This is a genomic window from Urbifossiella limnaea (assembly GCF_007747215.1).
GTDB lineage: Bacteria > Planctomycetota > Planctomycetia > Gemmatales > Gemmataceae > Urbifossiella > Urbifossiella limnaea.
This window is the reverse complement of sequence record NZ_CP036273.1, coordinates 2,356,731-2,472,073: the sequence shown is the minus strand read 5'-3', so window position 1 is coordinate 2,472,073 and position 115,343 is coordinate 2,356,731. Positions and strand designations below refer to the sequence as shown.

At 70.5% G+C, this 115,343-nt stretch carries 84 protein-coding genes and 1 tRNA gene (2 of these 85 cut by a window edge); 54 read left to right on the top strand and 31 right to left on the bottom strand.

All coding sequences use genetic code 11. The features are described from left to right. The 4 genes from ETAA1_RS09815 to ETAA1_RS09800 all read left to right on the top strand — a co-directional run. Positions 1 to 2,187, top strand: the 3' portion of a protein-coding gene (locus ETAA1_RS09815; protein ID WP_145236984.1) for a hypothetical protein. The gene continues 3,423 nt to the left of window position 1, outside the view; 2,187 of the gene's 5,610 nt are visible here — the last part of the coding sequence; its start codon lies beyond the left edge, outside the window; it ends in the stop codon at positions 2,185 to 2,187. A 69-nt stretch (positions 2,188 to 2,256) separates the two neighbouring features. Beyond that, positions 2,257 to 3,459 (top strand): hemolysin family protein, encoded by a 1,203-nt coding sequence (locus ETAA1_RS09810; protein ID WP_202920799.1) that lies wholly within the window; start codon positions 2,257 to 2,259, stop codon positions 3,457 to 3,459. A 47-nt stretch (positions 3,460 to 3,506) separates the two neighbouring features. Further along, positions 3,507 to 3,959 carry an FKBP-type peptidyl-prolyl cis-trans isomerase gene (locus ETAA1_RS32845; protein ID WP_145236979.1) on the top strand — a complete coding sequence of 151 codons (453 nt, stop codon included), beginning with the start codon at positions 3,507 to 3,509 and terminating at the stop codon, positions 3,957 to 3,959. Between the two features lie 36 nt (positions 3,960 to 3,995). Then, positions 3,996 to 4,376: an FKBP-type peptidyl-prolyl cis-trans isomerase gene (locus ETAA1_RS09800; protein WP_202920798.1), complete on the top strand. Its 381-nt coding sequence runs from the start codon at positions 3,996 to 3,998 to the stop codon at positions 4,374 to 4,376. An 87-nt stretch (positions 4,377 to 4,463) separates the two neighbouring features. On the opposite strand, the gene ETAA1_RS09795 is transcribed toward ETAA1_RS09800, so the two are convergent. Together ETAA1_RS09795 and ETAA1_RS09790 are read right to left on the bottom strand one after the other, a co-directional pair. Further along, positions 4,464 to 8,093 carry a tetratricopeptide repeat protein gene (locus tag ETAA1_RS09795; protein WP_145236975.1) on the bottom strand — a complete coding sequence of 1,210 codons (3,630 nt, stop codon included), beginning with the start codon at positions 8,091 to 8,093 and terminating at the stop codon, positions 4,464 to 4,466. 143 nt (positions 8,094 to 8,236) lie between these two features. Continuing rightward, a complete protein-coding gene (locus tag ETAA1_RS09790) occupies positions 8,237 to 8,617 on the bottom strand; it encodes a response regulator (protein WP_145236972.1) in 381 nt (126 codons plus the stop codon). A 249-nt stretch (positions 8,618 to 8,866) separates the two neighbouring features. Between ETAA1_RS09790 and ETAA1_RS09785 the strand changes: the two genes are divergently transcribed. The 4 genes from ETAA1_RS09785 (at position 8,867) to ETAA1_RS09770 (ending at position 13,259) form a co-directional block, all read left to right on the top strand. Continuing rightward, positions 8,867 to 10,732, top strand: a complete 1,866-nt coding sequence (locus ETAA1_RS09785; RefSeq protein ID WP_145236970.1) for a UbiD family decarboxylase — start codon at positions 8,867 to 8,869, stop codon at positions 10,730 to 10,732. Positions 10,733 to 10,835: 103 nt separating this feature from the next. Continuing rightward, on the top strand, positions 10,836 to 11,348 hold the full coding sequence (locus ETAA1_RS09780) for an endonuclease V (RefSeq protein ID WP_238389404.1): 513 nt from the start codon (positions 10,836 to 10,838) through the stop codon (positions 11,346 to 11,348). A gap of 31 nt (positions 11,349 to 11,379) precedes the next feature. Further along, positions 11,380 to 12,552: a serine hydrolase domain-containing protein gene (locus ETAA1_RS09775; RefSeq protein WP_145236967.1), complete on the top strand. Its 1,173-nt coding sequence runs from the start codon at positions 11,380 to 11,382 to the stop codon at positions 12,550 to 12,552. 188 nt (positions 12,553 to 12,740) lie between these two features. Further along, the gene (locus ETAA1_RS09770; protein WP_145236964.1) at positions 12,741 to 13,259 is read left to right on the top strand and encodes a hypothetical protein; all 519 of its coding nucleotides are present in this window, start codon (positions 12,741 to 12,743) and stop codon (positions 13,257 to 13,259) included. A gap of 62 nt (positions 13,260 to 13,321) precedes the next feature. On the opposite strand, the gene ETAA1_RS09765 is transcribed toward ETAA1_RS09770, so the two are convergent. The 5 genes from ETAA1_RS09765 to ETAA1_RS09745 are packed head-to-tail and all read right to left on the bottom strand — an operon-like array spanning position 13,322 to position 18,841. Continuing rightward, positions 13,322 to 14,647, bottom strand: a complete 1,326-nt coding sequence (locus tag ETAA1_RS09765) for a (Fe-S)-binding protein (RefSeq protein ID WP_145236962.1) — start codon at positions 14,645 to 14,647, stop codon at positions 13,322 to 13,324. A gap of 13 nt (positions 14,648 to 14,660) precedes the next feature. Then, a complete protein-coding gene (locus ETAA1_RS09760; protein WP_145236959.1) occupies positions 14,661 to 15,944 on the bottom strand; it encodes an FAD-binding oxidoreductase in 1,284 nt (427 codons plus the stop codon). A 7-nt stretch (positions 15,945 to 15,951) separates the two neighbouring features. After that, positions 15,952 to 16,806 carry a lipase family protein gene (locus ETAA1_RS09755; RefSeq protein WP_145236956.1) on the bottom strand — a complete coding sequence of 285 codons (855 nt, stop codon included), beginning with the start codon at positions 16,804 to 16,806 and terminating at the stop codon, positions 15,952 to 15,954. Positions 16,807 to 16,820: 14 nt separating this feature from the next. Next, entirely contained in the window at positions 16,821 to 17,492 is a 672-nt protein-coding gene (locus ETAA1_RS09750) for a leucine-rich repeat domain-containing protein (protein WP_145236953.1), read from the bottom strand. A 14-nt stretch (positions 17,493 to 17,506) separates the two neighbouring features. Then, positions 17,507 to 18,841 (bottom strand): c-type cytochrome, encoded by a 1,335-nt coding sequence (locus tag ETAA1_RS09745; protein ID WP_145236950.1) that lies wholly within the window; start codon positions 18,839 to 18,841, stop codon positions 17,507 to 17,509. Between the two features lie 94 nt (positions 18,842 to 18,935). On the opposite strand from ETAA1_RS09745, the gene ETAA1_RS09740 reads away from it, so the two are divergent. From ETAA1_RS09740 to ETAA1_RS09730, 3 genes are read left to right on the top strand one after another with little or no spacing between them, the layout of a single operon-like run. Next, on the top strand, positions 18,936 to 19,865 hold the full coding sequence (locus ETAA1_RS09740; protein WP_145236948.1) for an NAD-dependent epimerase/dehydratase family protein: 930 nt from the start codon (positions 18,936 to 18,938) through the stop codon (positions 19,863 to 19,865). A gap of 22 nt (positions 19,866 to 19,887) precedes the next feature. Next, positions 19,888 to 21,237 carry a phenylacetate--CoA ligase family protein gene (locus tag ETAA1_RS09735; protein ID WP_145236945.1) on the top strand — a complete coding sequence of 450 codons (1,350 nt, stop codon included), beginning with the start codon at positions 19,888 to 19,890 and terminating at the stop codon, positions 21,235 to 21,237. After that, on the top strand, positions 21,234 to 22,163 hold the full coding sequence (locus ETAA1_RS09730; protein ID WP_145236942.1) for a glycosyltransferase family 2 protein: 930 nt from the start codon (positions 21,234 to 21,236) through the stop codon (positions 22,161 to 22,163). The genes ETAA1_RS09735 and ETAA1_RS09730 overlap by 4 nt, the downstream gene beginning before the upstream one ends. Positions 22,164 to 22,169: 6 nt before the next feature. Here the strand turns inward: ETAA1_RS09730 and ETAA1_RS09725 are convergent, their stop codons facing one another. Next, the gene (locus ETAA1_RS09725) at positions 22,170 to 22,580 is read right to left on the bottom strand and encodes an SRPBCC family protein (protein WP_145236940.1); all 411 of its coding nucleotides are present in this window, start codon (positions 22,578 to 22,580) and stop codon (positions 22,170 to 22,172) included. Between the two features lie 198 nt (positions 22,581 to 22,778). Here ETAA1_RS09725 and ETAA1_RS09720 point away from each other — a divergent pair, with 198 nt between their 5' ends. From ETAA1_RS09720 to ETAA1_RS09695, 6 genes are all read left to right on the top strand, one after another. Further along, on the top strand, positions 22,779 to 23,555 hold the full coding sequence (locus tag ETAA1_RS09720) for a class I SAM-dependent methyltransferase (RefSeq protein ID WP_145236937.1): 777 nt from the start codon (positions 22,779 to 22,781) through the stop codon (positions 23,553 to 23,555). Positions 23,556 to 23,559: 4 nt separating this feature from the next. Further along, positions 23,560 to 24,312, top strand: a complete 753-nt coding sequence (locus ETAA1_RS09715; RefSeq protein WP_145236934.1) for a 2-oxo acid dehydrogenase subunit E2 — start codon at positions 23,560 to 23,562, stop codon at positions 24,310 to 24,312. An 81-nt stretch (positions 24,313 to 24,393) separates the two neighbouring features. Beyond that, a complete protein-coding gene (locus tag ETAA1_RS09710; RefSeq protein ID WP_145236932.1) occupies positions 24,394 to 26,379 on the top strand; it encodes an ATP-dependent DNA helicase in 1,986 nt (661 codons plus the stop codon). A gap of 88 nt (positions 26,380 to 26,467) precedes the next feature. After that, positions 26,468 to 29,473, top strand: a complete 3,006-nt coding sequence (locus ETAA1_RS09705; RefSeq protein WP_145236929.1) for a DUF1553 domain-containing protein — start codon at positions 26,468 to 26,470, stop codon at positions 29,471 to 29,473. Positions 29,474 to 29,488: 15 nt separating this feature from the next. Then, entirely contained in the window at positions 29,489 to 30,958 is a 1,470-nt protein-coding gene (locus ETAA1_RS09700; RefSeq protein ID WP_145236926.1) for a DUF4185 domain-containing protein, read from the top strand. A gap of 151 nt (positions 30,959 to 31,109) precedes the next feature. Further along, complete coding sequence (locus tag ETAA1_RS09695) at positions 31,110 to 32,366, top strand: DNA polymerase Y family protein (RefSeq protein WP_145236923.1); 1,257 nt, start codon at positions 31,110 to 31,112, stop codon at positions 32,364 to 32,366. Here the strand turns inward: ETAA1_RS09695 and ETAA1_RS09690 are convergent. Beyond that, entirely contained in the window at positions 32,363 to 33,235 is an 873-nt protein-coding gene (locus ETAA1_RS09690) for a WD40 repeat domain-containing protein (protein ID WP_145236920.1), read from the bottom strand. The two genes, ETAA1_RS09695 and ETAA1_RS09690, sit on opposite strands and share 4 nt — an antisense overlap. 83 nt (positions 33,236 to 33,318) lie before the next feature. Here ETAA1_RS09690 and ETAA1_RS09685 point away from each other — a divergent pair, with 83 nt between their 5' ends. The 3 genes from ETAA1_RS09685 to ETAA1_RS09675 all read left to right on the top strand — a co-directional run bounded on the left by ETAA1_RS09685 (position 33,319) and on the right by ETAA1_RS09675 (position 35,350). After that, positions 33,319 to 33,609, top strand: a complete 291-nt coding sequence (locus tag ETAA1_RS09685) for a hypothetical protein (protein WP_145236917.1) — start codon at positions 33,319 to 33,321, stop codon at positions 33,607 to 33,609. Between the two features lie 37 nt (positions 33,610 to 33,646). Then, positions 33,647 to 34,177 carry an NUDIX hydrolase gene (locus ETAA1_RS09680; protein WP_145236914.1) on the top strand — a complete coding sequence of 177 codons (531 nt, stop codon included), beginning with the start codon at positions 33,647 to 33,649 and terminating at the stop codon, positions 34,175 to 34,177. 129 nt (positions 34,178 to 34,306) lie between these two features. After that, entirely contained in the window at positions 34,307 to 35,350 is a 1,044-nt protein-coding gene (locus tag ETAA1_RS09675; RefSeq protein WP_145236911.1) for a serine/threonine-protein kinase, read from the top strand. Here ETAA1_RS09675 and ETAA1_RS09670 read toward each other — a convergent pair. Further along, positions 35,340 to 37,205, bottom strand: coding sequence for a M20/M25/M40 family metallo-hydrolase (locus tag ETAA1_RS09670; protein WP_145236909.1), 1,866 nt, complete (start codon positions 37,203 to 37,205; stop codon positions 35,340 to 35,342). The two genes, ETAA1_RS09675 and ETAA1_RS09670, sit on opposite strands and share 11 nt — an antisense overlap. A gap of 1,378 nt (positions 37,206 to 38,583) precedes the next feature. On the opposite strand from ETAA1_RS09670, the gene ETAA1_RS09665 reads away from it, so the two are divergent. The 4 genes from ETAA1_RS09665 to ETAA1_RS09650 all read left to right on the top strand — a co-directional run bounded on the left by ETAA1_RS09665 (position 38,584) and on the right by ETAA1_RS09650 (position 41,635). Beyond that, positions 38,584 to 39,177: an RNA polymerase sigma factor gene (locus ETAA1_RS09665; RefSeq protein WP_145236905.1), complete on the top strand. Its 594-nt coding sequence runs from the start codon at positions 38,584 to 38,586 to the stop codon at positions 39,175 to 39,177. Between the two features lie 104 nt (positions 39,178 to 39,281). Beyond that, positions 39,282 to 40,682, top strand: a complete 1,401-nt coding sequence (locus ETAA1_RS09660) for an AMP-binding protein (protein WP_145236902.1) — start codon at positions 39,282 to 39,284, stop codon at positions 40,680 to 40,682. Then, complete coding sequence (locus ETAA1_RS09655) at positions 40,679 to 41,359, top strand: fatty acid desaturase family protein (protein WP_145236899.1); 681 nt, start codon at positions 40,679 to 40,681, stop codon at positions 41,357 to 41,359. Before ETAA1_RS09660 ends, ETAA1_RS09655 begins: the two co-directional genes overlap by 4 nt. Positions 41,360 to 41,416: 57 nt before the next feature. Then, the gene (locus ETAA1_RS09650; RefSeq protein WP_145236896.1) at positions 41,417 to 41,635 is read left to right on the top strand and encodes a hypothetical protein; all 219 of its coding nucleotides are present in this window, start codon (positions 41,417 to 41,419) and stop codon (positions 41,633 to 41,635) included. Here the strand turns inward: ETAA1_RS09650 and ETAA1_RS09645 are convergent. From ETAA1_RS09645 to gmd, 3 genes are all read right to left on the bottom strand, one after another. Then, positions 41,632 to 42,960: a UDP-glucose dehydrogenase family protein gene (locus tag ETAA1_RS09645; RefSeq protein ID WP_145236893.1), complete on the bottom strand. Its 1,329-nt coding sequence runs from the start codon at positions 42,958 to 42,960 to the stop codon at positions 41,632 to 41,634. The genes ETAA1_RS09650 and ETAA1_RS09645 overlap by 4 nt on opposite strands. A gap of 119 nt (positions 42,961 to 43,079) precedes the next feature. Then, a complete protein-coding gene (locus ETAA1_RS09640; protein WP_145236889.1) occupies positions 43,080 to 44,033 on the bottom strand; it encodes a GDP-mannose 4,6-dehydratase in 954 nt (317 codons plus the stop codon). Positions 44,034 to 44,125: 92 nt separating this feature from the next. Continuing rightward, entirely contained in the window at positions 44,126 to 45,121 is a 996-nt protein-coding gene (gene gmd / locus ETAA1_RS09635; protein ID WP_145236886.1) for a GDP-mannose 4,6-dehydratase, read from the bottom strand. Between the two features lie 262 nt (positions 45,122 to 45,383). Between gmd and ETAA1_RS09630 the strand changes: the two genes are divergently transcribed. Further along, complete coding sequence (locus ETAA1_RS09630) at positions 45,384 to 47,759, top strand: heme-binding protein (protein WP_145236883.1); 2,376 nt, start codon at positions 45,384 to 45,386, stop codon at positions 47,757 to 47,759. A gap of 45 nt (positions 47,760 to 47,804) precedes the next feature. Here ETAA1_RS09630 and ETAA1_RS09625 read toward each other — a convergent pair whose 3' ends face one another. The 3 genes from ETAA1_RS09625 to aspS all read right to left on the bottom strand — a co-directional run bounded on the left by ETAA1_RS09625 (position 47,805) and on the right by aspS (position 53,014). Continuing rightward, positions 47,805 to 50,567 carry a M16 family metallopeptidase gene (locus ETAA1_RS09625; RefSeq protein ID WP_145236880.1) on the bottom strand — a complete coding sequence of 921 codons (2,763 nt, stop codon included), beginning with the start codon at positions 50,565 to 50,567 and terminating at the stop codon, positions 47,805 to 47,807. Between the two features lie 86 nt (positions 50,568 to 50,653). Next, on the bottom strand, positions 50,654 to 51,049 hold the full coding sequence (locus ETAA1_RS09620) for a response regulator (RefSeq protein ID WP_145236876.1): 396 nt from the start codon (positions 51,047 to 51,049) through the stop codon (positions 50,654 to 50,656). Between the two features lie 93 nt (positions 51,050 to 51,142). After that, positions 51,143 to 53,014, bottom strand: coding sequence for an aspartate--tRNA ligase (gene aspS / locus ETAA1_RS09615; RefSeq protein WP_145236873.1), 1,872 nt, complete (start codon positions 53,012 to 53,014; stop codon positions 51,143 to 51,145). 65 nt (positions 53,015 to 53,079) lie between these two features. Here aspS and ETAA1_RS09610 point away from each other — a divergent pair, with 65 nt between their 5' ends. Further along, positions 53,080 to 53,544, top strand: a complete 465-nt coding sequence (locus ETAA1_RS09610) for a hypothetical protein (protein WP_145236870.1) — start codon at positions 53,080 to 53,082, stop codon at positions 53,542 to 53,544. 7 nt (positions 53,545 to 53,551) lie between these two features. On the opposite strand, the gene ETAA1_RS09605 is transcribed toward ETAA1_RS09610, so the two are convergent. From ETAA1_RS09605 to ETAA1_RS09595, 3 genes are all read right to left on the bottom strand, one after another. Beyond that, complete coding sequence (locus ETAA1_RS09605; RefSeq protein ID WP_145236867.1) at positions 53,552 to 54,061, bottom strand: PilZ domain-containing protein; 510 nt, start codon at positions 54,059 to 54,061, stop codon at positions 53,552 to 53,554. A gap of 74 nt (positions 54,062 to 54,135) precedes the next feature. Beyond that, positions 54,136 to 55,032 carry a dihydrodipicolinate synthase family protein gene (locus ETAA1_RS09600; protein ID WP_202920797.1) on the bottom strand — a complete coding sequence of 299 codons (897 nt, stop codon included), beginning with the start codon at positions 55,030 to 55,032 and terminating at the stop codon, positions 54,136 to 54,138. 70 nt (positions 55,033 to 55,102) lie between these two features. After that, entirely contained in the window at positions 55,103 to 55,618 is a 516-nt protein-coding gene (locus ETAA1_RS09595; protein WP_145236861.1) for a hypothetical protein, read from the bottom strand. A gap of 151 nt (positions 55,619 to 55,769) precedes the next feature. Here ETAA1_RS09595 and ETAA1_RS09590 point away from each other — a divergent pair, with 151 nt between their 5' ends. After that, positions 55,770 to 57,206 carry a hypothetical protein gene (locus tag ETAA1_RS09590; protein WP_145236858.1) on the top strand — a complete coding sequence of 479 codons (1,437 nt, stop codon included), beginning with the start codon at positions 55,770 to 55,772 and terminating at the stop codon, positions 57,204 to 57,206. Between the two features lie 39 nt (positions 57,207 to 57,245). Next, positions 57,246 to 58,946 (top strand): cytochrome c family protein, encoded by a 1,701-nt coding sequence (locus ETAA1_RS09585; RefSeq protein WP_145236855.1) that lies wholly within the window; start codon positions 57,246 to 57,248, stop codon positions 58,944 to 58,946. Between the two features lie 18 nt (positions 58,947 to 58,964). On the opposite strand, the gene ETAA1_RS09580 is transcribed toward ETAA1_RS09585, so the two are convergent. Next, positions 58,965 to 59,789, bottom strand: coding sequence for a serine/threonine protein kinase (locus tag ETAA1_RS09580; protein ID WP_238389403.1), 825 nt, complete (start codon positions 59,787 to 59,789; stop codon positions 58,965 to 58,967). Between the two features lie 122 nt (positions 59,790 to 59,911). Here ETAA1_RS09580 and pruA point away from each other — a divergent pair, with 122 nt between their 5' ends. From pruA to ETAA1_RS09540, 8 genes are all read left to right on the top strand, one after another. Next, the gene (pruA, locus tag ETAA1_RS09575) at positions 59,912 to 62,944 is read left to right on the top strand and encodes an L-glutamate gamma-semialdehyde dehydrogenase (RefSeq protein ID WP_145236850.1); all 3,033 of its coding nucleotides are present in this window, start codon (positions 59,912 to 59,914) and stop codon (positions 62,942 to 62,944) included. A gap of 111 nt (positions 62,945 to 63,055) precedes the next feature. Further along, entirely contained in the window at positions 63,056 to 64,333 is a 1,278-nt protein-coding gene (locus tag ETAA1_RS09570; RefSeq protein ID WP_145236847.1) for a phenylacetate--CoA ligase family protein, read from the top strand. A gap of 54 nt (positions 64,334 to 64,387) precedes the next feature. Continuing rightward, on the top strand, positions 64,388 to 66,694 hold the full coding sequence (locus ETAA1_RS09565) for a PQQ-binding-like beta-propeller repeat protein (protein WP_145236845.1): 2,307 nt from the start codon (positions 64,388 to 64,390) through the stop codon (positions 66,692 to 66,694). 70 nt (positions 66,695 to 66,764) lie between these two features. Next, complete coding sequence (locus tag ETAA1_RS09560) at positions 66,765 to 68,507, top strand: outer membrane protein assembly factor BamB family protein (RefSeq protein ID WP_145236842.1); 1,743 nt, start codon at positions 66,765 to 66,767, stop codon at positions 68,505 to 68,507. 106 nt (positions 68,508 to 68,613) lie between these two features. Further along, positions 68,614 to 69,798, top strand: a complete 1,185-nt coding sequence (locus tag ETAA1_RS09555; RefSeq protein ID WP_145236839.1) for an acyl-CoA synthetase family protein — start codon at positions 68,614 to 68,616, stop codon at positions 69,796 to 69,798. Positions 69,799 to 69,875: 77 nt separating this feature from the next. Further along, complete coding sequence (locus ETAA1_RS09550) at positions 69,876 to 71,312, top strand: aldehyde dehydrogenase family protein (RefSeq protein ID WP_145236836.1); 1,437 nt, start codon at positions 69,876 to 69,878, stop codon at positions 71,310 to 71,312. Beyond that, positions 71,239 to 72,411, top strand: coding sequence for an iron-containing alcohol dehydrogenase (locus tag ETAA1_RS09545; protein WP_145236833.1), 1,173 nt, complete (start codon positions 71,239 to 71,241; stop codon positions 72,409 to 72,411). Before ETAA1_RS09550 ends, ETAA1_RS09545 begins: the two co-directional genes overlap by 74 nt. A 128-nt stretch (positions 72,412 to 72,539) precedes the next feature. Further along, a complete protein-coding gene (locus tag ETAA1_RS09540) occupies positions 72,540 to 73,625 on the top strand; it encodes an outer membrane protein assembly factor BamB family protein (protein ID WP_145236831.1) in 1,086 nt (361 codons plus the stop codon). 56 nt (positions 73,626 to 73,681) lie between these two features. On the opposite strand, the gene cysK is transcribed toward ETAA1_RS09540, so the two are convergent. The 3 genes from cysK to ETAA1_RS09525 all read right to left on the bottom strand — a co-directional run bounded on the left by cysK (position 73,682) and on the right by ETAA1_RS09525 (position 75,754). Further along, complete coding sequence (gene cysK / locus ETAA1_RS09535) at positions 73,682 to 74,671, bottom strand: cysteine synthase A (protein ID WP_145236828.1); 990 nt, start codon at positions 74,669 to 74,671, stop codon at positions 73,682 to 73,684. 103 nt (positions 74,672 to 74,774) lie between these two features. Continuing rightward, positions 74,775 to 75,134, bottom strand: a complete 360-nt coding sequence (locus tag ETAA1_RS09530; RefSeq protein ID WP_145236826.1) for a hypothetical protein — start codon at positions 75,132 to 75,134, stop codon at positions 74,775 to 74,777. Beyond that, complete coding sequence (locus ETAA1_RS09525; RefSeq protein WP_238389402.1) at positions 75,131 to 75,754, bottom strand: hypothetical protein; 624 nt, start codon at positions 75,752 to 75,754, stop codon at positions 75,131 to 75,133. The genes ETAA1_RS09530 and ETAA1_RS09525 overlap by 4 nt, the downstream gene beginning before the upstream one ends. Positions 75,755 to 75,837: 83 nt before the next feature. Here ETAA1_RS09525 and ETAA1_RS09520 point away from each other — a divergent pair, with 83 nt between their 5' ends. Beyond that, positions 75,838 to 76,632, top strand: coding sequence for a glycerophosphodiester phosphodiesterase (locus ETAA1_RS09520; RefSeq protein ID WP_145236823.1), 795 nt, complete (start codon positions 75,838 to 75,840; stop codon positions 76,630 to 76,632). Between the two features lie 6 nt (positions 76,633 to 76,638). Here the strand turns inward: ETAA1_RS09520 and ETAA1_RS09515 are convergent, their stop codons facing one another. Further along, a complete protein-coding gene (locus ETAA1_RS09515) occupies positions 76,639 to 77,358 on the bottom strand; it encodes an MIP/aquaporin family protein (protein WP_145236821.1) in 720 nt (239 codons plus the stop codon). A gap of 129 nt (positions 77,359 to 77,487) precedes the next feature. On the opposite strand from ETAA1_RS09515, the gene ETAA1_RS09510 reads away from it, so the two are divergent. The 3 genes from ETAA1_RS09510 (at position 77,488) to ETAA1_RS09500 (ending at position 83,413) form a co-directional block, all read left to right on the top strand. After that, complete coding sequence (locus ETAA1_RS09510; RefSeq protein ID WP_145236818.1) at positions 77,488 to 80,367, top strand: PSD1 and planctomycete cytochrome C domain-containing protein; 2,880 nt, start codon at positions 77,488 to 77,490, stop codon at positions 80,365 to 80,367. Positions 80,368 to 80,445: 78 nt separating this feature from the next. Next, positions 80,446 to 81,819 (top strand): DUF1501 domain-containing protein, encoded by a 1,374-nt coding sequence (locus tag ETAA1_RS09505; protein WP_145236815.1) that lies wholly within the window; start codon positions 80,446 to 80,448, stop codon positions 81,817 to 81,819. A 16-nt stretch (positions 81,820 to 81,835) separates the two neighbouring features. Continuing rightward, positions 81,836 to 83,413, top strand: coding sequence for an arylsulfatase (locus tag ETAA1_RS09500; protein WP_202920796.1), 1,578 nt, complete (start codon positions 81,836 to 81,838; stop codon positions 83,411 to 83,413). A 21-nt stretch (positions 83,414 to 83,434) separates the two neighbouring features. On the opposite strand, the gene ETAA1_RS09495 is transcribed toward ETAA1_RS09500, so the two are convergent. Beyond that, positions 83,435 to 85,084, bottom strand: coding sequence for a SpoIIE family protein phosphatase (locus ETAA1_RS09495; protein WP_145236813.1), 1,650 nt, complete (start codon positions 85,082 to 85,084; stop codon positions 83,435 to 83,437). Positions 85,085 to 85,533: 449 nt separating this feature from the next. Then, entirely contained in the window at positions 85,534 to 87,309 is a 1,776-nt protein-coding gene (locus tag ETAA1_RS09490) for a protein kinase domain-containing protein (protein ID WP_145236810.1), read from the bottom strand. A gap of 563 nt (positions 87,310 to 87,872) precedes the next feature. Here ETAA1_RS09490 and ETAA1_RS33405 point away from each other — a divergent pair. From ETAA1_RS33405 to ETAA1_RS33800, 12 genes are all read left to right on the top strand, one after another. Next, entirely contained in the window at positions 87,873 to 91,430 is a 3,558-nt protein-coding gene (locus tag ETAA1_RS33405; protein ID WP_145236808.1) for a protein kinase domain-containing protein, read from the top strand. Positions 91,431 to 92,606: 1,176 nt separating this feature from the next. Then, positions 92,607 to 93,017: a hypothetical protein gene (locus tag ETAA1_RS09480; protein WP_145236805.1), complete on the top strand. Its 411-nt coding sequence runs from the start codon at positions 92,607 to 92,609 to the stop codon at positions 93,015 to 93,017. A gap of 115 nt (positions 93,018 to 93,132) precedes the next feature. After that, positions 93,133 to 94,506, top strand: coding sequence for a DUF1501 domain-containing protein (locus ETAA1_RS09475; protein WP_145236802.1), 1,374 nt, complete (start codon positions 93,133 to 93,135; stop codon positions 94,504 to 94,506). Positions 94,507 to 94,861: 355 nt separating this feature from the next. Next, on the top strand, positions 94,862 to 95,800 hold the full coding sequence (locus ETAA1_RS09470) for a hypothetical protein (RefSeq protein WP_145236800.1): 939 nt from the start codon (positions 94,862 to 94,864) through the stop codon (positions 95,798 to 95,800). Further along, positions 95,781 to 97,838 carry a hypothetical protein gene (locus ETAA1_RS09465; RefSeq protein ID WP_145236797.1) on the top strand — a complete coding sequence of 686 codons (2,058 nt, stop codon included), beginning with the start codon at positions 95,781 to 95,783 and terminating at the stop codon, positions 97,836 to 97,838. The genes ETAA1_RS09470 and ETAA1_RS09465 overlap by 20 nt, the downstream gene beginning before the upstream one ends. Further along, positions 97,835 to 98,455, top strand: coding sequence for a hypothetical protein (locus tag ETAA1_RS09460; protein WP_145236794.1), 621 nt, complete (start codon positions 97,835 to 97,837; stop codon positions 98,453 to 98,455). Before ETAA1_RS09465 ends, ETAA1_RS09460 begins: the two co-directional genes overlap by 4 nt. 281 nt (positions 98,456 to 98,736) lie before the next feature. Then, a complete protein-coding gene (locus ETAA1_RS09455; RefSeq protein WP_145236791.1) occupies positions 98,737 to 100,464 on the top strand; it encodes a hypothetical protein in 1,728 nt (575 codons plus the stop codon). A gap of 102 nt (positions 100,465 to 100,566) precedes the next feature. Beyond that, the gene (locus ETAA1_RS09450) at positions 100,567 to 100,812 is read left to right on the top strand and encodes a helix-turn-helix transcriptional regulator (protein ID WP_145236788.1); all 246 of its coding nucleotides are present in this window, start codon (positions 100,567 to 100,569) and stop codon (positions 100,810 to 100,812) included. Beyond that, entirely contained in the window at positions 100,805 to 101,170 is a 366-nt protein-coding gene (locus tag ETAA1_RS31785) for a hypothetical protein (RefSeq protein ID WP_202920794.1), read from the top strand. Before ETAA1_RS09450 ends, ETAA1_RS31785 begins: the two co-directional genes overlap by 8 nt. 84 nt (positions 101,171 to 101,254) lie before the next feature. Then, a complete protein-coding gene (locus ETAA1_RS31780) occupies positions 101,255 to 101,533 on the top strand; it encodes a helix-turn-helix domain-containing protein (RefSeq protein ID WP_202920793.1) in 279 nt (92 codons plus the stop codon). Beyond that, positions 101,530 to 103,932, top strand: a complete 2,403-nt coding sequence (locus ETAA1_RS09445) for a DUF3987 domain-containing protein (protein WP_202920792.1) — start codon at positions 101,530 to 101,532, stop codon at positions 103,930 to 103,932. The genes ETAA1_RS31780 and ETAA1_RS09445 overlap by 4 nt, the downstream gene beginning before the upstream one ends. Next, positions 103,929 to 105,500: a tyrosine-type recombinase/integrase gene (locus ETAA1_RS33800; protein ID WP_145244610.1), complete on the top strand. Its 1,572-nt coding sequence runs from the start codon at positions 103,929 to 103,931 to the stop codon at positions 105,498 to 105,500. The genes ETAA1_RS09445 and ETAA1_RS33800 overlap by 4 nt, the downstream gene beginning before the upstream one ends. Here the strand turns inward: ETAA1_RS33800 and ETAA1_RS09435 are convergent. The 3 genes from ETAA1_RS09435 to ETAA1_RS09425 all read right to left on the bottom strand — a co-directional run bounded on the left by ETAA1_RS09435 (position 105,463) and on the right by ETAA1_RS09425 (position 110,879). Continuing rightward, positions 105,463 to 105,535, bottom strand: a tRNA-Glu gene (locus tag ETAA1_RS09435). The two genes, ETAA1_RS33800 and ETAA1_RS09435, sit on opposite strands and share 38 nt — an antisense overlap. 69 nt (positions 105,536 to 105,604) lie before the next feature. Continuing rightward, positions 105,605 to 109,993, bottom strand: coding sequence for a tetratricopeptide repeat protein (locus ETAA1_RS09430; protein WP_145236782.1), 4,389 nt, complete (start codon positions 109,991 to 109,993; stop codon positions 105,605 to 105,607). A 166-nt stretch (positions 109,994 to 110,159) separates the two neighbouring features. Beyond that, complete coding sequence (locus ETAA1_RS09425) at positions 110,160 to 110,879, bottom strand: hypothetical protein (RefSeq protein ID WP_145236779.1); 720 nt, start codon at positions 110,877 to 110,879, stop codon at positions 110,160 to 110,162. A gap of 430 nt (positions 110,880 to 111,309) precedes the next feature. On the opposite strand from ETAA1_RS09425, the gene ETAA1_RS09420 reads away from it, so the two are divergent. Continuing rightward, positions 111,310 to 112,290, top strand: coding sequence for a polysaccharide deacetylase family protein (locus ETAA1_RS09420; protein ID WP_238389401.1), 981 nt, complete (start codon positions 111,310 to 111,312; stop codon positions 112,288 to 112,290). A gap of 38 nt (positions 112,291 to 112,328) precedes the next feature. On the opposite strand, the gene recN is transcribed toward ETAA1_RS09420, so the two are convergent. Together recN and ETAA1_RS09410 are read right to left on the bottom strand one after the other, a co-directional pair. After that, complete coding sequence (gene recN, locus ETAA1_RS09415) at positions 112,329 to 114,020, bottom strand: DNA repair protein RecN (protein ID WP_145236777.1); 1,692 nt, start codon at positions 114,018 to 114,020, stop codon at positions 112,329 to 112,331. 50 nt (positions 114,021 to 114,070) lie between these two features. Further along, complete coding sequence (locus ETAA1_RS09410) at positions 114,071 to 114,826, bottom strand: SDR family NAD(P)-dependent oxidoreductase (protein WP_202920790.1); 756 nt, start codon at positions 114,824 to 114,826, stop codon at positions 114,071 to 114,073. 173 nt (positions 114,827 to 114,999) lie between these two features. Here ETAA1_RS09410 and ETAA1_RS31765 point away from each other — a divergent pair, with 173 nt between their 5' ends. Beyond that, positions 115,000 to 115,343, top strand: partial view of a hypothetical protein gene (locus ETAA1_RS31765; RefSeq protein ID WP_202920789.1) — the start only. It continues 2,332 nt past the right edge of the window; only the first 344 of its 2,676 coding nucleotides appear in the window; it begins with the start codon at positions 115,000 to 115,002; its stop codon lies off the right edge, out of view.

Below are 115,343 nucleotides of genomic sequence, written 5' to 3'. Positions count from 1 at the left end.
ACTTTCACCGCGACCGTGGCCGGTGGCTACGCCCTCGGCGTCGTCACCGCCGGCGGGTCGTTCGGGCCGCTCGAGGAGTTGCGGCTCGGAATGCTGACCGTCGGCAGTGTCGCGGCGTGGGCGGCGCTGTGGATCGCCGCCGGGCGGCGTGTCCCCGGCGGCGTGCTGCTGGACTTGCAGGCTGCGGCGGGACTGTTCGGCGTCGGCCTGATCGCACTCGTGCCACTGGCCCAGCTGTTCGCGTTTCCCGACCGGGGGCTCGTCGGCGCGCTCGCCGAGTTCGGTGCGGCCGGCGGTCCGCTGATGGCGCTGGCCGGGTGGGCGTGCTGGAACCGGGCGACGCCGTACGCCCCGGGCCTGCGGGCGCACGTCGTCGGCTTCGGGGGAATCATCGCTGGCGTCGTCGCAGCGTGCGCCGTGCAACCGCTCGACGAGCCGGGGCAGCGCGTGTCGTTCCAAACGCTCGCGGCGACGTGGGCGGCCGTGGGGCTCGGCCTGACGGCGGCGCTGTTTCGCGCACCGCTATTGTGCCGCGGCAGCTGGCTCGTCGTGGTCGCGGCCGGGCTGGTACTGGCGGCTCTGGTCGGCCCCGCAGAACGGTTCCGGCACTGGGGCGCGCCCGTCGGCCTGGCCGGGTATTCGGTGCTGGTCGCGGCGCTCGCCGCGTGGCTCGCCGCGCCCGCCGTCCGCGTCGGCTATCGCTGGCGCCGCCTGCTCGTGGCGCAGTGCGTCGTCGGGCTAGCGATCGGGCTCCTCGCGCCGGCCCTGGCCGTGGGTCCGTTCACGCTCGCCGACCGTCTCGGCGGCCCCGTCGCGGTGCTGCTGCTCGCCGTCGCCGCCGGCGTACTGTCGGTGAAGGCGCCAGCCCTTGTGCACCTACGGACTGTAGCGATTCTCCTCGGAGCCGCCGCGCTCGCGCTGACGGGCTGGGCCGTGCCCGACCCCGCCGAGTCGGCCGTGTGGCTGAAGCGGAACGGCTGGGCGTTCGTCGCCCTCGTCGCCGCCGCGTGCGCGACCGCACCGGCCGCGGCGCTGCGACGGGCCTGCGGCGTACTCTCGGTCGTGGCGCTCGCGGCGCTGTCGGTCGTGCTGCTGCAACAGGTACCGACGTTCGACCCCGTCACCCGCCGCACGCCGCTCGACCTCGCCGAAGCGCTGGCGATACTCGCCGGCATCGGCGCCCTGACCGCGCTGTCGCTCCTCGCCGCTCTACGCCCCGGGGCCGACCCGTTCGGCCTGCCGGAGCGCCGCCGCACGGCTTACGTATACCTCGCGGAAGTGCTGCTCGTGCTGTTCTTCGCCCACGTCCGCCTCAACCTCCCGGAGCTGTTCGTCGGCGCCATCGCGCGCTACTGGACGTTTGTCGTTATGCTTCTGGCGTTCGCCGGCGTCGGCGCCGCGGAGGTGGCCGAGCGGCGCCGCCTGACGGTGCTCTCCGGGCCGCTGCGGCGCACCGGCGTGCTGCTTCCGCTGGTGCCGCTGTTGGCGTTCTGGGCAAAGCCGCCGGGGTTCGTCCTCGCGTTCGCGGACGACAACGCCCCCGGTCTGCGGCCGTTCCTCGGCTACCTCGAAAAGCTGCCCCAACAGTTCGACTCGTACGCCGGCCTCTGGTTCCTCGGCGGGCTCCTGTACGGCCTCGTCGCGCTGCGGCGGCGCTCCATCGGGTGGGCGGTGCTCGCGGCCCTGGCGGCGAACGCCGGCGTGTGGTCGCTGCTGGCGCACACCGGCATCTCGGCTACGGTTCACCCGCAGGTGTGGGTCGTGCCGCTGGCGCTGATCGTGCTCGTCGCCGAGCACGTGAACCGCCGCGAGCTGAAGCGGGAGTTGGCGACCGGCCTCCGCTACGCGGGCGTCGGGCTGCTGTACGTGTCGTCGGCCGCGGACATGTTCATCGCCGGCGTCGGGCAGTCGCTCTGGCTGCCGGTGGTGCTGGCGGTGTTCTGCGTCGCCGGCATCCTCGGCGGCATTCTGCTGCGGGTGCGGGCGTTCCTGTTCCTCGGCGCGGCGTTCCTGCTGCTGGACGTTCTGGCGATGATCTGGCACGCCGCCGTGGACCGCGCCCAGACGTGGGTGTGGTATGCCGCCGGGATCGTGCTCGGGGCCGCCATCCTGGCCCTATTCGCCGTGTTCGAGAAGCGGAAGAACGAGGTCCGCGAGGTGGTCGAGGGGCTGCGCCGGTGGGACTGACCGGCCCGCGGCGCGGCATTCGCTCGTAGAATGCCCGAGAACCGGCCCCACGTCCCCGGACGAACCGACTTGTCACCCGCCACGTTCGCCGTTCTCCCCGCCCTCCTCGCCGCCGACCCACCCGGCGGCGACCCCGTGAAAACCATCGTCGGGCTCGTCGCCATCCCGATTCTGGTGGGTATCAACGGGTTCTTCGTCGCCGCCGAGTTCGCGCTCGTGGCCGTGCGGCGGACGCGCGTCGAGGAGCTCGTCAACCAGGGGAAGGCCGGGGCGGCAGCGCTGATGGCCGCCGTGACCGACCTGGACCGCAGCGTCGCCGCGTGCCAGCTCGGCATCACCGTCGCCAGCCTGGCCCTCGGGTTCGTCAGCGAGCCGGCCATCCACGAGGCGCTCCACCCGCTCTTCGCCGCGCTCCCCGGCGGCGACGCCGGCCTCCTCACCCGCGTCGTCTCCATCAGTGTCACGCTCGGGCTCATCACGTACCTTCACGTCGTGTTCGGCGAGCAGATGCCGAAGCTGGCCGCGCTCCAGTCCAGCGAGCGGGTGGCGCTGCTGATCGCCGTGCCGATCAACTGGTTCGGCCGGATGAGCGGGCCGCTCATCTCGCTTATGAACGGGTCGAGCAACTGGTTCCTCCACCGCCTCGGCTACAAGGGGAGCAGCGAAGACGGCGAGGTCCACACCATCGACGAGCTGCGCCTGCTGGTCGAGGACAGCGAGGAGGCCGGCGAGATCGACGCGGCCGAGGCTGAGATGGTGCTGAACGTGTTCGCCCTGAACGAGAAGACCGTCGCGGACAGCATGGTGTCGTGGGACAAGGTGATCGGCCTGGACGTGAACTCGCCGCCGGACAAGGTGATGGAGCAGGCCCGGCTCGGGGCGCACACCCGGCTGCCGGTGTACGACGGCACGCCGGACAACGTCGTCGGCATCGTCAACACGAAGGACCTGTTCTTCCTGTTCAGCACGCACGGGGCGGTGCTGCTGGAGGACGCGCTGTACCCGGCCACGTTCCTGGCCCCCGGCGAGTCGATCGCCAACGCCTTCAAGCTGTTTCAGCGGTCGCACCGGCCGATGGCCGTGGTGCGGGACGAGGCCGGAAAAGTGCTCGGCCTGATCACGTTGGAGGACGTGCTGGAGGAGATCGTGGGCGAACTGGAGGACGAGCACGACGTGCCGGTGCCGAAGCTGAAGCGCGTCCGCCGGCGGCCGGGGACGCGGGCGAGCGCGTCGGCGCCGCGGCCGAAGCCGGACCGCCCGCCGCCGGGCTGAATCCGTATACCGAAGTAGCCCAATTTCCAACCCTCGGAGGAGTCCCGATGCGTGTGCTGTCCGCCTTCGCCCTCGCCGCCGCGGCCGTGGTCGCCGCCGGCGCGGGGGCGACCGCCCAGGACGGGGCGAAGTTGCCGCCGCGGCCGGACCTGAAGGCGAAGGACTGGAAGAAGCTGCCGGGCGGCGTCGAGGTGTGGGACGCGAAGGTCGGCAAGGGCGCCGAGGCCAAGCCGGGCGACACGGTGACGATCCACTACACCGGCTGGCTGACCGACGCCGAGGGGACCGTGTTCGACAGCAGCGTGAAGCGGGGGAAGACGGCCGAGTTCCCGCTGGAGAACCTCATCAAGGGCTGGCAGGTGGGGATTCCGGGGATGAAGGTGGGCGGCGTCCGCCGGCTGCGCATCCCGCCGGAGCTGGCGTACGGCGAGCGGGCCCGGGGGGGCATCCCGGCGAACAGCACGCTGGTGTTCGAGATCGAGCTGTTCGGGACGAAGTAACCACCCGGCGGGCGAACCCACAACGGAGGCACACCGATGGAAGAGAAACTCAAGCGGCCCGACCTCGCCGCGACGCCGTGGCAGGAGATGAAGCCGGGGCTGAAGTACCACGACGAGGTCGTGGGCGCCGGCGAGGCGGTCAAGGCCGGTGGGCGGGTGAAGGTCCACTACACCGGCTGGCTGACCGACGACAAGGCCACGATCTTCGACAGCAGCGTAAAGCGGAACGAGGAAATCGAGTTTGGGCTGGGCCAGGTCATCGCGGGCTGGCGGGACGGCCTGGTGGGGATGAAGGTGGGCGGCACCCGGGTGCTGCACCTCGCCCCGGAGGTGGCCTACGGCAGCCGGGGCGCCGGCGGGCTGATCGGCCCGAACGCCACGCTCGTGTTCCGCGTCGAACTGCTGGGCACGAAGTAAAGTGTCGACGGCTCGGGTCTTCGCCGCATGCGGCTTGGCGCTGCGCAGCGCCAAGCCGCATGCGGCAACACTTCTGGTTGCTCCCCGTTACTGCTTCCCGATCCGCTGCCGCAGTTCCCGCGCCGCGGTCGTCCACGGGCTGTCCGCCGGCAGGTCGCGCGGCACCCGGTCCAACAGTCGCGTCGCCTCCGCGACGTTCTTCTGCTCCAGCAGCACCCGCGCGTGCTCGACCATCGCCGCCGCCTGCAACTCCGCCGGGAACGCCCCGTAGTACACCGTCGAGTACGCCTTCCCGGCGTCGTCCCACCGCTTCTGCGCGGCGCGGCACAGGCCGATCTGAAGGTGCGCCTTGCCGGCCCGGTCGTCCGTCGTCTTCTGGGCCACCTGGGCGTACTGGTTCACGGCGTCGTCGAAGCGGCCCTGGTTCTGCAGCGCCCAGCCCATGCCGTAACGGGCGTCCACGGCCCACGCGCTGCCGTCGCCGTAGCGGCCGATCAGCGTCTCGAACGTCTGCCGGCTCGGCTCCCACTGTTTCAGGTCGCTGAGGGCGTGGCCGAGCCGCAGGACGGCCCGGTCGCTGACGCCCGGCACGTTGTGGAACGCCCCGTTGTCGCGGAAGACGACGAGCTTCGCCCGTGCCTCCTCCGTCTTGCCGGCCGCGAGCAGGCACTCCGCGGCGCGGTAGGTCGCCACGCCGCGCTGCGCCGACTTCTCGTTCCCGGCCACGGCCTCGAACTGCGCCAGCGCCCCGGCCACGTCCTTCTTGGCGAACAGCGCCGCGCCGTAGCGCACCCGCACGCGGTCGGTCGTGTCCGGCGGCGTCGCCTTGTCGACCGGCTCGGCGTCGAGCGCGTCCTTGAGCAGCTTCGCCGCGTCGTCGGGCTTCTTGGCGTCGGCCAGCAACTCGGCCAGTTCTAGCCTCGCGTCCACGGCGAGCGACAGCGTCGGGAACTCGGCGATGAGCTTCGTGTAGGCCGGCGTCGGGTCGGCGCCCGCGGCCTTGTAGGCCCACGCGGCGTCGTACAGCATCCGGGCGCGGGCCTCGCCCTGCGGCTGGTGCGGCTTGAACTCGTCGGCCCGCCGCTCCAGCACCTTCGCCGCTTCCACGAGCCCCGCCTTCGCGCCCTTCACCTTGGCGTCGGCCGCGGCCAGCTGGTCGGCCTTTGCCGCGGCCTTGGCCTTCTCGGCGTCCGCCAGCGCCGCCTTCTGTTCGGCCACGAGGCACTGGCCGCCGCGGAGCCCGGCCTCGGCTCCGATCGGCTTCTGCACGGCCTCGCGCGTCACCTGGTCGAACAGGTTCCGCGCCTCCTGCGACTTGTTGCTCTCGAACAGCGCCACCGCGTGGTGATAGCGAAGCAGATGCACCCAGTCGCGCCGGGCGGTGTCGCCGTTGAGCTGGCCCTCGAAGCGGTTGCGGGCGTCCTGCATCACGCCGGCGGCGTTGCCGGCCTGGTTCTGCTCGCGGAGCAGCGTGGCCCGCGACACGAACGCCAGCGGCGCCACCGGCGACTTGGCCAGCGGGTCGTTGGCGAACGCGGCCAGCGCGTTCGTGGCCCCGCCCTTGTCGCCCTGCAACGCCATCACCTGCGCCCGCTCCAGCGCCGCGTTCCCGGCGACGGGCGACGCCCCGTACTCGCGGCCGACACGCTCGAACGCGGCGCGGGCTTTGTTCAGCGCTTCGTTCTTCTCGTTCCCGGCGGCGAGCTGGACGCCGAGCCGCTTCTGGCAGTAGCCGAACTTCACGAGCGCGTCGGCCGCCTCGGGCGCCTTCGGGTTCGCAGCCACGAAGGCGTCCAGCATGTCGGCCGCCTTGCCGAGCTTCTCGCGGAGCATGTTGTCCTGCAGCGCGTCCTCGGCCTTCGCCGGGGCGGTGCGAATCAGGCAGTCGGCCAGCACGAACGGCACGGCCGCGAGGTCGCCGGTGCGGTCGGGGCCGGGGATGCGGTCGAGCACTTCCGCGGCCTTCTCGAAGTCGTCGGCGGCCACGTGGCACAGGGCCATGCCGTAGCGGGCGCGCTGCACCCGCTCGAACTCCGGGAACTTGGCGACGAGCGCCTCGTACTTCTTGGCCGCGTCGGCGAACCCGGCCTTCGCGGCGGCGGCGTTGTTCTCCTTGCCGGCCTTCTCGGCGCGGGCGTACTGGTTCTCCGCGACGCGGAACAGCACCGACGGCAGCAGCGGGCTCTGCGGGTACTGCTGCTGGAACGCCGCGGCACGGGCGTCGGAGGCGGGTAGGTCGCCAGCCAGGTGCAGCGCGCTGACGAGGCGTTCGAGCGTCTCCTCGGCACGATCGGGGAGCAGCTTCTCGTTAAGCAGTGCCTCGTAGGTGCGGGCGGCGTCCGACGGCTGCTTGGCGGTCAGGTGCGTGTCGGCGAGTTCGAGCAGGATCTCGCCACGGCGGGCCTTCGCGTCGGGGGCGGAGCCGGCGAGCTGGCCGGCGCGGTCGCTCGCCTGCCGGAGGACGCCGATCGCCTCGTTCAACAGCTGCGCCTTCTGCTGGGCGTTGTTCGGGTCGGCGGCAGCGGCCCGGCCGGCGTGCGCCCTGCCGAGCCAGTACAGCGCCTGGTCGGCGAGCTTCGGGTGGTTCGCCAGCGGCTGCAGCGCCTTCAGCGCGTCGTCGTTCTGCTTCAGCTGCACGAGGCAGAAGCCGGCGCGCAACTGCGCGTCGTCCTTGAGCGCGGCCGCGGGGTTGTCCTTCACGAACGCCTGGAACTTGCCGAGCGCCTCGCCGAACTTGCCGGCCTCGTAGCCGAGGCAGGCCCCGTAGAAGACGCTGCCCGCGACGTAGTCCGGGGCCGGGTTCTTCACCAGCGCTTCGAGCCGGGCCTTCTCCCACGGGTCGCTCTTGAAGCGGTCCGGCTGCTGTAGCGCGGTCTGCGCGTCTTTCTTCTGCTTCTCGTAGCCGGCGATGACCGCGTCGAACGCGGCGGCGGCCTCGGCCTTCTCGCCGGCGGCGGAATGCACCCGGCCGCGCAGGTACCGCGCGTGCGGGCCGAACGGCTGCTCGAACGGCGCCAGCAGGCTCAGCGACTTGCCGGCAGCGGGGTAGTCGGTGAGGAGGAAGCTGGCGACGCCGTGGTAGTACAGGCCGAGCGGCCGGCTTTTGCTCGCGGCGAAGGCGGCGTCCTTGGCGAAGGGCTCGGTGGTGGCGCGGGCCTCCTTCGTCTTGCCGAGCCGCAGTTCCATCTCGGCCTGGTCGCAGCGGGCGCGGGCGGCCCACGCCGCGTCCGGCTTCTTCTCGAAGGCTTCGCGCGCCAGCGTGAAGTGCTTCATCGCCTCGGTGAAGCGGCCGTTCGCGGCCTGGGTGCGCTGCGGCAGTTCGTTCGGCCGGGCGACGGCCTCGGCGAGTTCCTTGTGCCCCTGTCCGCGCTGCGCGGCGGCCAGGTAGTACAGCGCCAGCGGCTGGTCCGCGAACGCCTTTTCGTTCGCCGCCGGGGCCAGCGCCTCGACGGCTTTCTGGTAGTCGGGCGGCTGAATCTCCAGCAGTGCGAGGCCGAGGCCGTAGCGGGCGGCGTGGGCGTCCTTGTTGCCGCCGTACTTCTGGAGGTACTCGCGGAACCGGTCGGCGGCGAAGGCGGGGTTCGCGTCGTTAAACGCCTTCTGCCCCGTGGTCAGCAGCTGGGCGGCCTGCTGTTCGGGGGTCGGCGGCTGGGCCGCGACGGGGACGGCGAGCGCCGCCACAGCGAAGGCGACGGCCGGGAGTGTGCGGACGAGCATGACGGGCGGACTCCCGGCGGGAGGGCGACGGCGGGAGGTGTATTGTCGGCAGTGGGCATGCCCACCGCAACCGCCGGCCCGCAGAAATCGCGCATCCCACCCGGATCACCGGATCGGAGTAAAACGATGGGAGTAGCCGGGGCCTACGCCGGGGTCGGCAGTGCGGCGCGGACTGCGTCGAGCAGTTCGGTCGGGCGGTAGGGTTTGGGGAGCATCCCGACCGGGCCGGCCAGCGTGGTCACGTCGTCGGCCGCGAACCCGGTCGAGAACAGTACCCGCGCCGCCGGGTCGAAGGACCGGATGAGCAGGAACGCTTCGCGGCCAGACATCCGCGGCATGGTCAAGTCCATGACGACCAGCGCCGGCCGGTGTGCGGCATAGGCCGCGACGCCGGTGTCGCCGTCATCGGCGGTATGAACCACGTACCCGGCAGGCTCCAGGACGGCCCGGCCGAGTTCACGGATCATCGGCTCGTCGTCCACGAGGAGCACGACTTGAGGCGGTTGGTGCGGCGGGGGCAGCATCGGAACCGCCCATGGAGGGGTAAGAACGAATCCACGATACTCGTCCAGACGGGGGCTTCCAGGCGATCAGTTCGGAAAAGCTTCGAAAGATTCAACTGCCTGACGGAATTTCCGGTCTGGTCCAACAGGTTTGCGCCGAGATGAATTGCCGCGCGACGCGGGTACGGGGTTAACCACACTCGGCGGCGACGGTTATGGCGACAGGCCGTGGCCGGAAGTCACACTATTCGTGCACGAATTGGGAGCGGGATGGGATACCCGAACCTGCGGGCGTGCGTCGCCGACTTAGAGCGCACGGGACAGCTCGTCCGCCTCCCGGCCGAGATCGACCCGCACCTCGACGCCGCCGCCGTCCACCGCCGCGTGTACCGGGCCGGCGGGCCGGCGCTGCTGTTCGAACGCGTCCGCGGTACGCCGTTCCCGATGGCGTCGAACCTGTTCGGTACGCCAAAGCGCGCCCGCTTCCTGTTCCGCGACGCCCTCGCCACCGTCCGCAAGCTCGTCGAGCTGAAGGTCGATCCGGGGAACTTCGCCCGCCGCCCGTGGCGCTACTGGGACGTGCCGCTCGCGGCGTGGAAGCTACGCCCGAAGTTCGTCCGCCGTGGCCCCGTGCTCGCCGGCCGCACCACGCTGTCGCAGTTGCCGCAACTCAAGTGCTGGCCGATGGACGGTGGCCCGTTCGTGACGCTGCCCGCGGTGTACACCGAAGACCCGGACCGGCCCGGCTGGGCGAAGTCGAACCTCGGCATGTACCGGGTGCAGTTCGGCGGCAACGACTACGAGCCCGACCGCGAGTGCGGCCTGCACTACCAGATTCACCGCGGCATCGGCGTCCACCACGCGGCGGCGGTGCGGCGCGGCGAGCGGCTTCCCGTGAACATCATCGTCGGCGGCCCCCCGGCACTGCCGCTGGCGGCGGTGATGCCCCTGCCGGAGGGGCTGCCTGAACTCGCCTTCGCCGCCGCGATCGGCGGGCGGCGGCTGAGGCTGGTGAAGCCCGGCCCCCTTCCGATGCCCGCGGAGGCCGACTTCGTCATCAGCGGGTTCATCGACCCGTCCCGCACCAGGCCCGAAGGCCCCTTCGGCGACCACCTCGGCTACTACAGCCTGACGCACCCGTTCCCGGTGATGACGGTGGATGCCGTGTACCACCGCCCGGACGCGATCTGGCCGTTCACCGTCGTCGGCCGGCCGCCCCAGGAGGACACGTCGTTCGGCGAACTGATCCACGACCTGACCGGCCCTGTCATCCCGACGGTGATCCCCGGCCTGCACGCGGTCCACGCCGTGGACGCGGCCGGGGTGCACCCGCTGCTCCTGGCGATCGGTAGTGAGCGGTACGTGCCTTACGCCGAGCGCCGCAAGCCGCAGGAGTTGCTGACCATCGCCAGCGCCGTGCTCGGGCAGGGGCAGCTGTCGCTGGCCAAGTATCTGTTCATCGCCGCGAAGGAGGACGCCCCCGACCTGGACATCCACGACGTGGCCGGGTTCTTCCGTCACGTCCTGGAGCGCGTCGATTGGGAGACCGACCTGCACTTCCACACGCGCACCACGATCGACACGCTGGACTACAGCGCCGGCCTGGGGCTGAACGCCGGCAGCAAGCTGGTGGTGGCCGCCGCCGGCCCGAAGCGCCGCGAGCTGGCGACGCAGTTGCCGCCCGGCTTCGCCCTGCCGGAGGGCTTCGCCGACCCGCGGGTCGTGCTGCCCGGCGTGGTAGCGGTCCGGGGACCGGTGGCCAGGAGACAGGAGACAGGAGCCAGAGACCAGGAACCGGCCGGCGACCCCGACGTGCTTCGGCTTTGCGCCGCGCTGGCTTCTGCTTCTGGTTCCCTGTCTCCTGTCCCCTGTCTCCTGATCGTGGACGATCCCGACTTCGTCGCCCGGTCCGTCGAGAACTTCGTGTGGGTGGTGTTCACCCGAAGCGATCCGGCCTCGGACGTGTGGGGAGTCGGGGCGTTCACGCATCGGAAGCACTGGGGCTGCACCGGGCCGCTGGTGATCGACGCCCGGCTGAAGCCGCACATGCCGCCGCCGCTTGAGGACGACCCTGCGGTCGAGAAGCGAATCGACCCGCTGTTCGCCCGCGGCGGCCCGCTGCATCGGTGGGGCTGATGCCTCACGACGACAGGCGGGCGCGAACTCCGTCCCCGGTGGCCGGTGTCCGAACCGCTGGACGGTTTCGCACATCTAGAAGGGGTCTGCAACGGAAGGCAATTTGCTGATCGCGTGCGTGGACGTGGACTACCGCACCCGCGGGGCGGTCGCGGCCGCATTGTGGTTCCGCGGGTGGGCCGCGGCCGTGGCCGAGTGCGAAGCCGTACGCCCCTTCAGCGAGATTGCAGCCTACGAGCCGGGGGCGTTCTACCGCCGCGAGTTGCCGTGCCTGCTCGGCGTCCTCGCCCTCGGCCCGCGACCCGACGTTGTCGTCGTTGACGGGTACGTCTGGCTCGGCGGCGATACGCCCGGCCTCGGCGGGCACCTTCACGCGGTTCACGGCGGCGTGGTGGTCGGCGTCGCCAAGACCCGGTTCGCGTCGGCCACGGCCGTGGAGGTCTGTCGCGGGGCGAGCCGGTCGCCACTATACGTGACCGCCGCGGGTGTCGAAGCGACAGTCGCCGCCGGGTGGGTGGCCGCGATGCACGGCCCATACCGCGTCCCGACACTTCTCAAGCAGGTGGACGCGCTGGCCCGCGGGGCGCCGGTTGACGCCGACCCGGGGGCCGCGTAACTTCAGGCTCCGACCCTCCCCGGAGCCACCCATGCGCGCCGCGCTCGTCGCCCTACTCGTCGCACCCCTGGTGCTGATCCCCGCGCCGGCGCAGACGCCCGACGCCGGCAAGCTCGCCGCCATCAAGCCGGCCATGCAGCGGTACGTCGATTCCGGCGACCTCGCCGGCGCCGTCACGCTCGTGGGCCGGTCGAACGGTGTGATCCATCACGAGGCCGTCGGCTTCCGCGACCTCGCCGCCCGCGACGCCATGCAGGCGGACACCCCGTTCCGCATCGCGTCCATGACCAAGCCCATCACCGCGATTGCGATCATGATCCTCGCCGACGAGGGGAAATTGTCCCCCGACGACGACCTGGCGAAGCACCTGCCCGAGTTCGCCAACCTCACGCTCGCCGGCGGCGCGAAGCCCAAGCGGGCCGTGAAGCTGCGCGACCTGCTGACGCACACGTCCGGCCTGGGCAACTACCCGGCGGACCTCGGCGACGTGTACGGCAAGCGCGACCGCACCCTGACCGAGACCAGCGCCGCAGTCGCCAAGCAGCCGCTGATGTTCGAGCCGGGCACGAAGTGGAGCTACTGCAACTCCGGCATCGACACCCTCGGCCGCGTCGTGGAGGTGGCGAGCGGCAAGTCGTTCGAGTCGTTCCTGCAGGATCGCGTGTTCGCACCGCTCGGCATGGCCGACACCCGCTTCTACCCGACGCCGGCGGACATGAAGCGCGTCGCCCTCACCTATGGGAAGAAGGACGGGAAGCTGGAGGCGGGTCCGTTCGGGCTGGTGGGCCTGCCGGCGAACCCGAAGCACCCGATCCCGGCGGGCGGCCTGATTTCGACCGCGGCCGACCAGGCGAATCTGTACCGGGCGATGCTCGGCAAGGGGCAGCTGGACGGCAAGCGAATCCTGAGCGAGAAGGCGGTCGCCGAGATGACGCGGACGCAGACGGGGGACATCAAGACGGGGTTCGTGGACGGGATGAGCTTCGGCTACGGCTGGGCGGTGGTGAAGGAGCCGAAGGGGGTGACGGCGATGCTGTCGCCGGGCACGTATGGCCACGGCGGGGCGTTCGGCACGCAGGGGTGGATCGACCCGAAGCAGGACGTGTTCGTGGTGCTGATGATCCAGCGGACCGGCCTGGCGAACGGGGACGCCTCCCCGTTCCGCCAGACGCTCCAGGAGCTGGCTGTAGCCGCGGTGAAGTGAGCATTCGCCGGCGAACCGAGTCCCATAAGGGGCAGGGCGAAGTAGTATCGTAGGTCGGGCCGATTCAGCGAGGCCCGACGTTGGGTGCGAAGGGCGGTTGCGAAATCCCTCGTGCTCGTCGTTCGCGCCCGAGTCTAACTGGGTACGGGCTAGTGTGGCGGGATGAGATGACTTCCAAAGGGGGCGCCATGTTGCGCGCGTTCGGATTCGTAATGCTCTGCCTCACCCTCGTCGCGTCAGCAACCCGCGCGGACGACGCGGCCATCAAGCGGGTGGTCAAAGCGAAAGTGGAGGAACTGCAAGCCGCGACCGTCAAGGGCGATCACGCTGCGGTCATCGCGTCGACCTACCCCAAACTCATCGAGCAGATGGGCGGACGGGATAAGGCACTGGCAACGGTCAAGGCCGGGGCGGAGTCCTTCAAGCAGAAGGGAATTGAGTTTAAGGCCGCCCGAGCGGGTGAGCCGGCGGACCCGGTCAAGAAAGGCGGGGAACTCTTCGTCGTCGTCCCGACGACCACCGAGATCGCGTCGCCGCAAGGCAAGATTGTAAGCAAGGGGTTTGTCGTCGGCGTTTCTCCGGATGACGGCAAGTCCTGGACGTTCCTGCACGGATCGCTCGACGCCGAGAAACTACGGAAGTCGTTTCCGCAGATTCCAGAGAGCCTGGTCTTCCCCAAGCGGGAGCTGAAAGTCGTAGACGACTGACATGCACATGTGCCGCCGCTCGCGGCTTCGCGCCACCCGGCGCAAAGCCGCAAGCGGGTGGGCTACTTCAACTCCACCGGCAGCTCGCCGCTGTAGCTCGCCCACAGGGCGTCGATCGGGTGGGCGCACCACACCGACGGGTCCACCGCCTTCATGTGCCGGGTGATCTGCATCAGGCAGCCGACGTTGCCGGTGAACATCGCCCGCGCCCCTGTGCCGCCCACGTTCGCCGCCTTGCGGTCACCGAGCCGCGTCGCCATCTCGGGCTGCGTCAGGTTGTAGCTGCCGGCGGCACCGCAGCACAGCTCGCTCTCGGGGAGCGGCACTAGTTCCAGCCCGGGGATCATTTCGAGCAACTGCCGCGGCTGCTTGAACACCTGCTGCGCGTGTCGCAGGTGGCAGGCATCGTGGTACGTCGCGCGGATCGGCAGCGGGTGCGTCGGCTTCACCGGGCCGAGTTCCATCAGGAACTCGTGGATGTCGCGCACCTTGCTCTGGAAGCGGGCCGCGGCCGCGGCGTGCGGCGTGCCGTGCAGCATGTGGGCGTAGTCCTTAAGCTGTGCCCCGCACCCGGCCGCGTTGTTGATGACGGCGTCCACGCGCTCGAACCGTGCCGCGTCGTCGGCGCCGAAGACGTGGCAGTTCTTCGCGGCGAAGTCGCGGGCCGGCGCCTCCTCCGCGGCGTGGTAGTGGAGGGCGCCGCAACACCCCTGGTTGCGCGGGATCCACACCTCGCAGCCGTTCGCTTGCAGCACGCGTGCGGTGTTCAGGTTCGTCTCGGGGAACAGCGCGTCGGCGACGCAGCCGAGGAACAGCGCGACGCGCGCCCGCGGCTTCCCCTCCGGTTCGAGCACCTCCGGCAGCTGGCCGTAGTGCGGCTTCAGCGCCGGCAGCATGTCCTTCATCGCGCGGAACTTGCCGGGGATGAGGCGGTCGGCGCCGGTCTTCTTCAGCAGCCAGTCGAGGCCGGTCCACTGCATGAGGCGGGCGGGGGCGAGGCTCAGGCGGTTGGCCCAGCGGTGCGGGAAGACGTGGAACAGCAGGAACCGCTGCACGGCGCTGAGGGTGGCGGTCTGTCGGCCGGGTTCGAGGTGGGCCATGTACTCGCGGAACGGCTCGATCAGCCGGCCGTACTGCACGCCCGACGGGCACGCGGTCTCGCACGCCCGGCAGTTGAGGCACAGGTCGAGGTGGCGCTTCACGTCGTTGTCGAGTGCGAGGGCGCCGTCGATGACCTGGCGCATGAGGTAGATGCGGCCGCGCGGCGAGTCGGCCTCGTTGCTCGTCTCGACGTAGGTGGGGCAGCTGGCGGTGCAGAGGCCGCAGTGGACGCAGTCGAGGACGAGTTCGTAGTCCACGTTCGGAACGACCGGGAGCGGTGTGGGCATGTCGGGTGCGGCGTCAGATGGTGGGGAACAGTCGCCCGGGGTTGAACACGTCGGCCGGGTCGAGGGCGTGTTTGACCTGCCGCATCACGGCGACGTCGGCCGGGAGCCGCCCCCACACCGGCAGCGCGGCCTTCCAGGCCGGCGGGCAGCGCCGCACGACCACGGAACCGTCGCCGGCAAGCGCCGTCAGTTGCGTCAGCATCGCGGCGGCGGTCGGTTCGTCCACGTCGCCTGTGCCGTGGACGATGCCGCTGAGCCCTTCGGCGTGAACGGTCATCGCGTCGCTCAGCCCGGACGCGGCGACGCAAAACGCGGCGGTGCGGCTGCGGCGCACGCTCGCCTTCCACACGAACCGCGCCGCCGGGCCGTCGGGCCGCCACCCGGCCGCGGCGTCGGTCGCCTTGCGGATCAGGGCGTTCGGGTCGGCGTCGGTCAGCACCTCGGCCGCGGTCAACGGCGCGGCGGCGAGATCGGCCAGGAGCGTACTCTTCTGCCACGGCACCGTCGCGGCCTTCTCCTCGAACACGACGGTGACCTGCCACGGCGACCCGGTCGCACGCGCCACGTGACAGGCGACCGGCCGCGACTTGGAGGCGTGGAGCACGTCCAGCACGGCGGCCAGGTGCGGCCCCTCGCAGTCGAGCCGCACCGCGACCGCCGCTTCGGGCTTCGGACGGACCTTTAGCGTCAGCTGCGTCAGGACGCCGAGCGTGCCGAGGGCGCCGGTGTGGATCTTCATCAGGTCGTACCCGGCGACGTTCTTCACCACGCGGCCGCCGGCGTTCACCACGCGGCCGTCGTCGGCGACGAACTGGACACCGATCACGTAATCGCGGAGGGTGCCGTAGCCGAGGCGGCGCGGGCCGCTCTGGTTGAGCGCGACGGCGCCGCCGAGCGTGGCCGCGTCGGCGCGGGGAACATCGACGGGGAGCCACTGCCCTTCCGCGGCGAGCGCCGCCCGCAGCTTCCCGACCGTGACCCCGGCCTGCACCGTGATCGTCATGTCGCGGGCGGGGTAGTCGATGACGGCGTCGAGGGCCGTGGCGTCGAGCGCGAACCCGGGCTTCGTCGGGGGCAGGCCGACGTCCAAACTGGTGCGGCCGCCGACGGGGTAGACGCCCTCGCCGGCGGCCTTCGCGGCGCGAACCAGCTCGCACACCTCAGCGACGGAGGCGGGCCGGCGGACGGGAAGGGGCTGGGAGCCGTCGATGGAGAGCGGCGAATCCACGGCGGGCCGGGGCGCGGGGAGGGAGCGGTCGGTGGGTGTCAGCTTATGGATGCCTTCGGTGTGGGGCATCCGGGCGCTACGACCCGCCGAGGAGTGCCCGGTAGTCGGTGAGGAGGTGGGCGTTGACTTTCTGCTGGATGGCGCCCCACACCTTGTCGTGCAGGTCGCCGGCCAGCACGCCCTCGGCCACGCCGCCGGCGGCGTCGCGGAGGTACGCCAGCAGGTTCGCCGCCACTGCCGTGTCGCCGAGCCCGACCACGCGATCGCAGTGGAGGTACTCGCTGCTCACAAGGCTCATCATCGGCAGCAGCGGCACCGGGTCGGGCGAGTTGACGTAGCGCACCACCTTGCCGGCGAGTTCACGGCCGATCGCCTCGGCCACGTCCTTGTTCCCGACCATCGGGGCGCCGAACGTCACCACCTGGTGTACGTTCAGGAACTTCCGCTTGAACAGCCACGCGGCGAGGAGCGCCAGCGCCCCGCCGAGGCTGTGCCCGGTCACCCACAGCGGCCGGTCGGCGCGCTTCAACTCGGCCTCGACGGCCGGGAACAGCTGCGGCCACACGGCGGTGATCGCGGTCACGAACCCCTGGTGGAATCGCGCCCCGGCGCCGGCCGCGGCGAACTCCGTGGCGAGCGGCCCCTGCGGTTGCACCAGCAGGTTCAGCGCGTTCGTCAGAAGCCAGTCCTTGAGCCCGTCGAGGCTCGCCGGGTTCTCGCTCCCACGGAACGCGACGACGACGTGCTCCGCGTTCTGGGCGAGATAGACCTGCGTGTTGTCCACGCACACGAGCGTCGCCTCCAGGCCGAGCTGGTCGCGGAACGCCGCGGCGCCCTGGTCGGCAGGCAGGTACGCGAGGTCGCACGCGGCACACAGGGCGGCGGCGTTCCGCGGGTCGTCCGCCGGTTCCTCGACGAGCGATAGGGGCACGGGGCGTCTCCGATTCAGTTGAGGTACTTGCGGCGGGCGGGGTCGGCGTTCTTCCACGCCCGCAGCGCCGGCGCCGGCACGCCCAGCCCGCCCACGTCGATCTCGACAAGCGTCTTGCTGGCGAGGACGTGCCGCGTCACGCCGGAGGGCGTCGCCTTCGTGCGGGCGATGCGGAGCGATTCCAGCTTCGGCAGCGTCTCGACCGCGGCGAGCCCGGCGTCGGTGATCGGCGTGTCGTTCAGGTCGAGTTCGCGGAGGTTCGGCATCCCGGCGACGTGCTCGAGCAGCACCGCGTCGGTCACGTCGGCCCGGTTCGCCATCTGCAACACGGCGTCGCCGCGGTGGGCCTTGAGGTACTCGACCACGTCCGTCGCGGTCGCACCGGTGAGGGTGCCGCGCGTCTCGCCCTTCGTCTGTTCGACAACCGCCTCGCGCGGCGGCTGGTAGACGCGGTTGATGACGACCGGCGAGGCCGTGAGCGCGAGGCCGAGGAGGACGACGACAAGCGGGGCGAGCGCCCGGCGGCGGTGGACGGCGGCGAACACGAGACCGACGGGCGCGAACACGAGCGTGCCGAGCCCCCACCAGAAGCGGGTACGGAACGCCCGCACGACGAGCCACAGGAACCCGACCGCGGCGACCGCCGCGCCGGCGGCGAGGATGGCGAACCCGACGGTTTCGGACATGACGACCCCACCGATTACAGCGTCTTCAGGTACTCGATCACCGCCCGCCGCTCGGCGTCGGTCAGGTCGTCGCCGAACGTGTGGCCGGCGTTGCTGCGGCCGCTGCGCGTGGTGTCGTACACCTTCCGCCGCTCGACAGGCGGCACGTCCGCGCCCGGCGGCGCGGCCAGCTCCGTCACCTTCCAGCCGACCTGGTCGCGGTCGTAGTCGTCGACCCCGGTGCGGAAGCTGCGTGTGAAAAGGTTGGGCCGCGCCTTCGAGTTCAGTACGCCGGCGAGCGTCGGCACCGAGCCGTTGTGCAGGTACGGGGCGGTGGCCCACACGCCGTCGAGCGGCGGCGCCTGGTAGCCGGGCGTCCAGCGGAGGAGCTTGCCGTCCACGAACCACCCGGCCGGCTCCTTGCCGAACCACGACGCCGTGTAGGCGGCGGCGTACGCCTCGTTCACCGAGCGGTGCCGCACCGGGTCGGTGCCGATCTCGGCGAGCGGCACGATGCGGTTCGGGTAGGTCGGGGTCGCGCCGTAGGTGCCGTGGCAGCGGGCGCAGTGCTCGGCGAACACGGCCCGGCCCGCGTCCGCCTTCGCGGCGTCGATCGGGAACGGGTACTTGGGCGGCGTCAGGCTCAGGAGGTACGCCTGCACGTCGCGGAAGGCGAGCTCGTGCTTCGTGAAGTCGGCCGGGCCGTTGAGCGGGTGCATCATGAACTGCATCAGCGACCGCACCGAGCGGCTGTCGGTCGCGCCGGTGGCGTACATCGTGCGCTTCTTCTTCAGCAGCCACCACGCCGGCACGTCGGCGCAGGTGTCGTCGCGGAGGCCGAGGTTCGTCCAGCTCGGCTTCATGCTCAGGTCGGGGTTGCGGAAGCCGAGGAGGTACACGCCGAACCCGTCGGCCTCGTTCGTTCCGCGGACCTGCGAGAAGGTGAACGGCAGGGTCTTGGCGATGCCGTCGGCGCGGGCCAGGTCCTCGAACAGCCCCTGAATGTCGAGGCTGGCGTTCCCGAGGCCGACGTAGCTGGTGCCCATCACCGACCCGCCGTGGCACATCATGCAGTCGGCGCCGACGCCGGTGCCGAACAGGTGCCGGGCCTTCCGCAGGCCCATCGGCAGGCCGTCGTTCGGGTACGGGGCCGGGTGGAGGCCGTAGCGGTCGCGCAGGGCGGCGTCGTAGTCGGCCGGCTTCGCGGCAACGCCCCACTGCTTCCAGGCGCTGTCCACGGCCCGCGGCGTCCAGAAGGCCGGGATGAACGCGGTCGTCGTGAGCGCCTTCTCCCCGCGCTCGGCGGCGTTCGGCTCGGCGGTCACAGGGACCGCGACAACAAGCAGGGTGAGAACGGCGAGGCGACGCATGCGTGCGAACCCCTGGGGGGCGTGTCCTACAGTATAGACGGGGTTGCGGCGTCGGCGGCCGGCGGGGTAGCATCCGACCGGGGAAACGAACGACATGAACTGCGTGGTCACCGGCGCGGCCGGGTTCATCGGCTCACACCTGTGCGAGCGGCTGCTGGCCGACGGGCACACCGTCGCCGGCGTGGACTGTTTTACCGACTACTACCCGCGGCCGGTGAAGGTCCGCAATCTGGCCGGGTTCCGTACGCACCCGCGGTTCACCTTTCACGAGATCGACCTGTCGAATGGCGTGCCGCCCGACGTGGTGCGCGGCGCCGACTGGGTGTTCCACCTGGCCGCGATGGCCGGCCTGACCCGCAGTTGGACCGACTTCGACCTGTACGCCCGCCACAACCTCACCGCCACGCACCGGCTGCTCGAAGCTCTCAAGGGCTCGCCGACGCTGAAGCGGCTGGTCTACGCCAGCACGTCGAGCGTGTACGGCCGGTACGCCAGCGGCGACGAGGCGCTGCCGACGCGGCCGGGCTCGCCCTACGGCATCACGAAGCTGGCCGCCGAGCAGTTGTGCCGCGTCTACCACGACGAGCACGCCGTGCCGGCCGTGGTGCTGCGCTACTTCAGCGTGTACGGCCCGCGGCAGCGCCCCGAGATGGGGTATCACCTGTTCATCAACGCCATCCTGCACGGCAAGCCGATCACGCTCACCGGCGACGGGTTGCAGGTGCGCGGCAACACGTACATCGACGACTGCGTGGAGGCGACCGTCCGCGCGACCGGGGCGATGCCGGGCGAGGTGTTCAACCTCGGCGGCGGCGAGCTGGTGACGGTGCTCGAAGTGTTCCGCCGGCTGGAGCGGATCATCGGGAAGCCGGCGATCATCGAGCGCGCCGCGAGCCGCCCCGGCGACCAGCTCGCCACCGGCGCCGACGTGTCGAAACTGTACCGCCACCTCGGCTGGAAGCCGACAACGCCGCTGGACGAGGGTTTGGCCCGCCAGGTGGAGTGGCAGAAGACACTGACCTGAGCCGGCATCGTTGAGGGCACGGATGCTCACCTTCCTGAACCGCCACGTCGCGCAACCGTACTTCGCCCGCCGGGCGAAGAGCCGGCACCTGCACTACCTCCGCCTTTTGGAGCAGAGGCAGTACGACCCGCCTGCGGCCGTCGCCGCCCGACAGCTCGCCGCGCTGAAGGTGCAGCTGACCCACGCCTACGCTACCGTCCCCTACTACCGCCGCACGTGGGACGCCGTCGGCGTCAACCCCGCCGACGTGAAGACGCTCGCCGACCTGACCGCTTTTCCGGTGCTCACGAAGGCCGACATCCGCGCCCACGAGTCCGAACTTCTTTCCACCCCTTACCGCTGCGCGAAGCTGCGGCTGAAGCGCACGTCGGGCTCGACCGGCGTGCCGCTGACGATCCGGGTGGACGAGCCGGCGATGCAGTGGAAGCACGCCTGCACGATCCGCTCTGACCAGTGGAGCGGCTACCGCCTGGGGCAGCGGGTGGCGAAGGTGTGGGGCAACCCCGAGTACCTCCACCACGGCTGGCGCGGCCGGCTCCGCAACCGCCTCCTCGACCGCGCCGTCTACCTCGACACCATCCACCTCACCGACGCGAAGGTCGCCGCGTTCGCCGCGGAAGTGCGCCGCCACCGCCCCGGCCTGATCTTCGGTCACGCGCATTCGCTGTACCTCGTCGCCTGCCACCTGAAGAAGACAGGTGTGCTCGACATCCGCCCGAACGGCATCATCTCGACGGCGATGGTGCTGCACGACTACCAGCGGAAGCTGATCGCCGAGGTGTTCGGCACGCCGGTCACGAACCGCTACGGGTGCGAGGAAGTGAGCCTGATCGCGTCAGAGTGCGAGGCCCACGCCGGGCTCCACGTCAACGCCGACAACGTGTTCGTGGAAGCACGCACGGGCACGCCCGGCCCGCTGGTCGTGACCGACCTCGTAAACCGCGCCATGCCGCTGATCCGCTACCAGATCGGGGACGTGGCCGTCGGCGCCGGGCGCGCCTGCACGTGCGGCCGCGGGCTGCCGCTGCTGGATCGCATCGAGGGCCGCGAGGCCGACTACGTGGTCACGCCCGCCGGCACGCTCGTCAGCGGCATCTCGCTGACCGAGAACTTCGCGCTGCTGATCGACGGCACCGCCCAGGTGCAGATCGTGCAGGAAACTATCCACGACTTGCGTATCCGCCTCGTCGCCGGCGACGGGTTCGGCCCTGCCAGTCACACGCAGATCGAGAAGCTGGTGCGCGACACGTTCGGCCCGACGGTGCGGTTCGCCGTGGAACTGGTGGACGCGATCCCGCAGGAACCGAGCGGGAAGTACCGATTCTGCATCTCGAAGCCCGCCCGCGATCACCTCCAGGCGCTGAGCGCATGACCAAGCCGCTCGTTTCCGTGGTGATGGCCGCGAAGAACTACGCCCGCTTCCTCCCGACCGCGGTCGAGTCCGTGGTCGCGCAGACGCTCCCGGGCTGGGAACTGCTCATCGTGGACGACGGCTCCTCGGACGCCACGCCCACCGCGGTCCGGCCGTACCTCGTGGATTCGCGCGTGAAGTACGTTCGCTCCGACCGCCTCGGCCAGTCGCGGGCGAAGAACCTCGGCATCGGCCTGAGCCGCGGCCGGTTCGTCGCCTTCCTCGACGCCGACGACGCCTGGCAGCCCACGAAGCTGGAGAAGCAGCTGGCACGATTCACGGACGGCGTAGCCGTCGTGTTCTGCCGCCGCTCGCTGATGAACGAGAACGGAATCGAGCTGCCGCACACACCGACGCCCGCCCCGCCGACCGGCCGCGTGCTGACGCCGATGTTCGTGCAGAACTTCGTCTGCTTCTCGTCGGTGGTGGTGCGGCGCGAGGTGTTCAGCGCCGTGGGGGCGTTCGACCCCGGGTGGGATTTAGCGATCGACTACGACCTGTGGCTGCGGGTCGCGGCGCGGTTCGGCTTCGACTTCGTGGACGAGGAGCTGGTGGCGTACCGCACCGGTCACGGTAACCTGTCGAAGAAGCTGGCCGACCGCGTGGCGACGGCCCTTTCGATCATGCACCGGGCCGAGACGCGCTACGCCGTGGGCGAGGAAGTGCCCGCGGGCGTGATCGCCGCCGGCTACGCCTCGACGTGCCGCACGCTCGGCTACGTCGTCCGCAAGTCGGAGCCACTAGCCGCGGCGCGGTGGTGTGCGACGGCGCTGCGCTGGCCCGACGCGCGGCTGGCGTCGGCGAAGGGATTGGCCGCCGCGCTGCTGGCGTGGGCACGCGGCCGGCGCGAGGCCGGGGCGGCCGAGAACGCCACGGCGAACGTGTGACGGCTGTCAGGAGCGCCCCTCGACGTGCCGGGCGAACCGGTCCAGGATCGCCTGCCAGCCGGCGCGCTGCTGCTCGACGGTGTGCGTCTCCTCGGCGTCGAACGTCTCGCGGACGATGACGCCGCCGGCCCCGTTCGGGTGGAATTCCACGCGCAGCGTCCGTTCGCCGATCGCGCACTCGATCAGTTCGAGCGGAATGACGGTCGTGTACGTGCCGGCGAAGTCAAAGCCCGCGCTGCCGTCCCGGGCCTCCATCCGCGACGAGAACCGCCCGCCGACGCGCAGGTCGACGCTGGCGGCGGTGGTGTGCCAGTCGTCGGACGCGGCGTTCCACTGTTTGATGTCGTCGGGCGTCGTCCAGGCCCGCCACACCGCCTCGACCGGCGCCGCGACCGTCGCCTCGACCGTGACCTTCATGGGTGCCCCTCTCGTCCTGCTCCCCGGATCGTCGTTCGGACCTGGTCGTCGGCAACTCGTGACGCGCGAGGGCGACGCCCTGTAGCTGCACCTCGGGTCGCGACTCCGAGCGGGGAGCGGAAGTGATATTGTGCGAGATGAGGCACCGGGGGTAAGACCACTGATACGGGAAATGGCCTTACGGCACGGAGGCGAGGCATGGGCGTGGCGCCCGCGGTGCGGAACTTCTGGCCGGACGCGAAGTGTGCAAAGGCGTTCTGGTCGCAGCAAGAACTCCGCCCCTACCGCCAACTCTTGACCGACACCATCGACTGGTGCGCCCCGGCCGCCGGCGAGCGGTGGCTCGACCTCGGCTGCGGGAGCGGGCCGCTGAGCGCCGCCCTGTGGGAGCGGTCGAACGGCGCCGTCGCCGAGGTGGTCGGGCTGGACTGCGCCGCGGTGAACGAGCAGGCGTACGCGAAGCTCCGCAAAACGCTTGCCCCGCCGCCCGGGGACCGCGTCCGGTTCGAGTGCCACAACTTCAGCGACGGGTTGTCGCAGGTCCCGTCGGACTCGTTCGACCACGCCGTGTCCGGCCTCTCGATCACGTATGCCGAGTCGTACTCCGAGGCCGAGGGGCGGTGGACCACCGCCGCGTACGACACCATCCTGGCCGAGGTGCTGCGGGTGATCCGGCCCGGCGGGCGGTTCGTGTTCTCGGTGAACGTGCCCGAGCCGTCGTGGCTGCGCGTAGGGGTCGAGTCGCTCGGCGGCATCTTCCGGACGCGGCGGCCGCTCGAATTCCTGAAGCGGTCGTGGCGGATGATGCGGTACGGGGCGTGGCTGAAGCGTGAGGCCCGGACCGGCCGGTTCCACTACCTCCCGGCCGACGAGATCGCCGAGAAACTCGCGGCCGCCGGGTACACCCGCATCGAGCACCGCCTCAGCTACTCCCAGCAGGCGTTCATCTTCCGGGCCGTGAAGCCGACGAGGTAGCCCGATGCGCGGCCGAGCGGTTGCACTCTCCCGCCCGCGGCGGATGGTCGCGGACCTCATGTACTTCGCGGCCGGCGTGCCCACGGTGCCGGTCCAGCGGCGGATGAACCTGGCCCCGCTCGTCGCCGCCCGGAACGCCACTGCCGACCGACCAGCCTGGACGGCGATCTTCACCAAGGCGTACGCCCTCGTCGCGGCGGACGTGCCCGACCTCCGCCGGGCGTACGTCAAGTTCCCGTGGGCCCACCTGTACGAGTACCCGGCGAGCGCCGCGTACGTCACGGTCGAGCGCGACTACGAGAGCGAGAAGGCGGTCTTCGGCTACCGGATCAAGGACCCGGCCGCGCTGTCGATTCGCCAAATCGCCGACCACCTCAAGTACGCGGCCACCGCGCCGGTCGATGAGGTAAAGACGTTTCGCCGCGCCCTGACCGTCGCCGGCTACCCGAGGCTCGTCCGCCGGCTGCTGATGTGGGTCGCCCTGAACGTGGGCCGCCAGCGGGCGAACTACGCCGGCACGTTTGCGGTGTCGGTCTACTCCGGGCTCGGGGCCGAGTCGCTCCACCCGCTCTCGCCGTGGACGACCCTGCTGAACTACGGCGTGATCGCGGCGGACGGCGGGTGCGACGTGCGGCTCATCTACGACCACCGCGTACTCGACGGGGCCAACGTCGCCCGCGTATTGGCGAAACTGGAAGCCGTGCTGTGTGGACCGATCCTCGACGAGCTGCGCGGCGATGTTGCGAAAGCCGCGTAACCCCTAGCCTTTTCGAGAAGCTCGGTCGCGCCCCCTCAACCGGGCTTCCCCCGGCCACCCCTCCGCTGGCACAATCACCAAATGTCCATCGCGTCCATCCTCGGTCCGGGCGGGCTCGTCGCCGCCAGCTACCCCGGCTTCGAGTCGCGGCCCCAGCAGCTCGACATGGCCGAGGCCGTCGCCGCCGCCATCGACGGCAAGCACAAGCTCCTCGTCGAGGCCGGCACGGGTGTCGGCAAGAGCTTCGCCTACCTCGTCCCCGCCATCCTCGCCGCGGCCAAGAAGGACCTCAAGGTCGTCGTCTCCACGCACACCATCAGCCTCCAGGAACAGCTCATCCGCAAGGACCTGCCGTTCCTCCAGAAGGCGCTGCCGTTCGACTTCCGGCCGGTGCTGGTCAAGGGCCGCGGCAACTACCTCAGCCTCCGCCGCCTCCACACCGCGCAGCAGAAGATGAACTCGCTGCTGGAAACGCCCGGGGCCGTGGACCAGCTCGTGCAGATCGGCCGCTGGTCGCGCCAGACCCGCGACGGTAGCAAGGCCGACCTGCCGCTTCAACCGTTCGAGAGCGTCTGGGATCTGGTGCAGAGCGAAGGCGGCAACTGCCTCGGCCGGAAGTGCCCCACCCACGACACCTGCTTCTACTACAAGGCCCGCAAGCAAGTGTTCGGGGCCAACGTGCTGGTCGTGAACCACGCCCTGTTCTTCGCCGACCTGGCCCTGCGGCGCTCCGGCGGCGGGCTGCTGCCGGACTACCAGGTCGTCATCTTCGACGAGGCGCACACGCTCGAAGACGTGGCCGCGGACCACCTCGGGCTGGCGGTGTCGCAGGGCGGCGTCGAGTACATCCTGAACCAGCTCCTCGCCCCGCGGTCGCACAAGGGGATTCTCGCTACCCTCGGCACGGCCGAAAGCATCGCCCAGCTCGAACGGACCCGCCAGGCCGCGGAGACGTTCTTCCTCGCCGTCCACCAGTGGCAGCAGATTCAGCCGAAGGGGACCGGCCGCGTCCGCGAGAAGAACGTGGTGCCCGACCGGCTGTCCGAGGAGTTGGACAAGCTGGCGACGCAGCTGACGACCGCCGCGGACAAGCTGAAGTCGGACGAGGAGAAGATCGAGCTGGTCAGCCGGGCCGACCGGCTCATGGGCATGGCGACGAGCGTGCGCGAGTGGCTCGGGCAGGAGTTGCCGGGGCAGGTGTACTGGGTCGAGGTGCGGGCCGGGCGGGTGCCGCGGGTGTCGCTCGCCAGCGCCCCCATCGAGGTCGGCCCCGAGCTGAAGCGCCAGTTGTACGACCGCGTGCCGACGGTGGTGATGGCGAGCGCCACGCTCTCCGCGGGCGGGAAGGAGGGGTTCGCCCACTTCCAGCGCCGCCTCGGGCTCGACGAGGCCGAGGCGCACCAACTCGGCAGCCCGTTCAACTTCCGCGAGCAGGTCGAGCTCCACCTGTTTCGCACCATGCCGGACCCGTCCGCGTCGGCTGCGAAGTACGAGGACGAGGTGCTGGCGCGGCTCCCCGAGTACATCGAGAAGACGAAGGGCCGGGCGTTCGTGCTATTCACCAGCTACACGTTCCTGAACCGCGCCGCGGCCCAGCTGGGGCCGTGGTTCGCCAAGCACGGCTACACGCTGCTGGCGCAGGGGTCGGGGCTGCCGGCGCCGCGGCTGCTGGAGCAATTCCGGACGGCGCCGAAGGCGGTGCTGTTCGGCGTGGACAGCTTCTGGCAGGGCGTGGACGTGCGCGGCGAGGCGCTCTCGAACGTCATCATCACGAAGCTGCCGTTCGCGGTGCCCGACCGGCCGCTCACAGAGGCGCGGCTGGAGAAGATCGCGGCGGACGGCGGCAACCCGTTCATGGAATTTCAGGTGCCGCAGGCGGCGATCAAGCTGAAGCAGGGCTTCGGCCGGCTGATCCGCACCGCGACGGACCGCGGCATCGTGGTGCTGTTCGACCCGCGGGTGCTGACGAAGCCGTACGGGCGGATGTTCCTGGAGGCGCTGCCGGAGTGCAAGCGGTTCGTGGACGGGGTGGAGGCGGCGCGGCGCGCCGCGTCAGCCGCAGTGTGACGCGCGGGAAACCGGGGTGCGACCGATTGCCTCGTCGTGTAGGTTAATGGGCGCGGACCCCTGCCCCGCTTCCTTCGGGATGCCGTCCATGTTCTGCCGCCTCGCCGGCCCCGCGGCCGTGGCGCTCGCCGCGGCCGGCCTCCTCGCCGCGGGTCACCTCGACGCCCAGCCCGCTCCCCCGGCCAAGAGCCCGCCCGTCGATTTCACGAAGGACGTGAAGCCGATCCTCGACCGGCACTGCGTCTCGTGCCACGGCCCCGAGAAGCAGAAGGGCGGCCTCCGCCTCGACCGCCGCGCCGACGCCCTGCGCGGCGGCGACAGCGGCAAGGCAATCGTGGCCGGGAACGCGAACGACAGCTACCTGCTGAAGCTGGTGAGCGGCGCCGACCCCGACAACGTGATGCCCCCGCGCGGCGAACGCCTCACCGCCGCGCAGGTGGGCGTGCTCCGCAGCTGGGTCGAGCAGGGCGCCCGCTGGCCCGACGACGGCTCGGCCGCCGCCAACCCCGCCGACTGGTGGTCGCTGAAGCCGCTGACCCGGCCGCCGGTGCCGACCCCGCCCGCGGCCGTCGCGTTCCCGATCCGCAACCCGATCGACGCTTATGTTCTCGCCACGCTCCGCACCCGCAACCTGTCTCCCTCGCCGGAAGCAGACCGGCGCACGCTCATCCGCCGGCTCTCCTTCGACCTGATCGGCCTGCCGCCGACGCCCGAGGAGATCGACGCCTTCGCTGCCGACCCCGCCCCCGACGCCTACGAGAAGCTGGTCGAGAAGCTGCTGGCGTCGCCGCACTTCGGCGAGCGGTGGGCGCGGCACTGGCTCGACGTGGTCCACTTCGGCGAGACGCACGGGTACGACAAGGACCAGCCGCGGCCGAACGCGTGGCCGTACCGCGACTACGTCATCCGGGCGTTCAACGCCGACAAGCCGTACTCGCGGTTCGTGCAGGAGCAGATCGCCGGCGACGTGCTGTTCCCCGGCACCGCCGACGGGTTCGAGGCGCTCGGGTTCCTGTCAGCCGGCCCGTGGGACTTCATCGGCCACGTCGAGCTGCCCGAGTCGAAGATCGACGGCCGCGTGGCCCGCCACCTGGACCGCGACGACTTCGTCTCCAACACCGTGGGCTCGTTTTTGAGCCTGACGGCGCATTGTGCCCAGTGCCACAACCACAAGTTCGACCCGATCCCGCAGGAGGACTATTACCGGTTGCAGGCCGTGTTCGCGGCCATCGACCGGGCCGACCGCCAGTACGACCCCGACCCCGCCACCGGGGCGAAGCGCACCGAGCTGACCGCGAAGCGGTCCGCGGCGCAGGAGCGGGTGAGCCGCATCGAGTCAGCCGCGAAGGCGAAAGCGGGGCCGGAGTTGGTCGAACTCGACAAGCAGATCGCGGCCGCGAAGCAGCCCGGCGCCCGCCCCGCGGAACACGGCTACCACTCGGCCATCGAGGCCCAGCCCGACCGGGCGAAGTGGGTGCAGGTCGATCTCGGCGAGACCGTGGCGCTCGACCGCGTCGTGCTGCGGCCGTGCCACGACGACTTCAACAGCATCGGCGCCGGGTTCGGCTTCCCGGTGCGGTTCAAGGTGGAAGTGTCCGACGACGCCGCGTTCGCGCGGCCGGCGCTGGTCGCCGACCACACCGCGGCCGACTTCCCCAACCCCGGCCTGACCGCGGTACGCCTGCCCGCCAACGGCGCGAAGGGGCGCTACGTCCGCCTCACCGCGACGCGGCTCGTCAGCCGGATGCCCACGGACTACATCCTCGCCGTGTCCGAGCTCGAAGCGATCGACGCGGCCGGTGCCAACCGGGCGGCCGGGAAGGCGGCCACGTCGCTGGACAGCATCGAAGCAGCGCCGCGGTGGCGCCGGTCCAACCTGACCGACGGCAAGTTCCCGACCGGCACCGCGACCGAGGACGTGACGGCACTCACCGCCCGACGCGCCAAGCGGTTCGACGACGCGCTCGCGCCCGCGGACGCCGTCGCGTGGCGGGCCGCAGTCGCCGACCGCGACGGGGCCGATCTTGAACTGCGGAAGCTACCGCCGACGCAGCGCACCGCCTACGTCGGCGCGGTTCACACCGGCTCGGGCAACTTCGTCGGCACCGGCACGAACGCCGGCCGACCGCGGCCGATCCACCTGCTGCCGCGCGGCGACGTGACCAAGCCCGGCCGCGAGGTTCAACCCGGGCCGCTCTCGCAGCTACCGGGGCTCCCTGCGGCGTTCGACCTGCCGCCGAACCACCGCGAGGGCGACCGCCGGGCGGCGCTCGCGCGGTGGGTCACGGACTCGAAGAACCCGCTGGTCTGGCGCAGCGCCGCGAACCGCGTCTGGCAGTACCACTTCGGCCGCGGCCTCGTCGAGACGCCGAACGACTTCGGCCGCATGGGCGCGCTGCCGACGCACCCCGAACTGCTCGACTGGCTCGCCGCCGAACTGCGCGACCGCGACAGCCTCAAGCACCTGCACCGGCTCATCGTGACGAGTTCGACGTACCGCCAGGGCTCGGCGACGAACGCGGAGTACGCCCGCGCCGACGCCGACAACCGCTTCCTGTGGCGGCAGAACCGGCGGAAGCTGGAGGCCGAGGTGGTGCGCGACTCGATCCTGTGGGCGGCCGGGAAGCTCGACCGCACGATGGGCGGGCCGAGCTTCCGCGACTTCGTCGTCGAGCGGCCCGAGCACTCGCCGCACTACCAGTACCACCTCCACAACCCGAACGACCCGGCGAGCCACCGGCGGGCGGTGTACCGGTTCGTGGTGCGGTCGAAGCAGCAGCCGTTCATGGCGGCGCTCGACTGCGCCGACCCGTCGCTCGCCGTGGACCGGCGGAACCAGACGATCACGCCGCAGCAGGCGCTGGCGCTGCTGAACAACCGGCTGGCGGTGACGATGGCCGGTCACCTCGCGGACCGGGTGCGGCCCCTTGCGACCGACGACACCGGCCGCGCCGCGGCCGCGTTCCGCATCGCGACGGGGCGGGCGCCGACGCCCGACGAGCGGCGTTCGCTCGGCGACTACGCCGCGGCGCACGGCCTCCCCGCGGCGTGCCGCGTGGTGCTGAACCTGAACGAGTTCGTGTTCGCCGACTGAACCCCGGAGCCCGCCGTGCTCTCCCCCGTCGTCGCCGCCCTCCTGCTGGCCCCCGCCGCGCCGCCGAACGCGCCGTGGGCCGAGCTCCGCGTCACCGACGCCGCTACCGGCCGCGGCGTACCGCTCGTCGAACTCACCACCGTCCACGGCGACCGCTTCGTCACCGACAGCGCCGGCCGCATCGCGTTCCAGGAGCCGGGCCTGATGGGCCGCGACGTGTACCTCTCCGTCCGCGGCCACGGCTACGAGGTGAAGAAGGACGGCTTCGGCTTCGCCGGCGCGAAGGTGACGCCGCAGCCGGGGAAGGTGAGCGAGATCAAGGTGGCGCGCACTGTCCCCGCGGAACGGCTGTGCCGCCTGACGGGCGAAGGTCGGTTCCGCGACACCGAACTGCTCGGCTACCCGTCGCCGCTGCCGGTGAGCCCGAACCTGGGCCGCGTCGTGGGGCAGGACAGCGTCCAGTCGGTCATCTACCGCGGCAAGGCGTTCTGGTTCTGGGGCGACACCAACCGGCTCGACTACCCGCTCGGCCTCTACCGCACCGCCGGCGCCACCACGCCGATCCCCACACCCGCCTTCGACCCGTCGGCAGGTCTGCCTTACGACTACTTCGTAAACCCGAAGACCGGCTTCGCCCGCGCCATGATCCCGCTGCCGGAGCGGCCCGACGGCGTGGTGTGGGTGTTCTGCACGTGTGTCGTCCCGGACGCCGACGGGAAGGAGCGCCTGGCGACGCACTACACCCGCCGTAAGGGGCTGACTGACGAGTTGGAGCACGGCATCGCCGTGTACGACGACGCGAAGGACGTCTTCGTCCCCGTCAAGCAGCTGCCGCTCGCCGAGAAGTGGCGGCGGCCGAACGGGCACCCGATCCCGTGGGACGACGGCGGCACCCGCTACCTGCTGTTCGGTAGCCCGAACCCGAACGTCCGTGTGCCGGCGACGCTGGAGGCGATCCTCGACGCGACGCGGTACGAGGCGTTCACTTGTGAGCCGGCGGACGGAACCTGGCGCTGGCAGAAGGAGCTGCCGCCGACCGACTCTAAGACCGAGCACGCCTGGCTGAAGGCCGGGAAGCTGAAGGCGGAACACGCCCGCTTCTGCCCCGCGGACGCGGCGAAGCCGGCCCAGCGCGTGCAGTTGCACAGCGGGTCGGTGCGCTGGAACGAGTACCGGAAGCGCTGGGTGATGCTCGCCGGACAGGTCGGCGGCACGTCGCACCTGGGCGAGGTGTGGTACGCGGAGGCCGACCACCCGACCGGGCCGTTCCAAAAGGCCATGAAGGTGGCGACGCACGATCGGCAGACGTTCTACAACGTCGTCCACCACGCCATCCTCGACCGCGACGGCGGGCGGACGATCCACTTCGAGGGGACTTTCACGCACGACTTCAGCGGCAACCCCGACCGGGTGCCGCGGTACGACTACAACCAGGTGCTATACCGGCTCGACCTGCGGCACCCGGCGGTCGCGTCACTGCCCTGATCGGTCGTGAGCTCTCCCCGTCCGGCACGCGGGGCAGCACTTTTTGACCGGATTCCGTCGATTCCGGTTGCATCCCCCGAACGGGAGGTTATGCCATTACTATGGACAGGAGTCCACTACTGACATTACGCTCACATCCACGGGAGCCGCCGTGCCGCTCCGCTACCTGTTCGTGGACATGAACTCGTTCTTCGCGTCCGTCGAGCAGCAGCTCGACCCCGCCCTCCGCGGCAAGCCCGTCGCCGTCATCCCGACGCAGGCCGACACCACCTTCTGCATCGCCGCCAGCTACGAGGCCAAGGCGTTCGGCGTGAAGACCGGCACGCCCGTGTGGGAGGCCAAGCAGCTGTGCCCCAGGATCATCCTGAGGGAGGCCCGGCACCGCGAGTACGTCACGTTCCACAACCGCGTCGTGGACGCCATCGGGTCGGTCATCCCGGTCAAGTCGATCGCGTCGATCGACGAGATGTCGTGCCGGCTGGTCGAGTCGGAGCGGAAGCGCGACAGGGTGGTCGAGATCGGCCGGGCGATCAAGGACGCGATTTACCGACGGGCCGGCGACCAGATGCGCTGCTCGATCGGGGCCGGGCCGAACGAGATCCTCGCCAAGATGGGCTCCGACTTCAAGAAGCCCGACGGCCTGACCGTGTTCGCCGACGACGACCTGCCGCACCGCCTGCACGTGCTGCCGATCGAGGCCTTCCCCGGGGTGGGGCCGCGGATGAAGCGGCGGCTGAACCTGCACGGCGTGTTCACCACCGAACAGTTCTGCGCCGCCCCGGTGAGCGTGCTGGCGGCCGTGTGGGGGAGCAAGTTGCTCGGCGAGAAGTGGTACCGCACCGTCCGCGGCGAGGACGTGCCGGAGCGGCCGACGCGGCGGCAGACGGTCGGCCACTCGCACGTCCTGCCGCCGGGCCTGCGGACCGACGAGGGCGCCTACGGCGTGATGGTGCGACTGACTCACAAGGCGGTAGCCCGGCTGCGGAAGGTGGGGTACTGGACCGGAGGCGTGTCGGTCGGCGTCAGCTACCTGGGCGAGCCGGGGACGGTGGCGGCGCCGTCGGGCTGGGGCAAGGCGGGGTGGGGCGCCAGGTGCCGGTTCCCGCACCGCGAGGACACGCCGGGCGTGCTCCGGGCCGTGTCCGACATGTGGGCGACGCGGCCGCCGGGCGGGGTGCCGTTCAAAGTCGGCATGGTCTTGACGGACCTGCGGCCGGCCGCGAACGCGACACCGAGCCTGTTCGAGATCGACCGCAAGGAGGCGGAGCTGTCGCACGCCATGGACGACGTGAACGCCGAGTTCGGGGGAAGCGTCGTGCACTTCGGCGGCATGTGGGGGCTGAAGGACGCGGCTCCCACGCGGGTGGCGTTCACGCAGATCCCGGACTTCGACCGCCGGGTCGTTTAATCCACGTCCCAGACCACGACCGCGCCGCCGTCGCCGCCGGCCGCCGCCCGCAGGCCGTCCGGGGCGAACGCGAGCGCCGTCACCTTCCCCACCGGCCACGTCAGCGCCATCCGATCGGCGCCGGTCGCGGCGTCCCACAGGCGCACCGTCTGGTCCCAACTACCGGTCACGAGCGTGGCGCCGTCCGGGCTGAATGCCAGCGACGTGACCCGCCCCTTGTGCCCCTTCAGCGTGCCCCGCGGCTGTCGCTTCGGAACGTCGAACAACGCGACGAGCCAGTCGGCCGTGACCGCGAGCGTGGAACCGCTGGGCGACAGGGCAACGGCCGAAGCGGTGTGCTTGAGCGGGAAGTGAACCGGGTCGCGCTTGCGCACGTCCCACGCGGTCGCCTTCATGTGCCCGGTCGCCCACGCCACCACGCCGGCGTTGGGGGCGGCCGCAACGGCGCGAACGCCGTTCGGCTCGCGGAACGCCGGGCCGATCCGCTTCTCGGCCGCCACGTCCCACAGTTCGAATGCGCCCGGCGTCGGCTTGTCGCGGTCGCCGGTGCCGACGGCCAGCCAGTGCGGGCCGGCCGCGGCGACGCCGTTCACCCCCGCCGGCGCCGGCGGCCCGAACGCCCGCCAGCTGCCGTCGGTGCGGCGGTACAGGTGCCAGCCGTGGGCGTGGCCGACCGCCAGGCCGCCGTCGGCGAGGAACGTCAGGCCGAATACCTCGGGTGCCTTCGGGTGCGGTTCGACGAGGAGTTCGGCTCCGGCCTCGGAGCGGACCCACACGGCCCCGTCGCGGCCGGCGGACGCGAGGGCGGCGCCGTCCGGCGAAAACGCGAGGGCGGCGACGGGCTTCGTGTGGTCGTGGTGGATCAGCATGGTGCGGGTCTCGCCGGCGGCAGGATACCCCGGCCGGCCGGGATCACGCTATCCTGATTCTACGCCCAGCCCGGAGCCCGCCGATGAGCATCGAGTGGACCGACGACGACCCGGACACCGGCGAGAAGCGGTACGTACGGGTCGAGAAGTTCGCGCGGGCGTGGCGGTTCCAGGTCCGCTTCCGCCGCCGCACCGAGTGGGACCGCACGGTCGTGCCGACCCGGGACATGTGGGAGACGCTGCTGGACGCGCTGGAGCGGCGGTACCGGCGGCGCGAGGGCGTGTCCGACGAGGATCTGGCCGCTGTGCGGAAGGTGATCGCCGGCCTCCCAGGAGACAGGAGCCCGGGGACAGGAGGCACTCCAGAACCGTAAGAGCATTGTCCCCTGGCCCATTTCCCCTGATCCGGCCATGCCCTACACCCCGATCCTCGCCACGCTCGGCTACGTGTTCTCGCCCGACCGCAGGCGGGTGCTCATGGTCCACCGCACCGCACGGCCCGGCGACGCGCACCTCGGCAAGTACAACGGCCTCGGCGGCAAGCTCGAACCCGGCGAGGATGTGGTCGCCGGGATGCGCCGCGAGCTCCGGGAGGAAGCCGGCATCGAGTGCGACGCCGTCCAGCTCGCCGGCACCGTCTCCTGGCCGGGCTTCGGGAAAGGTGGCGAGGACTGGTTCGGCTTCGTCTTCCGCGTCTTCGCCTTCCACGGCACGCCGCCGGCCGCGAACGCCGAGGGCACACTGGAATGGGTTGAACTGGAGCGGGTGCCTGAGCTCCCGCTGTGGGAGGGCGACCGACACTTCCTACCGTTCGTGTTCGACCCGTCACTTCCACAGTTCCACGGCGTCATGCCGTACGAGAACGGGCGGCCGGTACGCTGGTCGGTCAGCCTTCTCCCGGCGCTCGAGTTGAGAGGGCCGTGGAACCCTACCGGCGCGTGACCTGTGTACGATTTTCTGCCGGGGCCGAAACTTTGGGTCGCGCTCGCGCCTTTGAATGCAACCGTGTGCTAGGGTTGTTCGCGGACCCGGCCCGGACCGGGTGCGACGGACCTGTGAGGCGCCGTGTCGATGTCTTTCCCCAAAGTCCGGTCCACGACACCGGGGGCGTTCGCCCCGGCCGTCGGCGCCGAACCGGCACCGGGATACCGTCTGAAGCGGGTCCGCGGCCGCGGCGGGTTCGCCGAGGTTTGGGAGTCCGACAGCCCCAGCGGCCCGGTCGCCCTCAAGTTCATGCTCAGCTCGAACGCCTCCACCACCTCGCGCGAGCTGCGGAGTGTGCAGTCGTTCCAGGCGATGGAGCACCCGTACCTCGTCCGCACGCACGCCGTCTTCACGGTGCCCGGGTACGTCGTCACGGCAATGGAACTGGCCGAGGCGACGCTCCTCGACCTGATGTTCTTGTACTCCGACGAGCTCCGCCAGCCGATCCCGCCGGCCCAACTCGGGCTCTACCTGTGGCAGGTCGGCCAGGCGCTGGACTTCCTCAACGCCCGTAAGCACGTCCGCGACGGGCGGAAGGTCGGCTTCCAGCACGGCGACATCAAGCCGAACAACGTGCTCCTCTTCGGCGACGTCGCGAAACTGACCGACTACGGCGTGGCGACGGCGACCAACGGGCCGACGACCCCGTGCCCGCGGCACGGCACCCGCGACTACGCCGCCCCCGAGGTGCTCCAGGGCTACCAGACCGACTACTCCGACCAGTTCAGCCTGGCGGTGACCTACCACGTGCTCCGCGTCGGCTGCTTCCCGTACCCGCCAGCCCCGAGTGGTGAACTGCCGAAGTCCTACGCCCGACCGGCCGCCGACCTGTCGGCGCTGAGCCCGGCCGAGCGGCTGGCACTGAGCCGGGCACTGTCGCCGGTGCCGCAGGACCGCTACCCGAACTGCGAGGCGCTGACGAACCAGCTCCTCCGCTCGCTCGGATTGAAGGCTCAGCTGGAGATGGACCGGCCCGTGAGGATCGTGCCCGACGACGAGACCCTGCCGGACGGGACCAGGGCGGGGTCCCGCTCCCGCTTACTGACCTGCACCCCGCCGCCGGCGTCGACGAACGGGGGGCGGTCCAGTTCGGTCATCAAACACCGTCCCGGGCCACGTTCTACGGCATGACCCGCAGCGGCACCCGCTTCCCGCCGCGCAGGATGACCAGCTCGAACGCCTGCCCCGCACGCCGCGTCGCCATCGCCGACATGTAGCCCTGCACGCTCCGCACCGGCACGCCGGCGATCTCCACGATCACGTCGCCCTCGCGCAGCCCGGTCTTCTGGGCGAGCCCGCCGCCGGTCGTGCCCTCGATCCGCATCCCGTCGCCGCCCATGTAGCCGTAGTCGGGCCGGACGCCGAGCCGCACCGCGGCCATCTTCACGCCGGTCCCCGCGTGCGGGTTCAGCGGGTCTTCGAACCCGCCCGCCGCCTCCTGGTAGCGCGGCCGGGCCAGCGACGAACTCAGGTCGAGGACCAGGTCTTCGCACAGCGCCACGACGGTGGCCATCGCCGGCACGTCGATCGTCTCGGGGATGTCGGCCGGGCGGTGGTACTCGTCGTGGAGGCCGGTGAACAGGAACAGCACCGGCACCTTCTTGCGGTAGAACGACTCGTGGTCGCTGCGGCCGATGCCGCCGGGAATCTTGACGATCTTCAGCCCGTACCGCGACTCCGCGGCGGACACGGTTCGCTCAAACGAGTCGCCGGTGCCGGTGCCGTACACGACCATCCGCGGCTTGGTGGTGAGCCCGAGCCAGTCGCCAGCGCCGGGCCGCAGCCGGCCGATCATGTCGAGGTTCACCATCGCCGCCGTCTTCGCCAGCGGCACGACCGGGTGTTCACAGTAATACTTCGAGCCGAACAGGCCGCGCTCCTCGCCGGTGAAGGCGACGAACACCAGGCGCCGGCCGCGGCGGTTCTTCTCGGCCCCGAACCGGCGGGCGAGTTCGATCAGGCCGGTGGTGCCGCTGGCGTTGTCGTCGGCGCCGAGGTGGAGCTTTCCCTGGGCGGGGTTGCCGCCCATGCTGAGCGGGCCGCTGCCGTAGCCGAGGTGGTCGTAGTGGGCGCCGATCACCACCGTCTCGTCGGCCAGCGGGCCGCTCCCCTCCAGCACACCGACGACGTTCTTGACCTGAACTTCCTTGCGGCTGACGCCGATGTCGCCGTCGCCGCTCCAGCCGGGCAGCTCGGCCGACACCGGCTTCAAGTCCTTGTCGTTCTCCGCTTCGAGCTGCACGAGCGTCTTGCCGAGCGCCGCCTGGAGCAACCGCGACGCCGCGACGCGCTTCAGGTGCAGCACCGGCAGGCGGGTGGAAACGTCGGTGTACTTGTGGTCCTCGAACGGGACGAGTTGGTCGGCGGACCCGGCCGTCTCGGGGTCGCTGACGAAGATGACGCCGGCCGCCTTGTGTTCGACAGCGTTGTCGAGCTTCATCCGCAGCGCGGCATACGGGCTGTCCTCGCCGGCGGGCGTGCTGGTATCGAACCGCTTTTCGCCCTTCTCCGCGGGCCGCGGCGTGCGGCGGATCACGATCACCCACTTCCCCTTCACGTCGACGCCGGCGTAGTCGTCGTACTTGAGGTTCGGCGCGGTGATACCGTGGCCGACGAACACGACGCCGGCCGCGAGCTTGCCGCCGCTGCTGTACCCGGTGGGGGCGAACTCGCCCTTGTACTCGACCGGCACACGCTTGTCGGGGCCGGTGAAGGTGAGCGAACTCGGCCCCTCGACCTCGGGGAACGCGAGCATCGTGAACGGCTGGAAGGACACCATCAGCCCCGCGGCCTTGAACTGCGCGGCGACGTGGTCGGCGGCGCGGTCGAGCCCGGCGGTGCCGACGCCGCGGCCTTCGCAGTCGGGGCCGGCGAGGAAGAACAGGTCCTTCTTCATCCGCGCGACGGCCTCGGCGTCCGCCGGCAGCGGCTGGGCAACGGCCGTGGCGGCAAGGAGGACGAACGCGAGCGGCAGCAAGCGGCGCATGACGCGACCCTGAGCGGCGGGGACGATGGCAGTCATTATCACCGATCGGCGCAAGTCGGAACAGGGGCGGCGTTGCAGAGGCGAGCTGCCCCGGCGAGGGGCCCGCGTCAGCGGGCTGTTCCTGAGCGCGTCAGTTACTGGAGAGAACAGCCCGCTGACGCGGGCCCCTCGCCGGGGCGAAAGATTCTCGAAAAAAATCGCCGCCGCCCGCGAACCTCCTGCTGTCTCCCAGCGTCCGAGAGGAGTTACCCTGCGACCGGTTCGTGCCGGCCACTGGAAAGCGTGGGTCAATCGGGCGGAGCGGCTTGCGACCAACGGCCAGATCGGGTACAGTTACCCGTCCGGCTTTCGGTTCCAGCCGACCCGTCCGCCGGACCCTAACCCGTAACCCGAATCCCCCTAACCGTTCCCGATGACCTCCTAGCTCCATCCGCACGGCAGCGGCCCACAACCGCTGCCACAACCGTCCGCCGGAGGCCCGAAATGTCCACGACCCTGAAGACCATGACGAAGACCGTGACGGCCGTCAGCGTGAAGCTGACGACCCCGGCCGATCGCATCGGTCGCGGGCTCGTCGCGTTCGCGGGTTCGCCGGCGGAACACCTGTCGCGGGGGCAATTCCCGTTGCCCCCGTATCCGGCCTCGGACAACGCCGAGGGCCGGCAGGACCCCGCCATGCGAATGCGGGCGACTGTCGAGCCCCCGGCCGGTCCGGCCGGTCGTTTCGTCCCGGTAACCCCGACCCTCGGGCGGCCCGGGTCGCGAAGCACCAGCTCCTCGCGGAGTTGGCTGCCAGCGGCCAAACGGCCGGCGCGGGCGGGAGACGCCGCGGTGTCCCGTCGATGCACCTGGTCCGGCTGCGACTGCCAATCGCCCGACCAGCGGTTCGACACACGGCCCGCAACGCGGCTCCCGGCCCCGACCCCGGTGGTCGGAAAGTGAGGTGACCCACGGCATACGCGACGTGAACGGCTCCCTGGAACGACCCACGAGAACCCGCACCCCGGGTTCGACTGATAGCCCCCAGACCGTGCTGCGCGTGTGGTGTAGGTCACACCGAGACATCCACTGATTTCGCTGGTTCCTGAGCGAGAGATGGCCCGCGGCTAGGCCGCGCGGCGGGCGGGTGCCCACCGGACAGACGGGTGACCATCACCCAGTCGTCCCGGGTACAACCCCCCGCACGCAACGCCACCTGTGCCGCCGCCGCCTCGCACCGAGGGACGCGCCGACGACCCCGCGCACCGCGCGGGCTCGCGCCGTCCCCCGGCCCGGTTGCCGCCGTCCCCCCACCCCTGATCCGGGGCGGGCCGGCCGGCCGGGTCGCGGGCACCCGCACACATACTCCCACGGGAAGGATCGGGCGGAAGGTCGCGCGATGAGCTGGAACGAGATCACCGTCCTGGTCGAGCAGGCGAAGACCGGCGACCGGGCGGCGTACGGCGAGCTGGTCACCCGGTTCCAGGGGAGCGTCTACGCCATGGCGCTGGCGCGGGTGCGGAACCCGCTGGAGGCGCAGGAGCTGGCGCAGGACGTGTTCGTCCACGGCATGCGGAAGCTGCCGCAGCTCCGGGACCCGCGGTGCTTCGCCGGGTGGCTGCGGCGGATCACGGCACGGATGGCGATCAACCGGCTGACCCGGCGGGGGCCGCTGTTCGGCGCCGAGACGGAGCTGCTCGACGCGGTTCCGGCCCGGGCGCGGGCGGCGGAGGACGAGTACGCCGTCGGCGAGGCAGTCGGGCAGCTGAAGGTCGGGCTGGCCCGGCTGAAGCCGCTGGACCGGGCGACGCTGGAGGCGTTCTACATCCGGGGCCGGAGCTTGAAGCAGATCGCCCGGGAGTTCGAGGTGCCGACCGGGACCGTGAAGCGGCGGCTGCACGTCGCCCGGGCGCGGCTGAAGGAGGTACTGGAGGGGATCGACCCGACGCTGGCCGAGCAGTTCGCCGCGGAGGGCGAGCTCGCCGGCGTGTGACGTGAGCGGGAAACCGCAGAGAAGCCCGGGGACGGCCGTCCCCGGGCTTCTCTCGTAGCCGTCGGGTAGAATCGAAATTCGAGCCTACCCACGGACGGGACCGCATGTTCTCGACGCTGTCGTTCCTGGCCCGCGCCAACGTCGTCAACCGGCTGACGCGCTCCGACCCGGCGAAGGTCGCCAGGCTCCGCGAGACGCGGTTCCGCAAGCTCCTCCGTGCCGCCACCCGCTCGCCACTCTACCGCGACAAGTTCCGCGGTCTCGATCTCGCCCGCTGCCCCCTCGACGCGCTGCCGACGCTGAACAAGCACGAGGCGATGGCCCGCTTCGACGACTGGGCCACCGACCGCGCCGTCACCCTCCGCGCGGCCGAGGCGTTCGTCGGCGACTTCGCCAACGTCGGTAGGCTGTTCCTCGGCAAGTACGTGCTGATGCACACGTCCGGCAGCAGCGGGCAGGCCGTGATCCTCGTCCAGCCGCGGGCGGCGGTCGATTTGCTGTTCACGCTCCAGATGACGCGCGGCAACGCCACCGGCGACACCGGCGTCCGTGAGGCGTACCGCAAGTTCCGCAACCCCGCCCGGCTGGCGATCGTGACGCTGAAGGAGGGCTTCTATCCGACCGGCGCCACGTTCGAGTTCTACCCGCGGCAGCTGCGGCACTTCGTCCACCTCCGGCGGCTCTCGCAGACCGACCCGGACCTGATCGCCAAGCTGAACGACTACTCGCCGACGGTCGTCACCGCCTACGCCACGGCGCTGCAGGAGCTGGCCGACGAGTTCGAAGCGGGCCGGCTGAAACTCCCGGGCCTGAAGCACGTCGTGAACAATAGCGAGCTGCTGACCGAACCGGCGCGGGAGCGGTTGCTCAAAGTGTTCGGCGTGCCCGTGTTTAATAATTACGCTACCGCCGAGTGCATGCACCTGACCACCGGCTGCCCCACCGACCCGGGGATGCACGTGAACGCCGACTGGTCCATCCTCGAAGTCGTAGACGCGGACAACCGCCCCGTCCCGCCCGGCGTCACCGGGTCGAAGGTGCTACTGACGAATCTCGCGAACACGGTCCAGCCGGTGATCCGCTACGAGGTGCCGGACCGGGTCACGCTCGCCACCGCCGGGTGCCGCTGCGGCAGCCGGCTGCCGCGGGTCGAGCGCGTCGAGGGCCGCGGGCAGGAGAACTTCTGGGCACATCGCGGCGGCGAGTGGGTGCGGGTGGACGCCTTCATCATCAAGGCCGCGCTGAACTACTGCACCGACTCGTTCGACTGGCAGGCCGAGCAGGACGAGCCCGGCGTCATACGCCTCGCCGTCGCCGTCCTCCCGGGCCGCGAGCTGGACGTGCCCCGGCTGCGGTTCCGGCTTGACGAGCAGCTGGCGCTGTACGGGCTGCGCGGGCTTGTGCGGATCGAGCCGCGGGGGGTATCACGGATCGCCCCCGACCCGCGCACGGGAAAGGTCCGCCGCTCCATCTGCCGCACCGGCCCCGCCGAGACGCCGCGATGACTTCGCCCACCGCCCTGGTGACCGCCCGCAAGCTGTCGTGGGCCGACACCCTCCGCGGACACGCCCGCACCGCCCCCGTTATGCTGCTGGTGCCGGCCACGTTCCTGGCCGTGTACCTCGGCGCGCCGTGGTGGGCGGTCGCGCTGTTGATGGCGGTGCAGCTGCACTTCATGCACGCCTGCCTGATCGGCTTCCACGAGACGGCGCACTTCAACTTCGCGCCGGCGCGCGCCTACAACGAGGTGTGCGGGCTGCTGCTCGGCACCAGTACGTTCATGAGCCTCACGCTGTACCGCGCGGTCCACCACACGCACCACGCCTACTTCGGCACCGACCGCGACGAGGAACTGTGGCCGCACACACGGCCGGACGCCCCGCGGCGCTTCCGCCGGCTGATGGCCGCGTTTGAGTTGGGACTTGGGCTGATCGCCACGCCGCTGCTGTTCCTGCGGTCGTTTCTCCGCCGCGGCGGGCCGGTACGTGAGCCGCACGTCCGCCGCCGCGTGTGGGTCGAACTCGCGGTCATTGCCGTGGTGTGGAGCGGCACGGTCGCCGCGGTCGCGGCGCTCGACCTGTGGCTGCCGTTCGTCGTGGCGTGGGTGCTGCCGGCGTTCCTGGTCGGGAACGTGACGACGTGGCGGAAGTATGTCGAGCACGTCGGCCTGACCGGCGACTGACCCGCCGGCCTGACGCGACTCATCGCCGCGCCCGATCCCGCGGGGAAGGCGCTGTCGGTGCTGCTGTTCCACGAGCCGCTGCACGGCGTCCATCACCTGTACGCTGGGCTGCCGAGTGGGCGGCTGCCGGCGTTCGTCGGCGACCTGCCGGCGGAGGGGCGGGTGTTCCCGTCGTACCGGGCGGCGGTGGTGGATTTGCTGCGCGGCCTCGGCGACCCACAGGTCGGGCCGCAGTGGCACGCGACCGGCGGCGCGCGATCGTCCGACGCGGCCTAACGCTTGCCGCGGCCGATGCCGTAGTAGGTGAACCCGTACTGGCTCATCGTCCGCTCGTCGTACACGTTGCGGCCGTCGAAGACGACGTGCCCCGCGAGCAGCCGGCGGATCAGCTCGAAGTCCGGGTTGCGGAACTCCGGCCACTCGGTCACGATCGCCAGCCCGTCGGCCCCCTCCAGCGCCCCGTACGGCTTGTCGGCGTAGTAGAGCTTCTCGCCGTAGAGCGCTCGCACGTTCTCCATCGCCTCCGGGTCGTGGACGCGAACCTTCACGCCGGCCGCGAGCAGTTCGTCGATCAACGTCAGGGCCGGTGCCTCGCGGATGTCGTCGGTGCGGGGCTTGAACGCCAGCCCCCACACCGCCAGCGTCTTGCCGGCCAGGTCGCCACCGAAGTGGGCCGCGATCTTGCCGAACAACACCAGCTTCTGGTCGTCATTGACGGCATCCACGGCCTGCATGAGCTTCAGCGGCAGGCCGGTGCGGCGGCCCATCGCGATGACCGCCTCGATGTCCTTCGGGAAGCACGACCCGCCGTACCCGGGGCCGGGGAAGAGGAACTGGAAGCCGATGCGCTGATCGTGGCCGATGCCTTTCCGCACGTCGTTGATGTCGGCGTGGAGGCGGTCGCACAGGTTGGCCATCTCGTTGATGAAGCTGATCTTCGTGGCGAGCATGGCGTTCGCGGCGTACTTCGTCATCTCGGCCGACTCGGGGGTCATCACCAGGAACGGCCGCTCGGTGCGGAGGAACGGCGCGTACAGCTCGCGCAGCACCTCGGCGACCTCGGGCCGGCGGACGCCGACGACGACGCGGTCGGGCTTCATGAAGTCGTCGATCGCGGCGCCTTCCTTGAGGAACTCGGGGTTGCTGGCGACCTCGACGTGCGGGCACCCGGCCGCGGCGAGCCGCCCGGCCACGGCCTTGTTCGTGCCGACGGGGACGGTGCTCTTGGTGATGACGACGCGAGAACCGGGCGGCCCCGGCGGCTCGTCCTTCAGCGCCGCCCCGATGGCGTCGGCGACGGCGAACACGGCCGTCAGGTCGGCGTCGCCGGCTTCGGACTGCGGGGTGCCGACGGCGATGAAGATGAGCCGCGCGGCGCGGACGGCGGTGCGCAGGTCGGTCGTAAAGCTGAGGCGGGCGTCGTGCCGGTTCCGCTGCACGAGTTCGAGGAGGCCAGGCTCGTAGATGGGGAGCTTGCCGGCGTTCAGCGTCTCGATCTTGGCGGGGTTGTTGTCGACGCACGTCACGTCGTTGCCGCTCTCGGCCAGGCAGGTGCCTGTGACGAGCCCGACGTACCCGGTGCCAACGACGGTAACTTTCATGTCGAAATCCCAAGTCAGGATTGGACACAAAAGGGCACGAAAAGACACAAGAAGGAAGCCGGTCGGAGACTGACTTTTTGTGTCTTTTCGTGCCCTTTTGTGGTCGTGCTCGGTGTTCGTCAGCCGGCCTGTTGGCGCCAGTCGGCGAGGATGTCGGCGAGCGTCTGGTCCAGCGCGATGTGCGGCTCCCAGCCGGTCGCGGCCCGTAATTTGGACGTGTCCGCCCGCGTGATCGTCGTGTCCGCCTTGCGGCCCGGCTCGACCGCCTGCCGCACCTCGATCGGGATCGTCGCCTGCGCGAGTAGCCGGTCCAGAAGCTCCTGGATGCGGTACGTCGTGCCGCGGCCGGCGTTGTACGCCTCGCCCGTCTTCCCCTTCTCCAGTAGCAGCGGGAACGCCGCCACCATGTCGCGCACGTCGGTGATGTCGCGGCGGGCGGACAGGTCGCCGGTGGTCATGGCCGGTTCCTGTCGGCGCATCTCGGCGGCCGCGATCTGGCGGGCGAAGTTGGCGACCGCGTAGTCGGCGCTCTGGCGCGGACCGATCTGGTTGAACAGTCGCACCCGCACGATGTCGAGGCCGGCGCTGCGGGTGTACTGGTAGCTGACGATGTCGGCGGCGGCCTTGCTTGCGGCGTAAGGGCTCGCCGGCTTCAGCGTCGTCCGCTCGTCGCAGGCGGCGTCCGGCGCGTCGGGGTCGCCGTAGATGAGGCCGGTGGACACGAACAGGATGCGCGGCCGGACGCCCGAGCGGACGACGGCGTCGTACAGGCTGCGGGTGGCGTCGAGGTTGTCGCGCCAGCACGACCCCGGCTCGCGGAACGAGCCGCCGGTGTTGGCGTACCCCGCGAGGTGGAACAGCCACTCGGGCCGAACCTGCTTCAACACGTCCTCGACGCGGCCGGTGTCGAGCAGGTCGGCGGCGTGAAGTTCGGCGGTGCCGGCGAGGTGTTCCAGGCGGCCGGGCCACGTCGCCGAGCGGCCGACGCCGGCGAGGGAGTGCCCCGCGGCGGCAAGCCGCTCGGCGAGATGCCCGCCGACGAACCCGGTGATGCCGGTGATGAGCGTTCGCATGGATTGATGATTGATGAGTGCGGATTGATGATTGTGCAGAACGCCGGTCCGGTCCGGTCATTCATCAATCTTCAATCACAATTCATCAATGCTCAGATCCCCCGGGCCTTGAAGTCCGGCAGCGGCTGGCCCTGGAGGCGGGCGAGGTCGGCCTTCACCATCCGCTCCACCAGCTGCTCGAAGGTCACCTCCGGCTTCCACCCGAGCTTCGCCTTGGCCTTCGCCGGGTCGCCGATCAGCAAATCGACCTCCGCCGGCCGAACGAACGCCGGGTCGATCACGACGTGGTTCTCCCAGTTCAGCCCCGCCGCGGCGAACGCCAACTCCACCAGCCGCTTCACGGTATGGGTCTCGCCGGTGGCGATGACGTAGTCGTCCGGCGTGTCCTGCTGGAGCATCAGCCACATGGCGCGGACGTAGTCGCCGGCGAAGCCCCAGTCGCGCTTCGAGTCGAGGTTGCCGAGCCGCAGTTCCTTCGCCATCCCGAGCTTGATGCGGGCCACGCCGTCGGTGACCTTGCGGGTCACGAACTCGCGGCCGCGGCGCTCCGACTCGTGGTTGAAGAGGATGCCGCTACAGCAGTACATGTTGTAGCTCTCGCGGTAGTTGATGGTGATCCAGTGGCCGTACACCTTGGCCACGCCGTAGGGGCTGCGCGGGTACAGCGGCGTGCTCTCGGTCTGCGGCACCTCCTGCACCTTGCCGAACATCTCGCTCGACGACGCCTGGTAGAAGCGGATGCGTTCCTTCCCCAGCAGGCGGATCGCCTCCAGCACGCGCGTCACGCCGGTGGCGGTAAACTCGGCCGTCAGCACCGGCTGCTTCCAGCTCGTCGGCACGAAGCTCTGGGCGGCGAGGTTGTACACCTCGTCGGGATTCGACTCCTTGATCACGTCGATGATGGACAGCTGGTCGAGCAGGTCGGCCTGGTGGAGGTGAATCTTGCCGGACAGGTGGTTGATGCGCTCGAACGTCTCGGTGCTGGCCCGGCGGACGACGCCGTGGACCTCGTACCCCTTCTCCAGCAGCAGCTCGGCGAGGTAGCTGCCGTCCTGCCCCGTCACCCCGGTGATGAGCGCCCGCTTCATGTCTGCCCTTCGTGGAACGATGTCCGGCCCGCGGGTCTGCCCCCGGATGCGTCTGGTTTATTCCCCGTGCGGGGGAACGACCAATGCCCCCGAGCCGGCCCCGTCCGGGGTCGGAGCCGCCGAACAACCCCAACCCCGGACTGGGCCGGCTCGGAGCGCCGAAACTTCAGCGAAACTGCCATTTCCGCCCAACTTCGCCCACCGGCCGTGCCGATAAGGGGGGTGATGCCGGTCGATCCGCCGGCGGCCCCGGAGCGTGCCGATGACCGACCCCCGAACGGAAGCCGGCCTGTTGCACGTCGAGCGGCTCGAACCGCGCGACGTGCCCGCCGTCGCCGCGCTCGTCGATACCACACTGGCCGTCGCCGGCACCGACGGGGACGACCGCATCGCCGTCTTCCTCAGCGGCACCGACCTCGTCGTGTACGACGGCGCCGCCGAGATCGGCCGCGTGGCGTCGGCCGCCGTCACCGCCATCGCCATCGACGGCGCCGGCGGGAACGACGTGATCAAGGTGGACCGGTCCGTCACGCAGCCGGCCGACCTGATGGGCGGCGCCGGCAACGACAAGCTGGTGGGCGGCGGCGGCGCGACAGGCCTCACGGGTGACGGCGGGGACGACGTGTTGTTCGGCGGCGCCGGGATGAACACGTTCAACGGCGACGGCGGCGTCAACGAACTCATCCGCGTCCGGCCCGACGACGTGGTCTTCCCCGCGGCCGGCGACCGGATTCTCGCCGACGCCGGCCCACCGCTGCCGGCGGTCACGGAGACGATCACCGCCGACGAGGTGAACGCCCTGCTCCGCCGCGCGTCGGCGGCGTCGGCCAGTTCCGACGCCATCATCGTCATCACCGACCGCAACGGCCGCATCCTCGGCACCCGCGTCGAGAGCGGCGTCGCGCCGGAAATTACCGGCAACGTCGACAACCTCGTCTTCGCCATCGACGGGGCGCTCGCGAAGGCCCGCACCGGGGCGTTCTTCGGCAACAACCAGGCGCCGCTGACGAGCCGGACCGTGCAGTTCATCAGCCAGAGCACGATCACGCAGCGCGAGATCGAGTCGAACCCGAGCATCACCGACCCGAACTCGACCCAGCGTGGTCCGGGATTCGTCGCGGCCACAAACGTCGGCAACCACTTCCCGCCGGGCATCGCCTTCACCCCGCAGGTGGACCTGTTCCAGATCGAGCACACCAACCGCGACTCCAGTGTTCACCCCGGCGACGACGGGATCAAGGGGACGGCGGACGACGTGGCCCTGGCGCAGCGGTTCAACATTGACCCGGCGTTCGTGCCCGCGGGGCAGGCGCTGTTCGCGCCGGAGTCCTACGGCTTCGCGTCCGGCGTCCGCCCGCGCGCCCAGAGCCGCGGCATCGCCACGCTGCCCGGCGGCATCCCGATTTACAAGAACGGTCAGGTCGTCGGCGGCATCGGCGTCTTCTTCCCGGGCAAGACCGGCTTCGCCACCGAAGAGAACTCGTCGCTGTCGTTCACCTACGACCCCACGAAGCCGGACCGCACGCTGGAAGCCGAGTGGATCGCCTACGCGGCCGTGGGTGGCACCGTCGTATCCGTCACGCCCGGTATCGAGCCGAGCCCCGTGCAGTTCCCGCTGAATGGGGCGGCGCTCCCGGCCGGGTTCGGCCTCCCCACCGGCCGCATCGACCTCGTCGGCATCCAGCTCGACATCTTCGGCCAGGGCGGCGCCCAGGAAGGTACCGAGCGCGTGCTCCAGGTCGGCGCGGTGGTCGGCCGCGGCAGCCCGGACGACGGCGCGAACGTGCCCGTGGACCCCGGCGCGAACGGCACCCCAGGCGATGGCGACGACGTGTTCCTGCGCGGCGGCGTGGTCGTGCCCGAGGGGTGGCTCGTGGCCCCGCACGACGGCGACGGCATCAGCAAGGCCGACGTGGAGCGGATCATCACGCAGTCGGTCGTACAGTCGAACCTGACGCGCGCCGCGATCCGGCTGCCGCTCGGCTCGCGGGCCAAGTTCGTGTTCGCCGTCACCGACCGGCAGGGGAACGTTGTCGGCCTGTTCCGCCAGTCGGACGCCACGGTGTTCTCGATCGACGTGGCGGTGGCGAAGGCGCGGAACGTGATGTACTACGCCGACCCCGCGCAGCTCCAGCCGATCGACCAGGTGCCAGGCGTGCCGGCAGGGACGGCGTTCACCAACCGCACGTTCCGCTACCTCGGCCTGCCACGGTTCCCGGAGGGAATCGACGGCAACCCCGCCGGCCCGTTCTCGCAGCTTTACGACGACATCGCCGGCACCGACTACAACACCGGCCGGCTGGTCGGCCCGGCGAAACCGGCGTCGGCGTACCAGAGTGTGGTGGGGTACGACAGCTTCAACCCGGGCACGAACTTCCGCCAACAGGGGAACGTTCTGAACCAGAACGGCATCGTCTTCTTCCCCGGCAGCGCCCCGCTGTACAAGGTCGCCGGCGCCACGGCGGTGCTGTCGGGTGGGTTTGGCGTGTCCGGCGACGGGGTGGACCAGGACGACATCACGACCGTGGCCGGGCAGGTGGGCTACGACGTGCTGGGGGCGGTGCTGCGGGCGGATCAGGTGTTCTTCCAGGGCGTCCGGCTGCCGTACCAGAAGGGGAACCGGAACCCGGAGGGGTAACGGGCAGAAAGCCCACCCGTTGCAACGGGTGGGCTTATTGACACCTCACTTCTTCTTCTTCGGCGCCGCTAGCGGCGCCCCGTTCGGGTCGATCGGTCCGACCGCGACGATCGTCAGCCCCCGCGGGTCGAGGTGCCGGCGGGCCACGTCCTGCACGTCGGCCGCGGTGACCGCCTCAACCTCCTTGCGGTACTTGTCCAGGAAGTCGAAGCCGAGGCCGAGTTGTTCCGCGCTCAGCAACTGCCCCGCGACGCCGGACAGCGTGCCGAAGCGGAACGGCAGGCTGCCCAGCAGGTACTTCTTGGCGTCGTCTACCTCCTGGGCCGTCGGCGGCTCGTCGCGGATGCGGGTGATCTCCTTCACGAAGCTGTCGCGGACGAGGACGAACTTGTCGGGGAAGGTGCCGATGTAGCCGGTGAACGTCCCCGGCTGATTCCCCGCCGAGCCGGCGATGCTCGCGTTCACCGTGTAGGCCAGCCCCTGCCGGTCGCGCAGCGTGCTGGAGAGGCGGTCGGTGAAGCCCGGCCCGACGCCGAGGACGTTGTCCATCACCAGCAGCTTGTAGTAGTCCGGGTGCTGCCGGGTCACGCCGAGGTGGCCGACGTAGACGTGAACCTGCGCCGCCGACTTGTCCGACACGATCCTCTCCGTCACGGCCGTACCCTTCGCCGGGGCCGCAGCGTCAGCGGGGACCAGGTCCACCTTCTTCCAGTCTTTCGTGAGCGCCTCGACACGCTTCGCCATCTCGTCGGCCTTGAAGTCGCCGGCGACCACGACGACCGTCGCGTTGGGGGCGAACGTAGTGGCGTGGAACGCCTTCACGTCGGCCTGCGTCAGCTTGCCGACGGTCGCCTTGGTGCCGAGGCCGGGCCGGCCGTAGGGGTGGTCGGCGTAGACGAGCTTGTTGAACAGCTGCCGAGCCTTCACCTTCGGCTGCGTCTCGCTGTCGGCGATGGTGGAGAGCTGGTTCTCCTTCTGCCGGTCGAAGGCGTCCTGCGGGAAGGTCGGCTTCGTGAGGCACTCGAACATCAGCTTCAGGCCGAGGTCGGCGTCGGGGGCCAGCATCCTCAGCGAGGCGCCGTCGGAGCCGAAGCTGAGGCTGCCGCCGGTGTCGGCGATCAGCGTGGCGATCTGCTCGCCGGTGCGGGCCGCGGCCCCCTCTTCGAGCAGGTCGCCGACCAGCGTGGCGATGCCCGCCTTGTCGGCCGGCTCGCGGAGCGTCACGTCCTTCACCGCGGCGCGGGCCACCACGATCGGCAGCCGGTGATCCTCCATCAGAATCAGCGTCAGCCCGTTCGGCAGGACGGTCTTCTTCGCCGCGGTCAGCGTGAAGCCGCCGCCGCCGGGCGCCTCCTGGCGGGCGTGACGGCCGGTCGTGGGCCGAGCCGCGGGGGCGGAACCGGCCTTGCCGTCGGCCGGCGGCACCGACCACACGATCGAGGCGTTGGCGCGGGCGAAGTACTTCGCCGCGACTTTCTGAATATCGGCGGGGGTGAGGGCCGCGACGCGGTTCAGGTACGTCTGGTAGAAGGCGACGGCGTCGCCACCGTCGGTGTAGACGCTGGCGCGGGCGAGGGTGTCGGCGAGGTTGTGGACGCTCTCCCGGCCGAACACGAAGCCGGCCAGAATCTTCCGCCGCGCCCGGCTCAGCTCGGCGTCCGACACCGGCTCCTTCGCCAGCTTCTCCAGTTCGGCGAACACCAGTGCCTCGGTCTTGGCGCGGGCCTTGCCTTGGAGCAGCTCGACGTTCACGGCGAACCACCCGGGCAGCTTGCCGGTGTAGTTGCCGGTGTCCACCTCGGCGGCGACGCGTTCGTCCTCGACAAGCCTCTTGTACAGCCGGCTCGTCTTCCCGTCGGACAGCACCCGGCTGATCACGTCGAGGGCCGCGTCGTCGGCGTCGTGGACGGTCGTCGTGTTGTACCCCATCAGCAGCCTGGGCACGTCGAACTTGGACGGGAACTCGACCCGTGCCGGTTCGGTGCGTGCGGGCCGCGCCACGGCCGGCTTGCGGGCCGGTAGGTCTTGCCGCGGGATGGTGCCAAACAGCTCGCGGACCAGCGGCTCGGCCTTCGCCGGGTCGAACCCGCCGACGATGACGAGGCTGGCGTTGTTCGGGTGGTACCACTTGTCGTAGTGCCGCTTGATGATCTCCGCGGTCGCCCCGCGGACGTGCGCCTCGGTGCCGATGACGGGGTGGTGGTACGGCGAGCCGACCGGGAACAGCAGCGCCAGGATGCGCTTGAACTCGATGCCCCATGGGCTGTCCTCGCCCTGGGCCAGCTCGGCGACCACCGCCCCCTTCTCCTGCGCGAACTCGTGCTTCTCGTCGATGCGGGTGTTCCGCATCCGGTCGGCCTCGATCCGCAGCGCGATCTCCCACCGGTCGGCGGCGAAGTCGAAGTGGTAGACCGTCATGTCCTCCGACGTGTAAGCGTTGTTCGCGCCGCCGTTCCGCTGTGTGGCGCGGTCCACGTCGCCTGGGACGAGCTTGTCGGTCCCCTTGAACAGCAGGTGTTCGAGGTAGTGCGACAGGCCCGTCTGGTCGGGCTCCTCGTCGGCGCTGCCGACGCGGTAGGCCACCATCGTGGTGACGAGCGGCGAGTTGGCGATGGGGTACAGGTACACGCGCAGCCCGTTCGGCAGCGTGACGGTGCGGGCGCCGCCGAGCATGGCCGCGGCGGTGCGGGCGAGCGCCGCGTCGGCCGCGGCGCGGCTCGGCGGCACGGACGCCGGGGGGTCGGCGGCGGTGGCGGGTGAACTCAGGAGCGCGGCCGCGACGGCGGCGGCGAACAGGCGGAGCGACATGCGGCAGCCTTCCCTTCCTGGAGAGGTGGGTGGTGGGAAGTAGTGTAGGCAAGGAGCGGAACCCGGGGACGGCCGTCCCCGGGCTCTCAGACGTCGCCGCGGAGGATGACGATGTCGGCCAGCACGTTCGCCAGCCGGTCGGGGTTCACGGGCTTCACGAGGTGCAGGTCGAACCCTGCGGCCGCAGTCCGTTCGCGGGCCTCGTCGCCGCTGAGCGCCGTCAGGGCGACCAGCGGCAGCGAACGGCCCCAATCGGTTGCCCGAAGTCGGCGGCCGAGTTCGTCGCCGGGCATGCCTGGCATCGACAGGTCGAGGATGACCGCGTCCGGGCGAAACTCCTCGGCCGCCTCCAGTGCGCTGGCGCCGTCGTAGCATACGCGCGAGAGGTAGCCGTAGAGTTCGAGCAGAACGCCGAGCGTGTCGGCAGCGTCGCGATTGTCGTCCACGCAGAGGACGCGCAGGATCGGCTCGGAGGTGATCATTAGCGGCTCCCCGTGTGTGAGGAACCGCAACGTTCGTGCCGTCGGTGGTAATCGTGCCCCACCCTACGTGCTGAGGCGGGTGGGGTTATGCCGTCAACTCAATTTCACGCCCAGGTCGCGGAGCTGGCGGGCGTCCACGGCGGCGGGGGCGCCGGTCATCAGGTCGCGGGCCTTCTGGTTCTTCGGGAAGGCGATCACGTCGCGGATGTTCGTCGTCCCCGCCAGGATCATGCACCACCGGTCCAGGCCCAGGGCGATGCCGCCGTGCGGCGGGGCGCCGCTCTGGAGCGCGTCCAGCAGGAAGCCGAACCGCTTCTTCGCCTCGTCCAACTCCATGCCGAGCAGCTTGAACACGGTGTTCTGCACGTCCTGCCGGTGAATCCGGATGCTGCCGCCGCCGACCTCGTAGCCGTTCAGCACCAGGTCGTAGGCCTTCGCCCGCACCTTGCCGGGGTCGCTCTCCAGGAACGGCACGTCCTCGTCCATCGGGCCGGTGAACGGGTGGTGGATCGCCGCCCAGCGCTTCTCCTCGTCGTCCCAGCCGAACATCGGGAAGTCGGTCACCCACAGCAGGTTGAAGTGCTCCGGCCGCATGGCGAACGGCTTCGCCGCCCGCTTCTCCTTCTTCGCCGCCGCGCCCTCGGTCGCGTCCCACGCCGCCTTCTCCTCCCACCAGTTGACGTACAGCTTGAGCGCCGAACCCAGGTGCGACCGCAGCGCACCCAGGGCGTTGGCGGTGAGCTCGGCCTTGTCGGCGACGAACAACAGCAGGTCGCCCGGCTGCACGCCGAGCTTCTCCTTCAGCTTCGCCTTCACCGCGTCGGGGAAGAACTTCTCGATGCTGCCGGTGAGCTTGTCGCCCTCGGCCTTCATCCACGCCAGCCCCTTCGCCTTGTACACCTCCACGAGCTTCGGCAGTTCGCCGCCCGGCTTCAGCTGGCTGTTGCTGAACCTGTCGGCGGCGCCCTTCGCGTTGATGCCGCGGACCACGCCGCCGGCCGCCAGCACGCTCTTGAAGACCGTGAACTCGCTCTCCGCGGCAATGTCCGAAACGTCCACGATTTCCAGGCCGAATCGCAGGTCCGGCTTGTCGGAGCCGTAGCGGAGCACGGCGTCGGCGTACTTCAGCCGCGGGAACGGCGTCGGCACCGTGATGCCGTGGCACTTTTGCAGCATGTCCGCGGCCAGGCCTTCCATCAGGCCGAGCACGTTGTCGATCTCGACGAAGCTCATCTCCACGTCGAGCTGGGTGAACTCGGGCTGCCGGTCGGCCCGCAGGTCTTCGTCGCGGAGGCAGCGGGCGATCTGGAAGTACTTGTCGTACCCCGAGATCATCAGCAACTGCTTGTACAGCTGCGGCGACTGCGGCAGGGCGAAGAACTCGCCGTTGAAGACGCGGCTCGGCACGAGGTAGTCGCGGGCGCCTTCGGGCGTGCTCTTGCCCAGCAGCGGCGTCTCCAGTTCCAGGAAGCCGCGCTCGTCCATGTAGTCGCGGATCGCCTTGTTCATGCGGTGCCGCAGCGTCAGCACCCCCTGGATGCTGCGGCGGCGCAGGTCGAGGTAGCGGTACTGCAACCGCAGGTCTTCGTTGGCCGGCTCCTCGTCGGGGAACTCGGTGACGCTGAACGGCAGCGGCGGGCAGGCGTTCAGCACCGTCAGCGCCTTCGCCTCGACCTCGATCCTGCCGGTGGCCACGTCGGTGCGATCCTTCCCCGCGACGCGGGCGCGGACCACGCCCGTGACGGAGAGCACCCACTCGCGGCCCATCTTGTCGGCGGTGGCGAACAACTCGGCGTTGTCGGCCTCGAACACGATCTGCGTGAGGCCGTAGCGGTCGCGCAGGTCGACGAACACCTGGTTGCCGAACTTGCGGGAGATGAGCACCCAGCCGTTCAGGGTGACGGTCTGCCCGACATGCGAGTCGCGCAGTTCGCCGCAGGTGTGGGTCCGCTGCCACTCGGCCATGAGACTGCCTCTTGGGAAATGGGCGTAGTATATGCCCGGCACGATTCCCGACTCAGGGGGCCGTCATGCTCCGGGCCTTGTGCGTGCTGGCGGCGACCGCCCTGTCGGCCGGCGTGGGGGCGACCCCGCTTCCGGACGTGGACCCCATCCTGGCCGGCACGAAGTGGGTTGGGACGCTGTCGCAGCGCGGGTCGTTCCGCGGCGGCGCCCCCGCCCCGCCGGCGTTCCAGGCCGTGCTCACGGTGACACGCCGACACGGCGACCGGTTCGAGGCCGAGCTCGACGAGGTGGCCGGGCCAATCCGCGTCACGTACGTGGTGAAGGGCGTCGTGACGCCGGCGCCGGTCGGGCAGGGGCACGCGGTCCGCTTCCGGTCGGTGGGGACGACGCTCGCGCAGTCCACCGTGCCGGTGCTGGACGTGCCCTACGACGGCGTGCTACGGGGGCGGAGCTTGCGGGGGACGTGGAAGGCGCCCGGGAACGGTGGGACAAATGTGGAGGGCGACTTCGCACTGGAAATGGGACGGTAGCGGACGCTCACCCGAACAGCAGCAGCACGTTCCACGGCGGCGTCTTCTCGAACTCGGTGCCGATCTCGAAGTGTTCCGGGTGTTTGCGGCAGCTGCGGACGATGAGCGTCACGAACCCCACCGTGTCGGGGGCGTTCACCGCCTTCACTTGCAGCGTACTGCCCGGCGGGACCGCCGCCTGCATCACGATCTTCAGACCGCCCGTCGAACGGTCTACGACGTAGGCGTCGTTCACGGCGTTCCGAAGGCTCGACGACGACACCAGCACCTGCACCGGCGAGCCCTCGCGGCGGACCGCGCCGCGGCGGTCGGCGTACGACTGCTCGGGCGGTGCCCACGCCTCGGCCTTCTCGGCGGTCGGCGGGGCGGCCGTCGGCACCAGCCGGCTCGGGTCGATCACCCGGCGCCGTCGGGCCTGCTGCACGGCCAGGAAAACGAGCACCAGAACCGCGACCGTCCCCCCGACCGCAGCCGGCAGGTTTTCCCGCACCGTCGTCATCAACAGGTCGAGCGTCATCGGGGCACCCTGTTCCGCCGCGCGGCACCACGTTGAACAGTAGCACACGGTTACGGCGGGGGCGGAAAAACGGGTCACGCCGGCCCGTCCACCCGGGCCAGGAGCTCGCGGACCTGCTCGTCGCTCCACACCCCGTCGCTACTCCCGAGCGGCGGCCGCGGCATCCCCACGTCGAGCCCGTACTTCAGCCGCATCCCCGCCCGCAGGAACGACCACACGCCGCCGGCCAGGGCGTCGGCGATGGCCGACTGGAACCGCAGCATGAACGCCCGCCCGGCGGCCACGTCGCCGCCCTCGGTGGCGGCGCGGGCGGCGGCGCAGCTCGGCCCCCACAGGTTGTAGAACGTGCCGATCGCACCGCACGCCCCACTCAGTACGGCGTGACACATCACCTCGTCGGCCCCGCTGAACAGCCGCAGCCGGTCGCCGGCGACGCCGCGGATCAGGCCGAACGGGAACAAGTCGTGGTCGGTGATCTTCATCCCGGCGACGGTCGGGATGTCCAGCAGTCGGGCGGCGACATCACGCGGGCCGAGGCTCGACTGGTTGACGCCGCTCAGGTGGTAAGCGAACAGCGGCAGCGGTGTCGCGGCCCCGAGCCGGCGGTAGAACCCGAACGCGACCTCGGCCGGATGCTTGTAGTAGATCGGCCCCACCGCCGAGACGGCGTCCGCCCCCAGCCCCGCGGCGTGCTCGGCCAGCTCGACGGCGTCCGCCGTGCTGACGGCGCCGACGTGAACCATCACGGGGATGCGTCCCGCGGCCGCCTTCACGACGGTTGCGGCGATCTCCTTCCGCTCCGCCACGCTGAACAGCGGCCAGCCGCCGGTCGAGCCGACGAGATAAATGCCGCCGAGTTGCTGGCGGGCGAACAGATCGACGAGCGTTTCGCAGGCGGGCAAGTTGGCCCGACCGTCGGACGTGGTGGGTGTGAGCATAGCCGGCCAGATGCCGGCGAACGGCGGGGGCATGGGAGGGCTCCACATCAGGTGTGAAGCTGTCTTACAGGCTCGAAGCCCACCCGCGGCATCGGGTGGCTCACTACTCGTGCCCCTCGCCGCCTTCGCGCCGCTCGTGCGCTTCCTCTCGCTTCTCGACCAGCGCTTTGCGCAGGGGCCGGATGTTGAACACGTCCTTAGGGTAGTGCGTGTCCGTCTTGTAGTTGTCTGCGATGGCCACCCCGGCCGACGGGTCCGGGCTCGGGGCCAGGAACACCCGCCCCGGCCGGTGGCCGAAGCCGACGAAGTCCAGCCCGAAGGTGCCGTCGCCCGGCGCGCCCGCGGTGCTGCCGATCCCCTTCGCCAGCGGCCGGTTGTTGTGGAACAGGCTGCCGCCGCCGATATACCCACCGCTCTCGTGGCTCGTCACGCCGGGGATGGCCCACGGGGCGACGCAGTTCGAGTTGCCGGCCCGTTCCAGCGTGTTCGGCGGGGGGACACGCGGCAACGGCGTCCGCTCGACGACGCGCGGCTCGCGGTGCGGCGGGTGGTCCGGGAGTGCGGCGCACGACGCCAGGAACACACACGCCGCGGGGACGGTCTGGAGCGCGAGCCGCATAGACGGACCCTCCGCAGGCGCCGGGGTTACCAAGCTTCTATCGGCAGTACGATCCCCCGCGGTGTGCCGAATCTGCCGGAACCGCCGACCCGAACCCCGGTCCGCGGCGTCTCGTAGAATGAAAACACCCCCCCGCCCGGGACCGTCGGCCATGAAGTCCGCGCTGAAGTACCTCCTGCCGATCGCGCTACTGATGGGGATCGTGTTCGCGGTCACCGTGTTCTCGTGGCACAAGCCCCCCGAGGAGCCGGACAAGAAGGACGAGCAACTCGTCCCGACCACGCGGGCGCTCGAGTACTTCACCACCACCCGGAAGTGGGAACTGGGCGACGGCACGCTTCTGCCGGACAACACGACCAGCCTCCAGGACGTGGCGTTCACCGGGTATTATGAGGCCGGCGAGGTCACGAACGCGACGCAGTTCTGGTTCCGCAACCGGCACCCCGGGCCGGTCACGCTGAAGCTCGCAGGCGTGAACTGCGGGTCGTGCAGCGGGGCGCGGGTCGCCGTCATCCCGCCGTCGGCCGCGGAAGTGCTCTACCGCATGGCGGGCTTCTCGGTCCTGCCGTTCGGCCCCGTCGCGGCTTGCCCCACCGGCATGGCCGGGGCCGGCACCGTCTTCAGCAACGAACTGAAATGGGAGGCGCACACCTTCCTCGAAGGCAACGTCAGTTACACCATCCCGCCGCCGGCGACCGGCAGCCCGTGGGCCATGCCGCTGGGGATTCTCGAACTCAACTTCAAGGTGAAGCCGAACCCACGCGTCCCGCTGAGCGCGCGGTTCGCCACGTTCGACGAGGCCGGCCAGCCGCTCCAGCCGGACGACCTGTTCTCCATCTTCTACGCCCAGTCGCAGCCGGCCGAGGTGGATAAATCCGCGATCGACGCCGGGGAGTTGGCCGATAACACCCAGGGCCGGACGCATGTGGTCACGGTGTACTCGTCGACCCGCGGGCCGGGCGAACTGCCGGGGCTGACCGCCCGGGTGATCAACCCGGGCGGCGCGCCGCCGGGGCCGTTCGTGACGACCGGCCCGCCGGAGCCGGTGCCGCACGCCGAACTGGCGGCGCTGGCCGCCGACTACACCGCCCGCGCCAAGCAGCCGGTGCGGGTGCGGTCGGCGTACCGCATCCCGGTCACAGTCGTCGGCCGGGTCGGCGACGCTCGTCCGGACATCGGCCGGCTCGAGCGCGAGGTGTGGATCGACACGGGCGTGCCCGGGGCCGATCCACGGAAGATTAGCGTGAAGGCCGCGGTGACCGGACCGGTCACGATCGCCGGCGGGGCGACCGAACTGAACCTCGGATCGTTCAAGCACCAGGGCGGCGCCGCCGAGACGGTGCTGCTGAGCACCGACCAGCCCGACGCGCCGCTGGTAGTCGTGCCCGGAACGACCCAGCCGGACTTCCTCGACGTGTCGCTGAAGAAGCTGCCGGAAGGCGGCGGCCGCGGCCAGTGGCAGTTGACGGTGCGGGTGCCGGCGAACCGGGTGCAGGGGGAGCTGACCGACGGGCTGGTGGTGCTGGAGCTGAAGGGGCCGAACCCGCAGCGCATCCGCATCCCGGTCCGCGGTCGCGGGGTGTTGTAGGCGGGCGAGCCCCGCGGGCAGGACGCAAGGGGGACGGCGATGCTCCAGCGGAACGGCACACGGCTCGTCGGCCTTCTGGCGCTAGCCGCCCTCGTCGTCGGACTCGTTTACGACGCCGTCGCGCAGCCGCCGCCCGCGCCCCCGCCGCCGGAATCGGGCGCGTGGCCGAGCGTCGGCGGCACGAAGGTCTTTTCGACCTGGCCCGCGGGCCGCCCCGAAGCAGCGCTGATCCTGTCCGGCCAGACGTTCGGATTTCTCAGCCCGTGCGGGTGCAGCCGCCCGCAGACCGGCGGCCTCGAACGCCGGGCCAACCTCGTCTCGCGCCTCAAGGCCAAGGGCTGGCCCGTCGCCGGCGTCGACCTCGGCGACTTCTACCCCACCAAGTCCGCGGTGAAGGAGCAGGGGCTCCTGAAGTACGTCACCGGCATGAACGCCCTCCGCGAGATGGGGTACCTCGCCGTCGGCGTCGGCAAGAGCGAGTTCGACGGCGACCTGCTCCAGGTGGTGGCCGGGTACGCGCTGCAGAAGGAGCGGGCGCCGTTCAGCCTGGGCGGGAACATCGCCGGGAAGGCCGGCGAGACCGTGATCCCGCGCGAGCAGTACTTCCCGCCGGCGCCGGACGGCAAGCGGCCGCTCGTGGGCCTGACCGAAGTCGCGGACATCGGCGGCGTGCCCGTCGGCGTGGTCGGTGTCGTCGGGCCGAGTGTGGCGAAGGCCGTCGAGGGCTCGGCCACTGGCTTCGGGTTCCTCGGCAATAAGGACGTTCTCGACGCCGCGGTCAAGGAGTTGGCGGCACACCCGAAGCGGCCGAAACTCAACGTCCTGCTCTACCAGGGGACCGCGGACGAGGCCCGCAAGGTGATCGCCGATCGGCCCGAATTCCAGGTGGTGCTCTGCCAGGCCGACGACCCCGAGCCGCCGCAGTACCCGGAAACGATCGGCAAGACGCTGCTCGTACAGGTCGGGCACAAGGGCCGCTACGTCGGGGCGCTCGGCGTCTTCCGCAAGGCCGACGGATCGTTCGACCTCCAGTACCAGCTCGTGCCGCTGGGCGAGGAGTTCCTCACGCCCGAGGGCGACGAGGCGGCGAAGGGGAACACCGTGCTCGGGCTGCTGGAGGACTACACGAAGCAGGTGAAGGAGCGGAACTTCCTGGCGAAGGTGGCCCGCACGCCGCACTCGGCGCAACTCCAGAAGCCGGAGCTGAACCTGAGCTTCGTCGGCAGCGAGCGCTGCCTCGGGTGCCACGCCGGCGAATTCGCCAAGTGGAAGGACAGCAAGCACGGCCACGCCTACGAGGCGCTCGAGGTGTACGCCAAGCGACCGGGCAACCGCCAGTTCGACCCCGAGTGCATCGTCTGCCACACCGTCGGGTACGGGGTGAAGACCGGCTTCGAGAGCACGGAAAAGACGCCGGCGCTCAAGGACGTGGGCTGTGAGAGCTGTCACGGCCCCGGCAGCGGGCACATGAGCGCCCCGCGCGACGCCGACCTGCTGAAGCTGCTGTCGCCGTGGAAGCTGACGCCGACGGACCGGCTGCCGGACGTGGCGACGTTCGAGCGGATCGCCAAGGCGCCGGTCGGCGGCCCCGGCGGGCTGACGGACCTGCCGGCCGCGCAGCAACGGATCGTGAACGCGGTGTCGGCGGCGTGTACGAAGTGCCACGACGGCGAGAACGACCCGCACTTCGACCTGGCGAAGTACTGGCCGAAGGTGGTCCACGGGGCGGGGAAGAAGTGAGGCGCGGGCCGCCCGCCCTCAATCCTCCAGCACCGCCGGGTCGCACTTCGCGGCCGCCTCGTCGGCCAACTGGTCGAGTACGCCCTGCACCTGGCTCATCCGCTCGGGCCGCTTGTTGGCGTTGAAGCTGAGGCACCCGTCGATCAGCTCCGCGAGCGCCGGCGGCAGGCCGGCGTTGAGCTCCTTCGCCGGTCGGTACTGCTCGCGGTAGTACTTCTCCGTCACCTTCAGCCCCTCACCCATCGGCGCGCACGACGGCGGCAGTTGCAGCGTCGCCAGTCGGTACATCGTGGCCCCGAAGTTGAAGATGTCGGTGCGCTCGTTCACCAGCTTGTGGGCGACCGTCTCCGGGGCGATGTACTCGGGCGTCCCCTGCACCCGGTCCTTCGGCTCGCCCTTGATCCACGCCAACCCGTAGTCGATCACCTTGACAGCGGTGCCACGCCCGAGAATCAGGTTGTTCGGCTTCATGTCGGCGTGGACGACGCCCTGCTTGTGCATGTGCGTGAGGGCGTCGGCGATGCGTTCGAAGACGCGCAGCATTTTCGGCTGGCGGAGTAGCGGCAGCTGGTCCATCGTGGTGCCCGGCACGTACTCGATCAGCAGCTTGGCCTTCTTCGGCCCGCTGAACCAGCCCTGCTCCAACTCCAGGCAATACACCTTCACCAAGTTCGGGTGGTTGAGCATCTGGCCGACGCGGAACTCGTGCTTCGCCTGCTCCAGGTACTTCAAGTCGTCCTTGCCGTCGATCGGGACCATCTTGAGGGCGTAGTCCTTGCCGTCCTCCTCTCGACGGACGTGTAGAATGCTGCTGTGTGCCCCGCTCCCGAGGGTCTGAACCACACTAAACTTGCCGATCTTGTCCACAGCCTCTCCCCCGGTGCCGGACCCGCAAGTCGAACGATCGACCCGCAATCATAACGGAACCCCGGGCCGGCGGCAAACGATCCGCCGTGGGGGAGAACATGACCGCCGCTGACACCGAAGCCCGCACCCGTCAGATCGGCCGCGAGGTCTTCGCGCGCATCGACCGCTCCGGCCCAGTGCCGCTCACGAAGGCGTGGCTCGACGACCGCCTCATGGGAATCGGTACGTCCGACCCCGCCCTGAAGGTTCAGCTGTTCCGCTTCGTGGACACGCTGCCGTACCTGAAGACGACCCCGGAAATCACCCGCCACCTGGCCGAGTACCTCCGCGAGGCCGAGCGCGACCTGCCGCGCTGGGTGCGGGCCGGCCTGAGTGTCATGCCCCGCGGCGGGCCGCTCGGCGGGCTGCTGGCGTGGGCCGCTCGCACCGGCGCCCGCCAGATGGCCCGCCGCTTCATCGCCGGGTCGAACGTGCCCGAGGTCAGCGCCACCGTGCGGGCGCTACGGGCGCGCCGGTTCGCGTTCACCATCGACCTGCTCGGCGAGGCCACGATCACCGAGGTGGAGGCGGATCACGTCCAGAAGCAGTACCTGGAGTTGCTCGCCGGCCTGTGCCGTGAGGCGGCCGGGTGGGCGGACGACCCGCTGACGGACCGCGACGACCGCGGCCCGATCCCGCGGGTGAACGTGTCGGTGAAGTTGTCCGCCCTCTACTCGCAGTTCGACCCCATCGACCCCGAGGGCACGAGCCGGGCGGTACTGCGGCGGCTGCGGCCGATCCTGGAAGCGGCCCGCGCCGGCGGCGCGTTCGTGAACTTCGACATGGAGCAACACGCCTTCAAGGACGTGACGCTCCGCATCTTCAAGGACGTGCTGACGGAGCCGGCGTTCCGCGACTGGCCGCACGTCGGCATCGCCATGCAGGCGTACCTCCGCGACACGGAGGCCAACCTGGACGCGCTGATGAAGTGGGCGCGCGACGAGCGCCGCTGCCGCGTTACGGTGCGGCTCGTGAAGGGCGCCTACTGGGACTACGAGACGGTGATCGCCGCCCAGAACGACTGGCCGGTGCCGGTGTTCACCCGCAAGCCGGAATCGGATGCCTGCTTCGAGCGCTGCACCGACTTCCTGCTGGAGCACTCCGACTGGCTCGTCCCGGCGTTCGGGTCGCACAACGTCCGCAGCATGGCGCACGCTATCGCCGCCGCGGAGGCGAAGGGCGTGGACCCGCGCCGGTTCGAGTTCCAGATGCTGTACGGCATGGCCGACCCGCTGCGCGACGCGGTCCGCTCGCTCGGCCACCGCGTGCGGGTGTACACGCCCTACGGCCAACTGCTGCCAGGGATGGCGTACCTCGTCCGCCGGCTGCTGGAGAACTCGTCGAACGACTCCTTCCTGAAAGCGAGCTTCGCCGACGGGGCCGCCGAGGAGGTGCTCCTCTCCGATCCAGCGTCGCCAGTCATTCGCCATTCGTCATTCGAGGACCCACCGATGGACCATCCGAGGCCGCAGGCCGCGCCCGCCGAAGGACGAGTGCCGAAGGACGAAGGACGATTCAAGAACGAGCCCCCGACCGATTTCGCCCGCGAAGACAGCCGCGCCGCCATGCGCGCCGCGCTGGCGACGGTGCGGCAGCAACTCGGCCGCACGTACCCGGCGATCGTCGGCGGGCGGGCGTTGCCGGTCGGCGCCACGATCGAGCGCGTGAACCCGTCGCGCACCGCGGAGCTGATCGGCCGCACCGCCTCCGCGTCCGTGGACGAAGCGAACGCCGCCGTGGCCGCAGCGCAGGCCGCTTTCGACACTTGGCGCGACACACCGGTCGACGAGCGCGCCGCCCTGCTCCGCCGCGTGGCGAACCAGTTCCGCCGCCGCCGCTTCGAGTTGTCGGCGTGGATCATTCTCGAAACCGGCAAGCCGTGGCGCGAGGCCGACGCCGACGTGGCGGAAGCGATCGACTTCTGCGACTTCTACGCGGCCGAAGCCGTCAAGCTGCACACCCCCCACCGCCGCGACGTGGCCGGCGAGGACAACACCACCTTCTACGAGCCGCGCGGCGTCGCCGTGGTCATCGCCCCGTGGAACTTTCCGCTCGCCATCCTCACCGGCATGACGGCCGCCGCGGTGGTGACGGGCAATCCCGCGATCATGAAGCCCGCGGAACAATCGGGCGTGATCGCGGCGAAGCTCATGGAGTGCTTCGAGGCCGCGGGCGCACCACCGGGCGTCGTGAACTACCTCCCCGGCGAGGGCGAGGTGATCGGCCCCGTGCTGACGAACCACCCGGACGTGGCGGTCATCGCGTTCACCGGGTCGATGAAGGTCGGGCTGCTGATCCAGGAGCAGGCGGCGCGGACGCCGCCGGGGCAGGCGTTCGTCAAGCGCGTCATCGCCGAGATGGGCGGCAAGAACGCCGTGATCGTGGACTCGGACGCCGACCTGGACGAGGCCGTCAAGGGAGTCGTGGACGGCGCCTTCGGCTACGCCGGGCAGAAGTGCTCGGCCGGCTCCCGCGCCATCGTGCTGGCCGGCATCTACGACCAGTTCCTGGCCCGGCTGATCGAGGCGACCAGGAGCCTGACGGTGGCCCCGGCCGACGAGCCGGGGGCGTCGCTCGGCCCGGTCATCGACGCCGAGGCCCGCGACCGCATCCGCGCCGCCATTGAGCGCGGCAAGTCCGAGGCACGACTGGCTTACGAAACCGACCTGGGGCCGCTCGCCGGACAGGGCACGTACGTCGGGCCGACAGTGTTCGCGGACGTGCCGGAAGGCGCGTGGATCGCGCAGGAGGAAATCTTCGGCCCCGTTCTGGCGGTGACCCGGGCGAACGATCTGGACGACGCGCTGCGGATCGCCAACGGGACTAAGTTTGCGCTGACCGGCGGCGTGTACAGCCGCAGCCCCGAGCATATCGCGGCGGTGAAACGGCGGTTCCGGGTGGGGAACCTGTACGTGAACCGGAAGTGCACCGGGGCGCTGGTGGACCGCCAGCCGTTCGGCGGGTTCAAGCTGAGCGGCATCGGCTCGAAGGCCGGCGGCCCGGACTACTTGTTGCAGTTCGTACTGCCTCGGACGGTGACCGAAAACCAACTTCGCCGCGGCTTTGCCCCCGAGGCCGGGGCGGGCGAGTGAGGCACCTTTTTCATAGGCTGTAAGCCCGGAAGTCGGGGCGGGTATCGCCCTGGAGCAGTCCCGCGGCTAGACTGCCCCCGCCTGCCCGCCGTCCCGGCTCCCCCGGGTTCCATGCTCACGCCGGCCACCCCGCCCGACACCCTGCGCGACGCCCAGTTCGGGCGACTCCGGTCGCTGCTGGCCGAAGTCCTGCCGGGCAGCCGCTTCCTGGCTCGGAAGCTCGCCGGCGTCCGCCCCGACGACCTCCGCGGCCCCGCCGACCTGGCCCGCCTGCCGTTCACGACCAAGCCCGAACTCGCCGCCGACCAGGCCGAGCACCCGCCTTACGGCTCCGCACTCAGCTTCCCGATCGAACGGTACTCGCGGCTGCACCAGACCTCCGGCACCAGCACCGGCCGGCCGCTGCGCTGGCTCGACACGCCGGAATCGTGGGAGGCCGTGCTCCGCTGTTGGCAGGTCAGCTTCCCGGTCATGGGGCTGTCGCCCGCGGACCGGGTATTCTTCCCGTTCTCGTTCGGGCCGTTCATCGGCTTCTGGAGTGCGTTCGAAGCCGCGTCCCGCTACGGGGCGCTCGTGCTACCCGGCGGCGGGATGCCGAGCACGGCGCGGCTGCGCTTCCTGATCGAGCACGAGGCCACGGTCGTGTTCGCCACGCCCACCTACGCCCTCCACCTCGCGGAGTTGGCGGCGAAGGAGCGGATCGACCTCGCCGGCAGTTCGGTGCGGATGCTCGTCGTGGCCGGGGAGCCGGGCGGCACCATCCCCGCGACGCGGCGGCGCATCGAGGAGGTGTGGGGCGCCCGCGTCTTCGACCACTACGGGATGACGGAGATCGGCCCCGTCGCGGTCGAGGCCGTGGACACGCCGGGCGAGATGATCCTGCTCGAATCCGAGTACCTTTGCGAGATTCTGACGCCGGACGGCACCGACCCCGTGCCCGACGGGGAGTACGGTGAGCTGGTGCTGACGAACCTGGGCCGCACGGGCAGCCCGCTGGTCCGCTACCGCACGGGGGATTTGGTCCGCCTCGCCACCACGCCCGACCCCGCGGGCCGCACCTGGCGAAGACTCGCCGGCGGCATCCTCGGCCGGGCCGACGACATGATCCACGTCCGCGGTAACAACCTGTACCCGGCCGCGATCGAGGCGATCGTCCGCCGCTTCCCGACGGTCGCGGAGTACCGTATCCACGTCGATCACACCGGGCCGCTGGCCGACCTGCGGATCGAAGTGGAGCCGGCCGACGGGCACGACGGCCCGGCGCTGGCGGAGTCTGTCGGGCGGGCCGTGCGCGACGAGCTGCTATTCCGCGTCGAGGTAACTCCCGCGGCATGCGGGTCGCTGCCGCGTTTCGAGTTGAAGGCCCGCCGCCTCGTCCACCACAAGTAGAACGGGCGTCCCGCGATTCCTAAAACAACTGCCGCCCCGCCCCGGAGCCCTCCCATGAAGCACCTCGGGTTCGCCCTACTCGCCCTCGCCGCGGCCGGCTCCCCGGCCGCCGCCCGCGACTGGATTCACTGGCGCGGCCCCGAGCAGAACGGCGTCTCCCGCGAGACGAACCTGCCGGGCTCCTTCGACCCCAAGCTCGGCGCCAAGGGGAACGTGGTGTGGCGGCAGCCGTTCGGCGGCCGCAGCGCGCCGCTGGTCATGGCCGGCAAGCTGTACATCATCCAGGGCGTCGGCGAGGGGCTGCACGAGGGCGAGCAGGTCGTCTGCTTCGACGAGAAGACCGGGGCCAAGCAGTGGGCCTTCCGCGTCAACGTGTTCCACACCGACATCGTCTCCAGCCGCCTCGGCTGGACCACGCTCACCGCCGACCCCGCCACCAAAACCGTCTACGCCCACACCACCGCCGGGCTCGTGCTGGCCCTCGACCCGGACGGCAAGTTGCTGTGGCAGCGGAGCCTGACCGAAGAGTTCGGCCGCATCAGCGGGTACGGCGGCCGCATCGTCACGCCGGTGTTCGACAGCGGGCTGTGCGTCGTCGGCATGGTGAATAGCGCGTGGGGCGACATGGCCAAGGGGTCGAACCGGTTCGTGGCGCTCGACGGCAAGAGCGGCGAGGTGGCGTGGTGGGGCGACACCCCCGGCGCCATCAAGGGCACGTACTACAGCTCGCCCGTCGTCGCGGTCATCGGCGGGCAGCGGCTCCTGATCAGCGGCGGGGCCGACGGCGCCCTGCACGCCTTCAAAATCCGCACCGGCGAGCGGGTGTGGAGCTACCGGTTCGGGGCCGGCGTCATCAACGGTTCGCCCGTCGTCGACGGCAACCTCGTCTACTGCAACCACGGCGAGGAGAACCCCGAAGGCGGGGCGATCGGCCGCGTGATCTGCGTGGACGCCTCCCAACTCGACGCCAAGACGAAGGCGCCAAAGCTGGTGTGGGAGTTCAAGCGGTCGAACCGGTTCGGGCTCGCGTCCGGGGCGCTGGCCGGCGGCAAGCTGTACCTGCCCGACGACAGCGGCGAGCTGTTCTGCTTCAACGCCAAGACCGGCAAGGTGGACTGGAAGTACCGCTACGCCAGTGAAGTCCGCGGGGCGCCGCTCGTGGCCGACGACAAACTCTACCTCTTCGACGTGAAGGGCCGGCTGCTCATCGTGCCGAACAAGAACGGCGAGGAGCCGAACCCGGACGACGTGTTCGAGTACAAGTTCCGCGACCCGAAGGGGTTGCTGAACGAAACGAACGGCACCGCGATCGCCGTCAACAACCGCATCTATTTCACGACCCGCACCGACCTGTTCTGCCTCGGCGTGCCGGACGCCAAGGACGCCTGCGGGAAGTACAAGGAGTTCGCGGCCGAGACGCCGGCCGACCCCGCGGGCAAGGCCGTCGGACTGCGTCTCTTCCCGGCCGACGTGACGCTCAACGCCGGCGGCAAGGTCGTGTTCTCGGCCACGCCCGTCGACGCCAACGGGCGGGCGGTGAAGGCCGCCGGCACGGTCGAGCTGAGCTTGCCGCTGCCGGCCAAGACGCCGACGGGGGCACAGCCGCCGGCGCTCAAGGGGAAGGCCGACGGCCTGACCGTGACGGTGGAGCCGGTCTCGAGCCAGCAGGGGTACGTCGAGGCGAAGCTCGGGGACCTGGTCGGCAAGGCCCGCGTCCGCGTCGCGGCGACCACGATGTACAAGCAGGACTTCGACAAGGTGCCCGAGGGCGCCGTGCCCGGCGGGTGGGTGAACACGCAGGCGAAGTTCGCCGTCAAGAAGCTACCGGACGGCACGATCGTCCTCAGCAAGGTGAACACCGACAGCCGGCCGCCGTTCGCGCGGGCGAACGCCTACATCACCGGGCCGAACGCCGCGAACTACACCATCACCTCCGACGTGTACGCCACCGAGGTCCGCGGGCGGATGCCGGACATCGGCGTCGTCAACAGCCGGTACACACTCATCCTCGACGGCAAGCCGGACGACGAGAAGAAGTCACGGCAACTGCGGCTGGTGTCGTGGGAGGCGCGGCCGCGGGTGAACCTGGCGACGAACTTCGACTGGCAGCCGGGGACATGGTACACGATGAAGATGTCGGCCGAGCCGCAGCCCGGCGGCAAGGTGACGGTCCGCGGCAAGGTGTGGAAGCGCGGCGAGACCGAGCCGACGGCGTGGCAGTTCGAGTTCGCCGACCCGGCCGGCAACGCGACCGGCGCCGCCGCCCTTTACGGGTATGTGTCCGACCCGCAGATCACCGCCGAGCGGCCGGGGGCCGACATCTTCTACGACAACGTCACGGTCACCCCCAACGGCAAGTAGTAAGTGAACTTTGTGCCCGGGGCGACCGGCCCCGGGCTTCCCTCACCGAGCACCACGCGGAACCCGACACATGCCGTATACGCTGCCCCGCCGCTTACTCCTGGGTGTGATTCTCACGGCCGTCGTGGTCGGGGCCGGCGCCGCGCTGCTCTCGCGGTCCGACGCCCAGCCGCCGGGCGCCGACCCGAAGGCCGCCCCGAAGGCGACCAACCCCGGCCCGAACGACCACACCATGTTCGGCGGCACCCCCGACCGCAACATGGTGAACCTCGTCGCCAAGGCCGTGCCCGAGAAGTTTAACCTGGACAGCCCCGCGGACGTGCTGTGGAAGATCGACCTCGGCTCGAAGGCCTACGGCGGGCCGGTCGTCGCCGGCGGCCGCATCTACGTCGGCACCAACAACGCGCGGCCGCGGAACAAGCGCGACATCGCCAAGAACGCCGACGGCGAGGAGGAGCCGCTCGACCGCGGCATCCTCATGTGCTTCGACGAGAAGAAGGGCGAGTTCCTGTGGCAGATGGTGTGGGACAAACTGCCGTCCGGCCAGGTGAACGACTGGCCGCACGAGGGCGTCTGCTCGACCCCGGTGGTGGAGGGCGACCGCGTGTACCTCACGTCCAACCGGTGCACCGTGGTGTGCCTCGACGCGAAGGGGCTGAAGGACGGCAACGACGGCTCGAAGACGGAGAAGTACCAGACGCCGACCGACGGCGACGTGATCTGGGAGTACGACATGATCGGGGAGCTGAAGGTGTTCCCCCACAACATGACCTCGACGTGCCCGCTCATCGTCGGCGACCTGATCTACGTCACCACCGCCAACGGGGTGGACGAGGGGCACTTCAACATCCCCAGCCCGGACGCCCCGAGCTTCGTCGCGCTGAACAAGAACACGGGCCAGCTGGTGTGGGCCAAGAACTACCCCGGCCGCGACATCATGCACGGCCAGTGGTCGAACCCCACCTACGCCGAGATCGACGGCGTGAAGCAGGTGATCTTCCCCGGCGGCGACGGCTGGCTCTACGGCCTGGTGCCCGAGACGGGCGAGATCATCTGGAAGTTCGACTGCAACCCGAAGGACGGCGTCTACGAGCTCGGCGGCGCCGGCACCCGCAACGACTTCATCGCCACGCCGGTCGTGTACGACTCGAAGGTGTACATCGCCGTCGGCCAGGACCCCGAGCACACCGACGGCATTGGCCGGCTGTGGTGCATCAGCCCGAAGGGGAAGAAGGGCGACATCTCCGACGAGCTCCTCGCCGGCAAGAAGAAGGACGACGCCGGCCGCGAGGTCGGCATCGGCAAGCCGAACCCGAACACCGGTAAGGTGTGGAGCTACGGCGGCGAGGAGAAGCGGCCGTTCTCGGTCCGCGACTTCCGCTTCGGCCGCACGATGTGTACGGCGTGCATCGTAGACGACGTGCTGTACCTCGGCGAGCTACCCGGCTACATGCACGTGTTCGACGCGAAGACCGGCGAGCACAAATGGCAGTACGACACCAAGACCGCGATGTGGGGCTCGTGCTACTACGTGGACGGCAAGGTGATGCTCGGCAACGACAACGGCGACCTGTACGTCTGGAAGCACGAGAAGAACCAGCCGGTGATCGAGGAGTTGGACCCGAACGCAAAGGACCAGAAGGAGGCGCGGGCGTTCCGGCTGAGGCAGCGGGCCGAGATCGAGAAGCGGTTCCTGCTGGCGAAGGTCGAGTTCGACGCGCCGATCCGCAGCACGCCGGTGGTGGCCAACGGGGTGCTGTACGTGATGACCGAGAAGACGCTGTTCGCCGTCCGCGCCGGGCGGAAGAACTGACCCCCCGCGAAAGCCCGGGGGCCGCCCCCCGGGCTTGGTTTTCGCCCCGCCCCGCGCCTATCCTGAACGACACACCCCCTGCCCCGCAGCCCCTCCTGGAGCGGCCGTGAAAGACACCCCCGGCAAGCCGGCCCCGGTCACCGGTTCCACCCTCGACGAGCGCGTCAAGAACGCCCGCGCCGCGCTCGACGCCCACATCCGCGAGACGATCCGCTGGCACTTCAGCCCGGACACCGGCACGCCGTTCTGGCTCGAAAAAGCCAAAACGTTCGACTTCAACCCGCTCACCGACGTGAGCGGGTGGGACGACATCAAGAAGTTCCCGTTCTTCGAGGACGACTGGCTCCGCGGCGGCCCGGTCCGCCGGTGGGTGCCGAAGGGGCTGGCCGACCGCGGCGTCTACGTCTTCGAGACCGGCGGCACCACCGGCCTGCCCAAGAGCCGCATCGTCATCGACGACTTCAAGATTGACTACGAGATGATGTCCGACACGCTACCGGACAAGTACTTCCCGAAGGGCTCGAACTGGCTGATGCTCGGGCCGAGCGGCCCGCGGCGGCTGCGGCTGGCGATCGAGCACCTGGCCCAGTACCGCGGCGGCATCTGCTTCGCCATCGACCTCGACCCGCGCTACGTCGTGAAGTGCATCAAGGAGCGGAAGATCAGCGAGGCCAACGCGTACAAGCAGCACTGCATCGACCAGGCGATCACCGTGCTGGCCGGCGGGCACGACATCAAGTGCATGTTCACGACGCCGAAGCTGCTGGCGGCGCTCGACGAGTCGCTCCGCGCCGGGAAGTTGGAGGACAAGTATCGGGAGCTGAAGAAGCCAGTTCCGCCCGGCGGCCTGCGGAGCATCAAGGCCGCGGGGATCACGGGCATCTTCTCCGGCGGCACCGAGTTCACCCCGCAGTTCACGCGCGAGGCGTACGAGGAGATGCTGGACAACGGCGACGTGTACATGACGCCGACGTACGGCAACACGCTGATGGGGCTGGCGTGCTCGAAGCCGATCGGGCCGGAGGACGGCTTCAAGATCAGCTACTACGCCCCGCAGCCGCGGGCGGTGATCGAGGTGGTGGACCCGAAGGACTACAACCAGGTGGTGCCCTACGGCGGCACCGGGCGGGTGCTGCTGAGCACGTTCACGAAGGAGTTCTTCGTGCCGCGGTTCCCCGAGCGGGACGAGGGCGAGCGGGAGCCGCCGTTCGAGAAGTACCCGTGGGACGGGGTGAGCGGCGTCCGCCCGTTCAGCGAACTGGCCGGCTCTACCGTGGTCGGTGTGTACTGACCACCGCCGACCGAAGTCCGGGGGCCGCCACCCTCGGACTTTTCACCGAGACACGACACCAACCTGACCCCACTCATATGATCCGCATCCCCGCTCTGCGCTTCGGCAAGCCCTACACCAGCCTGGAGAAGGCGACGCTCGTCCACCACGTCACCGGCGAGCCGGTCGCGGAGGTGTCGCAGGTCACCGGCAGCATGATCGCCCGCGACCTCGGCAGCGTGGCCCGCGCGCACAAGGAACTGGCCGCCATCCCCGTCCGCGACCTGCTCGCCATGTACGAGAAGGCCGCCGACTACTTCCTCAACGCCGCCCTCCCCTGCGGCGACGCCGAACTCACGTTCGACCAGTACGTCCGCAACCTGTCCTCCACCACGGGCAGCCCCGTCGTCTTCTGCGACCGCAACGCCCGCAAGGTGCACTACGTTCTGTCTCACATCGAAGAAGTGATTGGCGGGCTGACGCGCGGCCTGCCCCTCGACGCGCTCGACGCCGGGTACACCACCCGCGGCGGCCGGATGCAGGCGTTCTACCCCACCACCGACGTGTTCGGGGCGGTGCTGCCGTCGAACTCGCCCGGCGTCCACTCGCTGTGGGTGCCGACGATCGCGTTCAAGATTCCCCTGCTCGTGAAGCCGGGCCGCGAGGAGCCGTGGACGCCGTACCGCGTCCTGCAAGCGTTTCTCAAGGCGGGGGTGCCGGCGAGCGCCCTCGCGTTCCTGCCGACCGACCACGCCGGTGCGGCGGACATCCTCCGCCTGTGCGGCCGCAGCATGGCCTTCGGCGACGACCGCACGATGGCCCCGTACAAGAGCGACCACCGCGTCGAGATTCACGGCACCGGCTACAGCAAGTTCATCTTCGGCGAGGACCAGGCCGACCAGTGGGAGAAGCACCTCGACGTGATGGTGGAGGGCATCGCTGCGAACGGCGGCCGGGCGTGCGTCAACGCCTCGGCGGTGTGGACGCCCCGGAACGCCGACGCGATCGCTGAAGGGCTGGCGAAGCGGCTCGCCGGCGCCAAGGCCCGGCCGTGGGACGACCCGGCGTGCGAGGTCAGCGCGTTCGCCAACCCGTCGGTCGCCGAGGCGATCAACAACATGATCGACGAGGGGCTGAAGGAGCCCGGCGCGGTGGACGTGACGCAAAAGCTCCGTGGCACGCCCCGACTCGTCAAGGAGGGGCGCGTCGCATGGCTCCTTCCGACCATCGTCCGCTGTGAGAGCCCGGACCACCCGCTGGCGAACAAGGAGTTCCTGTTCCCGTATGCCAGCGTGATAGAATGGCCTCAGCAGGACGTGCTGAAGCGGATCGGGTACACCCTGGCCGCGACCGTCCTGTCCGACGACCCCGCCTTCATCGCGGACGCCCTGGCCTGCCCGACGGTCGAGCGACTGAACATCGGGCCGCTGCCGACCAACCGACTGACGTGGGACCAGCCGCATGAAGGGAACCTGTTCACCCACCTCTACAAGCAGCGGGCGCTCCAGCACGCCCGCACCCCCGCCGGCGTTTGACTTCCAGCCGCTCGGCCGCGTCGTCTTCGGGTCCGGCAGCCTCGCCCGCCTGGGCGAGGTGGCCCGCGAACTCGGCGGCACCCGCGTCCTGCTCGTCACCGACCCCGGCCTCGAAGCCGCCGGGCACCCGCAGCGCGCCGTCGCGGCCATCGAGGAGGCCGGGCTGGAGGCGTTCGTGTTCGACGGGGTGAAGGAGAACCCGACCGAGCGCGAGGTGGCCGCCGGGGTGGTGTTCGCGCGGACGCACCGCGTCGACCTGATCGCGGCCGTCGGCGGCGGCAGCTCGATGGACTGCGCCAAGGGGGTGAACTTCCTCCTGACCAACGGCGGCCGCATGGCCGACTACAAGGGCCACGGCAAGGCGACGAAGCCGATGCTCCCGTCCGTCGGCGTGCCGACCACGTCCGGCACCGGCAGCGAGGCCCAGAGCTACGCCCTCATCACCGACGAGCGCTCGCACCTGAAGATGGCCTGCGGCGACAAGCAGGCCGCCTTCCGCGTCTCGATCCTCGACCCCGAGGTTACGCTGTCGCAGCCGAAGCTGGTGAGCGCGGTCACCGGCATCGACGCGGTGGCGCACGCGGTCGAGTCGTTCGTGTGCGCCAGGCGGAACCCACTGTCGCAGACGTACTCGCATGCCGCGTTCCGGCAGCTGGAGCCGAACTTCGAGCGGGTGATGAGCCACCCGACGGACCTGGCGGCGCGGTCGGCGATGCTGCTCGGGGCGCACTTCGCGGGGATGGCGATCGAGGCCGCGATGCTCGGGGTCTGCCACTCGTGCGCCAACCCGCTGACGGCCCACTACGGCGTCACCCACGGCGTCGCCGTCGGCGTGATGCTGCCGCACGTCGTCCGCTTCAACGCCGCTGCGGTGGGCGACCTGTACGCCGACCTGGCCGGCTCCGCGGGCGCGCTGGCCGACCGGGTAACGGCGATGCTGTCGGCGGCGGGGCTGCCTCGGACCCTGAAGGAGTGCGGCGTGTCGGAGTCGATCCTGCCACTCCTCGCCGAGGAGGCGAATCAGCAGTGGACGGCGCGGTTCAACCCGCGCGAGGTGAGCGAGGCCGACATCCTGGGGCTGTACCGCGCCGCGTGGTGAAGAAAAGACAGTCTCGCGCAGAGGCGCAGAGCCGCAGAGTAAGACCGGCCGGCCGCACGAGTATCCCCTCTGGTTTTCTCTCTGCGGCTCTGCGCCTCTGCGTGAGGTTTCTTCTCCGGGAGTTCGCCATGCGTCGCGCCCTGCTCGTGCTGCTCCTGCTGACCCCCGCCGCGTCGGCCGACTGGCCGTTGTTCCGCGGCGACCCTCTCATGAGTGGCGTCGGCACCGCCAAGCTCCCGGACCAACTCGCCGAGCGCTGGAAGTTCAAAACCGGCGACGCCATCGAGGGCGCCCCCGCGGTCGTCGGCGGGGTCGTGTACGTCGGCTCGTTCGACAAGCACCTGTACGCCCTCGAACTGTCCACCGGCAAGGAGAAGTGGAAGGTCAAGCTCGGCCACCTGAAGGCGTCGCCGAGCGTGAAGGACGGTAAGGTCTATGTCGGCAACCTGGACGGCAAGTTCTTCTGCCTGTCGGCCGCCGACGGCAAGCAACTCTGGGCGTTCGAGACGGAAGGCGAGATCACCTCGGGCTGCAACTTCCACGGCAACAACGTCCTCATCGGCTCCCACGACTCGACGCTGTACTGCCTCTCCCCGGAGGGGAAGAAGCTGTGGGACGTGCGGACCGACGGCCCCGTCAACGGCTCCCCGGTGGTGATCGGCGACACCACGTTCGTGGCCGGGTGCGACAGTAAGTTCCACGTCCTGAACGCCAAGACGGGGAAGGAGATCGGCGCGATCGAGCTCGACGGCCAGGCCGCGGCGACGGCGGCGGTGGCGGGCGACGTGGCCTACGTCGGCACGATGGCGAACCAGGTGGTGGCCGTGGACTGGAAGCAGAAGAAGAAGTTGTGGGCGTTCGAGGCGCCGACGCGCCAGCAGCCGTTCTACGCCTCCGCGGCGGTGACGAAGGACGTGGTCGTGGCCGGCAGCCGCGACGCTAAGGTGTACGGCATCGACCGCGCCACCGGCAAGCAGGTGTGGAGCTTTACGACCGACGGCGTGGTGGACGCCTCGCCGGTGGTGGTGGGCGAGCGGGTGTACGTCGGCAGCCTGTCGCGTGCCGCCTCCTTGTACGTCCTCGACCTGATGAGCGGGCGGAAGGTGCAGGAGGTGGAGGTGGACGGGCCGGTGTCGGGGTCGGTGGCGGTCGGCCCGGACTGCGTACTGTTCGGCACCGACCGCGGCACGATCTACTGCCTGGGCGCGAAGTGAATTCCGGGCGGGTGCGACCGGGCGGCGGGTGAGTCCGCCAGGTCGCGCCCTGGTCGTTAATCCTGCGGGTAGAGCGCCGTCGAGAGGTAGCGCTCGCCCAGGTCCGGCAGCACCACCACGATTACCTTGCCGGCGTTCTCCGGCCGCTTCGCCACCTTCACCGCCGCGGCCGCGGCCGCGCCGCAGGAGATGCCGCACAGCATCCCCTCTTCCTTCGCCAGCCGGCGGGCCATCTCGAACGCCTCGTCGTCGGTCACCTGGAACACCTCGTCGATCACGGCGGTGTTCAGCACGCCCGGCACGAACCCGGCGCCGATCCCTTGAATCTTGTGCGGCCCTGGCTTCACCTGGTCTTTCGGCACGCCCTGCACGACGTGCTGCGTCAGCACCGGGCTCGCGGCCGGCTCCACGGCCACGCACTTCACCCCGGGCTTGCGGGCCTTCAGCACCTCGCCGCAGCCGGTGATCGTACCGCCGGTGCCGACGCCGCACACCAGGATGTCGATGTTGCCGCCGGTGGCGCGCCAGATTTCCTCGGCAGTCGTGCGGCGGTGAACCTCCGGATTGGCGGGGTTCTCGAACTGCTGGGGGATGAACGCCTTCGGCTCGCCGCCGAACTCCTGGAACAGCTCCTTGGCCCGGTTCACGGCCCCGCGCATGCCCGTCTCGCGCGGCGTGAGGTACAGCTTGGCCCCGAACGCCTTCAGCAGGCGCTGCCGTTCGAGCGACATGCTCTCGGGCATGGTTACGGCCAACTGGTAGCCGCGAGCGGCGCAGACGAACGCGAGGCCGATGCCGGTGTTGCCGCTGGTCGGCTCGATGATGAGAGTGTCCTTGGTGATCTTCCCCGCCTTCTCGGCGGCGTCGATCATCGCGACGCCGATGCGGTCCTTGACGGACCACAGCGGGTTGAAGTTCTCCAGCTTCCCGACGACGGTGGCCTTGGCGTCGCCGACGACGCGGCGGAGCTTGACGAGGGGCGTGGCGCCGACGGTCTGGGTGATGTCGTCGAAAACGTGTCCGCGAAAGGTGGGGTCGGCGGCCATCGGCGCGTCCTTCGGGAGGGGGAGTTGGGCGTTGAGGGTGACGGCTTTCTACCCCTGCGGGCGCGGTCGGACAAGGACGCCGACTTGACGGCGCAGGTGGTTGTTACCCGGGCGGGAGTGCGAGGGCGGAGAACACCTCCTCCAACTCCCGGACGACTCCGCGGAGGCTGAGGTCGGCCATCTCGAAGTTGGTGTGCGGCGAGAAATCGCGGAAGTGCGCGGCGAAGTGTTCCGCCGCGCGGCGCAGCTTCGGCAGCTTCCCCTTCAGCCGCCGCAGGTAGTCGGCGTGGTCGCCGCGCTGGTACGCCGGCTCCACGGCGCGGATGCTGTCGTACAGCGTCCGCGGCACGTCGAGCATGTCCTCGTTGTCCTGAACCTCGTCGGCGTGCTTCAGGAACGTGCGCACCATCCAGGCGTGCGCCAGGATGGTGTTGCAGCGCTGGACCGCGTCCTCGGGGGTCATGACGCGCCCGGGGTTTCGGGCGTCGGGGCCGCGGGCTTCGGCGCACCCTTACCTGCCTCCGCCTCCTCCTTCGACATCAGCACCAGGAAGGTGCCGAGCGACACCAGCACGATGCCGGCCCACAGCTTCCACCCGGGCACGTCGAAGTGGAAGACGGACCAGTCGCCGGTCTTCGGGTCCGGGTGCCACACCAGGCTCAGCAGCGTGTTGATGAGCGGGGCCAGGCAGAAGATCAACGGGGCGATGTAGACGCGGTACGTCGCCGGGTTCACCTGTTCGGCCTTCGCCGCGTCCACCGCCGCTTTGCTGGCGAAGATCACGCAGATGGCACCCACCGCCCCCGCCACGCCGGCCAGGGCACTAAAGGTGAGGCCGACGCCGCGCCAGTCGGCCTTGGCGTCGTCGCGGACGGCCATGAGGGCGACCGGAATCAAAACCGCGAGGAAGAAGTACGCGACCCCGACGCACAGGATCGACGCCAGCCGGCCGCCGACGCCGACCGGCGTGCCGGCCGGGCTGAGCGGGCTGAGCATCTGGCCGCCGAAGAAGATCAGCGGCACGTACGTGCCCCACGCCAGTCCGGCCCCGATCACGTAGCCCCACCACGGCACGCTGTTCACAGACGCTCCCCTCGACGGCAGGCGGTTCCCGCGACTTTTTTACGCGGCCGCCGCTATGCTGTCCGCACCCGACCGAGGTGCCGATGCTTCACACGATCCTCACCGGACTCGCGATGACCCTCCCCGCCGACCGGCCCGTCGAGATCGTCGGCCACCGCGGGGCGTCGCACGACGCCCCCGAAAACACCGTCGCCGCGGTGAAACTGGCGTGGGACCAGAAGGCCGACGCGGCCGAGTTCGACGTGTACCGCACGAAGGACGGCAAGATCGTCGTGATCCACGACAAGGACACGAAGCGGACGGCCGGCGGCGTCAACAAGGTGGTCGCCGAGAGCACGCTGGCCGAGCTACGGGCGCTGGACGTGGGCGCGTGGAAGGACAAGAAGTACGCGGGCGAGCGCATCCCGACGCTGGCCGAGGTGCTGGCGACGGTCCCGGCCGGGAAGAGCGTGTTCATCGAGGTGAAGCCCGGCCCCGAGGTAGTGCCCGAGTTGCTGGCCGAGATGAAGGCCGCAGGGCTACCGCCGGAGCGGACGCCGGTCATCAGCTTCAACGCCGGCGTGATCGCTGCGGTGAAGAAGGCCCGGCCCGACCTGCCGGCGTACTGGATCGTCAGCCTGAACGCCGCGAAGGACAAGACGCCGCCGACGGCCGCGGAGCTGGTGACGAAGGCGAAGGAGATTCGCGCCGACGGGCTCGACCTGTCCGCGTCGCCGGCGCTGGACGCGGAGTACGCGAAGGTCGTGCGGGCGGCGGGGCTCAAGCTCTACGTCTGGACCGTGAACGACGTGGCCGTCGCGCGGCGGATGGTGGGCCTCGGCGTGGACGGCATCACGACCGACCGCCCCGGGTGGCTCCGTGAACAGTTGGCAAGATAACTGGAGTCACGACGGCGCGAACACCGCCTTCGCCACCATTGCCCCGATGCCGCCGCCCAGCAGCGGCCCCACGACCGGCACCCACGCGTACCCCCAGTCGGACGGCCCCTTCCCCGGGATCGGTAGCAGCGCGTGCGCCAGCCGCGGCCCCAGGTCGCGTGCCGGGTTGATGGCGTACCCAGTCGTGCCGCCGAGGCTCAGGCCGATCCCCCACACCAGCGCCGCCCCAAGCGGTGCCGCCGCGTCGGCGTGCCCGACGAACACGCGCCCGATCGCCGACCCGACCAGCACCAGTACAAAGGTGGCGATCGCCTCGCTCAGCAGATTCGCGGCCGGCAGCCGGACCGCGGGGCCGGTGGCGAACACGGCCAGCTTCACCCCGGGGTCGGGCGTTGCGGCCCAGTGCGGCAGGTAGTGGAGCCACACGATCACAGCCCCCACGAACGCCCCGGCCACTTCCGCCGCAGCGAATTGCACCGCCGACGCGACCGACAACGAGCCCGTCAGCGCGGCGACGAACGGCCCCACGGGATTGACGTACCCCTCCGCCCCGACCGCTCGCGCGGTGAGAACGCCGGCCAGCACCGCGACCGCCCACCCGGCCGTGACCGCGACCCACCCGGCGTCCTTCGCCTTCGACTTGGTTAGTAGCACCCCCGCGACGACGCCGTCGCCGAGGACGACAAGCACGGCCGTGCCGAGGAATTCGCCGAGGACCGGGTTCACGACCGCCTCCGGGAGAGTGCGAGGAGTCGGCAGCGTACCACCGCCCGATCCGAGGTGCTAGCGCGCAACCGGCTGGATTCCCGACCCGCGCCCGGCGACAATGACACTTCTCCAGCCAGAGGGTCCGCCGTGTCGCGTGCCGGCCTCGTCCTGCTCCTCCTCGCCGCCGCCGTGCCCGTGCGGGCCGACGACCACTTCGAGAAGCACGTCCGCCCGCTGCTGGCCGAGCACTGCGTCGGCTGCCACGGCCCCGAGAAGCAGAAGGGCGGCCTCCGCCTCGACAGCAAGGCCGGCTGGCAGACCGGAGGCGACGCCGGCCCCGCAGTCGTGCCCGGCAACCCGGACGCCAGCCTGCTGCTGAAGGCCGTCCGCGGCGCCGACGGCGTCGAGCGGATGCCGCCGAAGGGGAAGCTGCCCGACGCCGCGATCGCCGCGCTGACGAAGTGGGTGAAGGACGGCGCCCCCGACCCGCGCGTCGGCGGGGCGACGGCGTCCGGGGCGATGACCATCGAAGCCGGGAAAAAATGGTGGGCGTTCCAGCCGGTGAAGCGGCCGCCGGTACCGGGGAGCGGGAACCCGATCGACGCGTTCCTGCTGGCGAAACTTCGAGCGAAGGGGCAATCGTTCGCCCCACCCGCCGACCGCCGCACCCTGCTCCGCCGCGCCACCTACGACCTCACCGGCCTGCCGCCGACGGCCGAGGAAGTCGAGGCGTTCGAGAAGGACACGGCCCCCGACGCCTTCGCCAAGGTCGTCGAGCGACTCCTCGGGTCGCCGCACTACGGCGAGCGGTGGGGCCGACACTGGCTCGATCTCGTCCGCTACGCCGACACCGCCGGCGAGAACAGCGACCACCCCCTGCCCCACGCCTGGCGCTACCGCAATTGGGTCGTCGACGCGGTGAATGCCGACGTGCCGTACGACCGGTTCGTCCGCGAGCAGCTGGCCGGCGACATCCTCGCCGCCCGCGGCCCGGCGACCGAGTACGCGCCCCGTATCGTCGCCACCGGCTTCCTGGCGATGGCCCGCCGGTTCGACCACGACAGCGACAAGTCGATGCACCTCACCCACGAGGACGGCATCGACACCCTCGGCAAGGCACTCCTCGGCCTCACCATCGGCTGCGCCCGCTGCCACGACCACAAGTACGACCCGGTCAGCGTCCGCGACTACTACGCCCTGTACGGCATCCTCGACAGCTCGAAGTTCTCGTTCCCCGGCTGCGAGGCCAAGCAGCAGCCGCGCGACATGGTGCCGCTCCTGCCCCCCGCCGAGTGGGACCGCGTCGTCAAGCCGCACCGCGAGAAGCTGGCCGCGCTCGACGCCGAACAGCGTGCAATTGTCGCCGAGCAGGAGGCACGCGGGAACGCCGTGCAGGCGACGTTCGCCAAGTCGCGGCTGGCGGTCGGCGCGGGAGAAAGTCCGGACGGCGGCGAAGCCGCGTTCGGCACCCGGGCCGTCGAGGTGAAGGCCGGCGACCTGCTTCTGCTGTCCGTGACGCCGCTGAAGAACCACGGCGCGGACACGACGCAGATCGAGTTCGACGTCGAGGACACGACCGGCGGCCGCAAGTGGAGCGCGGCCGCCGAGTTGGCCGACGACCTGCTCGCCGGCAACCCGCACGGCCGGGCGCAAACGTGGTGGTTCTTCGACCTGCGCACCCGGCCGACGCTCCTGCCCGAAGCCGTGCGCGACGTGAACGGCAAGGCGGGACTGTTCGCCTGGCGTAACGGCGACACGCCGAGCGTACTGGTGAACAGCACGAAAGCCGCGGCGAAGGCGTGGACCGAGTTGCCCCCGCGGTCACTGTTCGTTCACCCGGCGGCGAACGGGAACGTCGGCGTCGGCTGGCTCAGTCCGGTGAGCGGCACAGTTCGCATCACCGGCCGCGTGAAGGACGCGCACCCCGGCGGCCCGGACGGGGTGGGTTGGGTGCTGGAGCGCTTCGCCACCGGCCCCGACCTCGCCGCCCTACCCGCGCTCGCCGAACGGCGTCGCGCGATCGAGCCGCGGCGCGCCGAACTGATGCGCACCGCCCCGCGGCAGGACGTGGCCTTCGCCGTCGTGGAAGGAACGCCGGCCGACGCGAAGGTGCACCTGCGCGGCGACCCGGAGAAGCCCGGCCCGGTCGTGCCGCGCCGCTGGCTCGAAGTGCTCGGCGGCCAGCCGATCACCCCGAACGCCGGTAGCGGCCGGCTCGACCTCGCGGGTTGGGTCGCGTCCGCCGACAACCCGCTTACGGCGCGCGTGATGGCGAACCGCGTCTGGCTCCACCACTTCGGCCAGGGGATCGTCCGCACGCCGAACGACTTCGGGACGCGCGGCGCCGCCCCGACGCACCCCGCGCTGCTCGACTGGCTCGCGGCCGAGTTCGTTTCGGGCGGCTGGAGCCTGAAGGCACTGCACCGCAAGATCATGCTCTCGACCGCGTACCAGCAGAGCGCCGCGGCCGCGCCCAACGAGTTGTTCGCCGGCGTCGAGCGCCGTCGGCTGACCGCCGAGGAGCTGCGCGACAGTCTTCTGGCCGTGGGCGGCAACCTCGACCGCACGCCGGCCGGGCCGCACCCGTTCCCGCCGGAGTCGGCGTGGGGCTACACCCAGCACACGCCGTTCGGAACGTTCTTCGACACCGACCGCCGCAGCGTCTACCTCGTCGGCGTGCGGAACCGCCGGCACCCGTTCCTCGGCCTGTTCGACGGTGCCGACCCGAACGCCACCACGCCGCAGCGGCAGACGACGACCGTGCCGACGCAGGCGCTGTACTTCCTGAACGACCCGTTCTTCCACGCCCAGGCCGACCGCGTCGCCGCACGGGTGACGAGTGGCGACGAGGCGGGTCGCGTCGATCGACTGTTCCGCGTCGTGTTGCAGCGGCCGCCGTCGGTCGCGGACCGCACATTCGCAGCGGGCTTCGTCGAGCGCTACCGCCGCTCAGCGGACGACCGCGCGGCGTGGGCGGCGCTGGCGCGGGTGCTGCTGGCGAGCAACGAGTTTCTGTACGTGGACTAACTGCCCCCGCTCGCGGCTAAGCGGCGTTTACGCTGCTAAGCCGCGAGCGGCGATGCCGAGCCACCCGAGACCCACCCCATGCACCCCTCCCGCCGCGCCTTCGCCCGCTCCGCGGTCGCCGGCACGATGCTCTTCCCGGGCCTCCTCAGCGAGCTACTCGCGGCCGACGACCCGCTCGCGCCCCGCACGCCGCACCACCCGGCGAAGGCGAAGGCCGTCATCTTCCTGTTCATGAGCGGGGGCGTGTCGCACGTCGATTCGTTCGACCCGAAGCCGAAGCTGACCGCCGACCACGGCAAGCAGGTGACGTTCGACCACCCCGAGACACGCAACCGCCCCGGCTACGAGAAGCTGTTCCTGAAGCGGCCCGACTGGGCGTTCAAGCCGCGCGGCAAGAGCGGCATGGAAGTCAGCGACCTGTTCCCGCACCTCGCCGAACAGGCCGACGACATCGGCCTCGTCCGGTCGATGCACACCAGCCACTCGAACCACTACAACGCCACGCTCGGGATGCACACCGGGTCGTTCGCCGCGGCCCGGCCGAGCATCGGCGCCTGGACGAGCTACGGCCTCGGCACGGTCAACCGCAACCTGCCGTCGTTCCTCGTGCTGGCCCCCCAAATGCCCTACGCCGGCACGCAAGTGTGGGCCGCCGACTTCCTCCCGGGGATGCACCAGGGCACCCGCGTCGTGCCCGGCGCGGAGCCGGTCGCCAACCTCCGCCCGCGCGTGCCGACCGACCGCCAGCGGCTCGAACTCGACGCCCTCGCCGCGTTCAACGACGCCCACGCCGGCCGCGCCGACCCGCAACTGGCGGCGCGGGTGCGATCCTTCGAGACGGCGTTCGGGATGCAGGCCGGGATGCCGGACGCGCTCGACCTGTCGAAGGAGACGAACGAGACGCTGGCGCTGTACGGCCTGGAGCGCGGCCGGGCCGACGGCTTCGGCTGGCAGTGCCTCGTGGCCCGCCGGCTGGTCGAGCGCGGCGTGCGGTTCGTGGAGCTGATCCATACCGGTTCGTCGGCCAACTGGGACTCGCACGGCAACATGGCCGACCACGGCCGGCTGGCCCGCGAGGTGGACCGCCCGATGGCCGGCCTGATCCGCGACCTGAAGCGCGTCGGCCTGTTCGACGACGTGCTCGTGGTGTGGACGACGGAGTTCGGCCGGACGCCGTTCAACAACACGGCCGGCAACCCGGGCCGCGAGCACCACAACTGGGCGTTCAGCTCGTGGCTGGCAGGCGCCGGCGTGAAGCGCGGGTACGTCCACGGCGCGACCGACGAGCACGGCATCCGGGCGGCCGAGAAGCCGGTCCACGTCCACGACTTCCACGCGACGATCTTGCACCTGATGGGCCTGAACCACGAGCGGCTGACGTACCGCCACGCCGGCCGCGACTTCCGCCTCACCGACGTGAGCGGCACCGTCGTGCGCGACGTGTTAAGTTGACACCGGAGGATCACCCGTGCTGAAGCCCCTAACCGCGGCCGTCGTCCTGCTGCTCGGCCTTGCGCCGGCGGCCGTCGCCGCGCCGAAGCCGAACGTGCTGCTCATCCTTGCCGACGACCTCGGCTACTCCGACCTCGGCTGCTACGGCGGCGAGATCGCCACGCCGCGGCTCGACGCCCTCGCCCAGAACGGCGTCCGCTTCACGCAGTTCTACAACACCGCGCGCTGCTGGCCGTCGCGGGCCGTGCTGCTGACCGGGTTCTACGCGCAGCAGGTGCACCGCGACCGCCTGCCGACGGTCGCCGGCGGGGCGAACGGCGTCCGCCAGGCGTGGGCCCGGCTGCTCCCCGACTTCCTGAAGGCGGCCGGCTATCGCAGCTACCACACCGGCAAGTGGCACGTCGACGGCAAGGTGCTCGCCGGCGGCTTCGACCGCTCTCAGAGCATGGCGAACCCCGGCAATTTCTTTTCCTCGCGCGGCACGGCCGTGGACGACGTGGCCCAGAAGGCGCCGGCCGACGAGAAGGGCTACTATAACACGATCGCCACGGCCGACCACGCCGTCGCGTGCCTGAAGGACCACGCGGCGAACCACGCCGGCAAGCCGTTCTTTCAGTACGTCGCGTTCCACGCCCCGCACTTCCCGCTGCACGCGCTCCCCGACGACATCGCCCGCTACCGCGACCGCTACCTCGACGGCTGGGACGCCCTCCGCAACGCCCGCTTCGCCAAGCAGAAGCAGCTGGGCATCGGCACCGGCACCCTCGCGGCCGTCGAGCGCGACCTGGGGCCGCCGTACCGCTACCCCGAGGCGTACGCCAAGCTCGGCCCCGGCGAGGCGCCGCTTCCGCTGCCGTGGGGTGACCTGACGCCCGAGCAGCGCCGCTTCCAGGCGACGAAGATGGCGATCCACGCCGCGATGGTGGACCGCATGGACCGCGAGATCGGCCGCATCCTCGACCAACTCCGCGCGATGCGGGCGTACGACAACACGCTCGTCGTGTTCGCCTCCGACAACGGCGCCAGCGCCGAGATCATGGTGCGCGACGGCGGCCACGACCCGGCCGCGGCGCCCGGGAGTGCGGCGTCGTACCTGTGCCTGGGGCCGGGCTTCAGCGGCGCCTGCAACACGCCGTTCCGCCGGCACAAGACGTGGGTCCACGAGGGCGGCATCAGCACGCCGTTCATCGCCCACTGGCCGGCCGGCATCGCCGCGCGCGGCGCCCTGCGGCACACGCCGGCCCACTTCATCGACTTCGTGCCGACGGTCCTCGAACTCGCCGGCGTTCAGAAGCCGAGGGAGTGGGCCGGCGTGCGGATTCCCGCGGCGCCCGGGGTGAGCCTGGTGCCGGCGTTCGCCGCCGACGTGACGATCCGGCGCGACTTCCTGTGGTGGCTGCACGAGGGGAACCGGGCGGTGCGCGTCGGCGACTTCAAGCTGGTCGCGGCGTCCGGGAAGGCGTGGGAGTTGTACGACATGCGGACCGACCGGGCGGAGCAGCACGACCTGGCCGGGGCGATGCCCGAGAAGGCCCGCGAACTGGCCGAGGTGTGGCAGCGGCAGACGACCGCTTTCACCGAACTGGCCCGGTGAAGCGCGAATGAGGGCCTTCGGTCACGGCAACCGGCCGATCGCGACCAACGCGATGTCGTCACGCTGGTCGGCGTCGGCGGCGTGGTTGCGGACCGCCGCGACCAGCGTCGCCCCGACGGCCGCGGCGCCCCCGGCCGCGGCCGCCAGCACCGCCCGCACCCCGTCCGCCCCGAAGAGGTTGTCCGACGGGTCGGCCGCGTCCGTCACCCCGTCGCTGAACAGGAACACCGCGTCCCCGGGCTCCAGCCGAAACTCGCCGGACCCGTAGACGTGCCCCTCGTCGAATCCCACCGGCATCCCCGCGACGTCTTCCGAGACCGCGTCCTCAATCGCCCCGGCCGGCTGGCGGCGGATCAACGGCGACGGGTGGCCGGCGTTCGCCACCACCACCGCCCCCGTCGCCGGGTCGACCACGAGCACCACCAGGGTGACGAACTTGTCGGCCACGGCCGCCCGGGTCATCAGGGCGTTCAGGCGGGTCACGGCTGCGGCCAGGTCCGGGGCGGTCTCCAGACACACCCGCGCCTCCACCCCGAACTTCGCCATCACCAGCGCCGCCGACACGCCCTTGCCGGACACGTCCCCGAGCAGCACGGCGAGCCGGCCCCCCGGCAGGGGAATGAAGTCGTAGTAGTCGCCGCCGACCTGCTGGGCCGGCTCGTAGTGGGCGTAGAACTCGTACCCCGGCACGACGGGCAGGGCGCGCGGCAGCAGCGCCCGCTGGACGTCCCGGGCCACGTCCAGGTCCCGCGCCCGCCGCTGGGCCATGAGCAGGTCGCGGTGGAGCCGGCAGTTCGACAGCCCAACGGACACCTGCCCGGCCACGCCGAGGAGGAGGTGCAAGTCGTCGGCGGTGAACCGGCCGGGGGCGGCCCGGGAGTCGAGTTGCACCACGCCCACCGGGTCGCCGCCGGGATCCCACAGCGGGGCGCAGACCAGCGACCGGACGCCGAGGGCGCCGATGCTCCCGCTCTCGGGGAACTCGCCGACCAGGTCGCTGCCGAGGAGCGCCTCCCCGGCGGCCAGGCACTTGCGGATCACGGTGGTGCTGAACGCCGGCTCGTGAGGCGCCCCCGGGGCGGTGCGCATGGCCCGGACCGCGGGCGCCCCGGCCGGCCCGTCGCGGAGGACGACGAACCCGCGCTCGGCCCGCGGGAACAACACAAAGAGATGGTCGAGGAAGCGAGCCAGGAGGGCGTCGGGGTCGAGGACGCCGTGGAGCCCGGCGCCGAAGTCCAGAATGGCCCGCAGCCGGTCGGCCGGGAGCACGGTCTTCGACTGGGCGCTGTCGGCCATACTGACCGCGGCCTCGATGTTGAGCGAACTGTCCGGGTCGATCCGGAACTCGAACCGCAGGTCGCACACCCAGATCTGGTCGCGGTCGGCGAGCGGGTGGCGGCCGGGGAACGGGAGCTTCCGGCCGTTCAGGTTCGTGCCGTTCCGACTCTTGCGGCCGTTTCCGTCGCCGTCCTCGATGAACCAGTCGGCGCCGACCGCGGTGATCAGGGCGTGCTGGCGGCTGACCGGGGCGGCCCCGCGGGTCCGGGGGCCGTGAATCGTGTCGTCGATGACCACGTCGCACCCCGCCAAGCGGCCGAGGGAAAACCGCTCGCCCAGGATCGGGAAGCGATGACCGGCGCGGGGGCCGTTGAGCAGCACGAGCGTCGGCACGGAAACCTCCGCGACACGCCGGGAATGGCCAGCACGGAGTGTACCACCCCCCGCCGTCACATGCTCCGGAAAACCGCGTGGCTCGACTACGGGTGACGCAGACGGGAGCGGACGCAAAACGACCGGGGCGGACAAGATCGGCAGAAGTGCTTACCGGGCAAGCGTTCTGTCCGATCGAGTCCGCCCCGGCCTTCTCACGTCCGTCTGACTCAGTGACCCTGCGGGGATTCGACGCGACCTCTCAATCCCCTGCAAATCCTAGCGATATCGACAGAGCCGCCCCCGAGCGCGACGCAGATTCCGACGCACTTCGACTCAGAGCCCAATCTGGCAGCGCACACGACGCCGAGCTCGCCACCGTGGTCGCGGCATGGCCGACGCTCCCCGACCCGCTCCGCCGGGCCGTACTGGCGCTGGTGGGTAGCACCGGGAGTGGCCACCCTTAACGCTCACGGATTGGGCGGCAGGAACTCTTCGATCGTGACGTTTCGGAAGTCGGCTTTGTGCTCGTATTGCTGGAAGCCGATCCGCCCGCGGGTTCGGAATAGTGCGGGGAAGAGACTTCCGGCCCGCACCAGGTACTCGAGGTTATCCACCAGGAGATCCTCGCCGTTGACCCGAACGCGGATCGCCTGGCCCCGGAGTTCGACTTCCATCCGATTCCACTCCCCCTCGACCGGTGGCTTGTGGGTCGGCTTGAGGGCCGGGCCGCCAATCGAGCCGCCTCCGTTAACCTGCCCGGTCGGGAGGTTGGCCCACCGCTTGGCCCGATCGTCCGAAATCTCGATCTGCTGGTGGTGGGGGACGGGCCACGGGCGGCCGCCGGGCGTCAGGACCGGCCGTTCGCCCGGGACGGCCCTGAACGCGAATCCCGAATTCGCCCCGGCCTCCAATCGGTAGTCGAACCGGACCCGGAAGTCGCCGTACTCCTTCTCGGTCAAGAGCCAGGTCCGCGGCCCCTTGGGGATCCCGGTAGCCGTGATGACCCCGTCCTCAACTTTCCACTCCCCCGGGTCTCCGCCGTCCACGACCCACCCGGCGAGGGACTGCCCGTCGAACAGTTGGACGGGCCCGACGACGGGGCGGGAGCTATCGCCGCTCCGCGCCGTCGGAGTCGTTATCGTCCCGGGGCGTGGCCACGACGCACACCCGGCGTAGATACCCACGGCGAGCACGATACCGACAGCCGACGCTAACCAGACCCTCTTCGGCCTGCCGGCGGAAGCCGACCCGACGGGTACGGTTGGTATGACAGTGGGTACGGTCGGGATGAGGGGTATGGTGCTGTCCTTGTCGCTCGTCGTGGGGGGAAGGGTGACGAGCGAATTCCCGGCCGGAGGAGGGGCCGCCAACTCCCAGGTCGGTGCATCTGGCTCGACGAACGCGACGATCGCTCGGGCCACCTCGCCCGCGGTCTGCGGGCGGTCGGCCGGGTTCTTTGCCAGCATTCGCTCGACCAGTCGGGCGAGGCCGGAGGGAACCCCCGGGCGGACCGATTCGAGCCGAGGGGGTGGCCCCTCCCGGTGGCACTGCATCAACTCGGTCACGGTCCCGGCCGAAAACGGCGGGCCCCCTGTCAACATGTAGAAGAGGGTTCCACCCAGCGCGTAGATGTCGGACCGGGCGTCCGAAGCCGAGGGGTTCTCGAACTGCTCGGGGGCGGCGAACGCCGGAGTGCCGATCGACACCGCACCCTCGGCGACTCCGTCGGCCCGGGCGATCCCAAAGTCGAGGATCTTGAGGACGGCCGGCCCCGAGGCCTGTGCGAGGATCAGATTTGAGGGTTTGATGTCCCGGTGGATCACACCCGCGTCGTGGGCGTACTGGAGTCCGACGGCCGCCTGGCGGGCCAGTTCGCAGGCGGAGGGCACCGGCAGCCGGCCGCGGCGGGCGACCAGCCGCCCGAGGTCGCACCCGTCGATGTACTCCATCGCCAGGACCAGTGTGCCGAGTACGACCCGGGCCGAGTAGACGGCGACGATGTTCGGGTGGGCGAGGCGGGCGGCCGCCTGGACTTCACGGAGGAACTCGGTCCCGGGCCCCGGGTCGGCCTGGAGCTTGAGCGCCTCTAACCGGCCCATCAACAGGTTGCGGGCCAGGTACACGACCCCCATGCCGCCGCGCCCCAACCTCCGCAGCACCTCGTAATCGCTATAGGCGACGAGGCTCGGCGGGAGCGGGTCCGGTTCAGGTTGGTCGGAGCCCGGATCGTGAGGAGTTGGCATCAGGGGGGGCGGTCACGAATCAGTGCAGGCCGCGGTCGTCAGCCATCCCAAGTTGGGATCGGCTGAACTACTTGAGAAAGCTTAGTTTCCGGACCGCGGATCAGCCACGGTTGAAATGAACTCACGGAGGCGACCGGACCGGCTGGCCAGTCCCGGGTGAGGGGCGATCTGGGCGATTCCGACCCGGTTGGTCCACCCCGGGTTCGTCGAGCCGGTCACGGCCCCCGCTGTGGCCGCCGCGGCCGCGGCGGGGCCCGCCCTCTCCGAGCCGATCCGGCGGGCCATTCTCGCCATGGTCGCGGCGGGGAGCTGGGCGGAGGCGTGACGACGAACTCGGGTCGTTGCCCGGTGAAACCGTCCCCAAAGTCCCCATAGTTGAAGCCTCGCGGACCGACGCCGGGCCGTGCGTTCACCCGTCGCGGTTTTGCCGGTCGATGGTGCGGCAGGGGGGCCGGCCCGCCACCGCATTCACTCACGCATCCGCAGCCGCGTCGCGGCGAGTCAAGCCCGTTGCCGGCCTCGTTCCGTCGTGTTAGCATCGGCGGTTCCCCGAGGTCGCCCCGATGTCGCAAGACCGGACGCAGCCGGACGCACCGATCCGCAACCCCGTCGCCACCGGCGACTACACTCCCGCCCCCGCCCCTGACCCCGCCGGCACCCGGCCGAGTAGCCGGCCCGCGGGGGCGCGGCCAGACGGGTTGCTCGACGTGCCCGGGTACGCCGTCACCGGCGAGATCGCCCGCGGCGGCATGGGCCGGGTGCTCGCCGCCACTGACCTCGCCTTCGGCCGTGAGGTCGCCGTCAAGGTGCTCCTCCCCGGGCACGAGGCGGGCGAGGAGGCCGAGCGGTTCGTCCGGGAGGCGCGGATCACCGGCCGGCTGGCCCACCCCGGCATCCCGCCGGCCTACGAGCTCGGCACCCTGGCCGACTGCTCCCCGTTCCTGGCGATGAAGCTCGTCCGCGGCCGGACGCTGGCGGCGCTGCTGGCCGACCGCCCGGACCCGGCGGACGACCGGCCGCGGTTCGTCGGCGTCGTCGAGCAGATCGCCCAGGCGGTCGGGTTCGCCCACTCGCAGGGGGTGATCCACCGCGACCTGAAGCCGGCGAACGTCATGGTCGGGGCGTTCGGCGAGGTGCAGGTGATGGACTGGGGGCTGGCCCGGGAGCGGGAGGAGGAGCGGCCGGCCGACGCCGCGGGGGTGCGGGAGACGGCGCTGGAGGTCCGGGCGGCGGCGCTGACGGTGGCCGGGGCGGTGATGGGCACGCCGGCGTACATGGCCCCTGAGCAGGCCCGCGGCGAGGACGTGGACGCCCGGGCCGACGTGTTCGCCCTCGGCGGCGTCCTGTGCGAGGTGCTCACCGGGTCGCGGACCTTCACCGGGTCGGGGGTGGCCGAGGTGATGGCGAAGGCCCGGGCCGGCGACCTGTCCGGGGCGTACGCCCGGCTCGACTCCTGCGGGGCCGACGACGAGCTGGTGTCGCTGGCGAAGTGGTGCCTGAGCCCGCGGCCGGAGGGGCGGCCGGCCGACGGGACGGCGGTGGCGGCGGAGCTGGCGGCGTACCGGGAGGGGGTGGATGCGAGGCTGCGGCAGGCCGAGCGCGACCGGGCGGCGGCCGAGGCGAAGGCCGAGGAGCAGCGGAAGCGGCGGCGGGTGCAGCTGGCGCTGGCCGGCGTCGTGGTGCTGGTGGCGGTCGGCGGCGGGATTGCGGCGGTGCAGGTGCAGCGACAGCGGGAGCAGGACCGCATCGCCACCGAACGGGAAACCCGGGCGGCGGCGCTCGTCGATTCACTCGCTGGGGCCGACACGGGGGTGCTGCCGCGGATCGTGGGCGACCTGGCCGACCTGCGCGACCTGGCCCGGCCGAACCTGGTCGAGCTGGCCGCTCAGCCGGTGACCACGAAGGCAGGGCTCCACGCCCGGCTGGCGCTCCTCCCCGACGAGCCGCAGCGGGCGGCGGAACTGGCCGCATACCTGCCGGCGTGCCAGCCGGCGGAACTGCTCACGATCCGTGACGCCCTGAAGTCGCACGCCGCGGCCGTCGCCCCGCCGCTCTGGGCGGTGCTGGCGGACGAGGCGGCGGAGTCGGGGAAGCGGGTGCGAGCGGCGTCCGCACTCGCCGGGCTCGCTCCCACCGACCCGCGGTGGGGCGGGCTCGCCCCGGGGGTAGCGGAGGCGTCGGTGAAGGCCAACCCGGTCGAGTTCGTGGCGTGGTCGGCGGCGCTGGAGCCGGTCCGGGGGGCGCTGCTCCCGGCGCTGGTGAAGCGTTACCCCGCGTCCCGTGAACTCATCCGGGGCGGGAAGTTGGACGAGTCGAAGCTGGTGGCCGAGGCGTCGGGGTTCGACCTGACGGCGAACCTATTGGCCCGCTACGCGGCCGACCGGCCGGCGGACCTGGCCGAGCTGGCGGTGACGGTGGACGCCCGACACCACGCCCTGTTCGCCGAAGCCGTGGCGAGGAACCGTTTGGCGGTGGTGCCGCTCCTGACGGCGGAGCTGGGCCGGCGGGTGGTGGTGCCCGAAGACAGGGTGGTGATGGAGCAGAAGGGGGCGATCGCCGCCGCCGACCCGCGGGTGAAGTTTGTCATTGGCAAGCAGGTTGGCATGCTGGCCGCGAAGCAGTTCGAGGTGCGGCTGTCGGGGGGGAAGACCTACCAGTTGAGGCTGGAGAGCGCGGACTTCGATTCGTACCTGGCGGTCCGCGACAAGTCGGGGAAAGAACTGGCCGCGGACGACGACGGGGGTGGCGGTACGAACTCGTCCCTGCGGTACTCGCCGCCCGGCGACGACACCTACACGGTGTACGCCTCTTCCTTGAAGGGAACCGGCGGGTTCGTGCTGCGGGTGGTGGAGCCGGCGACCGGGGTCGAGGAGGCGCACGTGGCGCAGGCCCGTCGGCAGGCGAACGCGGCGGCGGTTCTGCTGGCGGTGGGCGAGGCGGAGCCGGTGTGGCCGTTGTTCGGTTACCCGAAGGACGGCGACCCGACGGCGCGGAGCGAGCTGGTCCACCGGGCGGCGGGTGTGGGGGTGGACGCGGGGGCGCTGGTCGGACGATTCCGGGCGGTGGCAGACGTGTCGGCGAAGCGGGCCTTGCTGCTGGCGCTGGGGGAGTTCCCGCCGGCGGCGGTGGCGGACCGGGCGGGTCTGACGGGGGAGTTGCTGGCGCTGTACAAGGACCACCCGGACCCGGGGTTGCACGGGTCGATCGACTGGCTGCTGCGGCAGCGGTGGGGGCAGGCGGCGGAACTGGTGGCGATCGACGCCGGGCTGGCTGGGGCGGCGAAGGGTGGCGACCCGGGGAAGACGGCGAAGGACTGGTACGTGACCGGGGCAGGGCAGACATTCTCTGTCATACGGGGTCCGAAGGAGTTGACGCTCGGTTCGCCGGCGTCGGAGCCGGGGCGGAACGCGGTGAGTGAACCGGCGCACCGGAAGCGGATCGGCCGCACCTTCGCAGTGGCGACGAAGGAGGTCACGGTGGCGGAGTTCCTGCGGTTCCGGCCGGGTTATTCGTGGGTGAAGCAGTACAGCCCGGACCGGGACTCGCCGGCGGTGGGGGTGATGTGGTATGTGGCGGCGGAATACTGCAACTGGCTTAGTGAGAAGGAGGGAATCCCGGAGGAGCAGTGGTGTTACGAGCCGAACGCGCAGAAGGAGTATGACGAGGGGATGAGGATGCGGAAGGGGCATCTCGGTCTGACGGGGTATCGTCTGCCGACGGAGGTGGAGTGGGAGTATGCGTGCCGGGCGGGTGCGGGGACGGCGCGGTACTTCGGGCGGCCGGACGGGTTGCTGGCGTTTTACGGCTGGGGTTACAAGAACGCGGACGAGCGGGCGTGGCCAGTGGGTCGGTTGAAGCCGAACGACCTGGGGTTGTTCGACGCCCTGGGTAACGCGCTGGAGTGGTGCGAGGACCCGGGTTTGGGGTACGCGACGGGGGTGTTGGAGGACCGGGAGAACGCACAGTATCTTGAGATTAACGAGCGTTCAAACCGCATTCTCCGGGGTGGCTCGTTCAACCTCACGCCGGCCGGCCTGAGGTGTGCGCACCGCATCATCTACCGGCCGACCACCGGCCTCAGCACGAACGGGTTCCGCCTCTTCAGGACTTTGATTGATTAGTATTTTAGTATTTTACTATCTTGCTCTTGGTCCGTCCGCCGCGCAGCGGCTAGCAACCGATTCTTCGCCTAATTCTGACCCGGGCTATACGATCGGTCATGCGAATCGGCGTCACGCTTGCCCCCCGGGCTGGGAGACGGGGCGGGGCATGGCCCGGGGGCGGTGATGCCGCGGCGGCCGACCCGCGGGACGAGAAGCGCCCCGGCACCCACCCCTTCGGCCCGTGCCACACGTTCACCATCTCCGAGCCCAGGCCCCGGCTCATCAGCGCCGCCCCGTTCACCGCACCCGCACGCACATTCTGATCCCGGCGCGGACACGTTACAATCCCAGATGTGAACCCCGCCAGCACGGACCGTGTCGTGGCCGTCGCTCCCGGTATCGCAACATGAGCGTGGCGTTCTTCTGCCGGTCCCGGCCGCGGGTGGCGTGGTCGAGGAACTGCCCCCGGTGCCGGTTGGGGACGGTGAAGGTGCGCACGGGGGCGGCGTACTCCCGGTTCTGGTACTGCACGGCGGGAGGATGCGGGTGGGCGTGCTGGCGGCCGCCGGCCGGGATGAACTGCCCGACGTGCCGGTCCAGGATGATCTGGTCTCACAGCAGGTTGTCGGTCGGCTGCCCCGGGTGCGGGCTCCGGGTGGCACTCCGACGATCCACGGAGAAGGACAACTGACCCCGCCCGCCACGCCGGCGGCGAGTACCCCTTGTGGCACTCTAACTTCGCCCGGGTCGATGCCACCACCCGGGCCGAATTACCCCCCACTAACCTCGCCGGGGAATCGGCGCGGGAGGCATCGACGAGTTTCGGCTGACGCCCCCGCAACCGTCCCCAAAATCCCCCGAGTGAGAAGCTCGTCAGAGGGCGAATAAGGATCAGGACCGAAGCGGGGCAACGACCGAACTGTTGCACAACCACTGGGGACACCGACCCCGACGTGACCGCGGTCGCGGCGTGCTGGCTGCACCTTTCAAAGACTATCCGTGGCGCCGGTTTGGCGAAGTTGCAAGCCGGTATCGAAAGGCAGTGAACGGCTTTTGATTTCGACGCCCTGAACGCTCATAAATTCTCACAAAAGCCTCGATTCCCACGGCGATCGCAGGTGCGGCGGTAAGGCCGCGCCGTCCTGAAAAAACCCGATATCGGAGTACCCTGTAGCGTGGATCGGAGGGCCACCCATGCCGCTGTTCGTCGAGTACGTCCGCCCCGCCTGGCGCATCTCCCGTGACGGCCCCCGGGACTTCTCGGGAGGCGAGTTCTGGGGCAGGTTGAGCGTCGGCGCCCGTGTCGTCGAGTGGGCACTGAACGACGACGACAGCGTGACCGTGAGGCACCCGGGTTGCCGCGGGATACTCGCCGCGCTGGCCGGCCAACCGTCGGAGCCTCAGCGCTATCGCGTTTGCACGGTGAAGGCGCCCGCGGCGCACGGCGGCGAGCGGACGTGGTGGGCGTGTCCCGGGTGCGGCCGCCGCTGCGGGCTGCTGTTCCTCATCGTGGGCCGGGATCGGCTCGGGTGCCGGCGGTGCTGCCGGCTGGTTTACCGGTCGCAGTACCGGCCGCGGGGGGTGGGGAGCCGTCGCCGCGGGTAGAGGCGACGGGAGAGGCACTCACCGACGCCGGGGCGTTCGGGCGGGATGTTGCATTTTGCCTCCGGTTCGGGTCGAATTAAGTCCCGCCTGCGTTTCCCACCCGCGGACCGCACCCATGCCCACCCCCACCCGCCGCGGAGCGCTCGTCGCCGGGGCGTCCGGTTTCCTCGGCCTGTCGCTCGCCGACCTGTTCCGGGCCGAGGCCGCCCTCGGGTCGTCCACATCGGTGAAGGCCGTCATCAACGTCCACCTCGACGGCGGCCCGCCGCAGCACGACACCATCGACCCGAAGCCGGACGCGCCGGCCGAGGTCCGCGGCGAGTTCAGGTCGATCGCCACAGCCCTGCCCGGGGTCCGGGTGTCGGAGCTGATGCCGAACGTGGCCCGCGCCGCCGGCCGGTTCGCGTTCGTGCGGTCGCTCGTTGGGTCGGCCGGGGCGCACGACGCCTTCCAGTGCCAGTCGGGTTTCCCGGCGGCCGACCTGCGGACCGTCGGCGGGCGGCCGGCGCTCGGGTGCGTGGTGGCGAAGCTGCGGGGCTCGCCGGCCGACCCGGTGCCGGCGTTCGTCGACGTGATGCAGGGCCGGCCGTTCGTCCGGAACAGCGCCCGGCCCGGGTTCCTCGGCCCGTCCGCCGCCCCGTTCCGGCCGGACGTGTCGGCGCTGTTCCCGCGGGAGCTCGAAGCCGGGATGAAGGCCGAACTCGCCGCCCGGGGGGAGCACCACGCCGTCCGCCTGACGCTCGCCGACGGGCTCACCCTCGACCGGCTCGACGACCGGGCGGCGCTGCTCGCCGGCATCGACGATACCCGCCGCGACCTCGACGCGACCGGCACGATGGCCGCGGTGGACGACTTCAACCGGCAGGCGCTGGCGGTGCTTACGTCCGGCCGGCTGGCCGCCGCGCTCGACCTCGGGAAGGAGCCGGCCCGAGTGCAGGCCCGGTACGTCCCGCCGCCGGGCGGGGGCGAGCGGTCGGTCACGAGCGAGGGCGAGGCGGCCGGGCGAAAGCTGCTGCTCGCCCGTCGGCTGGTCGAGGCCGGGGTGCGGTGCGTGAGCGTGTCGTTCAGCGACTTCGACACCCACTCGAAGAACTTCCCGCGGATGCGGAACCTCGTCCCGGTCGTCGATCACGCCCTCGCCGCCCTTGTCGAAGACCTGGCCGACCGGGGGATGCTCGGGGACGTGGCGGTGGTGGCGTGGGGCGAGTTCGGCCGGACCCCGCGGGTGAACAAGGACGGCGGCCGGGACCACTGGCCCGAGGTGGGGCCGGCGCTGCTCGCCGGCGGCGGCATCCGGGGCGGGGTCGTGGTCGGCGAGACGGACCGGCTCGGGGGGAAAGTGGCATCCCGGCCGGTGTCGTACCAGGAGGTGTTCGCCACCCTGTACCACTGCCTCGGCATCCCCGCCGGCCGCACCACGCTCCTCGACCCCACCGGCCGCCCGCAGCACCTGCTCGACCACGCCGACCCCATCCGGGAGCTGGTGTAACCCGCGGGTTGCGACCGTCCGACACCCGCCGCCGGGCCCGGGCTCTGCGGTGCCGCGGTCGCACCCGCGAAGCTCGCCGCCGAACAAAACCGAACACCTGAAAACGATCGCGGCGAAGTCCGCAGGGCTGGCCGCCGGACAAAACCCGACACCAAAAAAGTCGGCCGCGACCGAGGTCGTCAGGACATGGTCGTCCCACGTCGAAGTTTCGCCACAGCTTTCCGCCAGTCAACTCGTCCGCCCGTCTTGGCAAGTTCTTGCCTTCTCGCCGCCTCTTGCGCACAATCGACACCTCAACGCCCGGCGGCTCACCCAGACGCATCCCGCCGCCCGCTCCTCACACGGGGTGTGATCCGTGCTCGATGCCTCCTCGCCCGACCCGGTCCTGGTGGCCGGGCTCAACGCCGCCCTCTCCGGTCCGCAGCCGTTAGTGGCGAAGGGTGTAAAGACCCCTTCGCCGGGGCTGTTCCCGGGTAACGCCGCCGGGAAGAAAGCGGGCGCGGAAGCGATCGAGCACGGACTCCTCGAGGAGTTCACGGAGTCTCAAACCGTCACGACCACGACCCGCGGCAAGTCGAAAACGAAGATCATGCCGGTGACGCTGGCACGGCTCACGTCGGCGGGCCAAAAGTTCGTGCTCGATGCCATCAGCCCGAAGGCAGCGCTCGAGGCACTACTCCCCGCGGTCCAGCAGCTCGGCGCCGCGCCACCCCCGCCCAACCCCGAAGCGTTCCGGGCTGCCGTTGCCGACGCCACCGCGGCGTGCGTCACGGCGATCCGCGAAGCGTTCGAGGGGCTCCAACAGAAGTTGATTGCAGCCCTCCGTGAACCGCTCGACGGACTGCATCAGAAGGTGGTCGCCGCGCTCCCGCCGCCGGCGACAACGGTAGCCGACCCGGCGCCGGTGCTAGCGACACTGCACACAGCGATTGAGAAGGCCACGCTGGCAGCGGAGCGGAGTACCGGCGCTTCGGCCAGTCCGCCGCCCGCCATCCCGGCTCCCGCCCCGGCAGGCACGGACGCGAAGGCGATCGGCGACGACATCGTCAGCCTTGTCGATCAGTCGAACCGCGACCGGGCCGTCGGCTGCGACTTCGGCGAGCTGTACGATGCCCTCGAGCGCCGCCACCCCACGCTCACCATCGGCGTGTTTCACGACACCCTGCGGGCGCTGGACGACGCCAACCTCATCCGGCTGAGCGGGTGGTCGCGGATGCTCGACGACATGCCCCGGCCGGAACTGGCCCTCTTCGTCTCGCACAAGGTGATGTACTATGCCCAGCCCGCCCGCTGACCCCGCGACGGCCGCCGCGCTGGACCGGCTGCGGCAGGGCGTGAACCCGTTCGCGTCCCAGGTCACGACCGTCGGCACCGCGGAGGAAAGTCTCCTCAGCGGCGTGCCGGCGTTCGCCGCGCCCCAGCTCGCCGAGCTGTTGGAAGTCATCGGCCAGTACCGGGCCGGCACCGCCACCACCCGGGCGTACCCGGTGATCGGCGACCGCGGCGCCGGGAAGACGCACCTGTTCCACACGCTCCGGGCCGAGCTCCGACGGCAGGCCGCGGAGGCGGGCGACGAGACGCTGCTCGTCGTCGTCGATCGGCTGTCCCCGGGGATGGACGCGATCGACTACCTCCTGTGGCAGATCGTCAACCACTTCCTCGCCCACCGCGGCGACGGCGGGCGCCTACTCGGTGACATCGCCGGCCGGCTCACGGCAAGGCTGCTCGGCGAAGCCCTCCGCCAGCTGGCCCCCCACCAGCGGGCCGAGTTGACCCCGGCCGGCGGGTTCTGGTCGAAACTTGGGATCGGCGGCGGCGCCCAGACGCAGGCACGGCTCGATGCGGTTGAGAAGCTGGTGCAGGCGTGCGGCGTGAAGCACCCGACCCCCGATATGATCCGCGGGGCTGTGGACGAAGCGCGCATTAAACCTGAGACGGCGCTCGGGGTAGTCGTTCAGCACCTCGACCGGACCGAGTCGAAGGACGTGGTCGGCTGGCTCCGCAAGGAACTCTACGGCCGGCTCGCCCTGGTCGTGTTGCTCGACGACCGCGAACCCTTCCAAGACCTCCACCAGGGCGACATCGAGGACGCCCCGGCGAACGTGAAGAACGCCGGCAATCTCGGCCGGCGGCTGCTGGAGACGTGGCTCGAACTGCTGGCCAACCTGTCGATCCCCGTGGTGGTGGTGTTCGACCAACTCGAGGACTACGTCAACTCGCCGGACAAAGAACAGGAGCGGATGAACAAGGCGTTCTTTTCCGACTCCACCGCCAAGTTCATCAACGAGTTGCGAAACGTCTGCCTCCTGATCTTCGCGGAGCTCGGTTTCTGGCAGGATTTGCTGAACAACGCAGAAGGCTATGTCCGGGAGCGGCTAACCCAACCATTCATACTCCCCGGTCGCCCGTCAAAGTCGGCTCTATACATGCCGGTGAAGGCTGAGCCAGGGGTCGTCGTCGAGTTGATCCGCCAGCGCCTCCGCGTCCACTACTCGGACCTCGACCTGACCGGCCTCGACGACACGTTCCCGTTCGACGCAAAGGACGTGAAGAAGTTCGCCGCGGAGCCGAGCATCCGGTTGTGCCTGCGGGCGATGGGCAAGCGCTACGACGACATCGTCCACAAGCCCGCGCCGATCGGTCCCGGCCCGACGCTGCCGCCGACACCGCCGCCGCCCCGCGACCTCAAACGAGTTCTCGCCGAGCTGTGGAAGGACATGCTCGTCCGCGCCGAGCGGGACATTGAGAATGAGGAGTCGGTCGGCACGCCGTTCATCCCGAAGGTGCAGAACGCGCTCGACGGCTGGCTTCAGTGCCTCCACCAACACCGGCTCACCGGGTCGGGGGCGTGGCAGAAGGTCGAGCTCGTCACCAACACCAAGCTCGGCGCCTACGGCTACCTCACGGTCATCCGCACCGACGGGCCGAACAAGCCCGGGCTCGGCATCGCCGCATGGCTGGGGCAGGCGAAGGGCCAGCCCTACGACTTGCGGCAGCGCCTGACGTACTTCAAGCTCAACCCCTGCCCGATCAACCGGCTTGTCCTGTTGCGGCAGGATGGTGAGGCCGCGCTCAAGGGGCAGGCGACGAAGGACGCCTACGAGAAGGCCGAGAAGGAAGGCCGGGACGTGCGCGTCGTCCCCTACGAGCCCCGGCACCTGCACGCCCTGATGGCCTTCACGCCGTGGCTACAGGCCGCGTCGGCGGAGGTGGCCGGCGCGAAGGAAACCGACACCGCCGCCGACACCGCGTTCCGCGACTACCTCGCCGAGCTGTCGCGGGAGTTGCTCGGCTGGATCGACGCCTGGCGGCTGCCGAAGGGGAAGGCGTGACGCCCGCCGACCCGACCGCCGCCCCCGACCCTCCGCCGTCACTGCGGCTCCGCGGGCCGGCCCGGCTCGACATCATCCTGCGCACCGGCCGGTGCCCGGACATGGGCCGGCGCCGCGTCCACGTCCGGGCCGGGCGGACGCTCGTCGTCCGCGTCGTCCCGCCCGTCTCGAGAGCACGGATCGAGGTGACGGCCGAGCCGCCGCTGCTCCCCGTGGTCCCCGCTCACCGCGTCGGCAGCGGGCCGGCGCCAACATACCACGCCGAGTACATCGGCCACACCACCGGCAAGCTCAGCCCGCTGCCGACGACGGTTTGTCTGCGGGTGGTGGTGATCGACGGCCAACACGACCCGTTCCGCCTCACGATCCCCGTGACCATCTGGCCGTCGGTCGGCACGCTGGTGTTGTGGTGGGTGGCCGCGTACTTGGGAATCGTCGGGCTGCGGTGGCGGGACACCCTGGCGCACGGCCAGTCGGTGTGGGACGTGTTCCCCCAGATCGGCGCCGACCTGCCGTATCTGTCGGGTCTGTTGATCCTGGGCGTGGTCGTGCTCGTCCCGCTCCGGCTCGCCGGGTGGGCGATGACGATCGGCGACCCCGGCGGGGATGACTCCTGACGCTCCGGCACCTGGGGGGGGTCGGAAGTGTGGGGCTTCACGCCATAGACCGGCTGGGCACCGGCGCAGGAAATTCGTCTTGGCACCCTAAAAGGCTGCGGTGGCGTCCGTGGCCGACCTTGCCAGCCATCTCGACCCCGCAACCGGCCTTCCACCACCGCCAATCTCTCGCCAAAATGGTGATGCTGGGTCGCGGCCCGACTGATCCCCGGGCAGCTCTACGCGGTCGGCCGGGGTCGTCGTCGCACTCACCGACGGCACCGGCCGACCGGCCCGGCGCCGTGAGTGCCAGCATGTCCAATGAACATGTCGTGCCGAAGCACTTCACGGTTGATCATGCCGTAATGGTGGAACAAAAGGAACGGGAGCTGGAAGAGCAAGCCCGTCGCAAAGGCGCTTACGCTGAGTTCCTGAGTCGCTTCCATGCGATGACGGCGCAGTCAGCCGATACGGTGCGGGCGGCTCGCCTCTACAACCTTCACTTCTCCGCCCCCCCGCATGACCAGTGGGTTGCTGAGAGGGCCGATGCGCTGCTTACCGCTGCGGAGGCACTCGCCGACCTCTGGGATCACCTCGGGGCGTACACCGACGAAACGGCCCACATCAATCAACCCGCCCTCTACAGACTCGCACAACTTCTCAATTTCGCCCGGCGACGCGATCGAGATGGAGTGGTGAAAACTCTGCAGACGGTGCTATCGCGGGAAATCGCGCAAACACTGTTGCAGGGCATGAACAGCCGACTCAACAGCCTGATCGACGAACTGCCGCAAGTGTGTCTCCGACGCTTTCGACTGCAGCGGAGGTCTCTCTTCCCAGATTATCCAACCTTGTTCCAATTTGAGTTCGACGCCGACGAACAGATCGACGATCAGGGCAACGTAATCCCAAAGCCCAAGACCGTCGGTGAATTCCTGGAGTACGCCGAGCGGAGAGTACGCAGGCGTGCTTCTCTCCTCAAGCTTCGAGATCAACACGCCACTGACACTGCTACTTGGAACACAATCGAGACGCAGATCGAGCAGGAAGGTACGATCTATCTCGGTAGTTTCCCCGGTAGTCGGGAGCTATTCGCCGAGATGGAGCGGGTTCACGGCCCGGACACGGATATCCTGTTTCTGCGTACAGTAGTCGATAAACTGTCAACCGGTGGTGAAAATGCGTGCGACTGGCCGATCAGCAGGTTGATCGATGTTTATAAGCAAATCGACGATTCAGCACAGCCTCAGCGGGACAGCTCGGGGGGATCGGACCATGACGATCTCTGTCGTGGCCAGAGTGAGGAGCGGGAGGGGGGTAAGGAGGCGTCTCGAGTTAAAGGCAAGTTCGCTATCCGTTTCGAGGCCGACACCGTCAGCATCACCGCGTTCGGCCTCACCCGTACCCGACCACTCTTGGGCGGGTATCACGACTTGGCCGAACTCCTCCAGCAACCGAACAAGTCAGTGAGCGCAGATGACCTTCACGGCAAGTCACGCCATCGCTCGGGACGCCAGACCTCGGGTAGAGGTGGCAGTACGACAAGAGAGTTGGCCAACGAGGCCGGATTAGTGGAACGGCCACCGCTCCCGCTGGAGAAATCCGACTCGACGGCGACGGCACAATTGCTCGAACGCAAACGAGTGCAGACAGAGAACCGTGCTAAGTACCTGGCCGAGATCGCCGATGGCGGCACCGAGGCTGAGCTAAACGACTCGAGAGCCGCACTGGCGAAAACCACCGACGAGTTGACCCAGATCGACGCCTACCTGAGAGAGAACACGCATGGGGGCGAACCGAAAAAGGTGGTCAAGAGCCGGAGCGCCCCGACCGCGACGCTCAAGCGGATCAATACGGCTCGCGAAGACCTGAATAAGCACGGCCACCCCGATCTTTACGATCACCTCATCCGGTGCATCCAGCCCGACGGTAGCGGGAGCGGATACGTGTACCGACCGACTGAAGACCCTTGTAGGAATGTCGCCGGCTGGGAAGTGACCCACGTTACGTCCGACGTAACGCGTACCTAACGAAGTGTGACTTCCGGTGTGCGGCCTATCTGGCATGCAACGGCCGGCCACGGGGTACATCGGGTGCCCTGGTCCGGTCGTGCGGCCCGATGAGGCGGCACAATGCCGACCCACGACCCCGTTCCCCCCGTACTCGACGCCCTGGCCGACGCCAGCCTCGACCTCCCCGACGTTGCCAAGCTGATCAAGGTGAGCGACCGGACCGCCCGGCGGCTCGACGCCGAGCGGGCGGTCCCCGGCCGGTTTACCATCGGTCGGCTCGTCCGCTACCACCGGGAGCTTGTCCTGGAGTGGATCGTCGCCGGCTGCCCTGTCCCCGATGCCGGGAAGGGGGTGACCCGTGGCTGAGTTCACCCCCAACCCCACGCTCCTCGGGCGGCTGTACCTTCTGACCCGTGCCGCGCTTCGCCAACCGATCATCAGCGCCGACGACGCCGTCCTGCCGGACGAACTGGCCGGCTTGCGGAAGGGCAACGGTAAGCTCGTCGGCATCGCCTTCTCGCTCGCGCACCGCAAGGGGTGGATTCGACCCGTCCCGGCCCCCGCTGGCAACCGGCTGTCAAAGAAGTCGGCCCGCAACCGCCGGGCGTGTGGCTCGGTCGAGCTCTGGTGCCGTACGGAACTCACCGCCGACGCCTTCAACATGATCGGCCGCCTGCTGGTCAACCGGCCCCAGCCCCGCGACCTGTTCGACGACATCGACTAACCCCCAGCGGCGGCCGGCACCTTCGCCGGCCGCCGCTACTTCCATCACTCATTCAGCTGGGCGCGTCCCGGCCCCGGAGACTGCATGACCACGAACCCGTACACGCCCCGCCCCGGGGCTCCCGAGCGGCACGGCGGCGTGCCCAACACCCCCGACCGTCTGGCCGTGGACCAGTGCGAGGCCGCCCGGCTGTCCGGGCTCAGCGCGAAGACGCTCGGCCGGCTCGCCGACCGCGGCGAGCGGGTGGGGCGGATCAAGATCGGCCGGCGGGTGATGTACCACCTGGCCACGATGCGGGCGTGGCTGGCCGCCCGTGCGAGCGGCCACGTCCAGCGCCACGACGCGGAAGGGGGTGGCCAGTGACCACGCCCAACGCGTTGCTCGCCGCGGCGATCGCCTACGCCGCCCGCGGCTGGCCCGTGCTCGCACTTCACAACCCCGTGAACGGCGGCTGTAGTTGTCGCAAAGCCGACTGCGCGCAGGTCGGGAAGCACCCCCGAACCGCGCACGGCGTCAAGGACGCCACCATCGACGAGGTGACGATCCGCGGCTGGTGGCGGAAGTGGCCGGACGCCAACGTCGGCGTGGCGACCGGCGCCGCGGCGGGAATCTGGATGCTCGGCCCCGACGGCGACGCGGGGCTGGCCGACCTGGCCCGGCTGATCGACGAGCACGGCCCCGTGCCGCCGACGCGCCGCGGCCGGTCCGGCTCCGGGGGCGCGCACCTCGTCCTCAACTGGCCGGCCGACGGGGTGCCGCTGACGAACCGCAAAAACCACCGCGGGCTCAGAATCGACGTTCGCGGCGAGGGCGGTTACTTCGTGGCGCCGCCGTCGGCCAACGCCATCGGCGCCTACGCCTGGACCGATGCCCGCGACCCCGCCGACGCGCCGGCGTGGCTGCTGGCGTGGGTGCGCGGTACATCGCTCAAGCTCACCGCCACGCCCCGGCCGGGGGCGGAGGAGCGGGCGCGGGCGTACCTCAAGAAATGCGACGGGGCGGTGAGCGGGCAGGACGGCCACGGGCAGACGTTCGCCGTGGCCCGGGCACTCGCCTGGGGGTTCGCCCTCCCCGACGACGTGGTGCTGCGGTTGCTGCGCGACGACTACAACCCGCGCTGTACGCCCCCGTGGTCCGAGGCCGAGCTCGCCCACAAAGCGGCGGACGCCGCCACGAGGGACTACGGCAAGCCCCGCGGCTACCTACTCGACGCCGACGACGGTGGTGGTGGTCGTGCGGCGAGCTCCGCCCAGTCGGCCGAGACGCCGCCCCCGGGGTGGGCGCCGCCGGTGCCGCTGCCGACCCTCCCCCCGGTCCCCGAGTTCCCGCTCGCCGTCTTCCCCGAGAAGGTGGCCGACTACTGGCGGGCCGCGGCCGAGTCGTTGCACGTCCCGGTGGATTACGTCGCCGTGCCGGGGTTGACTCTCCTCGGGGCCGCGGTCGGCCGGTCGCGGGCGGCGGAGGTGAAGCCCGGGTACACGGAGGTGCCGCTGCTCTGGGTCGTCGTCGTCGCGCCGCCCGGCAGCACCAAGTCGGCGTCCCTGGGGAGCGCCCGGGCGCCGCTGGTCAAGGCCGAGCGGGTGTGGGCCGACGCGCACCGCAAGGAGATGTCGCTGTTCGACGCCGAGGCCGACCGCCACGCCGCCCGGATGAAGGAGTGGAAGACCGGGGGGTGCGAGGGCGAGCCGCCGACGCCGCCGCGGCGGCCGGTGCTTCGGCAGGCCACGCTCGACGACACGACCACCGAGGCCGCGGCGAAGGTGCTGGCCGACAACCCCCGCGGCGTGGCGGTGGTGAAGGACGAGTTGTCCGCGTTCGTCCGCAGCATGGACCAGTACAAGGGCGGGAAGGGCGCCGACCGGCAGTTCTGGCTCAGCGCCTGGGCCGGCGCGACGGCGAAGGTGAACCGGGCGAAGGACCACGCCGCGGGGCCGCTGGTGATCCCGCACCCGTTCGTCGCCGTGTGCGGGATGCTGTGCCCTGACGCCCTGGCCGAGCTCCGCGGCGACAATCGCCACGGTGACGCCCCCGGCGACGGGTTCCTCGACCGATTCTTGTTCTCGTTCCCGGACCCGCTGCCGGCCGTGGCCGAGACGTTCGCCACGGTCCCCGAGGCGCTGGCCGTCGGGTACGCGGAGGTGGTGCTCGACCTGCTCGGGATGGAGATGGTCCCCGAGACGGACGGCCCCGGCTCGACGCCGCACTACCGGCCCTACTTCGTGCGGCTCAGCCCGATGGCGCGGACGGCGTGGCAGGAGTTTACCGACGCGGTCGCCACCCGGATGAACGCCCTGGACACGTCCGACCCGTTCCGCGGCGTGCTGTCCAAGCTCCGCGGCTACGGCGCCCGCTTCGCGGCGCTGCTGTGGTCGGTCCGCCGGGTCTGCGGGCCGGGCGGGTCCGAGGAACCGATCGACGTGGACGTGGTGGCCGGCGCGTCGGCCCTGGTGGACTACTTCATCGCGCACGCCGCCCGCGCCCACGGCCGCGGGTGGGCGGACAAGTCGGGCCGCGTTGCGCGGCGGCTCCTGGCGCGGCTGGTGCGCCACCCCGAGGTGGCGGCGTTCACCCGCACGCAAGCGTTTCAGTGGGTCAAGGACAAGGGCGACGTGGCCTCGGCGGCGGTGCTGACGCCGGTGTTCGCGCTGCTGGTGGACCACGGCTACATCCGCCCCGTGAACCGCCCCGAGAACGTCCGCCCCGGGCCGATTCCCGAGACGTACGAGGTGAACCCGAGTTGGAACCGCGCCACCTGGGAATGAGCCCCCAAAGTCACCCGAGCTCGGCGACGACGACACCAGCCGCGGCCGAACTCGGGGGACTTTGGGGACGGCTTCGGGTGGCGGCGGGCGGGAGCGTTCGACTACCGAGCTGGCGCGCCGCGGTGGCCGCCGGTATGATTCACCATCCTTTGGCCGTGCCGGCGGGATGCGACCTGAGAACCGCACCCGCCGGCCGGCCGTTCTCAGAAGGGCACAACTCGATGGCCAGCATCAGCACCGACAACGGCGGCAACGTCCGCATCCTGTTCGCCGCCCCCGGCGGGGGGCGGAAGACGATCTACCTCGGGAAGGTGACGCAGAAGGTCGCCGCCGCGGTCAAGCTCCGGGTCGAGGCGCTGGTCGGCAGCATCGCCGCCGGGGCGCCGGTCGATCCGCAGACGGCGGCGTGGACAGCCAGCATTCCCGACGACCTCGCCGAGAAGCTTGCCGCCGTGGGGCTGATGGCCGAGCGGCCGAAGGCAGTGATGCTGGCGGGGCTGCTGGCGCTCTACGCGGCCGAGAAGGAAGCGAAGAACAAGAGCGGCACGCAGACCAACCACAACACCATCACCAACGACCTCCTCGGGTTCTTCAGCGCCGACGCCGACCCCCGCACGCTCACCAGCGCACACGGCGAGCGCTTCCTCGACCACCTCAAAGGGCGGGGGCTGGCCGGCGCGACGGTGGCCCGCCGCGTCCGGCGATGCCGATCGATCTTCGCGTTCGCGGTGAAGAAGAAGCTCGTTCCCGCCAACCCGTTCGCGGAGGTGAAGGCCGCATCCCCGCTCCCGGCCGACCGCAAGGTCTACGTCACCGCCGCCGACGTGGTGCGCGCCATCGGGTTCGCGTCGCCGGTGTGGCGCACGATCATCGCGCTGTCGCGGTTCGGCGGGCTGCGGTGCCCCAGCGAGACGCTGAAGCTGCGGTGGGCCGACGTGGACCTCGCCGGCGGGCGGATGATGGTTCCGAACCCGAAGACCGAGAACGCCACGGGGAAGGCGTACCGCGTCGCGCCGATCTTCGCCGCGCTGCGGCCGTACCTGGAGGACGCGGCCGAGCTCGCCCCCGCCGGCACCGTGTACGTCGTGAGCGGGACGTGGGCCGACGAGCAGCGGGCGCGGGCGGAGGGGCCGGCGGAGTGGGTGAACATCAACCTGCGGACGCAGTTCCTGCGGATCATCAAGCGGGCCGGGCTGACGCCGTGGCCGAAGCTGTTCCACCAGCTCCGGGCGAGCTGCGAGACGGACCTGTTGGCCGAGTTCCCGATTTCGGCGGTGACGGAGTGGCTGGGGCACTCGCCCGAGGTGGCGCTCCGCCACTACGCCCGGGTGCCCGACCACCTGTTCGAGCGGGCGGCGGCGGTGGCGTCGAAGGGCGACGCAGAATCCGACGCAGCGACGACGCAGATTCCGACGCAGACGGGAGCGGACGCAAAACGACCGGGGCGGACAAGATCGGCAGAAGTGCTTACAGGGCAAGCGTTCTGTCCGATCGAGTCCGCCCCGGTCTTCTCACGTCCGTCTGACTCAGTGACCCTGCGGGGATTCGAACCCCGGTCTCAACCTTGAAAGGGTCGTGTCCTAGGCCTCTAGACGACAGGGCCACGTCGCTGGCACTCGCCTGGACCGACCCAAATAACTTAGCGTTCGCACCCCGCCCGGCAAGGCGGCCGCTACCGCGGCAGGTACAGCTCCGCGAACTTCCGTGCCTCCAGCGGGTGGAGGTCTTCCGCCGTCAGGCCGAGCTGCTTCGCCTCGGCAAGCGGCGCGTCGCGGCGGCCGCGGGTCACCGGGTCCTGGTCCATCGCCCACCCCAGGTGGAACAGATACACCGCCGACTGCTGCTGCATTAGCGCCAGGTTCAAGTCATCGACCGCGTCGTTCGTCCGGCCGCCCTTCACCAGGTACGCCACCGCCCGGGTGTCGAGGTACGCCGGCCGCGGGCCGCGGGCCGTGATCACCTCCGTCATCAGCGCGATCGCCCGGTCGGCGTCGCGCGGCCGGTGCAGCGCCAGCAGCATCGCCAGGTTGTTCTTGTACGTGTCCACCGGGTAGCGCTTCTGCTCCGCCGGCGGCAGCGCCTTCGCCCGCGCCAGCACCGTGTCGTACACGCCGATGGCCTCGTCGTACTTTCGCTGGGCGTCGAGCAACTCGGCCTTCGCCCCCAGCAGCGCCAGCTGCTCGAACGGGTCGGCCGTCTTCGTCAGCCGGGCGTCGAGCCACGCCTCGACCTCGCGCTCGGCCGCCGACCCCGGCGACTTCGCCCGCACCGCACCGGTCATCAGTTGCGCCACCAGCACCGGCGGCCCCTTGTCGGCGAACTCCTTGACGAGCCGCAGCGCCTCGTCGGTCCGCTTCCGGCCGATCCAGAACTGCGCCAGCCCGGCCACGGCCGCCGGCGAGTCGGGGCTCTCCTTCTGGAGGCGCGTGTACAGCGTCTCCGCTTCGGGGAAGAAGCCGAGTTCCTGCAACAGCGGGCCGCTCTGGGTGACGACGAAGTCGCGGGCCGTCGCACCGGGGAAGTCGAGGACGCGGGCCTTGGCGTCGGCGCGGGCCTTCGTGGCCACGTCGGGCCGGGCGGCCTTGTCGGCGGCGGTCGCCTCGCGGGCCAGCACCCGGGCGTCCTCGCGCGCCGCCGCCCACGACCGCGGGGCGATCGCCTTCAGCCGCGCCACGGACTGCTTGGCGCGGGCCACGTCGTTCGTGCTCAGGTAGACACGCGTCAGCACGGCGAGGTGCTCGGGGTTCACGCCGGCCCGGCTGCGGGTGGCCTTCTCGAAGAACTCGACCGACTGGAACACCTTCCCCTGGTCGAAGTACAGCTTGCCGAGGTGGACGAACTCGTCGGGCGTGAGGTTGCCCCAGCGGGCGTACTCGTTCAGCTTCTGCATCCCCTCGGCCTGCGTCCGCGGGTCCACCGTCTGCACCATCGCCTTCGTCTTGATGTCCTCGGCGTCCGGGGCCGCCGCGGCGTCGGACTTCACGTTCTTCTCGATCAGGGCGAGCGCCTCGTTGCGATACTGGTACGAGTCGCCGCCGGCGAGCATGGTGAGCGCCAGGTGCCGCCGCGCCCACCGGGCCGCGTCGCCGGCCGGGCCGGTGTCCAGCCGCCGCAGCATCGCCTCGGCCGCCGCCCCCTTCCCCGACCGCTGGAGGAACAGGACCTGCTGGCGGATCGGATTCAGCTCCTGCGGCGCCGCCGCGACCGCCTGGGCGTACCGCTGCTCGGCCGTCGGCAGGTCGCCCACCAGCTCGTGGCACATCGCCAGGGTGTCGATCAGCTCGGCCCGCTTGGCGGCGTCCGGCGGGGCGCTCTTGGCCAGGAGCGCCTCGGCGTCGGCGATCGACTTCCGGGCGTCGTCGGTGCGGCCGAGGCGGGCCTGGTGCGCCACCAGTGCGCCCCACGCCTCCGGGATGGCGACGCCGTAGAACACCGCGTCGCGGAACGCCTTCAGGGCGTCCTCGTCCTGCCCGGTCGCGGCCAGCAGCTGCCCGCGCAGCAGCAGCACCCGCCAGTCGTTGTGCGTGCCGGGGGCGATGCGGTCGATGGTGCTCCGCTCGGTCCCGGCGATGTCGCGGTTCAGCAGGTTCTGCACGGTGCGGAACCGCTCCAGGTCCTCGGGCAGCGGCACCTCCGCGGCCAGGCCGTTGAGCAGCCCCGCGGCCAGGTCGTCGAGCTTCTTGTCGCGGAGCAGATCGACCGCCCGGCGGACGACGTACTCGTCCCGCTCGCCGCGCTCGATGGCCGCCTGGAAGTTGGCCAGGGCCGAGTCGGTGAGGCCTTCCATCTCGTCGATGCGGGCGAGGATGACGTACACCCGGCCCCACCCGGGGCGGACGGTGCGGGCGGCGACGGCCTGGGCGCGGAGCCGCTGTGCCGCCAGGGCGCGGGTCGTGCGGTCGGCGATGTCGCGGACCTTCGGGAGCTCGATGATGACGCGGCCGAGCGTGCCGATCGGGCCGTTCTCGCCCTCGACCGCGGCCAACCCGGCCAGCGCCCGGCTGATCGCGTCCGGCTTGTTCAGCAATTGCCCCAGGTCCACGAGTACCATTCGCGAGAGCAGGTCGGTGCGGTCCACGGCGGCGGCGCGCTCGTAGCACTCGAGCGCGAACTCGTTCAGCGGCTTCGCCTCCAACTCCGGGGCGACGCCGGCCAGCCGGGCGGACGCCTCGCCGACGCCACGGAGAAGGCGGTTCTGGTCGGCGGGGCTGAACTTCTCGGCGCCGGCGAGGGCGACGCGGAGTTCGTCCACCGTCGGCCGGCGGCCGCGGAACATGGCGCCGAGAACCTTCGCGAGCCGAAGCTCGACCGTGTCGCCGACCTCCTTTTCGGCCTCGACCAGCGTCTTGCCGAGGGCGTCGGGGCTCTCCGGGGCGCGGGCGCGGGCCAGGGCCACCCACGCGGCGGCGTTCTTGCGGTCCTTGTTCAGCAGCTCGTTGAGCAGCACCACGGCCTTGCCGCGCTCGTTCCGGGCGATCAGCGAGTCGGCCACGAGCAGCTCGGTCTGAAAGTCGCGCGGGGGCGGGCCGACGGCCTTGTCGAAGTCGGCCCAGTTGCGGCTGGCGGGCGGCTGGGCGATGACCGCACGCATCTCCAGCCGGGCCAACTGCGGACGGAACATCGTCAGCTTGTAGCCGGTAACGATGGTGCGGTACTGCGGCAGGGCGTCGCGGACGCGGCCGAGCCGCAGGAGGGCCTCGGCCTGGCCGACGATTGCCGGCAGGTACGCCGCGTCGAGCTTGAGCGCGTCGGAGAACGACGCCAGCGCCCGGTCGGGGTTCTGAAGCGACTCGTAGCACTGGCCCAGGCCGGTGAGTGCCTTCTTCTGGAAGTCGGGCACGCGGGCCAGGAGCGGCGCCACGTCCTCGAGTAGCGGCCGGGCGGCGGCGAAATCGCCCTTCACCACCAGCCGCCGGCCGTTCAGGTATTTGACGATCCGCTCGCGGTCGGCCTCGTTGAGCCCCAGCTTCTCGGTGAGCTTCGCCGACTGGTCGAGCTCGCCGAGGTCGAGCAGCCGGTCCACGACGAGGAGGTACTGGTCGTTCGTCTCGCCGAGGGCGTCGGCGGCGGCCCGCAGCACGTCGATGGCCTTGCCGCGCTGGGCCTGGTCGGCGAGTATCTGCGACAGCATGATGCCGGCGGCGACGTTCTTCGGCTCGCTCTTCACGGCCATCCACAGCTGGTCCTCGGCCTTCTTCAACTGCTCGGCGATCCCCTCCGGCGGCTTGCCGCGAAGGTCGGCCATTTCCATCTCGGCCATGGCCATGCGGGCCTCGGCGCTGGTCAGGCCGTCCTTCAGCGTCAGCGCGTGCTCGGCCTCCTTGCGGGCGGCCTTCACGTTCCCCTTCAGCAGCAGGTAGCGGGCGGCGAGCACCCGGGCCTTCACGTCGTCGCGGTACGGCTCGTCGTCCAGGAGGATGCCGACGTACCGCTCCGGGGTGCGCTCCGGGTTGGCGTAGTTCTTGTTGCTGTTAAGCAGGCCGAGCAGCCGGGCCACGATCTCGGGCTTGGCCCGGTGCGGGGTGGCGGAGACGGCCCGGTCGAGCCGCTCGACGGCGCGGGCGAAGTCGTTCTCGGCGAGCTCGCAGGTGGCGGCCTTGTCGAGCAGGTCGGGGTCGTCCTTGCCGGCGGGCGTGGCCAGAAGGATTTCGATGTGCGAGAGGGCGTTGGCCGGCTTGCCAAGCTTCAGGTACAGGTCGACGACGGCGCGGCGGTCGTCGGCGTGATGGGGGAACTGGCGGAGGAACTCTTCGACGGCCTGGGCGGCCGCCTCGGTGTGCTTGTTGTCGGTCTTGGCGCGGGCCTGCTGAAGGCTGGCGTAGCGGGTGAACGCCTCCTCGTCGGTCTTGCGGTACTTGAGGTACTGCTTGTAGTAGGTGGCGGCGTCGGCGAGCCTCTCGGGATCGGCCGCTCCCTCCTGCTCGGCCTTCTCGGCGCGCGTCTTCAGCACTGCCGCCTGGCGCTCGGTCTGGACGGCGTGGACGCCGACGGCGGAGGCGACGACGACGACCAGGACCCCGAGAAGAATGCCGAGGCGATTCAGGCTGAGCACACGACGCACGGGCGGCCCCCGGAGTCCGGACGGAACGAAGAGGAGGCCTGTGCGGCCTCCGCTGTTACCGTAGCACACCGTGCCCAGGGGTGGAATGGGGCCCCCGGCGGCGGAACGAAACGAAAACACCCGGGGGTGTCACCCCGGGTGTTTGGAGCCCGTCACCGACGCCGCGTTACGCCTTCTTCCCCAGCACGCGGCGTAGACCCAGGGCCGGGACCGCGGCGAGGGCCAGCAGCAGCGCCGGCGGGGCGGGCACAGCGGGCGTCTCGGTGAATACCGAGTTGCTCACACCGGCGGTGAAGCTGGCGTTCGTCTGCGTGATGAATGCCACGCGGAAGTCGATCACCTGCTGGATGCTGAACGCGTCCGGGATCGACGACACGTTCGGGCTCACCGGGGCCGGGTCGACGAACGCGGCGGAGCCGGCCGAGAACGGCGTGGCCTTAGCCTCGGTCGGCCCCAGGTTCGTGGTGCCGGCGGTGCTGGCCAGCTTCGCCGTGCCAGTGTTGCTGGTGAACGCGAAGGCCGCAGTCGTGCCGACGTTCCCCACGAAGAAGCCGGCCGAGTCCGGGTTCGAGTTCAGGAACCCGGACTCGGTAACCGTCACCGTCAGACCCGAGCCGGCGGTGAAGCCGGTGCCGGCCTGGGCGTTGAGGGTGGTCGAGAGCGTGTGGTTGGTCTGCGCCCCGGTGCCGCTGCTGGTGGTCACCGTAATCTGGACGTTGGTGAAGTTCGTGGTGTTGAACGACGTCGGCAGGGTGGCCAGGGTGTAGCTCTGCGAAAAGCTGCCACCGACCTCTTGCACCTGAATGATGGTGGCCGCCGACACCGACGGGCCGGCGGCGAGGGCGGCGACAACCGCGACCAGCCACCGGAGTTTTCGAAGGACCATGATGACGGGGCTCCAGGGTCGGGTCTCGAACGTCCGGGTATACCCCCCGCTCGGAACTACGGCCAGACCGACCCGGTCTGGCGTGTCCCGGCCGCGTTCCGAGAACCGGCTGAGGGGGCCGGTCGGTGCGGGCGGTGCGGGCGTCCGCGGGCTAGGGTTTAGAAAAGCGGAACGAACCCCCACCTGTCAACCCATTTCACCCGCGAATCCCGGTTTTCCGGAAGAGGCACGTGCCCGGGCAACGACCCTTCACACAGTATCGGCTGCACGGGTTGTAAGGACTGAATCCGAATCCGCTTCCGTCAAGAATGGCGGGGCGGAGGCGCTGAGCTGATCGGGCATTCTGAAGCCACCCGGAAGCAGCGGCGCGAAGGGGCGATGCCGGGGGTTAACATTCGCGCCGGGGTACAGTTCGACGTCTTTCCCAGGAGTGACCTTCCTCACAACCGGTAAACTGGTCTACACTCGAAGCATGGCGATCCAGACGCTAGCGGAACCGTACTTGGCTCAGGTTCCGACCCCGACCCCGACCCCGACCACGTCCTACGTCGTCAGTTTCGACGTCGAGGAGCACAACCGCATCGAGGCGGCCTCGGGGTTGAATGTGAGCCCCCAGCGGCAGCGCGAGTACTCGACCCGCATGGCGAGTGTGACCCTTCGCCTGCTGGATCAACTCGCCGCGGCCGGGGTGCAGGCGACGTTCTACGTCGTCGGCGATATCGCGATCACGAGGCCGGAACTCGTGCGAGCGATACACGCGGCAGGCCACGAAATCGGCTCGCACAGTTGGGACCACAGTCGTGTCCACCGCTTCGATCCGAAGTCGTTCCGCACCGACCTTTTGCGCAGCAAGGACGCACTGGAGCAGGTGACCGGCGAGCGCGTGTACGGCTTCCGCGCGCCGACCTTTAGCGTGGACCGCAAGACGGCCTGGGCTGTGGACGTGCTCGCCGAGTGCGGCTTCGAGTACGACAGTTCCATCTTCCCGATCCGCCACGACCGCTACGGCATCCCCGACGCTCCGCAAACGCCGTTCGTCGCGGTCGGCCGCGAGCGAGAGCTGTTGGAGCTGCCACCGCTGACGTATCGCGTTCTGGGGATGAACCTTCCGGTCGCCGGCGGCGGCTACTTCCGTCTGTTCCCGCCGGCAGTGATGCGAGCCGGTCTCCGTCAGGCGACGGGATTGGCGATGCTGTACTTCCACCCGTGGGAGTTCGACGCGGACCAGCCACGGCTGCCGCTCGGCTTCCTGAGCCGGTGGCGTACTTACGTCGGCGTCCGAAGGACGACGGAGCGACTGACCCATCTTCTGGCCGGCTACCCCTTTCGCCGGGCCATCGACGCCGTACGCGAGATGCAGACGGAAACCCTGCCGCGATTTAGTGTTAGCGATGATGTTCAAGCCGTGTGACATGTTGCCGCGACCAGCTGTGTGGCGCGGTGGGAGAATCATCCGACGCGGAGTTGATTGGCCGCGCGGAGCATCTCGGCGGCCTCTTTCCGAGTCGTCTCCGACCGCGATTCTCCACGGAGCATGAGGGCCAGTTCCTCGACGCGGGCGTCCTCCCCAGTCAGTTCGTTGATGGTGGTGGCGGTTTTCTTGCCGGTGCTGCTCTTGCGGATGGTCCACTGGTGGGCGGCGTAGCTGGCCACCTGCGGCAGGTGGGTAACGCACAGCACCTGGTGCGTGGCCCCAAGGCTGGCGAGCTTCTGCCCGAGTACGTCGCCGAGCCGGCCGCCGACGTTGGCGTCGATCTCGTCGAACACCACGAGCGTGCGGACGGGGTCGTGGGCCGCGAGCACCGTCTTGAGCGCGAGCATGGTGCGCGACAACTCGCCGCCGCTGGCGACCTTGCGGAGCGGCCGCGCCGGCTCGCCGGGGTTGGCACAGAGCATCAAATCGAGGTGGTCGGCGCCCGCGGCGGGCACGTCGTCGAGCGGCACGGGTTCGAGCGTGGCGTCGAGCTTGGCCAGTGGCATCCCCAGGTCGGCGAGGTGCTTCTGCGTGTCGGCGACGAGCTTCTTGGCGACCTTCGCCCGCCCCTTGCTCAGTACCGCGGCCGCGTCCCTCAGCTCGGCGAACGCCGCGGCCAGTGCCTCGTCGATGCCGGCGAGGTCGTCCTCCTGCTTCTGCAACTCGGACTCGCGGGCGTCGAGCGTGGCTCGGTAGGCGATTAGCTCGTCGGGCGTCTTGCCGTAGCGGGCCTGAAGCTTCTTCAGCGTACCGATGCGGCCTTCGACTTCCTCCAGCCGGTCGGGGTCGGCCTCGAAGCGTTCCGACAGGTCGCGGGCGGTCTCGGCCAGGTCTTCGACCTCGGGCTTGAGCGCCTCCAGCCGGCTGGCCACCTCCGCCAGCTTCGGGTCGAGCGCGGCCCAGCGGTTGGCCTCCTTCACCAGCCGCGACACAACATCGACGACGGCCCCGTCGTCGTCGGCGAGGCGGGCGGCGACGGTGCCGGTGAACTGCGCGAGGCTCTGGGCGTGGACGAGCGTCTCGCGCTCCTTGCCGAGCGCCGGCAACTCGCCGGGCTGGAGTTTGGCGGCGTCGAGGTCTTCGCGCTCGAAGCGGACGAGGCTGAGTTCGCGTTGCCGGGTCTGCCGGGCTTCGTCGAGCGTGCGGTGCTGGCGGCGCAGCTCGCGGACGCGCTCGGCGGCGGCGGCGTAGCGCTTGCGCGGCTCCGTGAGCTTACCGAAGGCGTCGAGCAGGTCGAGCTGGTAGGCGGGTTGTAGGAGGGAGTAGCTCTCGCGCTGGCCGTGGACGTCCACGAGCATCTCGCCGATGCGGCGCAGCGTGGCGACGGCGACCGGCACGTCGTTGACGAGCGCCGAACTGCGGCCGCTGCGCGACAGCCGGCGGGTGAGGATCAGGTCTTCGTCGTCGATCGGCGCTTGCAGCACCTCGGCGGCGAGGGCGCGCTGCTCGGGGCGGCTCAGCTCGAAGCGGCCGGTGACGCGAAGTTCGTCCGCCCCGGTGCGGATCAGATCGGCGGAGCCGCGTTCGCCGAGGAGGAGCCCGAGGGCGCCGAGCAGCAGCGACTTGCCGGCGCCGGTCTCGCCGGTCCAGGCGCAGAACCCCGGGCGGAGCTCCACGCGCACGTCTTCGATGAGGGCCAGGTTCTGGACCGCGAGTTCGCGCAGCATGGGGGCATGGTACACGGGCGTGAGCTAGGCACAAAGTCCGTGGCGCGTCGTCACAGCTTCATCTTCACCTTCCGCGCCACGAACCGGTCCGGCGCCCACCGCGCCAGCCGGATCAGCCACTTCATCCGCCGCGGGAACTCGAACACCTTCGGCTTCCCCGGCAGTGCCCCCAGGATGCGCGCCGCCGCCGCTTCTGGCTCCATCAGGAACGGCATCGGCGGGTTCTTTGCCACCATCGGCGTCCGCACGAAGCCGGGGCACACGGCCGTGACCGCGACGCCGAGCTTCCGCAGCTCGATCCGCAGCCCCTCCAGGTACACGTTCACCGCCGCCTTGCTGGCGCAGTACGCCGCCGCCCCCGGCAGCCCCTTGTACGCGGCCACGCTCGAAATGCCGACCACGTGCCCGGCGCGGCGTTCGATCATTCCCGGCAGCACCGCCTCGATGGCGTACACGACGCCGAGAAAGTTCACCCTCATGATCGCCTCGACCTGCGGCACGTTCATCTCGACCGCTCCGGTCTCGCCGCCCATCCCCGCGTTGGCGATCAGCAGGTCGGTCGGGCCGAGCTTCTGCTCCAGACCGTGAATCGCGGCGGCAAGCCCGGCGCGGTCGGCCACGTCGGCGACGGCCGTCTCGATGGTGCCGCCGGCGGCGCGGACCTCGGCGGCGAGTTCGGCCAGCAGGTCGGCGCGGCGGGCGACCGCCCCGACCGGCCGCCCTTGCCGGGCCAGTGCGACCGCCAGCGCCCGGCCGATCCCGCTGGACGCCCCCGTCACGATTGCCGTCAGGTTCGCGCCAGCCATCGCGTCTCCGTTTCGTGGCGCCGCCGGCGCGGCCGGCGGGCGAATTCCGTTCGGTGGGTCCGGTCGCCGCCCCGGGGCCGGCCGCGGGGGAGGCATATTTCCCCCAGCCGGGTTGGCAAGGCGCACCCGCCGCGTCAGGATGAACGATGGACCGCCCGCAGCGAGGCCGCAGCATGACCCACGTCCGTCCGGCCCGGTGGCTCCCGGCCGTCCTGCTACTTGTACTTCCGTCTGTCGCGTCGGCGCAGGTGGTGTACCCGGCGGTGCCCGAAAAACTGGCCGTCGAGTTCCGCTACCGCATCACCGCCGACCGTACCGAGCGCGTCCGCCAGTTCCGCGCCATGGAGGCGACGCTGAAGGACGCCGGGTTCGTCCGCGACACCACCGGCGAGTTGGAGCCCGAACTCGACGTGTTCGACCCGACCGCGGAGCGGATGCGCGGCACGCTGCCGGCCACCGGCTTCGCCAAGCTTCAGGGCGACCCGCGCATCAAGACCATCCTGTTCCGCCCGGCCGA

What these genes read in the sequence shown, in the direction of transcription:
- ETAA1_RS09545 (WP_145236833.1), top strand. Translation starts at nt 71,239, where the DNA reads ATGAAGGGAACCTGTTCACCCACCTCTACAAGCAGCGGGCGCTCCAGC.
- ETAA1_RS09710 (WP_145236932.1), top strand. Translation starts at nt 24,394, where the DNA reads ATGTCCATCGCGTCCATCCTCGGTCCGGGCGGGCTCGTCGCCGCCAGC.
- ETAA1_RS09680 (WP_145236914.1), top strand. Translation starts at nt 33,647, where the DNA reads ATGCCCTACACCCCGATCCTCGCCACGCTCGGCTACGTGTTCTCGCCC.
- ETAA1_RS09550 (WP_145236836.1), top strand. Translation starts at nt 69,876, where the DNA reads ATGATCCGCATCCCCGCTCTGCGCTTCGGCAAGCCCTACACCAGCCTG.
- ETAA1_RS09675 (WP_145236911.1), top strand. Translation starts at nt 34,307, where the DNA reads ATGTCTTTCCCCAAAGTCCGGTCCACGACACCGGGGGCGTTCGCCCCG.
- ETAA1_RS09770 (WP_145236964.1), top strand. Translation starts at nt 12,741, where the DNA reads ATGTTGCGCGCGTTCGGATTCGTAATGCTCTGCCTCACCCTCGTCGCG.
- ETAA1_RS09750 (WP_145236953.1), bottom strand. Translation starts at nt 17,492, where the DNA reads ATGTCCGAAACCGTCGGGTTCGCCATCCTCGCCGCCGGCGCGGCGGTC.
- ETAA1_RS09760 (WP_145236959.1), bottom strand. Translation starts at nt 15,944, where the DNA reads ATGCCCCACACCGAAGGCATCCATAAGCTGACACCCACCGACCGCTCC.
- ETAA1_RS09660 (WP_145236902.1), top strand. Translation starts at nt 39,282, where the DNA reads ATGTTCTCGACGCTGTCGTTCCTGGCCCGCGCCAACGTCGTCAACCGG.
- ETAA1_RS09570 (WP_145236847.1), top strand. Translation starts at nt 63,056, where the DNA reads ATGCTCACGCCGGCCACCCCGCCCGACACCCTGCGCGACGCCCAGTTC.
- ETAA1_RS09765 (WP_145236962.1), bottom strand. Translation starts at nt 14,647, where the DNA reads ATGCCCACACCGCTCCCGGTCGTTCCGAACGTGGACTACGAACTCGTC.
- ETAA1_RS09720 (WP_145236937.1), top strand. Translation starts at nt 22,779, where the DNA reads ATGGGCGTGGCGCCCGCGGTGCGGAACTTCTGGCCGGACGCGAAGTGT.
- ETAA1_RS09560 (WP_145236842.1), top strand. Translation starts at nt 66,765, where the DNA reads ATGCCGTATACGCTGCCCCGCCGCTTACTCCTGGGTGTGATTCTCACG.
- ETAA1_RS09735 (WP_145236945.1), top strand. Translation starts at nt 19,888, where the DNA reads ATGCTCACCTTCCTGAACCGCCACGTCGCGCAACCGTACTTCGCCCGC.
- ETAA1_RS33405 (WP_145236808.1), top strand. Translation starts at nt 87,873, where the DNA reads ATGTCGCAAGACCGGACGCAGCCGGACGCACCGATCCGCAACCCCGTC.
- ETAA1_RS09605 (WP_145236867.1), bottom strand. Translation starts at nt 54,061, where the DNA reads ATGACGCTCGACCTGTTGATGACGACGGTGCGGGAAAACCTGCCGGCT.
- ETAA1_RS09670 (WP_145236909.1), bottom strand. Translation starts at nt 37,205, where the DNA reads ATGCGCCGCTTGCTGCCGCTCGCGTTCGTCCTCCTTGCCGCCACGGCC.
- ETAA1_RS09490 (WP_145236810.1), bottom strand. Translation starts at nt 87,309, where the DNA reads ATGCCAACTCCTCACGATCCGGGCTCCGACCAACCTGAACCGGACCCG.
- aspS (WP_145236873.1), bottom strand. Translation starts at nt 53,014, where the DNA reads ATGGCCGAGTGGCAGCGGACCCACACCTGCGGCGAACTGCGCGACTCG.
- ETAA1_RS09640 (WP_145236889.1), bottom strand. Translation starts at nt 44,033, where the DNA reads ATGCGAACGCTCATCACCGGCATCACCGGGTTCGTCGGCGGGCATCTC.
- ETAA1_RS09600 (WP_202920797.1), bottom strand. Translation starts at nt 55,032, where the DNA reads ATGCCCCCGCCGTTCGCCGGCATCTGGCCGGCTATGCTCACACCCACC.
- ETAA1_RS09785 (WP_145236970.1), top strand. Translation starts at nt 8,867, where the DNA reads ATGGGATACCCGAACCTGCGGGCGTGCGTCGCCGACTTAGAGCGCACG.
- cysK (WP_145236828.1), bottom strand. Translation starts at nt 74,671, where the DNA reads ATGGCCGCCGACCCCACCTTTCGCGGACACGTTTTCGACGACATCACC.
- ETAA1_RS09610 (WP_145236870.1), top strand. Translation starts at nt 53,080, where the DNA reads ATGCTCCGGGCCTTGTGCGTGCTGGCGGCGACCGCCCTGTCGGCCGGC.
- ETAA1_RS09795 (WP_145236975.1), bottom strand. Translation starts at nt 8,093, where the DNA reads ATGCTCGTCCGCACACTCCCGGCCGTCGCCTTCGCTGTGGCGGCGCTC.
- ETAA1_RS09800 (WP_202920798.1), top strand. Translation starts at nt 3,996, where the DNA reads ATGGAAGAGAAACTCAAGCGGCCCGACCTCGCCGCGACGCCGTGGCAG.
- pruA (WP_145236850.1), top strand. Translation starts at nt 59,912, where the DNA reads ATGACCGCCGCTGACACCGAAGCCCGCACCCGTCAGATCGGCCGCGAG.
- ETAA1_RS09585 (WP_145236855.1), top strand. Translation starts at nt 57,246, where the DNA reads ATGCTCCAGCGGAACGGCACACGGCTCGTCGGCCTTCTGGCGCTAGCC.
- ETAA1_RS09790 (WP_145236972.1), bottom strand. Translation starts at nt 8,617, where the DNA reads ATGCTGCCCCCGCCGCACCAACCGCCTCAAGTCGTGCTCCTCGTGGAC.
- ETAA1_RS09595 (WP_145236861.1), bottom strand. Translation starts at nt 55,618, where the DNA reads ATGCGGCTCGCGCTCCAGACCGTCCCCGCGGCGTGTGTGTTCCTGGCG.
- ETAA1_RS09565 (WP_145236845.1), top strand. Translation starts at nt 64,388, where the DNA reads ATGAAGCACCTCGGGTTCGCCCTACTCGCCCTCGCCGCGGCCGGCTCC.
- ETAA1_RS09645 (WP_145236893.1), bottom strand. Translation starts at nt 42,960, where the DNA reads ATGAAAGTTACCGTCGTTGGCACCGGGTACGTCGGGCTCGTCACAGGC.
- ETAA1_RS09540 (WP_145236831.1), top strand. Translation starts at nt 72,540, where the DNA reads ATGCGTCGCGCCCTGCTCGTGCTGCTCCTGCTGACCCCCGCCGCGTCG.
- ETAA1_RS09730 (WP_145236942.1), top strand. Translation starts at nt 21,234, where the DNA reads ATGACCAAGCCGCTCGTTTCCGTGGTGATGGCCGCGAAGAACTACGCC.
- ETAA1_RS09775 (WP_145236967.1), top strand. Translation starts at nt 11,380, where the DNA reads ATGCGCGCCGCGCTCGTCGCCCTACTCGTCGCACCCCTGGTGCTGATC.
- ETAA1_RS09465 (WP_145236797.1), top strand. Translation starts at nt 95,781, where the DNA reads ATGCCCAGCCCGCCCGCTGACCCCGCGACGGCCGCCGCGCTGGACCGG.
- ETAA1_RS09625 (WP_145236880.1), bottom strand. Translation starts at nt 50,567, where the DNA reads ATGTCGCTCCGCCTGTTCGCCGCCGCCGTCGCGGCCGCGCTCCTGAGT.
- ETAA1_RS09725 (WP_145236940.1), bottom strand. Translation starts at nt 22,580, where the DNA reads ATGAAGGTCACGGTCGAGGCGACGGTCGCGGCGCCGGTCGAGGCGGTG.
- ETAA1_RS31780 (WP_202920793.1), top strand. Translation starts at nt 101,255, where the DNA reads ATGACCACGAACCCGTACACGCCCCGCCCCGGGGCTCCCGAGCGGCAC.
- ETAA1_RS09480 (WP_145236805.1), top strand. Translation starts at nt 92,607, where the DNA reads ATGCCGCTGTTCGTCGAGTACGTCCGCCCCGCCTGGCGCATCTCCCGT.
- ETAA1_RS09590 (WP_145236858.1), top strand. Translation starts at nt 55,770, where the DNA reads ATGAAGTCCGCGCTGAAGTACCTCCTGCCGATCGCGCTACTGATGGGG.
- ETAA1_RS09530 (WP_145236826.1), bottom strand. Translation starts at nt 75,134, where the DNA reads ATGACCCCCGAGGACGCGGTCCAGCGCTGCAACACCATCCTGGCGCAC.
- ETAA1_RS09705 (WP_145236929.1), top strand. Translation starts at nt 26,468, where the DNA reads ATGTTCTGCCGCCTCGCCGGCCCCGCGGCCGTGGCGCTCGCCGCGGCC.
- ETAA1_RS33800 (WP_145244610.1), top strand. Translation starts at nt 103,929, where the DNA reads ATGAGCCCCCAAAGTCACCCGAGCTCGGCGACGACGACACCAGCCGCG.
- ETAA1_RS09665 (WP_145236905.1), top strand. Translation starts at nt 38,584, where the DNA reads ATGAGCTGGAACGAGATCACCGTCCTGGTCGAGCAGGCGAAGACCGGC.
- ETAA1_RS09630 (WP_145236883.1), top strand. Translation starts at nt 45,384, where the DNA reads ATGACCGACCCCCGAACGGAAGCCGGCCTGTTGCACGTCGAGCGGCTC.
- gmd (WP_145236886.1), bottom strand. Translation starts at nt 45,121, where the DNA reads ATGAAGCGGGCGCTCATCACCGGGGTGACGGGGCAGGACGGCAGCTAC.
- ETAA1_RS09655 (WP_145236899.1), top strand. Translation starts at nt 40,679, where the DNA reads ATGACTTCGCCCACCGCCCTGGTGACCGCCCGCAAGCTGTCGTGGGCC.
- recN (WP_145236777.1), bottom strand. Translation starts at nt 114,020, where the DNA reads ATGCTGCGCGAACTCGCGGTCCAGAACCTGGCCCTCATCGAAGACGTG.
- ETAA1_RS09410 (WP_202920790.1), bottom strand. Translation starts at nt 114,826, where the DNA reads ATGGCTGGCGCGAACCTGACGGCAATCGTGACGGGGGCGTCCAGCGGG.
- ETAA1_RS09715 (WP_145236934.1), top strand. Translation starts at nt 23,560, where the DNA reads ATGCGCGGCCGAGCGGTTGCACTCTCCCGCCCGCGGCGGATGGTCGCG.
- ETAA1_RS09685 (WP_145236917.1), top strand. Translation starts at nt 33,319, where the DNA reads ATGAGCATCGAGTGGACCGACGACGACCCGGACACCGGCGAGAAGCGG.
- ETAA1_RS09475 (WP_145236802.1), top strand. Translation starts at nt 93,133, where the DNA reads ATGCCCACCCCCACCCGCCGCGGAGCGCTCGTCGCCGGGGCGTCCGGT.
- ETAA1_RS09620 (WP_145236876.1), bottom strand. Translation starts at nt 51,049, where the DNA reads ATGATCACCTCCGAGCCGATCCTGCGCGTCCTCTGCGTGGACGACAAT.
- ETAA1_RS09505 (WP_145236815.1), top strand. Translation starts at nt 80,446, where the DNA reads ATGCACCCCTCCCGCCGCGCCTTCGCCCGCTCCGCGGTCGCCGGCACG.
- ETAA1_RS09425 (WP_145236779.1), bottom strand. Translation starts at nt 110,879, where the DNA reads ATGGTCCTTCGAAAACTCCGGTGGCTGGTCGCGGTTGTCGCCGCCCTC.
- ETAA1_RS09740 (WP_145236948.1), top strand. Translation starts at nt 18,936, where the DNA reads ATGAACTGCGTGGTCACCGGCGCGGCCGGGTTCATCGGCTCACACCTG.
- ETAA1_RS09520 (WP_145236823.1), top strand. Translation starts at nt 75,838, where the DNA reads ATGCTTCACACGATCCTCACCGGACTCGCGATGACCCTCCCCGCCGAC.
- ETAA1_RS09745 (WP_145236950.1), bottom strand. Translation starts at nt 18,841, where the DNA reads ATGCGTCGCCTCGCCGTTCTCACCCTGCTTGTTGTCGCGGTCCCTGTG.
- ETAA1_RS09450 (WP_145236788.1), top strand. Translation starts at nt 100,567, where the DNA reads ATGCCGACCCACGACCCCGTTCCCCCCGTACTCGACGCCCTGGCCGAC.
- ETAA1_RS32845 (WP_145236979.1), top strand. Translation starts at nt 3,507, where the DNA reads ATGCGTGTGCTGTCCGCCTTCGCCCTCGCCGCCGCGGCCGTGGTCGCC.
- ETAA1_RS09690 (WP_145236920.1), bottom strand. Translation starts at nt 33,235, where the DNA reads ATGCTGATCCACCACGACCACACGAAGCCCGTCGCCGCCCTCGCGTTT.